Source organism: Streptomyces luteolifulvus, assembly GCF_008806595.1.
GTDB lineage: Bacteria > Actinomycetota > Actinomycetes > Streptomycetales > Streptomycetaceae > Streptomyces > Streptomyces luteolifulvus.
In genome coordinates this window covers 1-114,277 of sequence record NZ_VZRB01000006.1, presented here as the reverse complement: position 1 = coordinate 114,277, position 114,277 = coordinate 1, and the positions used below count along the sequence as shown (strand labels likewise).

Annotated in this window: 103 protein-coding genes, 2 tRNA genes, 4 pseudogenes and 1 riboswitch (1 of these 110 cut by a window edge); of the genes and pseudogenes, 63 read left to right on the top strand and 46 right to left on the bottom strand. The window is 70.6% G+C overall.

What is annotated here, in order from left to right:
- From F7R91_RS10995 to moeZ, 7 genes are all read left to right on the top strand, one after another.
- Positions 1-972: the 3' portion of an alpha/beta fold hydrolase gene (locus tag F7R91_RS10995; RefSeq protein ID WP_150947085.1), read on the top strand. Its footprint begins 60 nt before the window's first position; only the last 972 of its 1,032 coding nucleotides appear in the window; its start codon lies off the left edge, out of view; its stop codon occupies positions 970-972.
- An 8-nt stretch (positions 973-980) separates the two neighbouring features.
- Positions 981-2,750 (top strand): DUF3152 domain-containing protein, encoded by a 1,770-nt coding sequence (locus F7R91_RS10990; RefSeq protein ID WP_408056024.1) that lies wholly within the window; start codon positions 981-983, stop codon positions 2,748-2,750.
- Positions 2,751-2,951: 201 nt separating this feature from the next.
- A complete protein-coding gene (locus tag F7R91_RS10985) occupies positions 2,952-4,688 on the top strand; it encodes a DUF3492 domain-containing protein (protein ID WP_225320601.1) in 1,737 nt (578 codons plus the stop codon).
- Positions 4,685-5,779, top strand: a complete 1,095-nt coding sequence (locus F7R91_RS10980) for a hypothetical protein (RefSeq protein ID WP_331000545.1) — start codon at positions 4,685-4,687, stop codon at positions 5,777-5,779. The genes F7R91_RS10985 and F7R91_RS10980 overlap by 4 nt, the downstream gene beginning before the upstream one ends.
- A gap of 217 nt (positions 5,780-5,996) precedes the next feature.
- Complete coding sequence (locus F7R91_RS10975; RefSeq protein ID WP_150947078.1) at positions 5,997-6,956, top strand: NAD-dependent epimerase/dehydratase family protein; 960 nt, start codon at positions 5,997-5,999, stop codon at positions 6,954-6,956.
- On the top strand, positions 6,944-7,693 hold the full coding sequence (locus tag F7R91_RS10970; protein ID WP_150947076.1) for a spherulation-specific family 4 protein: 750 nt from the start codon (positions 6,944-6,946) through the stop codon (positions 7,691-7,693). Before F7R91_RS10975 ends, F7R91_RS10970 begins: the two co-directional genes overlap by 13 nt.
- A 63-nt stretch (positions 7,694-7,756) precedes the next feature.
- Complete coding sequence (gene moeZ, locus F7R91_RS10965; RefSeq protein ID WP_150947074.1) at positions 7,757-8,935, top strand: adenylyltransferase/sulfurtransferase MoeZ; 1,179 nt, start codon at positions 7,757-7,759, stop codon at positions 8,933-8,935.
- Positions 8,936-9,036: 101 nt separating this feature from the next.
- Here moeZ and F7R91_RS10960 read toward each other — a convergent pair whose 3' ends face one another.
- The 4 genes from F7R91_RS10960 to F7R91_RS10945 all read right to left on the bottom strand — a co-directional run bounded on the left by F7R91_RS10960 (position 9,037) and on the right by F7R91_RS10945 (position 16,695).
- The gene (locus F7R91_RS10960; RefSeq protein ID WP_150947071.1) at positions 9,037-10,209 is read right to left on the bottom strand and encodes a hypothetical protein; all 1,173 of its coding nucleotides are present in this window, start codon (positions 10,207-10,209) and stop codon (positions 9,037-9,039) included.
- Between the two features lie 364 nt (positions 10,210-10,573).
- Positions 10,574-12,124, bottom strand: coding sequence for an alpha/beta hydrolase (locus F7R91_RS10955; protein ID WP_150947069.1), 1,551 nt, complete (start codon positions 12,122-12,124; stop codon positions 10,574-10,576).
- Positions 12,125-12,272: 148 nt separating this feature from the next.
- Positions 12,273-13,817, bottom strand: a complete 1,545-nt coding sequence (locus F7R91_RS10950; RefSeq protein ID WP_150947067.1) for an alpha/beta hydrolase — start codon at positions 13,815-13,817, stop codon at positions 12,273-12,275.
- A 76-nt stretch (positions 13,818-13,893) separates the two neighbouring features.
- Positions 13,894-16,695 (bottom strand): lysylphosphatidylglycerol synthase transmembrane domain-containing protein, encoded by a 2,802-nt coding sequence (locus F7R91_RS10945; protein ID WP_191971432.1) that lies wholly within the window; start codon positions 16,693-16,695, stop codon positions 13,894-13,896.
- Positions 16,696-16,880: 185 nt separating this feature from the next.
- On the opposite strand from F7R91_RS10945, the gene F7R91_RS10940 reads away from it, so the two are divergent.
- The 5 genes from F7R91_RS10940 to nudC all read left to right on the top strand — a co-directional run bounded on the left by F7R91_RS10940 (position 16,881) and on the right by nudC (position 27,012).
- Positions 16,881-17,267 (top strand): MGMT family protein, encoded by a 387-nt coding sequence (locus F7R91_RS10940; protein ID WP_150947063.1) that lies wholly within the window; start codon positions 16,881-16,883, stop codon positions 17,265-17,267.
- Positions 17,268-17,524: 257 nt separating this feature from the next.
- Positions 17,525-20,881, top strand: a complete 3,357-nt coding sequence (locus F7R91_RS10935) for an ATP-dependent helicase (RefSeq protein WP_150947061.1) — start codon at positions 17,525-17,527, stop codon at positions 20,879-20,881.
- A gap of 105 nt (positions 20,882-20,986) precedes the next feature.
- Complete coding sequence (locus F7R91_RS10930; RefSeq protein ID WP_150947059.1) at positions 20,987-24,499, top strand: ATP-dependent helicase; 3,513 nt, start codon at positions 20,987-20,989, stop codon at positions 24,497-24,499.
- A gap of 10 nt (positions 24,500-24,509) precedes the next feature.
- Positions 24,510-25,913, top strand: coding sequence for a dipeptidase (locus F7R91_RS10925; RefSeq protein WP_150947057.1), 1,404 nt, complete (start codon positions 24,510-24,512; stop codon positions 25,911-25,913).
- 154 nt (positions 25,914-26,067) lie between these two features.
- Entirely contained in the window at positions 26,068-27,012 is a 945-nt protein-coding gene (gene nudC / locus F7R91_RS10920; protein ID WP_150947055.1) for an NAD(+) diphosphatase, read from the top strand.
- Positions 27,013-27,218: 206 nt separating this feature from the next.
- On the opposite strand, the gene F7R91_RS10915 is transcribed toward nudC, so the two are convergent.
- The gene (locus F7R91_RS10915; RefSeq protein ID WP_150947053.1) at positions 27,219-27,461 is read right to left on the bottom strand and encodes a mycoredoxin; all 243 of its coding nucleotides are present in this window, start codon (positions 27,459-27,461) and stop codon (positions 27,219-27,221) included.
- Positions 27,462-27,664: 203 nt separating this feature from the next.
- Between F7R91_RS10915 and F7R91_RS10910 the strand changes: the two genes are divergently transcribed.
- From F7R91_RS10910 to F7R91_RS10890, 5 genes are all read left to right on the top strand, one after another.
- Positions 27,665-29,860, top strand: a complete 2,196-nt coding sequence (locus F7R91_RS10910) for an ATP-dependent DNA helicase UvrD2 (protein WP_150947051.1) — start codon at positions 27,665-27,667, stop codon at positions 29,858-29,860.
- A 165-nt stretch (positions 29,861-30,025) separates the two neighbouring features.
- Positions 30,026-30,346, top strand: a complete 321-nt coding sequence (locus F7R91_RS10905; RefSeq protein WP_150947049.1) for a hypothetical protein — start codon at positions 30,026-30,028, stop codon at positions 30,344-30,346.
- A gap of 175 nt (positions 30,347-30,521) precedes the next feature.
- Positions 30,522-30,890: a WhiB family transcriptional regulator gene (locus tag F7R91_RS10900; RefSeq protein ID WP_019072119.1), complete on the top strand. Its 369-nt coding sequence runs from the start codon at positions 30,522-30,524 to the stop codon at positions 30,888-30,890.
- Positions 30,887-31,207, top strand: coding sequence for a hypothetical protein (locus tag F7R91_RS10895; RefSeq protein ID WP_150947047.1), 321 nt, complete (start codon positions 30,887-30,889; stop codon positions 31,205-31,207). The genes F7R91_RS10900 and F7R91_RS10895 overlap by 4 nt, the downstream gene beginning before the upstream one ends.
- A gap of 133 nt (positions 31,208-31,340) precedes the next feature.
- Positions 31,341-31,547: a hypothetical protein gene (locus F7R91_RS10890; protein WP_150947045.1), complete on the top strand. Its 207-nt coding sequence runs from the start codon at positions 31,341-31,343 to the stop codon at positions 31,545-31,547.
- A 13-nt stretch (positions 31,548-31,560) separates the two neighbouring features.
- On the opposite strand, the gene F7R91_RS10885 is transcribed toward F7R91_RS10890, so the two are convergent.
- Together F7R91_RS10885 and F7R91_RS10880 are read right to left on the bottom strand one after the other, a co-directional pair.
- Complete coding sequence (locus tag F7R91_RS10885) at positions 31,561-32,928, bottom strand: ABC1 kinase family protein (protein WP_150947044.1); 1,368 nt, start codon at positions 32,926-32,928, stop codon at positions 31,561-31,563.
- Complete coding sequence (locus F7R91_RS10880) at positions 32,921-34,138, bottom strand: ThiF family adenylyltransferase (RefSeq protein WP_150947042.1); 1,218 nt, start codon at positions 34,136-34,138, stop codon at positions 32,921-32,923. Before F7R91_RS10880 ends, F7R91_RS10885 begins: the two co-directional genes overlap by 8 nt.
- 240 nt (positions 34,139-34,378) lie before the next feature.
- Between F7R91_RS10880 and F7R91_RS10875 the strand changes: the two genes are divergently transcribed.
- The 4 genes from F7R91_RS10875 (at position 34,379) to F7R91_RS10860 (ending at position 38,324) form a co-directional block, all read left to right on the top strand.
- Positions 34,379-34,975 carry a M48 metallopeptidase family protein gene (locus F7R91_RS10875; protein WP_150947040.1) on the top strand — a complete coding sequence of 199 codons (597 nt, stop codon included), beginning with the start codon at positions 34,379-34,381 and terminating at the stop codon, positions 34,973-34,975.
- 167 nt (positions 34,976-35,142) lie between these two features.
- Complete coding sequence (locus tag F7R91_RS10870) at positions 35,143-36,858, top strand: TerD family protein (protein ID WP_150947038.1); 1,716 nt, start codon at positions 35,143-35,145, stop codon at positions 36,856-36,858.
- 13 nt (positions 36,859-36,871) lie between these two features.
- The gene (locus F7R91_RS10865; protein WP_150947036.1) at positions 36,872-37,552 is read left to right on the top strand and encodes an AIM24 family protein; all 681 of its coding nucleotides are present in this window, start codon (positions 36,872-36,874) and stop codon (positions 37,550-37,552) included.
- 16 nt (positions 37,553-37,568) lie between these two features.
- Positions 37,569-38,324, top strand: coding sequence for an AIM24 family protein (locus tag F7R91_RS10860; RefSeq protein WP_150947034.1), 756 nt, complete (start codon positions 37,569-37,571; stop codon positions 38,322-38,324).
- Between the two features lie 88 nt (positions 38,325-38,412).
- On the opposite strand, the gene F7R91_RS10855 is transcribed toward F7R91_RS10860, so the two are convergent.
- Both F7R91_RS10855 and F7R91_RS10850 read right to left on the bottom strand, forming a co-directional pair.
- Entirely contained in the window at positions 38,413-38,940 is a 528-nt protein-coding gene (locus F7R91_RS10855) for an NUDIX hydrolase (protein WP_150947033.1), read from the bottom strand.
- Positions 38,937-40,400, bottom strand: coding sequence for a zinc-dependent metalloprotease (locus tag F7R91_RS10850; RefSeq protein WP_150947031.1), 1,464 nt, complete (start codon positions 40,398-40,400; stop codon positions 38,937-38,939). Before F7R91_RS10850 ends, F7R91_RS10855 begins: the two co-directional genes overlap by 4 nt.
- A 192-nt stretch (positions 40,401-40,592) precedes the next feature.
- On the opposite strand from F7R91_RS10850, the gene F7R91_RS10845 reads away from it, so the two are divergent.
- The 4 genes from F7R91_RS10845 (at position 40,593) to F7R91_RS10830 (ending at position 43,907) form a co-directional block, all read left to right on the top strand.
- Positions 40,593-41,705 (top strand): SDR family oxidoreductase, encoded by a 1,113-nt coding sequence (locus F7R91_RS10845; RefSeq protein ID WP_150947030.1) that lies wholly within the window; start codon positions 40,593-40,595, stop codon positions 41,703-41,705.
- Between the two features lie 277 nt (positions 41,706-41,982).
- The gene (locus F7R91_RS10840; protein WP_150947028.1) at positions 41,983-42,444 is read left to right on the top strand and encodes a molybdenum cofactor biosynthesis protein MoaE; all 462 of its coding nucleotides are present in this window, start codon (positions 41,983-41,985) and stop codon (positions 42,442-42,444) included.
- 152 nt (positions 42,445-42,596) lie between these two features.
- Positions 42,597-42,776: a hypothetical protein gene (locus tag F7R91_RS10835; protein WP_150947027.1), complete on the top strand. Its 180-nt coding sequence runs from the start codon at positions 42,597-42,599 to the stop codon at positions 42,774-42,776.
- Positions 42,777-42,812: 36 nt separating this feature from the next.
- Complete coding sequence (locus tag F7R91_RS10830) at positions 42,813-43,907, top strand: YlbL family protein (RefSeq protein WP_150947025.1); 1,095 nt, start codon at positions 42,813-42,815, stop codon at positions 43,905-43,907.
- A gap of 40 nt (positions 43,908-43,947) precedes the next feature.
- Here the strand turns inward: F7R91_RS10830 and F7R91_RS10825 are convergent, their stop codons facing one another.
- Positions 43,948-44,490 carry a PPA1309 family protein gene (locus F7R91_RS10825; protein ID WP_150947024.1) on the bottom strand — a complete coding sequence of 181 codons (543 nt, stop codon included), beginning with the start codon at positions 44,488-44,490 and terminating at the stop codon, positions 43,948-43,950.
- A 162-nt stretch (positions 44,491-44,652) separates the two neighbouring features.
- Between F7R91_RS10825 and F7R91_RS10820 the strand changes: the two genes are divergently transcribed.
- The 4 genes from F7R91_RS10820 (at position 44,653) to F7R91_RS10805 (ending at position 49,968) form a co-directional block, all read left to right on the top strand.
- Positions 44,653-47,580 carry a UPF0182 family membrane protein gene (locus F7R91_RS10820; protein ID WP_225320611.1) on the top strand — a complete coding sequence of 976 codons (2,928 nt, stop codon included), beginning with the start codon at positions 44,653-44,655 and terminating at the stop codon, positions 47,578-47,580.
- Positions 47,581-47,634: 54 nt separating this feature from the next.
- Positions 47,635-47,708, top strand: a tRNA-Met gene (locus tag F7R91_RS10815).
- A gap of 204 nt (positions 47,709-47,912) precedes the next feature.
- Complete coding sequence (locus F7R91_RS10810; protein ID WP_150947020.1) at positions 47,913-49,790, top strand: tetratricopeptide repeat protein; 1,878 nt, start codon at positions 47,913-47,915, stop codon at positions 49,788-49,790.
- Between the two features lie 104 nt (positions 49,791-49,894).
- Positions 49,895-49,968 (top strand) — tRNA-Met (locus F7R91_RS10805).
- Between the two features lie 167 nt (positions 49,969-50,135).
- On the opposite strand, the gene F7R91_RS10800 is transcribed toward F7R91_RS10805, so the two are convergent.
- The 3 genes from F7R91_RS10800 to hisN form a co-directional block, all read right to left on the bottom strand.
- Entirely contained in the window at positions 50,136-50,552 is a 417-nt protein-coding gene (locus F7R91_RS10800) for a Fur family transcriptional regulator (protein ID WP_150947018.1), read from the bottom strand.
- Between the two features lie 151 nt (positions 50,553-50,703).
- Entirely contained in the window at positions 50,704-51,096 is a 393-nt protein-coding gene (locus F7R91_RS10795) for a CBS domain-containing protein (protein WP_150947016.1), read from the bottom strand.
- A 147-nt stretch (positions 51,097-51,243) separates the two neighbouring features.
- On the bottom strand, positions 51,244-52,044 hold the full coding sequence (gene hisN / locus F7R91_RS10790) for a histidinol-phosphatase (RefSeq protein ID WP_150947013.1): 801 nt from the start codon (positions 52,042-52,044) through the stop codon (positions 51,244-51,246).
- A 164-nt stretch (positions 52,045-52,208) separates the two neighbouring features.
- On the opposite strand from hisN, the gene F7R91_RS10785 reads away from it, so the two are divergent.
- Positions 52,209-52,826 carry a TetR/AcrR family transcriptional regulator gene (locus F7R91_RS10785; protein ID WP_150947011.1) on the top strand — a complete coding sequence of 206 codons (618 nt, stop codon included), beginning with the start codon at positions 52,209-52,211 and terminating at the stop codon, positions 52,824-52,826.
- A gap of 68 nt (positions 52,827-52,894) precedes the next feature.
- Here F7R91_RS10785 and F7R91_RS10780 read toward each other — a convergent pair whose 3' ends face one another.
- From F7R91_RS10780 to F7R91_RS10765, 4 genes are all read right to left on the bottom strand, one after another.
- The gene (locus F7R91_RS10780; RefSeq protein WP_150947009.1) at positions 52,895-53,218 is read right to left on the bottom strand and encodes a DMT family transporter; all 324 of its coding nucleotides are present in this window, start codon (positions 53,216-53,218) and stop codon (positions 52,895-52,897) included.
- A gap of 120 nt (positions 53,219-53,338) precedes the next feature.
- Entirely contained in the window at positions 53,339-54,349 is a 1,011-nt protein-coding gene (gene rsgA / locus F7R91_RS10775; protein WP_150947006.1) for a ribosome small subunit-dependent GTPase A, read from the bottom strand.
- A 10-nt stretch (positions 54,350-54,359) separates the two neighbouring features.
- Positions 54,360-55,676: a 3-phosphoshikimate 1-carboxyvinyltransferase gene (aroA, locus tag F7R91_RS10770; protein ID WP_150947004.1), complete on the bottom strand. Its 1,317-nt coding sequence runs from the start codon at positions 55,674-55,676 to the stop codon at positions 54,360-54,362.
- A gap of 112 nt (positions 55,677-55,788) precedes the next feature.
- Positions 55,789-56,511, bottom strand: a complete 723-nt coding sequence (locus F7R91_RS10765) for a M50 family metallopeptidase (protein ID WP_150947002.1) — start codon at positions 56,509-56,511, stop codon at positions 55,789-55,791.
- Positions 56,512-56,561: 50 nt separating this feature from the next.
- On the opposite strand from F7R91_RS10765, the gene F7R91_RS10760 reads away from it, so the two are divergent.
- The 10 genes from F7R91_RS10760 to F7R91_RS10715 all read left to right on the top strand — a co-directional run bounded on the left by F7R91_RS10760 (position 56,562) and on the right by F7R91_RS10715 (position 66,629).
- A complete protein-coding gene (locus tag F7R91_RS10760) occupies positions 56,562-57,377 on the top strand; it encodes an SOS response-associated peptidase (protein ID WP_150947000.1) in 816 nt (271 codons plus the stop codon).
- 1 nt (position 57,378) lies between these two features.
- On the top strand, positions 57,379-58,017 hold the full coding sequence (locus F7R91_RS10755; RefSeq protein WP_191971431.1) for an alpha/beta hydrolase family protein: 639 nt from the start codon (positions 57,379-57,381) through the stop codon (positions 58,015-58,017).
- 256 nt (positions 58,018-58,273) lie between these two features.
- On the top strand, positions 58,274-58,966 hold the full coding sequence (sigR, locus tag F7R91_RS10750) for an RNA polymerase sigma factor SigR (RefSeq protein WP_191971430.1): 693 nt from the start codon (positions 58,274-58,276) through the stop codon (positions 58,964-58,966).
- The gene (gene rsrA, locus F7R91_RS10745; protein WP_150946996.1) at positions 58,963-59,265 is read left to right on the top strand and encodes a mycothiol system anti-sigma-R factor; all 303 of its coding nucleotides are present in this window, start codon (positions 58,963-58,965) and stop codon (positions 59,263-59,265) included. The genes sigR and rsrA overlap by 4 nt, the downstream gene beginning before the upstream one ends.
- Before the next feature lie 109 nt (positions 59,266-59,374).
- Positions 59,375-60,724, top strand: a complete 1,350-nt coding sequence (locus tag F7R91_RS10740; protein ID WP_150946994.1) for an HD-GYP domain-containing protein — start codon at positions 59,375-59,377, stop codon at positions 60,722-60,724.
- Positions 60,721-62,004: an HD-GYP domain-containing protein gene (locus F7R91_RS10735; protein WP_150946992.1), complete on the top strand. Its 1,284-nt coding sequence runs from the start codon at positions 60,721-60,723 to the stop codon at positions 62,002-62,004. Before F7R91_RS10740 ends, F7R91_RS10735 begins: the two co-directional genes overlap by 4 nt.
- Before the next feature lie 104 nt (positions 62,005-62,108).
- Positions 62,109-63,089, top strand: a complete 981-nt coding sequence (locus F7R91_RS10730) for a tetratricopeptide repeat protein (protein ID WP_150946990.1) — start codon at positions 62,109-62,111, stop codon at positions 63,087-63,089.
- 136 nt (positions 63,090-63,225) lie between these two features.
- Positions 63,226-63,876, top strand: a complete 651-nt coding sequence (gene def / locus F7R91_RS10725) for a peptide deformylase (RefSeq protein WP_150946987.1) — start codon at positions 63,226-63,228, stop codon at positions 63,874-63,876.
- A 282-nt stretch (positions 63,877-64,158) separates the two neighbouring features.
- Positions 64,159-65,244 (top strand): epi-isozizaene synthase, encoded by a 1,086-nt coding sequence (gene cyc1 / locus F7R91_RS10720; protein ID WP_150946985.1) that lies wholly within the window; start codon positions 64,159-64,161, stop codon positions 65,242-65,244.
- Entirely contained in the window at positions 65,241-66,629 is a 1,389-nt protein-coding gene (locus F7R91_RS10715) for a bifunctional albaflavenone monooxygenase/terpene synthase (protein WP_150946983.1), read from the top strand. Before cyc1 ends, F7R91_RS10715 begins: the two co-directional genes overlap by 4 nt.
- Before the next feature lie 4 nt (positions 66,630-66,633).
- Here the strand turns inward: F7R91_RS10715 and F7R91_RS10710 are convergent, their stop codons facing one another.
- Positions 66,634-67,611, bottom strand: a complete 978-nt coding sequence (locus tag F7R91_RS10710; protein WP_150946981.1) for a GlxA family transcriptional regulator — start codon at positions 67,609-67,611, stop codon at positions 66,634-66,636.
- A 93-nt stretch (positions 67,612-67,704) separates the two neighbouring features.
- On the opposite strand from F7R91_RS10710, the gene F7R91_RS10705 reads away from it, so the two are divergent.
- On the top strand, positions 67,705-67,917 hold the full coding sequence (locus tag F7R91_RS10705) for a hypothetical protein (protein WP_150946979.1): 213 nt from the start codon (positions 67,705-67,707) through the stop codon (positions 67,915-67,917).
- Here F7R91_RS10705 and F7R91_RS10700 read toward each other — a convergent pair.
- The 6 genes from F7R91_RS10700 to F7R91_RS10675 all read right to left on the bottom strand — a co-directional run bounded on the left by F7R91_RS10700 (position 67,884) and on the right by F7R91_RS10675 (position 75,419).
- Positions 67,884-68,375 (bottom strand): hypothetical protein, encoded by a 492-nt coding sequence (locus tag F7R91_RS10700; protein ID WP_150946977.1) that lies wholly within the window; start codon positions 68,373-68,375, stop codon positions 67,884-67,886. The two genes, F7R91_RS10705 and F7R91_RS10700, sit on opposite strands and share 34 nt — an antisense overlap.
- A gap of 76 nt (positions 68,376-68,451) precedes the next feature.
- Complete coding sequence (locus F7R91_RS10695) at positions 68,452-69,462, bottom strand: ribonucleotide-diphosphate reductase subunit beta (protein ID WP_150946976.1); 1,011 nt, start codon at positions 69,460-69,462, stop codon at positions 68,452-68,454.
- The gene (locus F7R91_RS10690; protein WP_150946974.1) at positions 69,462-71,822 is read right to left on the bottom strand and encodes a ribonucleoside-diphosphate reductase subunit alpha; all 2,361 of its coding nucleotides are present in this window, start codon (positions 71,820-71,822) and stop codon (positions 69,462-69,464) included. Before F7R91_RS10690 ends, F7R91_RS10695 begins: the two co-directional genes overlap by 1 nt.
- Before the next feature lie 124 nt (positions 71,823-71,946).
- Positions 71,947-72,075: riboswitch (cobalamin riboswitch) on the bottom strand.
- An 84-nt stretch (positions 72,076-72,159) separates the two neighbouring features.
- Complete coding sequence (locus F7R91_RS10685) at positions 72,160-72,369, bottom strand: YbdD/YjiX family protein (RefSeq protein ID WP_150947490.1); 210 nt, start codon at positions 72,367-72,369, stop codon at positions 72,160-72,162.
- Positions 72,332-74,479, bottom strand: a complete 2,148-nt coding sequence (locus tag F7R91_RS10680) for a carbon starvation CstA family protein (protein WP_150946973.1) — start codon at positions 74,477-74,479, stop codon at positions 72,332-72,334. The genes F7R91_RS10685 and F7R91_RS10680 overlap by 38 nt, the downstream gene beginning before the upstream one ends.
- Positions 74,480-74,654: 175 nt before the next feature.
- A complete protein-coding gene (locus tag F7R91_RS10675) occupies positions 74,655-75,419 on the bottom strand; it encodes a GntR family transcriptional regulator (RefSeq protein WP_150946971.1) in 765 nt (254 codons plus the stop codon).
- A gap of 405 nt (positions 75,420-75,824) precedes the next feature.
- Between F7R91_RS10675 and F7R91_RS10670 the strand changes: the two genes are divergently transcribed.
- From F7R91_RS10670 to F7R91_RS10655, 4 genes are all read left to right on the top strand, one after another.
- A complete protein-coding gene (locus tag F7R91_RS10670; protein ID WP_150946969.1) occupies positions 75,825-77,111 on the top strand; it encodes an extracellular solute-binding protein in 1,287 nt (428 codons plus the stop codon).
- A gap of 72 nt (positions 77,112-77,183) precedes the next feature.
- Entirely contained in the window at positions 77,184-78,170 is a 987-nt protein-coding gene (locus tag F7R91_RS10665) for a carbohydrate ABC transporter permease (protein ID WP_150946967.1), read from the top strand.
- A complete protein-coding gene (locus tag F7R91_RS10660; protein WP_150946965.1) occupies positions 78,167-79,009 on the top strand; it encodes a carbohydrate ABC transporter permease in 843 nt (280 codons plus the stop codon). Before F7R91_RS10665 ends, F7R91_RS10660 begins: the two co-directional genes overlap by 4 nt.
- Before the next feature lie 9 nt (positions 79,010-79,018).
- Entirely contained in the window at positions 79,019-80,503 is a 1,485-nt protein-coding gene (locus F7R91_RS10655) for a glycoside hydrolase family 3 protein (protein ID WP_150946963.1), read from the top strand.
- Positions 80,504-80,589: 86 nt separating this feature from the next.
- Here the strand turns inward: F7R91_RS10655 and nagB are convergent, their stop codons facing one another.
- The gene (gene nagB / locus F7R91_RS10650; protein ID WP_150946961.1) at positions 80,590-81,375 is read right to left on the bottom strand and encodes a glucosamine-6-phosphate deaminase; all 786 of its coding nucleotides are present in this window, start codon (positions 81,373-81,375) and stop codon (positions 80,590-80,592) included.
- A gap of 186 nt (positions 81,376-81,561) precedes the next feature.
- Here nagB and F7R91_RS10645 point away from each other — a divergent pair, with 186 nt between their 5' ends.
- Positions 81,562-82,641 carry an SIS domain-containing protein gene (locus F7R91_RS10645; RefSeq protein ID WP_150946959.1) on the top strand — a complete coding sequence of 360 codons (1,080 nt, stop codon included), beginning with the start codon at positions 81,562-81,564 and terminating at the stop codon, positions 82,639-82,641.
- Positions 82,642-83,044: 403 nt separating this feature from the next.
- A complete protein-coding gene (locus tag F7R91_RS10640; protein ID WP_191971429.1) occupies positions 83,045-84,520 on the top strand; it encodes a PAS domain-containing sensor histidine kinase in 1,476 nt (491 codons plus the stop codon).
- Positions 84,521-84,707: 187 nt separating this feature from the next.
- Here F7R91_RS10640 and F7R91_RS10635 read toward each other — a convergent pair whose 3' ends face one another.
- Complete coding sequence (locus F7R91_RS10635; RefSeq protein ID WP_003992873.1) at positions 84,708-84,965, bottom strand: WhiB family transcriptional regulator; 258 nt, start codon at positions 84,963-84,965, stop codon at positions 84,708-84,710.
- Between the two features lie 317 nt (positions 84,966-85,282).
- Entirely contained in the window at positions 85,283-86,251 is a 969-nt protein-coding gene (locus F7R91_RS10630; RefSeq protein WP_150946957.1) for a diacylglycerol/lipid kinase family protein, read from the bottom strand.
- Between the two features lie 116 nt (positions 86,252-86,367).
- On the opposite strand from F7R91_RS10630, the gene F7R91_RS10625 reads away from it, so the two are divergent.
- Positions 86,368-86,832 carry a hypothetical protein gene (locus tag F7R91_RS10625; protein ID WP_150946955.1) on the top strand — a complete coding sequence of 155 codons (465 nt, stop codon included), beginning with the start codon at positions 86,368-86,370 and terminating at the stop codon, positions 86,830-86,832.
- Positions 86,833-86,856: 24 nt separating this feature from the next.
- On the opposite strand, the gene F7R91_RS10620 is transcribed toward F7R91_RS10625, so the two are convergent.
- The 3 genes from F7R91_RS10620 to F7R91_RS10610 form a co-directional block, all read right to left on the bottom strand.
- A complete protein-coding gene (locus F7R91_RS10620) occupies positions 86,857-87,999 on the bottom strand; it encodes an RNA polymerase sigma factor SigF (RefSeq protein WP_150946953.1) in 1,143 nt (380 codons plus the stop codon).
- Positions 87,996-88,409 (bottom strand): ATP-binding protein, encoded by a 414-nt coding sequence (locus tag F7R91_RS10615; protein ID WP_150946951.1) that lies wholly within the window; start codon positions 88,407-88,409, stop codon positions 87,996-87,998. Before F7R91_RS10615 ends, F7R91_RS10620 begins: the two co-directional genes overlap by 4 nt.
- Before the next feature lie 269 nt (positions 88,410-88,678).
- Complete coding sequence (locus F7R91_RS10610) at positions 88,679-88,939, bottom strand: UBP-type zinc finger domain-containing protein (RefSeq protein ID WP_150946949.1); 261 nt, start codon at positions 88,937-88,939, stop codon at positions 88,679-88,681.
- A 62-nt stretch (positions 88,940-89,001) separates the two neighbouring features.
- Here F7R91_RS10610 and F7R91_RS10605 point away from each other — a divergent pair, with 62 nt between their 5' ends.
- Entirely contained in the window at positions 89,002-90,597 is a 1,596-nt protein-coding gene (locus F7R91_RS10605) for a Na+/H+ antiporter (RefSeq protein ID WP_150946946.1), read from the top strand.
- A 72-nt stretch (positions 90,598-90,669) separates the two neighbouring features.
- Here F7R91_RS10605 and F7R91_RS10600 read toward each other — a convergent pair whose 3' ends face one another.
- A complete protein-coding gene (locus F7R91_RS10600; RefSeq protein ID WP_150946944.1) occupies positions 90,670-91,569 on the bottom strand; it encodes a 1-aminocyclopropane-1-carboxylate deaminase/D-cysteine desulfhydrase in 900 nt (299 codons plus the stop codon).
- 10 nt (positions 91,570-91,579) lie between these two features.
- Positions 91,580-92,206 (bottom strand): peptidoglycan recognition protein family protein, encoded by a 627-nt coding sequence (locus tag F7R91_RS10595; RefSeq protein WP_150946942.1) that lies wholly within the window; start codon positions 92,204-92,206, stop codon positions 91,580-91,582.
- A 239-nt stretch (positions 92,207-92,445) separates the two neighbouring features.
- Between F7R91_RS10595 and F7R91_RS10590 the strand changes: the two genes are divergently transcribed.
- From F7R91_RS10590 to F7R91_RS10580, 3 genes and pseudogenes are all read left to right on the top strand, one after another.
- Positions 92,446-93,852 (top strand): family 2B encapsulin nanocompartment shell protein, encoded by a 1,407-nt coding sequence (locus F7R91_RS10590; protein WP_150946940.1) that lies wholly within the window; start codon positions 92,446-92,448, stop codon positions 93,850-93,852.
- A 112-nt stretch (positions 93,853-93,964) separates the two neighbouring features.
- Positions 93,965-95,047, top strand: a pseudogene (locus F7R91_RS10585) (family 2 encapsulin nanocompartment cargo protein polyprenyl transferase); the annotation flags it as partial.
- Between the two features lie 198 nt (positions 95,048-95,245).
- A complete protein-coding gene (locus F7R91_RS10580) occupies positions 95,246-95,866 on the top strand; it encodes a GNAT family N-acetyltransferase (RefSeq protein ID WP_150946938.1) in 621 nt (206 codons plus the stop codon).
- Here the strand turns inward: F7R91_RS10580 and F7R91_RS10575 are convergent.
- On the bottom strand, positions 95,863-96,453 hold the full coding sequence (locus F7R91_RS10575; protein WP_150946936.1) for a TetR/AcrR family transcriptional regulator: 591 nt from the start codon (positions 96,451-96,453) through the stop codon (positions 95,863-95,865). The genes F7R91_RS10580 and F7R91_RS10575 overlap by 4 nt on opposite strands.
- Positions 96,454-96,570: 117 nt before the next feature.
- Here F7R91_RS10575 and F7R91_RS10570 point away from each other — a divergent pair, with 117 nt between their 5' ends.
- From F7R91_RS10570 to F7R91_RS10545, 5 genes are all read left to right on the top strand, one after another.
- Positions 96,571-97,155: a dihydrofolate reductase family protein gene (locus tag F7R91_RS10570; protein ID WP_150946934.1), complete on the top strand. Its 585-nt coding sequence runs from the start codon at positions 96,571-96,573 to the stop codon at positions 97,153-97,155.
- Positions 97,156-97,463: 308 nt separating this feature from the next.
- A complete protein-coding gene (locus F7R91_RS10560; RefSeq protein ID WP_150946930.1) occupies positions 97,464-97,877 on the top strand; it encodes a YciI family protein in 414 nt (137 codons plus the stop codon).
- Between the two features lie 7 nt (positions 97,878-97,884).
- On the top strand, positions 97,885-99,114 hold the full coding sequence (locus F7R91_RS10555) for an RNA polymerase sigma factor (protein WP_150946928.1): 1,230 nt from the start codon (positions 97,885-97,887) through the stop codon (positions 99,112-99,114).
- A gap of 10 nt (positions 99,115-99,124) precedes the next feature.
- The gene (locus F7R91_RS10550) at positions 99,125-99,457 is read left to right on the top strand and encodes a DUF952 domain-containing protein (protein WP_150946926.1); all 333 of its coding nucleotides are present in this window, start codon (positions 99,125-99,127) and stop codon (positions 99,455-99,457) included.
- Entirely contained in the window at positions 99,454-99,708 is a 255-nt protein-coding gene (locus F7R91_RS10545; RefSeq protein ID WP_225320599.1) for a hypothetical protein, read from the top strand. Before F7R91_RS10550 ends, F7R91_RS10545 begins: the two co-directional genes overlap by 4 nt.
- Positions 99,709-99,774: 66 nt before the next feature.
- Here F7R91_RS10545 and F7R91_RS10540 read toward each other — a convergent pair whose 3' ends face one another.
- The 4 genes from F7R91_RS10540 to F7R91_RS10525 form a co-directional block, all read right to left on the bottom strand.
- The gene (locus F7R91_RS10540; protein ID WP_150946924.1) at positions 99,775-100,515 is read right to left on the bottom strand and encodes a VOC family protein; all 741 of its coding nucleotides are present in this window, start codon (positions 100,513-100,515) and stop codon (positions 99,775-99,777) included.
- Between the two features lie 42 nt (positions 100,516-100,557).
- Positions 100,558-100,974 (bottom strand): VOC family protein, encoded by a 417-nt coding sequence (locus F7R91_RS10535; RefSeq protein ID WP_150946922.1) that lies wholly within the window; start codon positions 100,972-100,974, stop codon positions 100,558-100,560.
- Positions 100,975-100,983: 9 nt separating this feature from the next.
- Positions 100,984-101,475 (bottom strand): helix-turn-helix transcriptional regulator, encoded by a 492-nt coding sequence (locus F7R91_RS10530; protein WP_150947484.1) that lies wholly within the window; start codon positions 101,473-101,475, stop codon positions 100,984-100,986.
- Positions 101,476-101,760: 285 nt separating this feature from the next.
- Positions 101,761-102,174 (bottom strand): MerR family transcriptional regulator, encoded by a 414-nt coding sequence (locus tag F7R91_RS10525; RefSeq protein WP_150946920.1) that lies wholly within the window; start codon positions 102,172-102,174, stop codon positions 101,761-101,763.
- A 432-nt stretch (positions 102,175-102,606) separates the two neighbouring features.
- On the opposite strand from F7R91_RS10525, the gene F7R91_RS10520 reads away from it, so the two are divergent.
- A complete protein-coding gene (locus tag F7R91_RS10520) occupies positions 102,607-104,097 on the top strand; it encodes a SulP family inorganic anion transporter (protein WP_150946919.1) in 1,491 nt (496 codons plus the stop codon).
- A gap of 53 nt (positions 104,098-104,150) precedes the next feature.
- Here the strand turns inward: F7R91_RS10520 and F7R91_RS10515 are convergent.
- From F7R91_RS10515 to F7R91_RS10495, 5 genes and pseudogenes are all read right to left on the bottom strand, one after another.
- Positions 104,151-104,640, bottom strand: a pseudogene (locus tag F7R91_RS10515) (NUDIX domain-containing protein).
- A gap of 160 nt (positions 104,641-104,800) precedes the next feature.
- Positions 104,801-105,157 (bottom strand): ASCH domain-containing protein, encoded by a 357-nt coding sequence (locus F7R91_RS10510; RefSeq protein ID WP_150946917.1) that lies wholly within the window; start codon positions 105,155-105,157, stop codon positions 104,801-104,803.
- Positions 105,154-106,269 (bottom strand): hypothetical protein, encoded by a 1,116-nt coding sequence (locus F7R91_RS10505; protein WP_150946915.1) that lies wholly within the window; start codon positions 106,267-106,269, stop codon positions 105,154-105,156. The genes F7R91_RS10510 and F7R91_RS10505 overlap by 4 nt, the downstream gene beginning before the upstream one ends.
- Before the next feature lie 27 nt (positions 106,270-106,296).
- Entirely contained in the window at positions 106,297-106,773 is a 477-nt protein-coding gene (locus F7R91_RS10500) for a hypothetical protein (protein WP_150946914.1), read from the bottom strand.
- A complete protein-coding gene (locus tag F7R91_RS10495; protein ID WP_225320598.1) occupies positions 106,767-107,081 on the bottom strand; it encodes an ATP-binding protein in 315 nt (104 codons plus the stop codon). The genes F7R91_RS10500 and F7R91_RS10495 overlap by 7 nt, the downstream gene beginning before the upstream one ends.
- 250 nt (positions 107,082-107,331) lie before the next feature.
- Here F7R91_RS10495 and F7R91_RS10490 point away from each other — a divergent pair, with 250 nt between their 5' ends.
- Both F7R91_RS10490 and F7R91_RS10485 read left to right on the top strand, forming a co-directional pair.
- Entirely contained in the window at positions 107,332-108,657 is a 1,326-nt protein-coding gene (locus F7R91_RS10490) for an XRE family transcriptional regulator (protein WP_150946912.1), read from the top strand.
- Positions 108,654-109,472: a class I SAM-dependent methyltransferase gene (locus tag F7R91_RS10485; protein ID WP_150946910.1), complete on the top strand. Its 819-nt coding sequence runs from the start codon at positions 108,654-108,656 to the stop codon at positions 109,470-109,472. The genes F7R91_RS10490 and F7R91_RS10485 overlap by 4 nt, the downstream gene beginning before the upstream one ends.
- Positions 109,473-109,501: 29 nt before the next feature.
- On the opposite strand, the gene F7R91_RS10480 is transcribed toward F7R91_RS10485, so the two are convergent.
- Complete coding sequence (locus tag F7R91_RS10480; RefSeq protein WP_150946908.1) at positions 109,502-110,308, bottom strand: IS5 family transposase; 807 nt, start codon at positions 110,306-110,308, stop codon at positions 109,502-109,504.
- 217 nt (positions 110,309-110,525) lie between these two features.
- On the opposite strand from F7R91_RS10480, the pseudogene F7R91_RS10475 reads away from it, so the two are divergent.
- Positions 110,526-111,655, top strand: a pseudogene (locus F7R91_RS10475) (tyrosine-type recombinase/integrase).
- A gap of 7 nt (positions 111,656-111,662) precedes the next feature.
- Here the strand turns inward: F7R91_RS10475 and sodN are convergent.
- On the bottom strand, positions 111,663-112,058 hold the full coding sequence (gene sodN / locus F7R91_RS10470; protein WP_020136639.1) for a superoxide dismutase, Ni: 396 nt from the start codon (positions 112,056-112,058) through the stop codon (positions 111,663-111,665).
- Between the two features lie 145 nt (positions 112,059-112,203).
- Between sodN and sodX the strand changes: the two genes are divergently transcribed.
- Positions 112,204-112,638 (top strand): nickel-type superoxide dismutase maturation protease, encoded by a 435-nt coding sequence (gene sodX, locus F7R91_RS10465; RefSeq protein ID WP_150947482.1) that lies wholly within the window; start codon positions 112,204-112,206, stop codon positions 112,636-112,638.
- Here the strand turns inward: sodX and F7R91_RS10460 are convergent.
- Positions 112,542-113,171, bottom strand: coding sequence for a CGNR zinc finger domain-containing protein (locus F7R91_RS10460; RefSeq protein WP_150946906.1), 630 nt, complete (start codon positions 113,169-113,171; stop codon positions 112,542-112,544). The genes sodX and F7R91_RS10460 overlap by 97 nt on opposite strands.
- A gap of 100 nt (positions 113,172-113,271) precedes the next feature.
- Between F7R91_RS10460 and F7R91_RS10455 the strand changes: the two genes are divergently transcribed.
- Positions 113,272-114,054, top strand: coding sequence for a class I SAM-dependent methyltransferase (locus F7R91_RS10455; protein WP_150946904.1), 783 nt, complete (start codon positions 113,272-113,274; stop codon positions 114,052-114,054).
- 102 nt (positions 114,055-114,156) lie between these two features.
- On the opposite strand, the pseudogene F7R91_RS10450 reads toward F7R91_RS10455, so the two are convergent.
- Positions 114,157-114,277 (bottom strand): annotated as a pseudogene (locus F7R91_RS10450) (ectoine/hydroxyectoine ABC transporter ATP-binding protein EhuA); the annotation flags it as partial.

The window sequence follows — 114,277 nt, the reverse complement described above, 5'->3', positions numbered from 1 at the left end:
GTCAGGGTCGGGGAGGGAGAGCGGCTCAGGTCGGTCGGGCTGCCGGGGGTCACCCTGTCCGTACGGTCGAGACCGCCGGCGCGCGAGGGGCTCCCTCCGGCGCTGTACGTCCACGGCCTCGGAGGTTCCTCCCAGAACTGGTCGGCGCTTATGGAGCAGCTCGAGGACGTCGTCGACGGCGAGGCCGTCGACCTGCCCGGCTTCGGCGACTCCCCGCCGCCGGACGACAGCGACTACTCCGTCACGGGGCACGCGCGCGCGGTCATCCGGTTTCTCGACGCGTCCGGGCGCGGGCCTGTGCATCTCCTCGGGAACTCGCTCGGCGGTGCGGTCACCACGCGCGTGGCCGCGGTGCGGCCCGACCTCGTCCGTACGCTCACCCTCGTCTCGCCCGCGCTGCCGGAGGTGCGGGTCCAGCGCACCGCCGTGCCGACGGCGCTGCTCGCGGTGCCGGGCGTGGCCGAGCTCTTCACCCGGTTCACCAAGGAGTGGAGTGCGGAGCAGCGGGTCCGCGGGGTCATGGCCCTTTGCTACGGCGATCCCGGCCGGGTGACCCCGGACGGGTTCCGTTACGCCGTGCAGGAGATGGAACGGCGGCTGCAGCTGCCGTACTTCTGGGACGCGATGACACGCTCCGCGCGCGGGCTCGTCAACGCGTACACGCTGGGCGGGCAGCACGCGCTGTGGCGCCAGGCCGAGCGGGTCCTCGCCCCGACGCTCCTCGTCTACGGGGGCCGGGACCAGCTCGTCGGCTTCCGTATGGCCCAGAAGGCGGCCCGCTCCTTTCGCGACTCCCGCCTGCTCACCCTGCCGGACGCGGGACATGTGGCGATGATGGAGTATCCGGAGACGGTGGCCGGTGCGTTCCGCGAACTCCTTGCGGACACGGGTGAGTTGGCTGAGGATGGTGCTGCGGGCGAGAGTGCCGGGAATGCGGTCGGCTCGCGCACTGCCGAGAGTGCGGGGAGCTGAGGGCCGAAGTGGGACGCCACAGCCGCCGCGGGTCCGCCCGGCCCGCCGCCGAGGGTGACACCGCGGACGCTGCCGCGAGGGCAGCACGGAGCTCCGCGGGTTCTCGAGCCCGGCAGAACGCGCAGGGGACGTCGCCGTACCCGGGCAGCACACCGCCGCACGGCATGCCCGGGTTCCAGGAGGGCGCGCCTGCGCACGGGGCGCAAGGGTTCCAGGAGGGCGCGCCTGCGCACGGGGCGCAAGGGTTCCAGGAGGGCGCGCCTGCGCACGGGGCGCGAGGGTTCCAGGAGGGCGCGCCTGCGCACGGGGCGCGAGGGTTCCAGGAGGGCGCGCCTGCGCATGGGGTACCGGGGTTCCCGGAGGGCGCGCCTGCGCATGGGATGCCGAGGTTCCCGGAGGGCACGCCCGCTCGCGGCTTTCCGCGGTTGCCGGACGGTACGCCTGCGCATCGTTCTCCGCGGATGCCGGAAGAGGGCACGCCTGGACGCGGCTTTCCGCGGACGCCGGAAGAGGGCACGCCTGCGCGCGGTTTTCCGCGGCTTCCGAACGACGGTACGCCCGCCCGCGGCATCCCCCGGCTTCCGGACGGCAGCCCTGCTCATGGCGCCCCGCGGCTTCCCGACGCCACCCCCTCCCATGGTTTCCCCAGGGTGCGTGGGGGTCACCCCGAGCAGCGTGAACACGGTGGCGGCTGGGGGGAGTTGGGTGGACACGCCGCGGACGGGTATGCCGGGCGGACCGAGGCTCCTCGCCGGCCGCAGCGGTCGGCGCCGGCTGGGCCGCACCACGCCCACGTCAACGCCTTCGACGAGGACGTCGACGTCTTCGCACCCCGTACGCCCGTCCCCGCGGCCGACGGCCCCGTCGACCCGTACGCCTCCGTCACCGACTGGGACGCCCTTCCCGAGCCCGGGGCCCGGCCCACCGAGGGCGACGCCTCGCCGCAGGGCGAGCCCGCTGGGTCGCAGGGCTCCAAGGGGCGGACGTTCACCGGGATCGCGGCGGCCGCCGTCACCACCGTGCTGGCCGTCGTCGTGGCCGGCCAGGTCGCGGGCGGGCACGACGACACCGCCGCACCGTCGCAGTCCGCGAGCGACCAGGCCAGGGACGCCCGGGACCCGGCCTCGCGCGGGGACGGGCGGCCGACGCCCTCCGGTGCTCCCGGCCCGGCTCTTCTGACGTACGACCAGAAGATGGGCAAGGCGTACGCGCTCAGCCCCGCGCTCCAGGGTTCCGGCAGGTTCGACGCGGTTCCCGGCATCGACAAGGCGCCGGGCACGGGGCAGAAGTACACGTACCGCGTGGACGTGGAAGAGGGGCTCGGCCTGGACGGCGAACTCTTCGCGCAGGCCGTGCAGGAGACGCTCAACGACGACCGGAGCTGGGCCCACAACGGCGCCCGCACCTTCGAGCGCATCCACTCCGGCAAGCCCGACTTCGTGATCACGCTCGCCAGCCCCGGCACGACCGCCACTTGGTGCGCCAAGTCCGGCCTCGACACCACCGAGGACAACGTCTCCTGCGACTCGGCCAGCACCGAGCGCGTGATGATCAACGCCTATCGATGGGCGCAGGGCTCCACGACGTACGGCGATCGGATACACGCCTACCGGCAGATGCTGATCAACCACGAGGTCGGCCACCGGCTCGGCTACAGCCATGTCACCTGTGACAAGGACGGCGAGTCGGCCCCGGTCATGCAGCAGCAGACCAAGTTCCTGGACCACGACGGAATCCACTGCAGGGCCAACCCCTGGCCGTATCCCGGCAGCAGCTGACACCCCCGTGACGTTGCGTATGCAACTCATCTCTTAGCGCGACGAAACGCGGTAGTCACGGGAAAGTTACGACCGTTCACCCCTTTTGGTGGCGTGATGGACAACCGTCCGTCGCGCCACCGACCTGTCCGCATACCTTCGTCCCGCTGCGAGCCGCCGGGTCAACGGCGGCTCCTCATACGGGAGATCGGGGGTGCGTTCGTGCGCATCGGACTGCTTACGGAGGGTGGCTATCCGTATGTGAGCGGTGAGGCGAGGCTCTGGTGCGACCGGCTCGTACGCGGGCTCGGGCAGCACGAGTTCGACATCTACGCGCTCAGCCGAAGCGAGCGCCAGGAGGACGAGGGCTGGGTCCCGCTGCCACCACAGGTCCGCAGGGTGCGCACCGCACCGCTGTGGACGGCCGAGGACGACGGCGGCGGGCGCGGGCGTGCCGCGCGCCGCCGGTTCGCGGAGTGCTACGGGGAACTGGCGGCCGTGCTGTGCACGGCGGGCCCGTACGGTGGCTCCGGCCCGCCCCTGGAACTGTGGGCCGGGACGGCGGATCCGCTCGCCACCGAGGCGGACCGTTTCCGCAGTGCGCTGTACGGCCTGGCCGAACTGGCCCGGGACGAGGGCGGGCTGGTGGGAGCGCTGCGCTCGGAAGCCGCCGTGAACGCCCTGGAACGCGCCTGTCGTGCGCCCGGCACTCTCCGTGCGGCGCGCGAGGCCCGCGTACCCCAACTGCTCGCCGTGGCCGCCCACCTGGAGCGCGCCCTGCGCCCCCTCTCGCTCGACTGGTACGGGGACGACGGCCTCGGCTCGGTCGACCTGTGCCACGCGGCGTCCGGCGGCCCGGCCGCGCTGACCGGGCTGCTCGCGCACCACTTCTTGGGCGTGCCCCTGCTGGTGACCGAGTACGGCGTTCAGCTGCGGACGCACTACCTGGCCGCCGCGGAGTCCTCGCCCGCGGTACGGGCGCTCCTCGCCGCCTTCCACGGCAGGCTCGCGACCGAGATCTACGACCGGGCCGCGCTCATCACCCCCGGCAACGCCCACGCCCGCCGGTGGCAGGAACGGTGCGGCGCCGACCGCGCGAAGCTGCGCACCGTCTACCCGGGCATGGACGCCTCCCACTTCACGGAGGTGGGCGAATCGCCCAGGTCCGCGGACCCCGACACGCTGGTCTGGGTCGGCCGGGTCGAACCGGCGAAGGACCTGGTGTCGCTGCTGCACGCCTTCGCGGATGTGCGCAAGGAAGAGCCGAAGACGCGCCTGCGGATCGTCGGCGCCCCCGCGGGCCCCGAGGGCACGGCCTACCTCGGGCACTGCAAGGCGCTGGCGGCGCAGCTCTTCCCCGACGAGGCCGATGGCCTCCACGAAGTCGGCGACAACCCCGTCTCCTTCATGGAGATCGGCGGCCCGGAGGTCCCGACCCTCGCCGACGCCTACGCCACGGGGGCCGTGACCGTGCTGTCCAGCGTCGTCGAGGGCTTCCCGATCAGCCTGGTCGAGGCCATGTTCTGTGGTCGCGGCACGGTGTCCACGGACGTCGGTGCGGTCGTCGAGGTCATCGGCGGCACGGGGCTCGTCGTGCCCCCGCGCAACCCCCGGGCGCTCGCCGAGGCGTGTCTGGCACTGCTGCGCGACCCGGAGCGCCGCGAACGCCTGGGCGCCGCCGCACGCGCCCGCGCGCTCGAACTCTTCGCCGTCGAGCAGAACACCGCGGCATTTCACGGCATTTACCTGGAGATCGTCTCCCACAGTCCGGTCCGTCGAGTCGTCCTCGACGCCACCGGAGAACCGCTTCCCTTCGCCGCCCCCGCAGAGGCTCATGTACCCGGCCGCTGGACCGAACCGGCCGCACGTGCCGTGACCGGCGGCATCCCCGGCTGGGCGACGGCGGAGCCACCGTTCCGGACCGCGGACCCGGTCCCCGCTGCGGAGGGGGCACGATGAGCGGCCTGGCGGACCCCGTGAAGGTCCTGATGCACCGTCACCGCGAGCTCTGCGAACGGGCCGTGGACCCCTTGGAGATCGCGGCCGGGCTGGAGGCCCACGGCGTCACCGACCGGACCGCGGCACGCTTCCGCCACCGGGACGTCTTCTCCCTGGCCGAGGAGATGTACGCCCGCGTCCCCCGCGACGCCGAGACGCCCGCCGGCACCGCCGCCCCCGCGCCCGTCCGGGCACGCGCCGACTGGGCCCTCCTCGCCCTGCTGCCCGGCGCACTGTGCACCGCGGCCGTGGCCGGCCTGCACCTCACCCACGGCCAACAGCGCCCGATCGCAGCCGCAGTGGGCGCTCTGGCGGTGGCCCTCGGCCTGCGCGCCGCCCTCGCCCGCGGCCCGCTCGGCCTCAAGGACCACATCCGGTCCGGTTCCCGCGCGACCGGCTTGTGGACCTGCTGGCTCGCCGCCTACGCACTCCTCGGCGACGGCCTCCTGCGGGCCGCCCTCGCCGGAGGCCCCGACAGGCTGCCCACGGGTGCCTCCGACGGCCCGTGGCCGCTCGCCGCCGCCCCCGTCCTCGCCCTCACGCTCTCGTGCGCCCCCGCCGCCTGGTGCGCGCACCTCTTCGCCGGACGCGCCCGCCGCAAACTGACGGCCAGCCGAAGCCTGGAGGACTTCACCGCCTCCGCCACACCCCTCCTCCTGGGCACGTTCGCCCTGTACCTGTGTTCCCTCACGGCCTTGTCGGCCCTGTGCGGCACGGTCCTGGACGAGCCCGCCGGCCATGCCCAGGCCATCGCCCTCGGTGCCCTCCTCTTCCTCGCCCGCCTCCTCACTCTCCACGGCTTCACCCGCGCGCCCGCCCTCGTCCTCGCCGCGACGGCCACGGCCCAGGCGACCGCCCTGGCCACCGTCTTCGCCGCCCGCCTGCCCGGATGGGACCTCCTGATCACCCCCGTAAAGACGGTGGTCGGCATGGGGGGCCCGGCCGGCGTCCCCACGGCCACCTGCGGAGCGGCGGCCCTGGTCCTCCTCGTCCACGCGACGCGCAGGCTGACCAGAGCGTCGGCGCACACACCGACGGACCAGCCGTGGTGACGCGGCAGGAACCCCCGTGACGCCCCGGCCGTCCGCGGCGCACCCCCCACCCGCCGCAGCGACACGCGCGCCCGCGCTCAGGGCGCCCGGCGGACAGCGGCCGCAACCGGCCGCAGGCGCCCGGCCGAACCGCCGGAGGCAACCACACCAACCCCGCTGAAGGAGAACGCCAGATGATCACCTCCCGACCCGAAGCCTCGGCCCCGGGAGCCGCCCGATGAGAGTCCTGCTGATCGGAGCCAACGGCTACCTCGGCCGCTTCGTCGCCGAACGCCTGCTCGCCGACCCGGCCGTCCAGCTCACCGCCCTCGGCCGCGGCGACGACGCCGACGTCCGCTTCGACCTTGCGTCCGGCAGCCCCGGCGCCCTCACCCGCTTCCTCGACGCCGTCCACCCCGGTGTCGTCATCAACTGCGCGGGCGCCACCCGCGGCGGCGCCCGCGAACTCACCCGCCACAACACCGTCGCCGTCGCCACCGTCTGCGAGGCGCTGCGCCGCAGCGGTTGCGGCGCCCGCCTGGTGCAGATCGGCTGCGGCGCCGAGTACGGCCCGAGCCAGCCCGGTTCCTCCACGGCCGAGGACGCCGTGCCCCGCCCCGGCGGCCCGTACGGTGTCAGCAAGCTCGCCGCCACCGAACTCGTCCTGGGCTCCGGCCTGGACGCCGTCGTCCTGCGCGTCTTCTCACCGGCGGGCCCCGGCACCCCCGCCGGATCCCCCCTCGGCCGGCTCGCCGAGGCCATGCGCCGCGCCATGCAGTCGGGCGACGGCGAACTCAAGCTCGGCGGCCTCGGCGCCCAGCGCGACTTCATCGACGTACGCGATGTCGCCCGCGCCGTCCACGCCGCCTCGCTCTCCGCCGCGCAGGGCGTCATCAACATCGGCTCGGGCCGCGCCGTCCGCCTGCGCGACGCCGCCGCCGTCCTCGCTCGGGTGGCCGGATACGCCGGCGCCCTCCATGAACTCGACGGACCTCCCGGCTCCCTCAGGGCGGCCATCGGACACCCGCGCACCGACTCCGACCACGCGACCCCGGTCGCGTACCCGTACCCGGACGGCTGCGGCAGCTGGCAGCAGGCCGATGTGCGCACCGCCCGCGACCGGCTCGGCTGGCGGCCCCGGATCAATCTCGAAGAGTCCCTCGGCGACATCTGGATGGAGGCGGCATGCCGCATCTGACCAGCACCACGGCGGGAGCCGCGAGCACCGACGTCCGCACCGGCCTGGGCATCCCCGGCTTGGCGCACCCCCTGCTCGCGCCCAGCGAGTGGGGTGCGCTCGCCCGCCCCGGCACACCCCTGCACTGGGTCGTCCTGAACGTGGCGGGCGGCCCGGGCGTCCGACCCGATCCGCACTGCCTGGAGGCAGCCGGCCGGCTGCGCAACGCGGGCGTCCGCGTCCTCGGCCATCTCGACACCGCGCACGGCGCCCGCGCCTTCGGCGAGATGATCTCCGACGCGCACCGCTATCTCGACTGGTACCAGGTCGACGGCTTCCTTCTGGACCGCTGTCCGACGGGCCCTGCCGCGCTCCCCGAGGTCCGCCGCACGGTCACCACGCTCCGGGCGATCCGTGACGATCCCCACATCGTCCTCGGCCACGGCACTCATCCCCACCCCGGCTACGCCGAGACCGCCGACCAGCTGGTCACCTTCGCCGGCCCGTGGAGCGAGTACCGCTGGTCCCAGGTGGCGGAGTGGACCGCCGACCACCCGCCCGAACTTTTCTGCCACTTGGTCCACGGCGTCCCCCGCGGCCATCTCGAGGAGGCGCTGCGTATCGCCCGCTGGCAGGGCGCCTCGACGATCTGGTTCACCGACCGGAGGGATCGCGGAGGCCGGGTCGACCCCTGGGAGGCCATGCCCGGCTACTGGGACGAAATCGTCTCGCGGGTCGGAACAGGTGTCTCGGAATGAAGAAGGCCGTGGCAGTGTTACGAGGAGAACAACCGTAGTGATCGACCGACCAACGGAGTCCCCGTGTCGCTGCCACCCCTGGTCGAGCCCGCTTCCGAGCTCACCGTAGACGAGGTTCGCAGGTACTCCCGCCACCTGATCATCCCCGACGTCGGGATGGACGGGCAGAAGCGGCTGAAGAACGCCAAGGTGCTCTGTGTGGGCGCCGGCGGCCTGGGCTCGCCGGCACTGATGTACCTGGCCGCGGCGGGCGTGGGCACGCTCGGCATCGTGGAGTTCGACGAGGTCGACGAGTCGAACCTGCAGCGCCAGATCATCCACAGCCAGGCCGACATCGGCCGCTCCAAGGCCGCGTCCGCGCGCGATTCCGTCCTGGGCATCAACCCGTACGTGAACGTCGTCCTTCACGAGGAGCGGCTCGAGGCCGACAACGTGATGGACATCTTCAGCCAGTACGACCTGATCGTCGACGGCACGGACAACTTCGCGACCCGTTACCTGGTCAACGACGCCTGCGTCCTGCTGAACAAGCCGTACGTATGGGGTTCGATCTACCGCTTCGACGGCCAGGCCTCCGTCTTCTGGTCCGAGCACGGCCCCTGCTACCGCTGCCTCTACCCGGAGCCCCCGCCGCCGGGCATGGTTCCCTCCTGCGCCGAGGGCGGCGTCCTGGGTGTGCTCTGCGCGTCCATCGGCTCCATCCAGGTCACCGAGGCGATCAAGGTGCTCACCGGCACCGGGGAGCCGCTGGTCGGCCGCCTGATGATCTACGACGCCCTGGAGATGCAGTACCGCCAGGTCAAGGTCCGCAAGGACCCGAACTGCGCGGTCTGCGGCGAGAACCCGACCGTCACCGAGCTCATCGACTACGAGGCCTTCTGTGGCGTCGTGTCCGAGGAGGCCCAGGAGGCGGCCGCCGGCGCGACCATCACTCCCAAGCAGCTCAAGGAGTGGATCGACGACGGCGAGAACATCGACATCATCGACGTCCGCGAGATCAACGAGTACGAGATCGTCTCCATCCCGGGCGCCCGGCTGATCCCGAAGAACGAGTTCCTCATGGGCGCCGCCCTGGAGGCCCTTCCGCAGGACAAGAAGATCGTCCTGCACTGCAAGACGGGTGTCCGCAGTGCGGAAGTCCTCGCCGTGCTGAAGTCCGCGGGCTTCGCGGACGCCGTGCACGTCGGCGGCGGCGTGATCGGCTGGGTCAACCAGATCGAACCGCACAAGCCGGTCTACTAAGACAGCAGCCCCGCTGACCAGCGGGCCAGAAGAAGCCCACGGCTCTGACCAGTTCAGATGCCGTGGGCTTCTGTCGTTGTGAGTGGGCTTCTGGCGGAGTCCTATGAACTGGATCTGCGACCACTGGCCGCCGCAGCGGCTCCCGGATCAGCGCTCGGGTCCTGAGAAACGAGTCCCGCCACGCGATCGTCGACGAATCGTGTAACCGCCTGCTGTCCAGCGCCAAAGATGACCGCCCACACAAGGAGTTTGGGAAAATCAACGGGCGATTTGATATTGGGCACCAGGTCGCTGGACAGGAAAAGAATGCCAACGAACGCAAATATCGGCCCCAGGAGCAGCTTGAGGAACATTTGATAGAGGGGTAGCGAATACGGATTCCAGGTCCCCTGTACGCGAGCAAGTGAAGGCACTGATGTAACGAATGCTCCAATGGTGCCGAATAGGGCGACGCCGATCGTTACCTGTATCTCCGACGGAGGGCCATCGTGCGGCCACAGGTCAACCACACCCATGGCAATCGGAATCATCGTCAGAACCAGGAACACAAAGGCCGTGATGCAGAGCCGAATGATTCGATTACGGAACGAGCGACTCTGGGCGTAGCGCTCATCCGACGCGTCTTGGACGACCCGCGAAAGATTAGAAACCGGTATGGCGAACGATTCGCCCTCTCTCGGATGTGATATGGAATTCGCGGCACTCCCATTAGGTGTATGTGTGCTCTCGTTGCACGGAGCCTTGGGCGCATTCGCGCCTTCAGTGAGTCGAGCCTTGCGTGCATTCGCACCCTCGGTGCGGCCGGCCTTCTCGATTCCTTCGAGTTCGGCCTTGACGGCAATAACGGCCGAATCCTTGTCCAGTAGCAGTACAGAGGCCTTCTCCACGAGACAGCGAGCTCGTACCAGCGATTGACCGTTACTCTCCAGCCGAGCAACCAACGCTTCGGCCTCATGGAGGCTCAACCAGGCAAAATCGCTCATGCTGCCGTACCACCACTGCCGAAAATTCGCTACCAAGTTGCGAGTTTTGGCCTGCTTGTCGGCCGCGCCTTCGGCCCGCATGAGAAGTTCGTTGATGGTCTCTCGTGCCGGATCTTGGGCTCCGTCAGGCAATGCGGCATTAAGGTCGGCGCGTATCCGACTCACCCGGTTCCAAACCAGTTTTTGCCATTCCGTCTTGCTCTTGAAGAGCGACTCGACGCTGCGCAGGTATTCGTCATCCCCCGACTCGCGCGCTACACCATGGGGCCTGTCGATTGCTTGACTCGTCATGGCCGCCTCATCCCTTGCGCGGATGTACCTGCGGGATTGGGTGCGTTTTCCCCTGGCGCCCCGGCGTGAGCCTTTATTCGGTCGCGGCTGCCCTGCGGCGCTCCATATATCATGGTAGCCACTTCGGCAACTCACGCAACTTGGAGTTCACCCAAGTGGAGTGTGTCGAGTCCGCCAGTCAAGCTATGGTTCCTCTGATTCAGCGAGTTACACGAGGGCGGCGGATCGGCTTTGGACGGGAGCGGCTTTGGCGCGAGTGATCATGGCCTCGTAAGCTTCCGGTCGGGCGAGCGGGATGCACGCGCTGAGGCACTTCTATGCGTCCGTTCTGCTGGACGACGGTGCGCGAAGCCCCCGCCCGTCGTCATGAGCAGATCTTGCCGTCCTTCGGCACCGTGCCGTTCAGCAGATACGCGTCCACGGTGGAGTCGACGCAGTCACTCCCGCTGCCGTACGCACCATGGCCCTCGCCCTTCCAGGTGAGCACCACACCGACGCCCTTGCCCAGCTCGTCGGCCATTCTCCGCGCACCCTCGTAGGGCGTGGCAGGGTCGCCCGTGTTGCCGACCACCAGGACCGGTGCCGCGCCCGGCGCACTCACCGCCGGAGTGTCGTGCTGCCCGGCCACCGGCCAGTCGTGGCACCAGCCGGCCGTGTCCCAGCCGAGGAAGGCCCCGAACACCGGTGAGATCCTGTCGAATTCGGGCAGCCGCTTCTTCGTTTCGGCGAGGGTCGGCCGCTGGCTGTCGTCCAGGCACGATATGACCCGTTGCGAGTGGGTGGTCGTGCCGTAGTGCCCCGACGCGTCCCGCTCGTTGTAGCCGTCGGCGAGCGCCAGCAGTTCGGAGCCGTCGCCGTCCTCCGCCGAGGCCAGTGCGCTGGTCAGGGTGGGCCAGCTGGCCTTGCTGTACAGCGGGAGGACGATACCGGTGACCGCGAGCGTCTGGGTCAGCCTCCGCCCCGACGACGTGGGCAGCGGGTCGGCGTCGATCCGCTTCAGCAGGTCCGCGATCTTCCGCGTGCCCTGTTCGGGGTCCTGTCCGGTGGACTTCAGGTAGTCGTTCAGCGCGCGCTGGAAGCCTCTGGCCTGGTTCTCGGCATGGCCCACGGTGTCGGCGCCGGGGTCGACGACCGCGTCGAGGATCAGCCGTCCCACTCTCTTCGGGAACAGGTGGGCGTACACGCCGCCGAGTTCGGTGCCGTAGGAGATGCCGAAGTAGTGCATCTTGGTGTCGCCGAGAACCTGGCGCATCAGGTCCATGTCGCGGGCGGTGTCGGTGGTGGAGACGTGGGCCAGCAGCTTGCCCGCGTCCTTCTCGCAGCCCTTGCCGAAGTCGGTGGCGTCCTCGAAGTAGGCCTGCTCCTCCGCCGGGGTGTCCGGTGTGGCGTCCACCGATTCGGCGGCCTGGATCTCCTTGTCACCGCGGCAGCGCACGCCCTCGCTGGCCGCGACCCCCCGCGGATCCCAGCTCACCAGGTCGTACCGCTCGCGCAGCAGGGAGACGGTGGGGGCGTACGACGGCATGAAGTCCACGCCCGAGCCGCCCGGCCCGCCGAAGTTGAACAGCAGCGAGCCGATGCGCTTGTCGCCCCGGGCCTTGGCGCGGATCATCGCGAGGCCGATCGTCTCGCCGTCAGGCTTCGACCAGTCCAGCGGCACCTTGAGCGTCGCGCACTGCCAGTCGCTGCCCGGTGCGGGGGAGTCCGCGGTGGCCTTGCAGCGTCCCCAGTCGAGCTTCTGCGAAGTCAGCGAGGAGGGGAGCGGCGCCGCCGCCCCGGACGTGCCGGCCGACGGACTGCTTCTGCTCGTCTCGTCGCCGTTCTTGCCGTCGTCTCCGGACGAGCCGCCGCTGCAGCCCCCCACCAGCAGAGCGGCGGCGGCCGCCAGAGCCGTCCACCTTGCGATTCGCGTCATTCCATTCCCCCTCGCAGGCCGTCCGCTTCGTGCCGCGGATGGCTGTCAGGCCATAGTAGGCGGATCACCCGAACCCTGCCGAAGCCTGTGGATAACGCTCTGACCAGCTCCTTTCCCGGGGTTCCGGTGCAGCGGCGGGAGCTCGGGCTCAGGAGCAGACGGTCCGGGCGGGCGGCACCTTCCCGTCCAGCAGGTAGCCGTTCACCGCGTCCTGCACGCACCGGTTTCCGCTGTCGTACGCCCCGTGCCCCTGCCCGCGGTACGTCAGCTCGACGCCGACACCCTCGCCCAGCGCGTCCACCATCTTCCGCGTACCCTCGTACGGCGTGGCCGGATCGCCCGTGTTCCCCACGACGAGGATCGGTGCGGACCCGGGCGCGCTCACGTCGGGATGGTCGCCGGCGCCCGGCACGGCCCAGTCGGTGCAGCTGACCATGCCCCAGGCCAGGAAGTCGCCGAACACGGGGGAGGCGGCCCGGAACTCGGGCAGCTTCCGCTCCACGTAGCCGACGGTGTACCGCGGCTTGTCGTCGGCGCAGTTGATGGCGATGTTGGCGGGGACGAGGTTGCTGTACTCCCCGTTCTCGTTGCGCCCGTTCATCGCGTCGGACAGCGCCATCAGGACCCTGCCGTCACCGTTGTACGCCTGCTCCAGGCCCTCGGTGAGGTAGGGCCAGAAGTCCTTGGAGTACAGCGCCTGGGCGATGCCGTTGGTCGCGGCGGTCTGGGTCAGCTGCCGGGGGAAGATTCCGGGGATCGGCTTGCGGTCGAGGTCCCTCAGCAGTGTGGCGATGCGGTCCTTGACGTCCTGGGCGGTGTCGCCGACCGGGCAGTCCTCGACCTGCGAGGTGCAGTCCGCGGCGAAGTTGTCGAGTGCGCGCTGGAAGCCCCTGGCCTGGCCGAGCGAGCCCTGTTCGGGGTTCTGCGTGGGGTCGACGACCGCGTCGAAGACGGCACGGCCCACGTTCTTCGGGAACAGATGGGCGTAGACACCGCCGAGTTCGGTGCCGTAGGAGATGCCGAAGTAGTGGAGCTTGGCGTCGCCGAGGACCTGGCGCATGAGGTCCATGTCGCGGGCCGCGTCCGTGGTGCGCACATGCGGCAGCACCTTCTCGGAGTTCTTCTCGCAGGCCCCGTTGAACTCCTTTGTGCTGTCCAGGTACTCGGTGCGTTCGGTGGCGTCGTCGGGCGTGGCGTCCTGCTGGAAGCGGATGTCGAGCTGCTGGTCGTCCTCGCACTCCACCGGGGCGCTGCGGCCGACGCCGCGTGGGTCGAAGCTCACCAGGTCGTAGCGGGTGCGCAGTCTCGCGTAGTCCGCACCGAAGGCGGGCAGCGTGGTGACGCCCGAACCGCCGGGGCCGCCGAAGTTGAAGATGAGCGAGCCGATGCGCTCGCCCGCGGGGCCGCTCGTCCCCGCCCGGATCAGGGCGAGGCCGATGGTGTCACCCTTGGGCTCGTCCCAGTCCAGAGGCGCCTTCATGGTGGCGCACTGCCACGGGTCGCCGTCCGGCAGGGGCGACGGCGGGTTGCCGCCGCCCTCGGCCGCTGACGGGGCCGGGCAGTCCTTCCAGCTGAGCTTCTGGGCCGTCAGATCCTCGTCCTCGGAGTCGTCGCCGCAACCCGTCAGCACGCAGGCCAGCAGGAGAGCGGTCGCGGTCAGGGCGGCGGCGCGCAGCCGGGGAGGGTTCGGCATGAACCCATCCTGCGGTCGCGCGCGCGGGGCCGCGCGGGGCGCGAGCCGTACGAGGTACGCCGCCGACGGCGTCGTACTACAGCGCGCCCTTGCGTGTCAGATGGTTGAACGCGAGCCAGCCCGGCAGCACCGGCAGCCACAGCGTCAGCAGCCGGAACAGCAGCACAGCCGGGGCGGCGACCTCCTTGGGGAGGCCGACGGCGATCAGACCGACGGTCAGGGTCGCCTCCACCGCGCCCACGCCGCCCGGGGTCGGGGCCGCCGATCCGAGCGCGTTGCCGGCGAGGAAGACGACCGCGACGCTGGCGATGCTGATGGAGGTCGTTTCGTCGCCGAAGGCCCGGATCGAGGCGTCCAGGCACATGACGAAGCAGGCGGTCAGCAGCAGCATGCCGCCGATCCCGGTCACCAGCTTCTGCGGCCGCTGGAGCACGTCGAGCATGCGCGGTACGACGCCCGCGAACAGCGACCTCACGCGCGTGACCACGAACTTGCGCAGGAACGGCACCGAGGTCACCACGAGGACGAACACCGCCACCGTGAGCAGACCGGCGATGACCGTGCGGGAGGGCGACAGCGACGGTGTCTTCTCGGTCCCGGTCAGATAGCCGAAGGACAGCAGCATCAGGATGTGGCAGCCGAGACCGAACAGCTGCGAGGCGCCGACGCTCGCCACAGCGAGCCCGGGGCGCACGCCGGAGCGCTGGAGGAAGCGCGTGTTGAGGGCGACACCGCCCACCGCGGCCGGGGCGACGATCTTCACGAAGGACCCGGCGACCTGTGCCGCCACCGTCCGCAGGAACGGCACCCGCTCCGGCACGAACCCCAGCAGGGCCATGGCCGCGGCGAGGTAGCTGAGCGCCGAGAACAGCCCGGCCGCGAGCACCCAGCCCCATTCGGCGTTGGCCACGAGCGGCCCGAACTCGATGTGGGTGAGCTGCGTCAGCAGGAAGTAGGCACCGATGGCGCCGGCGATGAAACTGATCAGCGTGCGCGGCCGCACCCGCTCCAGGCGGGCCGGCTCGACCGGCGCCTGGGGCCTGATCAGCAGCACCTGGTGGCGGATCTGGGTGAGCAGATCGTCCTCGCGGGCATCCTCCACGGCCTCGTCGATGGCCCGCTTCTCGGCCCGCTGCTCCGCCCGTACGGCCTTCTTGTCGGGCTTTTCCAGAACGACGGGTCCGGCGCTGTCCTCGCCCGCCTCCAGACGGGCCTGCTTGGCCTGCCGGGACGCCTCCAGCACCGCCTCGCGCTCGCGCTGGGCCCGCTCCCGGGCCAGTTTCCGCAGCGTCGCGCGCGTGGAGCGGCTGAGCGCGATGGGCTGCAGCATCGGCAGACAGTCGGCCACCGTGTCCGGGCCCATGACGCTCACGGCCGAGGCCACCGCCCGCTCGGCGCCCACGCGCAGGCCCAGGGTCGTCAGCAGCTGGGAGACGTCCATGCGCAACAGCAGGTCACCGGCCGCGATCTCGCCGATCCGCAGGTCCGTGAGGATCACCTTGCCGGAACGATCCACCAGGATCGCGTCCCCCACCAGCCGGCGGTGCGCGATGCGACGTGAGTGCAGCGCTCGTACCTGGTGCCACGTGTCGCGCAGCAGGTCGTCGGTGATCTCCTCGTCGGGCAGCGAGTCGAGGGTGTGCCCGCCGGTGTGCTCGTAGACGAGCATGACCGCGTCGGGGCCCAGTTCGGACGTCGCGATCAGCTTGGGGGCGTTGGCGCCGGCCGCGATGGCCGCGTATGCGAGCAGGGCTTCCTGTTCCAGGGCCTGGCGCAGCGACTGCAGGCTGCTGCGGGTCGCGAAGCCGCGCAGGGTCAGATTGCGCCACGCGCGGTAGAAGAAGCCCTGTGCCTGCTGTTCCCGGTCGACCACCGTCACATCCAGCGGCGGCCCGTCCTCCAGGGTGACGAAGTAGCGGCGGCCGCGGTCGCCGGTCTCCGACGTGTCCGACATCTCCTCCCGGGCCGTGCTGACCGGACGGAAGCCGACCGTCCGCAGACCCGCCATGAGGGTCCTTCCGGTGGGGCGGACGTTGGGGGAGCCGACCGCGTACAGCGTGCCGTAGGCCACGGTCCACCCGATGAGCACCGTCAGGATGATCGAGAACGGGGTCGTGTAGCCGGTCACGAGCATCGAGAACGCGTCGAGGAGCAGCACCATCCACAGCACCGCGCGCCAGCGCGGCCGACGCGACATGCCGACGGCCGTCATATAGGCGATGACCGGGGCCAGATAGCCGTGCACGGGATCGGTGAGGGCGTGGACGTCGCCGGGCGAGGGCTGGGTGAGCGCCTCCTGGATCGAGTCCGGGGCGGCCTTGGCGACCCACAGGTCGGTGGCGAGCGTCACTCCGTGCGCGAGGACCGCCGCGAGCACGCCGTCGGCGATGCGCAGTCCGTCCCGCTTGATCAGCCGCTCGATCGCGAAGGCGACCGGGACCAGGAGGATCGCGATGCTGGAGGCCAGACCGGCGATCTTGATGAGCAGGTCGGGTGCCTGCCCGGTGCCCTTGTTGATGTCCTGTTCGAGGCCGGAGGTGGTGCCGTGTGCGAACGCGGCGATCGCGAGCAGCACGGCGACCGCCAGCACACCGATCAGGAGCCGCATCAGGTCGGACGGGCGGTGCACGCGCGCGGGGAGCAGGGGTTCGTCGCCCTCGACCTCGTCGCTCGGCGCCTCGTCCATGTCGGCCGGGCGAGGCTGAGCCCCGGCATCGGCCGCGCCGGGCCGAGACGCGTCGGGCTCGCCCGCGCGGCGCCTGCCCTTGTCGCCCTGGACCGCGCCGGAGCGCGTCTCGCCGGTGTCGGCGGCGTCCGGGCGCGACGAAGCCTCAGAGGTGCTCTCTGCGCCCTCGGGCTGCACACCCTGCTGCTTCATCGTCTCTTCTTGATCTCGTATCACCGGTCACCGCCCGCACGATGGTGGCATGCCCCACCGACACAAGGGGGCATCAGGGTGCAGACGCGGGGCGCACAGTCTGCCCGAAGCGCCGCCCCGGGGCGAGGGATACGCACAGTGGCGGGCACATCACATTGTCGGTGGGGTGGGGCAGGATGGGGCGGATGAGCGAGGAGAGCCTTCCGGAGGACACCCCTCCCCAGTACGAGGATGCCCTGCCCGAGTACGCCGAGCAGGTCCTCGAGGTCGCCGAACTGATTCCGCCGGGGCGCGTCATGACGTACGGCGACGTCGCCGAGTGGCTGGCGGAGGGCGGCCCGCGCCAGGTCGGCCGGGTGATGGCCCTCTACGGCGGAGCCGTGCCGTGGTGGCGGGTCGTCCGAGCGGACGGCGTGCTGCTCCCGGGCCATGAACTCGGGGCGCTCGCCCACTACCGCGCGGAGGGCACGCCTCTGAGGGAGGCGAGCAGGGCCGCCGAGGGTCACCTGCCGCGTCTCGACATGAGGCGCGCCCGGTGGGACGGCGGCCAACGCGCGGAGGGTCACACCTGACAGCTTCCGCCATCGGACGGGTCCGGGGGGACCCTGTGGCCCGTACGAGGGAATGGGGGCACGACCGCGGCATGCCGTACGTTCGTGGGGCGAGGGACGCAAGTGGCTCGAGTGCCGGGAGGGAAGAATCGGAAGCCCTGCTTCCGCCTCGCCCGTCGGCGTAGCGTCGGCTGCACGTGTCCCCCTCACCCCGCGATCACCGCCCGGCACGCAGGGCGGTACGCCCAACAGCACAAGCACCAGGACCGGCGAACCACGTGAGCTCCTCTTCCTCCACCAGGCGTCTGTCGCACCTCCAGGTGCGACAGGGGAACCGTGGCGCCTACCGACTGGTGCGTACCCCACCGGCCCTCGTGGATCCCCCTCGTCTGGACGCCGCACAGCGCTCCGTGGTTGTCCACGACACCGGCCCAATCCTCGTCCTCGCAGGTCCGGGCACCGGAAAGACCACCACACTCGTGGAGTCCGTGGCGGCGCGAATCGCCCGCGGCGGGGACCCCGCGCGGATCCTGGTGCTGACGTTCAGCCGCAAGGCGGCCGTCGAACTGCGGGACCGGATGGCGCTGCGCATCGGGGCGGCCCGCGCGCCCCAGGCGACCACGTTCCACTCGTTCTGCTACGCCCTGGTCCGCGCCCACCAGGACAGCGACCTGTTCGTGGAGCCGCTGCGGCTGCTGTCCGGCCCCGAACAGGACGTCACCGTCCGCGAGCTGCTGGCGGGCCAGCCCGACCTGGAGCGGCTAGGTCTCGCCCATGTGCGCTGGCCGGACGAACTGCGCGCCTGCCTGACCACCCGCGGCTTTGCCGACGAGGTCCGCGCGGTCCTCGCCCGCAGCCGCGAACTGGGTCTCGGCCCCGGCGCCCTGGACGCGTTCGCCCGCCGCATCGGCCGCCCCGACTGGCGCGCCGCGGCCGCCTTCCTCGCCGAGTACCTCGACGTGCTCGACCTGCAGGGCGTGCTCGACTACGCCGAACTCGTCCACCGCGCGGTCCTCCTCGCCCACCGGCCGGAGGTCGCCCGGCACCTCGCCCTGCAGTACGACGCCGTCTACGTCGACGAGTACCAGGACACCGACCCGGCACAGGTACGGCTGCTGCACGCCCTCGCCGGCGGCGGCCGCACCCTCGTCGCCTTCGGAGACCCGGACCAGTCGATCTACGCGTTCCGGGGCGCCGACGTGAACGGCATCCTGGACTTCCCGCACGCCTTCCCGCGCGCGGACGGCCACCCGGCGCCCGTCGAGGTCCTGCGGACGTCCCGGCGGTCCGGGGCCGCACTGCTGACCGCCACCCGGCTGCTGACCCGGCGCATGCCGCTGACCCGGCTTCCCGCCGACAGGGTGCGCGCCCACCGGGAACTCACGCCGGTCCGGGACGGCGGCCGCGTCGAGGTCTACACGTACCCGACACCCGGCACCGAGCTGGACAACATCGCCGACATCCTGCGCCGGGCGCACCTGGAGGACGGCATCCCCTGGCGCGAGATGGCCGTGCTGGTGCGCGCCGGATCCCGCACCATCCCGACGGTCCGCCGCGCCCTCACCGCGGCCGGGGTCCCGCTGGACATCGACGGTGACGACCTGGCCCTGCGCCACGAGCCGGCGGTGACACCCCTACTGACGGCGCTGCGCGCGGTGGCCACCGCGGAGGCGGCGGGGCGCCCCGAGAGGCCCGACGACGAAGGCCCGCACACCGAGGAACAGGCGGGGGCCGCCTCCGACGAGCCGGCGTCGGACACCGCATGGCTCGACACGGAAACCGCCCTGACCCTGCTCGCCTCCCCGCTCGCGGGCATGGACGCCGCCGACATGCGCCGCCTCGGCCGTGCGCTGCGTGACGAGGAGCGGGCCGCGGGCAACCCGCTGCCGCCGCCCTCCGACGAACTGCTCGCGCGGGCGCTGGCCGAGCCTGAGCGCCTGGTCACACACGACCCCACGTACGCGCGTGGCGCCCAGCGTCTCGGCGCGCTGCTCAGAAAGGCCCGCGAGCGCCTGGCGGGCGGCGGCACCGCCGAGGAGGCGCTCTGGGACCTGTGGGAGGGCACGCCGTGGCCCGCCCGCCTGGAGCGGTCCGCCCGGCGCGGCGGCGCGGCCGGACGCAACGCCCACCGGGACCTGGACGCCGTGTGCGCGCTGTTCGCGACCGCGGCCCGCGCGGAGGAACGCACCGGCGGCCGCGGCGCCCTGAACTTCCTGGAGGAGATCGACGCCGAGGACATCGCCGCCGACACCCTCACACGGCGCGCGGTACGCCCCGACGCCGTCCGCCTGATGACCGCGCATCGCTCCAAGGGACTGGAATGGCGTCTGGTCGTCGTCGCGGGCGTCCAGGAGGGCCTGTGGCCGGACATGCGGCGCCGCGGCTCGCTCCTGGAGGCCGACCGCATCGGCCGCGACGGACTCGCCGCGCCGCTCACCCCGGGCGCGCTCCTCGCCGAGGAGCGCCGGCTGTTCTACGTGGCCGCCACACGCGCGCGTGAACGCCTCGTCGTCACCGCGGTCAAGGCGCCCGCGGACGACGGCGACCAGCCCTCCCGCTTCCTGGCCGAACTCGGTGTCGAGCCCCGGGACGTCACGGGCCGCCCGCGCCGCCCGCTGTCCGTCGCGGCGCTCGTCGCCGAGCTGCGGGCCACGACGGTCGACCCGCGCGTGTCCGGCACTCTCAGGGAGGCAGCCGCCCGCCGACTGGCCCGGCTCGCCGCACTCGCCGACGAGGACGGCCGCCCGCTCGTCCCGTCCGCCCACCCCTACCGCTGGTGGGGCATGTTCGAGCCGACCGAGAGCAAGGTGCCGCTGCGCAACCGCGACCAGCCCGTGGTGCTGTCCGGCAGTGCACTCGACCAGCTCGCCAACACCTGCACCCTCCGGTGGTTCCTGGGCCGCGAGGTCAAGGCCGACGCACCCGCGACGGCCGCTCAGGGCTTCGGGAACGTCGTGCACGTACTCGCCGACGAGGTCGCCTCCGGACACACCCCGGCCGACCTCGCCGTCCTCATGGAGCGCTTGGACTCCGTGTGGAACGCGCTTGCCTTCGACGCGCCGTGGAAGTCGGCGCAGGAGAAGGAGAACGCGCGCGTGGCGCTCGAACGGTTCCTGAAGTGGCATGTGATGGACCGCACCGGGCGCACGCCGGTGGCCAGCGAGCACGACTTCGACGTCACCCTCGAAGCGGGCGACTACGAGGTGCGCATCCGCGGCCAGATGGACCGCGTCGAGGCCGACGGGGAGGGCCGCGCCTACGTCGTCGACTTCAAGACCGGCAAACAGGCGCCCAGCGCCGCAGAGGTGGAGCACCACCCACAGCTCGCCGTCTACCAGCTCGCCGTGCGCGAGGGCGCCGTCGACGAGGCCTTCGACGGCGTCCGCCCCGAACCGGGCGGCGCCGAACTCGTGCAGCTGCGCCAGGGAGCGGCGAAGAGGGACGGCGGCGACACGCTGCCCAAGGTGCAGGCCCAGGAGCCCCTGGAAGGCGAGTGGGTCGGCGATCTGCTGGCCACGGCCGCGGGCAAGGTCCTCGACGAGCGGTTCACCCCGAGCGCCGGCCAGCACTGCACCCACTGCGCGTTCCGGGCCTCGTGCAGCGCGCGGCCCGAGGGGCGCCACGTCGTGGAGTGAGACCACCGGTGTGACGGGTCGCACCACCTGTGCTGACCTGCGCTTCTTCACACCCTGAGATCGATCGGGCATCCACTGTCAGTGGCCGCCGCTAGCCTCTGCGACATGGCCGCCCGTATCACTGATCCCGATCAGCTCAAGGAGCTCCTCGGCATCCCGTTCACCCCGGAGCAGACGGCCTGCATCACCGCGCCGCCCGCCCCGCAGGTGATCGTGGCCGGAGCCGGCTCGGGCAAGACGACGGTGATGGCGGCACGCGTGGTCTGGCTGGTCGGCACCGGTCGGGTCGCCCCCGAGCAGGTGCTCGGCCTCACCTTCACCAACAAGGCCGCCGGCGAGCTCGCCGAGCGCGTCCGCAAGGCGCTGATCAAGGCGGGCGTCACCGATCCCGACGTCATCGACCCGGACGACCCTCCGGGCGAGCCGGTGATCTCCACGTACCACGCGTTCGCGGGCCGCCTCCTGACCGACCACGGCCTGCGTATCGGGCTGGAGCCGACGGCCCGGCTGCTCGCCGACGCAACCCGCTACCAGCTCGCCGCACGCGTGCTGCGCGAGGCGCCCGGCCCGTATCCGTCCCTGACCCGCTCCTTCGCCGACTTGGTCAGCGACCTCCTCGCCCTCGACGCCGAACTCGCCGAACACCTCGTACCGCCCGAGGATCTGCGCGCCTGGGACGCCGGCCTGCTGCGCGACCTGGACGGCACCAGACTCACCAACGCGGATCTGCGCAAGGTTCCCGAGACGGCCGCGGCGCGCCGTGAACTCGCCGACCTCGTCACCCGCTACAGGGCCGCCAAGCGCGAGCGCGATCTGCTCGACTTCGGTGACCAGATCGCCTTCTCGGCACAGCTCGCGGCGATTTCCGACGTCGGCCGCATCCTGCGCGACGAGTTCCGGGTGGTGCTGCTCGACGAGTACCAGGACACGTCGGTGGCCCAGCGCATCCTGCTGGCGGGTTTGTTCGGCGGCGGCACGGGCCACCCCGTGACCGCGGTCGGCGACCCCTGCCAGGCGATCTACGGCTGGCGCGGCGCCTCCGTCGCCAACCTGGACGACTTCCCCGAGCACTTCGCCCACGGCGACGGCCGGCCCGCCACCCGCCAGGCGCTCAGCGAGAACCGCCGCAGCGGCGGCCGCCTGCTCGACCTGGCCAACGGCCTGGCCGAGCCGCTGCGCGCCCTGCACGCGGGCGTGGAGGCACTCCGCCCCGCCCCCGGCGCCGAACGCGACGGCACGGTGCGCTGCGCCCTGCTGCCCACGCACGCCGAGGAGATCGACTGGATCGCCGACTCCATCGCCCACCTCGTGAACACCGGCAAGGCGCCCGGCGAGATCGCCGTCCTGTGCCGTACGGCGACCGACTTCGCGGAGATCCAGGGCGCGCTCGTCGCACGGGACGTCCCCGTCGAGGTCGTAGGCCTGTCCGGACTGCTGCACCTGCCGGAGGTGGCCGACCTCGTCGCCGTCTGCGAGGTCCTCCAGGACCCGGGCGCCAACGCCTCCCTGGTCCGTCTGCTGACCGGCCCCCGCTGGCGCATCGGCCCGCGCGACCTCGCCCTGCTGGGGCGCCGCGCCCGGCTTCTCGTGTCCCACGCGCGCGTGGGCGCCGCCGAAGACCCGGACCGCAGGCTCGCCGAGGCCGTCGAGGGGGTCGACCCGTCCGAGGTGATCTCGCTGGCCGACGCCCTCGACACCTTCCTGGAGACACCGCTCGACGGCGAAGAAGGCGACGACGGGCTGCCCTTCTCGCCGGACGCGCGCGTACGGTTCGCCCGCCTGGCCGCCGAACTGCGCGACCTGCGCCGCTCGCTCGCCGACCCGCTGATGGACGTCCTGCACCGCGTCCTGGCCGTCACCGGCCTGGAAGTGGAGTTGTCCGCGTCCCCGCACGCCCTGGCGGCCCGGCGCCGCGAGACCCTGTCGAACTTCCTGGACATCGCGGCGGCGTTCGCCGCGGGCGACGGCGAGGCGACCCTGCTGGCCTTCCTCGGCTTCCTGCGCACCGCCGCCCAGTACGAGAAGGGCCTCGACAACGCCCTCCCCGGTGGCGAGAACACCGTGAAGGTGCTCACCGCGCACAAGTCCAAGGGCCTGGAGTGGGACGTCGTGGCCGTCCCCGGCCTGGTCACGGGCACGTTCCCGAGCACCCAGGGGCGCGAGAAGTGGACCTTCCAGGGCAAGGTGCTGCCGCACGAGCTGCGTGGCGACGCCGACACGCTGCCCGACGTGGCGTCCTGGGACGCACGCGGTCTGAAGGCCTTCCACCAGGCGATGAAGGAGCACCAGCACACCGAGGAGCTCCGCCTCGGCTACGTCACCTTCACCCGCCCCCGTTCCCTGCTCCTCGGTTCGGGCCACTGGTGGGGCCCCACCCAGAAGAAGCCCCGTGGACCGTCCGACTTCCTTCAGACCCTCCACGACCACTGCGTGGCCGGCCACGGCGAGATCGAGGTCTGGGCCGACGTGCCTGCCGAGGACGAGCAGAACCCTGCCCTGCACCGGGAGACCGCCGACCAGGTGTGGCCCCTGCCGCTGGACGACGCGGCCCTGGCCCGCCGGCGGGCCGCCGCCGAGACCGTCCTCGCCCACCTGGAGAACCTCGCCTCCCACACCGACGGCCACCCCGCGGCCGCTCACGACCCGGACACATACGACGACCCTGACTGGCCCCCGCCACCGGAGGACGACGAGGCGCCCTACGACGACGACCTCTACGACGAAGCCCTTCACAGCGAGGCGGATGCCTTCGCGGAGGACGCCCCCGCAGACCCCGTAGCCCCCGCGGACCCCGCCGACTGGGACACCTGGACCACCGATCGCCCCACTCGCTCCGTCCGCCCCATCCGCCCCACGGTCCTGCACCAGGCGTCACATCCGGAGTCCCTCACCCCGGAGGAGGCCCGCACCATCGCTTCCTGGGACCGCGACCTCGACGCCCTCACCGGCGAGCTTCTGCGCGCGCGGCAGAGCGTCACGGACGTACCTCTGCCGGCGACGCTGACCGCGTCCCAGCTGCTCCGCCTGGCCGCCGACCCGGACGCCTTCGCGCAGGAGCTGGCCCGCCCCATGCCCCGTCCGCCGCAGCCCGCCGCGCGCCGCGGCACCCGCTTCCACGCCTGGGTCGAGGCCCGCTTCGAAGAGCTGACCCTGCCCATGCTGGAGCCGGAGGAACTGCCCGGCAGCGAGGCCGAGATCGCCGACGAACGCGATCTGGAAGCCCTCAAGGACGCCTTCGAGCGCACTGAGTACGCCCACCGCACGCCGTACCGCGTCGAGACCCCCTTCCAGCTCGACATCGCAGGCCGCGTCGTACGGGGCCGTATCGACGCCGTGTACAGAGAAGGTGACGGCGACGGAGCGACGTACGAGATCGTCGACTGGAAGACCGGCCGCACCGGCACCGCCGACCCGCTCCAGCTCGCCCTGTACCGGCTCGCCTGGGCCGAGCAGCAGGGCGTCCCCCTGGACTCGGTCACGGCCGCGTTCGTGTACGTGCGCGGCGGCGAGGTCGTCCGGCCCCGGAATCTGCCCGACCGGGCCGCGCTGGAACGACTGCTGCTGGAGGAGCCGTCGTGTGACGAACCGCCCAATCAGGATGTCGGTGCGGGCCGATAGGCTCGTGACCATGAGCCGGACCCCGGACAGCGCCGTCCGTACGTACATCGAGCAGCACCGCGTTGCTTTCCTCGGCGACCTCGCCGACTGGCTGCGCATCCCGTCCGTGTCGGCCCAGCCCGACCACGCGCACGATGTACGCCGCAGCGCCGACTGGCTCGCCACCCGGCTCAAGGAGACCGGCTTCCCCACGGCCGAGGTCTGGCAGACCGCGGGCGCGCCCGCGGTCTTCGCCGAGTGGCCCTCCGAGGAGCCCGGCGCACCCACCGTCCTTGTCTACGGCCATCACGACGTGCAGCCCGCGGCCCGCGAGGACGGCTGGGACAGCGACCCCTTCGAGCCGGTCGTCCGCGACAACCGCCTCTACGCGCGCGGGGCGGCCGACGACAAGGGGCAGGTGTTCTTCCACACCCTCGGCGTCCGCGCCCATCTCGCCGCCACCGGCCGCACCACTCCGGCCGTGAACCTCAAGCTGCTGATCGAGGGCGAGGAGGAGTCCGGCTCCCCGCACTTCCGGGCGATCGTCGAGGAGCACGCCGCCCGGCTCGCCGCCGACGCCGTGATCGTCTCCGACACCGGCATGTGGTCGGAGGACACCCCCACCGTGTGCACCGGTATGCGCGGCCTCGCCGAATGCGAGATCCGGCTGCACGGCCCGGACCAGGACATCCACTCCGGCTCCTTCGGCGGCGCCGTACCCAATCCGGCCACGGCCGCCGCCCGCCTCGTCGCCGCCCTGCACGACGAACACGCGCGCGTGGCGGTCCCCGGCTTCTACGACGGCGTCGTCGAGCTCACCGACCGCGAACGGGAACTCTTCGCGGAGCTGCCCTTCGACGAGCAGCGATGGCTGCGCACGGCCAAGTCGTACGCCGCCCTCGGGGAGGCGGGACACACCACCCTGGAGCGCATCTGGGCGCGACCGACCGCCGAGGTCAACGGCATCGGCGGCGGCTACCAGGGCCCCGGCAGCAAGACGATCATCCCGTCCTCCGCCATGGTGAAGCTCTCCTTCCGGCTCGTCGCCGGCCAGGACCCCGACCACATCGAACAGGCCGTCCGTGCCTGGGCCGCGGACCAGGTGCCCGCCGGAATCCGGCACGAGATCACATTCGCCCCGGCCACGCGCCCGTGCCTGACGCCACTGGACCACCCGGCCCTGCAGTCCGTCGTCCGCTCCATGGGGCGCGCCTTCGGGAAACCCGTCCGCTTCACACGCGAGGGCGGCTCTGGACCCGCGGCGGACCTCCAGGAGGTCCTCGGCGCACCCGTGCTCTTCCTGGGCATCTCCGTCCCCTCCGACGGCTGGCACGCGCCGAACGAGAAGGTCGAGCTCGAACTGCTCCTCAAGGGAGTCGAGACCACCGCCTACCTCTGGGGCGACCTTGCGGAGAACTGGCGCCATGCGCCCTGAGCCTCCCGTACCCTCCGGACCGGCATCGCGCGCGGGGCACACTGGGGAGGGCCGTCCCGCACCGGAGCCCACCGGACCTCGACCCCTCCTTCCGTACGTCCTGCTGAACCGCCGCCCGAAAACAACCGTTCCACCGGGGGAGTTGGAAGCACCCGTGACCACCTGGACCGACCACACCGCCGACCGGCCCATCTCGCTCACCGCACCGAGCGGCATCGACAGGGCCGCCCACCACCGGCTCGACGAGGCCTGGCTCGCGGCGGCATGGAGCCACCCCACCACCCGCTGCTTCGTGGTATCCGGCGGCCAGGTCCTCATCGACGAGACGCCCGACGGGCGCACCGAACTGGTCATGACGCCCTCCTTCGAAGCTCCCCTCACCGAGGCGCACCGCTACTTCCTCGGCACCGACGGAGACGGCGTCAGCTACTTCGCCCTCCAGAAGGACGCGCTGCCCGGCCGCATCGACCAGTCCGCGCGCCCCGCGGGCCTGCGCGAGGCCGGCCTGCTGCTGTCACCGCGCGACGCGGGCCTGATGGTGCACGCGGTGGGTCTGGAGAACTGGCAGCGCACGCACCGCTTCTGCTCCCGCTGCGGCGAGCGCACGGTCATCGCGGCGGCCGGCCACATCCGCCGCTGCCCCGTCTGTGGCGCCGAGCACTACCCGCGCACCGACCCCGCCGTGATCATGGCCGTCACCGACGAGGACGACCGCATCCTCCTCGGCCGCCAGGTGCACTGGCCCGAAGGCCGTTTCTCGACCCTCGCCGGTTTCGTCGAGCCCGGCGAGTCCATCGAGCAGTCCGTGCGCCGTGAGGTCTTCGAGGAGGCCGGCATCACCGTCGGGCGGGTCGAGTACATCGCCAGCCAGCCCTGGCCCTTCCCGTCCAGCCTCATGCTGGGCTTCGTGGCCCGCGCCACCTCGACCGACATCGACGTCGACGGCGACGAGATCCACGAGGCCCGCTGGTTCTCCCGCGACGAACTGAGCGCCGCCTTCGAGTCCGGCGAGGTCCTGCCGCCGTACGGCATCTCGATCGCGGCCCGTCTGATCGAGCTCTGGTACGACAGACCGCTGCCGACGCGCAGCGTCGTGTGACGCATCACGCACCGCGCCGCGCACCGCACCGCACCGCGCCGCGCACCGCACCGCACCGCACCGCGCACCGCACCGCGCCGCGCACCGCACCGCGCCGCGCACCGCACCACGCACCGTGCCGCACACCGATCCGCGCAGGAAGCCTGTAGACGAATGGCGGCCCCCGGGACATCCCAGGGACCGCCTTTTCACGCGCCGTGCAGCGCTTACACGCCGATCTTCTGCTTGACCTGAGCCAGCGAAGGGTTCGTCAGCGTCGAACCGTCCGCGAACAGCACGGTCGGCACCGTCTGGTTTCCGCCATTCGCCTTTTCCACGAAGGCCGCGGAATCCGGGTCCTGCTCGATGTTGATCTCGTTGTACGCGATGCCCTCACGGTCCAGCTGGCTCTTCAGCCGAGTGCAGTAGCCGCACCACGTGGTGCTGTACATCGTCACAGTGCCCGGCATGTCTATCGCGCTCCTTCGGCGGCTCGGGGGATGGCGGTTGCAGTGGGGGAACGTACTTGAAAGGTCCAGCATTCCCTTGAGCGGCGCCTCGCACGACGTGACGCCTGCCGCATCAGTGTGACGCCTGCCGTATTAGTACGACTGCGGGGCCCGCCTGTGGACAACCGGCTCACCCGTCTCCGCCGACCTGGCAGCATGGCCGTGTGACAGCAGCAACGCACTCCACGCTCTTCCCGCAGGTCCCGGACTCGGCCGACGCGGTGCTCGAAGGGCTCGATCCCGAGCAGCGCGAGGTGGCCACCGCCCTGCGCGGTCCGGTGTGCGTACTGGCGGGCGCCGGTACCGGCAAGACCCGGGCGATCACCCACCGCATCGCCTACGGAGTGCGGGCCGGTGTCCTGCAGCCCTCCAGCGTGCTGGCCGTCACCTTCACCAACCGCGCCGCGGGGGAGATGCGGGGCAGACTGCGTCAGCTCGGCGCCGCCGGCGTCCAGGCCCGCACCTTCCACTCGGCCGCTCTGCGCCAGCTCCAGTACTTCTGGCCGAAAGCGATCGGCGGCTCGATGCCGCGCCTTGTCGATCGCAAGATCCAGCTCGTCGCGGACGCGGCCGCCGCCTGCCGTATCCGCCTCGACCGGGGCGAGCTGCGGGACGTCACCGGTGAGATCGAATGGTCCAAGGTCACCCAGACCGTCCCCGCCGACTACCCGCTCGCGGCCGTCAAGGCCGGCCGTGAGGCTCCCCGCGACCCGGCCGAGATCTCCCAGCTCTACTCCGCCTACGAGGACATCAAGCGCGACCGAGCCGTCATCGACTTCGAGGACGTTCTGCTGCTGACGGTGGCCGTCCTCCAGGACCGGCACGACGTCGCCGAACAGGTCCGCTCCCAGTACCAGCACTTCGTGGTCGACGAGTACCAGGACGTCAGCCCCCTCCAGCAGCGCCTGCTGGAACTGTGGCTCGGTGAGCGGGACAACCTGTGCGTGGTCGGCGACGCCAGCCAGACCATCTACTCGTTCACAGGAGCAACTCCCGACCATCTGCTCGACTTCCGTATCCGCCATCCCGGTGCCACCGTGGTCAAGCTGGTCCGCGACTACCGCTCCACGCCCCAGGTCGTCCACCTAGCCAACGGCCTGCTCGCACAGGCCCGGGGCCGCGCCGCCGACCACCGCCTGGAGCTGGTCTCCCAGCGCGCCGCCGGCCCCGAGCCCGTCCACACCGAGTACACCGACGAACCCGCCGAGGCCGAGGGCGCCGCCCAGCGGATCCGCGAGCTCGTCGACTCCGGCGTCCCGGCGAGCGAGATCGCCGTGCTGTTCCGTACGAACGCGCAGTCCGAGACCTATGAGCAGGCCCTCGCCGACGCCGGAGTGCCCTATCAGCTGCGTGGCGCCGAGCGGTTCTTCGACCGTCCCGAGGTGCGCAAGGCGGGCATCGCGCTGCGCGGGGCGGCCCGGTTCGGCGGCAACGACTCCCTGCTCGACGACGCCGTCGACCTGCCCTCCCAGGTGCGCGCCGTGCTGTCGGGCGAGGGCTGGACCACAGCGCCCCCGGCCGGTTCCGGTGCCGTCAGAGAGCGCTGGGAGTCACTGGCCGCCCTGGTGAACCTCGCGCAGGACTTCGCCGCCGCCAGACCCGGCGCCACCCTCGCCGACCTCGTCGCGGAACTCGACGAACGGGCGAACGCCCAGCACGCCCCGACCGTCCAGGGAGTCACCCTCGCCTCCCTGCACTCGGCCAAGGGCCTGGAGTGGGACGCCGTCTTCCTGGTCGGTGTCGCCGAGGGCATGATGCCGATCACCTATGCAAAGACCGACGAGCAGATCGAGGAGGAGCGTCGCCTCCTGTATGTCGGGGTGACCCGTGCCCGAGAGCGGCTCCATGTCTCCTGGGCCCTGTCGCGTGCGCCCGGCGGGCGTCCGAGCCGCCGCCCCAGCCGCTTCCTCGACGGGCTGCGCCCCGGTTCGGCCGCCGCGGCCGGCCGCGGCGCGGCGGGCGGTGGCGGAGGCGTCGAGCGCGGCTTCGCCGGCAGACCGGATGCCATCCCGCGCCGGACCCAGCGCACGCCGGCCCGCTGCCGGGTGTGCGGACGCACGCTCACCGACGCCGGCGACATGAAGCTGATGCGCTGCGAGGACTGCCCCTCCGACATGGACGAGGGCCTGTACGAGCGGCTGCGCGAGTGGCGCGCGCTCCAGGCGCGGCGCAGCGGACAGCCCGCCTTCTGCGTCTTCACCGACAAGACGCTGATGGCGATCGCCGAGGCGGCCCCCGACGACGAGGGGGAGTTGGCGCGCATCCCCGGGGTCGGCGTGCGCAAGCTCAACCGCTACGGTGCCGATGTCCTGACGATCTGCGCCGGTCGGGAGCTTGTGGAAGAGGAAGGCGGGGAATGACGCGAACTCGTCGAAAAAATAGTTTGCGCATGCCCCAGCAATCCCCATAGGTTCTTAGCCACGGGACAGGGGGCCTTCTCGGAGGCCCTGATTCCGTGTTGTACTTGCATATCCGTCGGACTGACTCACCCCAGTCCCCCGAGACGCCGAGAGGAGGCGATTGAAGTGATCAGCATCAGCAGCAGCTCCATCAGCACCGTCAAAATGACCGATCGCTCGGTCGTCTCCACGTGCATGCTCGGCGTTTCCAACCTGGGCACCGGTCTGTCCGGCATCCGTGCCGTGCGTCCGGCGTCCTCCGTGTCTCTCGCGGGTCTTCCCGTCCGTGTGCGCAATGAGCGACCGACCAAGGCACTGGAAGCAGTAGTGGCACGGGCGCATGCCTATGCCTTTACGGCAGCTGGTGCCGGAGACCGGAAGCAGACGAAGCAGCACCACCTGATGTGGGCCTTCCGTGGGCCAGAACCCTGGAGTGATCCAGCCTGATCGCCGATCAGGCCGGCGCCTTCAGGGCCGCGGAACCCCATCCGGGATCCGCGGCCCTTCTGTTTTCCCCGAACGGGGACGACGGAGCGAAGGCGCCTCGGGACAAGAAAAGAACCCGGTACCAGCCGACACCCGGCCCAACAGGGCCGGAACGACCAGACGAGGAAGACGAACCGTGCAACTCGAAGCGCACGCCCCGTCCGTACCGCCTTCCGAAACGATCCCCCCGCCCGGCCTCACGGAGGACTCCACCTTGACCCCGCTCACCGCGCTCACCGCGCTCGACGACGCCATCGAGAACCTCGGCGTACCCGTCCCCTGCCGCTCCTACGACCCGGAGGTCTTCTTCGCCGAGTCGCCGGCCGATGTCGAGTACGCCAAGTCCCTCTGCCGCACCTGCCCGCTGATCGAGGCCTGCCTCGCCGGCGCCAAGGAGCGGCGTGAGCCCTGGGGCGTCTGGGGTGGAGAGCTGTTCGTCCAGGGTGTCGTCGTCGCCCGGAAGCGGCCGCGTGGCCGCCCGCGCAAGAACCCGGTCACGGCATGAACACCGCAGGAACGATCGACAGCCCCCTCACGCACGACCCCAAGAAGGCCCCGATGAAGCCGTCCACCCAGGAGCCCGTGGGCTCCGCACTCGAAGACGTCACCACCAGCGGCGCGATCGACTCGCGTCAGAACAGGACCCGAGAGATGCAACTCATCCCAGAAGCCCTGGCTCGTGCGCATATGCACGACCGACTGCGCGAGGCCGAGCAGGAACGCCGGGCCGCGCGCCTGGTGACCGCCCGCCGGATGCAGCGCCGGGCGGAGCGCGCCTCGCTGCGTGCCCGCCGCGCGCTCGCCCTGGCGGTCATGCAGTAACCGACCACACCACAACCGGTGCCTCCTGACCAGGGAGGATGAAGGTCTCCCCGTGGGGGCCGGTCCGTTCTCACGGACCGGCCCCCACGGTGCGTTCCGCCCGCCGGTCCGGTCCCCGGCGTATCGTCACAGGGTGACGAGTTCCGCAGGCAGTGACAACGACGGCTCCGCGGCGCGGCCGCAGACCCTCGTGTGCTCCCGCTGCGGCACCGTGGCCGAGGGCCCGCAGCCCATCTGGTCCTTCTCCGTCGAGAACGGCGTCCGTCACTACCTCTGCGACACCTGCTCCCGGGAGAACCTCAGGGCGATCGAGGGGCGGCTGGACTCTGCCTGGTGGTAGAGCGGCGGTCGGCTCAGGCCTGCGCGGCCGACTCCTCCGCCTCTTCCTCTTCCAGGACGAACCCCGGCAGCCACGCCTCCAGTTCCTCACGCAGCCGCACCGTCGAACCCAGCTGGCACAGGACGCCGATTGTGCTCAATGTCACTCTGTGTATGAGGAGGTAGGCCGGCGGCAGATTGAGCTGCCTGCCCAGCTGGTGCGCGGGGGAGCGGGGGTCGGCGATACGGGCCGCCTGGCTGCGCATCCAGCCGCGGGTGAAGGTGAAGGCGTCGGCCTGGGCCGGTTCGATGATCGGCAGCAGGTAGTCGAGGACGGCGTCGGGGTCCAGTGCGATGGATTCCTTGACGAAGCCCTCCGTGCAGAGGAGTTCGTAGACGGCCTCCGCCTCGCCGTCGAGGGTCATGCGCAGGGATGTGCCGATGGGGGTGGGCAGGCCGCCCGTGAGCCGGTCGACCGTGCCGAAGTCCAGGACTCCCAGGCGCCAGTCGCCCTCGCCGTCCGGGCCGCCGGGCAGGAGACGGAAGTTGCCGGGGTGCGGATCGGCGTGCAGCAGTCCGGTGCGGGCCGGGCCGGAGAACAGGAACCGGGCCAGGAGCTGGCCGGCGCGGTCGCGCTGCTCCTGTGTGCCGTCGGTGATCACCTCGGCGAGCGGTGTCCCGTCGATCCACTCCGTGACCAGGATCTGGTCGCACTGGTGGACCACCTGGGGGACGACGACGTCCGGGTCGCCCGCGAACTCCTCGGCGTGGGCGCGTTGGGCCTGTGCCTCCAGGCCGTAGTCCAGCTCCTCCGAGACCCGGTCGCGCAGCTCCGCGATGAGCGGCTTGATGTCCATGCCCGGAATCAGGGGTCCCAACAGGCGGGCGAAACGGCTCAATTGGTTCAGATCGGATAGCAGGGCCTCGCCGGCTCCCGGGTACTGCACCTTGACCGCCACCTCGCGGCCGTCGTGCCACACCCCTCGGTGCACCTGTCCGATCGACGCGGCCGCCGACGGCTTGTCCTCGAACTCCAGGAACAGCTCCTGCCAGTCCTCGCCGAGCCGCTCCTGCAGCACCGTGTGCACCGTGCGCGTCGGCATCGGAGGCGCCGCCTCCTGAAGCTTGGTCAGCGCCGCCCGGTAGGGGCCGGCGACCTCCTCGGGAAGCGCGGACTCGAAGACGGACAGGGCCTGGCCGAACTTCATCGCGCCGCCCTTGAGTTCGCCGAGCACCTTGAACAGCTGCTCCGCAGTGCGCTGTTGCAGCTCGCGGCCGACGATCTCCGCGGACTCGCCCACGATTCTCTTGCCGAGGCCCCAGGTGGCCCGCCCGGCGAATCCGAGCGGGAGCGCGGCGAGCTTGGCGGTCCGGGTGACCGCCTTCCGGGGAAGATCAGACATGCGCCCTCCAAGTCCCAGCCAACCGTGCCGCGTCTGTACCAGGACGTAACATCGTCGACGGCCGTTGTACCGCCATTGTCTCGTGCGACGCCGCGTCCTCGGCGGAGTGTTCCCTGTTACCTTTCTCCGCTGCTCCACATGCGCACGAGGAGTGTGCCCGGACCGGCCTTGCACGCCAGTGGAGAGACGGCAGGGAGACCTCCCAGCGCACGCCGGCACCCGAGGGCCCCCGGCCGTCCAGGAAGGCGAGCGCGTGGGCCGCCGCGAGTCCCGCGACCGCGGTGGCCAACGCCAGGTCGCAGGGCGGCCCCGTCTGCCGTGCCTTGCCGGAGCGCCACTGCGTGACCAGCCGGGGCCAGACGGGATCACGGTCGGTGCGGTCCTCGTGCAGACAGCCCGCGCACCCCGTCTCACCCGGCAGGACGAGCGGCCCCACGACACCGGTCGCCTCCACGACACCGGCGTACAGATGGGGAGTGCCGGAGGCGACGAGGGCGTCCGCGGCGGACGGGGCGGGCGCGTGCACGGCGACGTCGTCCCGCGGGGCGAGGATCACGAGGGACAGGCCCGGGTCGTCGGTCCCGGCCGGTGCCCGGGAGCCGCGGCGTGGCGGACGGTCCGGTGCCGCCCGGCGCACGGCTCGCCGGGCGGCCTCGTCCCGGCGGTCGCCGACCGACTCGGCGGGCAGGCCGCCCGGAGCGACGTCCCAGGGCTCGACCCGGCCGCAGTCGCGCACGTCGACCTCGCCCACCCCCGCGCCCGACAGCAGTGAGGCCAGTACCGCGCCCACCCGTCCGGCGCCTCTCACCTGTACGCGCAGTGACCGGCGGGCGGCCAGGAGTCCCAGCGCCTCTCCCGGTTCGGACGTGGTCAGGGACAGCGAGGCCAGATCGGGGCGCAGCCGGTCGAGCAGTTCCGGCTTCGCGCGCAGGGCGTCGGCCGCCGGTCCGCCGCCCCGCGCGTCGTCGAGGAGCCCGGCGCGCGCCAGCCGCTCGACGAGCCCGTCGACCTGGCCGTCGGGCAGATCCATCCGCCTGCCCTCCTCCCGCAGGAGCTCCGGCCCGCGAGTGCCGTTGAGCAGGTCGAGGAAACTGCCGGTCGCGGTGTCCATCGGACCGAGCGTCATCGCGTGCGCCGGGGTCATCCCGAACTGCACCGTGTTGAGATCGCGCCAGCCGCGCCTGAGCGCGGGCTTCACCATCGGAACCATCGCTTGCATGACAGGCCCCCGTAGCCCTCGTAGAACATCCCCGTCTGCCGGTGGAGCGTCGCTCGGAATCGGTCGCAGCTCCGCCGGCCACAGCCAGCATGCCCGCATGCGTCACCGGGCGGCGAAAGTTGTCCACAAAGGGCAAGGATTCGTCGTACGAATCAGACGCCTGACGGGGGATCGGAACCGAACCGTCCCGGAGTCGGGACTTCCCCCGTGTGCAGCGGGTAACGTCGGGGCGTGCCCGCCGACCCACTGCAAAGCGCCGGAACACCGCAGCGCCGCACGACGAGCCAGCCGCCGAGAGGCTCGGGGGCGAGCGCGATCGAGGTACGCAGGAGCGCCCGTCGACGACGGACGGTCTCCGCGTACCGCGAGGGCGATCGCACCATCGTGCTCATCCCTGCCCGGATGTCCGAGGCCGAGGAACAGCGCTGGGTGAGCGTCATGCTCGACAAACTGGCCGCCCAGGAGAGCAAGCGGGTCCTCGGGGACGCGGAGCTGGAGCAGCGCGCCGAGCGTCTTTCGGCGCAGTTCTTCGACGGCCGGGCCCGTCCCGCGTCGGTCCGCTGGGTCACCAACCAGAACACGCGCTGGGGTTCGTGCACACCCTCCGAGGGCAGCATCCGCCTCTCGCACCGGCTGCAGGGCATGCCCGAGTACGTCGTCGACTACGTTCTCCTCCACGAACTCGCACATCTGCTCGTGCCCGGACACGGGCCCCGTTTCTGGCGGCTCCTGGAGGCCTACCCGCGGACCGAGCGGGCCCGCGGCTACCTCGAGGGCGTGGTCGCCGCCGACCGGCTGCCCCATCTGCCGGGCACCGGGGGCGAGTAAGCCCATACCGAGCGAGAACGCCGGGCGGCACACCCGGGCGGCAGCCCCCGGGGCATGGGATTGTGTACCGGCTCTGTACCGACATCCTCCGGCATGCTCCGGTGTCCGAAATTGACGTTAGCCTGGCGCGACGCACTCACATTCGGGATGGGGGACGGTCGTTACGCATGGCCAGGGAATTCCAACGCGGCCACAAGGCCAGGATCAGTGACCTCACCACGGGTACGGATCTGTACGTAGGCGTGCAGATCAGCGGCCCGGGGCTGAACTTCGACATCAGCTGCTTCGGCCTCGACGCCGACGAACGGCTTTCGGACGACCGGTACTTCGTCTTCTTCAACCAGCCGAAGTCTCCCGAGGAGTCCATCCAGCTCCTGGGCGCCCAGTCCGGTGACACGGAGTCCTTCCGGGTCACGCTCGACCGGGTTCCGCCGCAGATCCAGAAGCTGTCGTTCACGGCGACCATCGACGGCGCCGGGCAGATGTCGCAGATCGCCCCCGGATACGTCCGGATCGTCGCCGGCGGCGAGGAAGTGGCCCGCTACTCCTTCAACGGTTCGGAGTTCTCCACCGAGCGGGCGGTGATGCTGGGCGACTTCTACCTGAAGGACGTATGGCGGTTCGCCGCGGTCGGTCAGGGCTTCGACGGCGGCCTCGACGCGCTGCTCAAGAACTTCGGCGGCGAGGTCCTCGAGGAGGAGGCGCCCGCCCCGCAGCAGCAGGCCCAGAGCGGCGCCGCTCCCGGCTTCGCCCCGCCCGCCCAGGCCTCCGCGCCGCCCGCGTTCGGCGCTCCGGCCGCGGCGCCTGCTCCGGCCGCCCCCGCGCCCGCTCCGGCCCCCGCGCCGCAGCCCGCACCGCAGGGCTTCGCGCCCCCTCCGGGAGCCACTCCGCCCCCGGCCCCGGCGCCCGCCGCACCCCCCGTGCACTCCGCACCCACCATCGTCGCGCCCATGACACCGCCCGGCGGTGCCCCGGTGCCGCCTCCGGCCCCGGCGCCCGCGCCGTTCGGACAGCCGGGCCAGCAGCCCGCGTACGGCCAGACGCCCCCGCCGCCGCCCGGCTACGCCCAGCCCCAGGCCCCGCAGGCCCCGGCGCCGCCCCCCGGTTACGGGCAGCCGACCCCGCCCCCGGGATACGGCCAGCAGCCCCCGTTCGGGCAGGTCCCCGGACAGCAGGCGCCGTACGGAGCGCCGCAGGGCATGCCCCAGGGCGCGCCGCAGGGCGCCGGTGTGGCGGCCGCGCTGCAGCAGTTCAAGGAGACGCCGACCGGGCAGCGCTGGACGCAGCAGAACAAGAAGATGGTCCGCGTCGACCTCGGCATCGGCGGCCAGCCCGTGCTCGCCCGCCAGGGCAGCATGGTCCTCTACCAGGGCAAGGTCGACTTCAGTTACAAGGGCGCCGGGTTCGCCGGCCGGATCGTGGGCAACGCGACCGGTCAGGAGATGCAGCTGATGCGCTGTACCGGCCAGGGACAGGTGTTCCTCGCCGAGAACTCCACGATGCTGCACCCCATCGAACTCCAGGGCGACGGCATCTGTGTCTCCGCGGAGAACGTCCTCGCCTTCGACGAGAGCCTCCAGTACGAGGTCCGCCGTATCGAGGGGCACGGTATTCCCGGCGGCGCGCTGTTCACGATGCAGTTCCAGGGCACCGGCACGATCGTCGTGAAGACGCACGGCGTGCCCGTGGTGCTGCCGGTCACGCCCACGACGTTCGCCGACTGCAATGCCGTGATCGCCTGGTCGTCCGCCTCCCAGGTGGTCGTCTCCAGCCAGGTGCGCATGCGCCGCAACGCGTACGCCGGCGACACCGGGGAGAGCGTCAACCTCCAGTTCCGCGGCGCGCCCGGCAACTTCATCGTCGTCCAGCCGTACGAGATCTGAGGGAGAGCCCGTCATGAACCAGCCGCTCGCGGGCTACGCCCCCGCACCGGTCACCGCCCGCATGGAGAACCACGGCAACCACATGCTGAAGGTCGCCCTGCAGACCGGAAGCGACCTCCTCGCGCGCGTGGGGTCGATGGTCGCCTACGAAGGCTTCATCCAGTACGAGCCCAACCCGCCGGCCGTGCGCCAGATCGCCCGCGACTGGATGACCGGCGAGGGCGCGCCGCTGATGAAGTGCTCCGGGGACGGCCTGCTCTACCTCGCCGACTACGGCGCCAATGTCGTCGTGATCAACCTCAACGGCGACGGGATCTCCGTCAACGCCACCAACCTGCTCGCCTTCGACGCGCATCTGACCTGGGGTGTCGAGCGCGTGAAGGGGCTCGCGAAGTTCGCCGGACAGGGGCTGTGGAACACCAAGATCTCCGGGCAGGGCTGGGTCGCGCTGACCTCCCGGGGCAAGCCGATCGTCGTGGACTGCGGCGGCGGCGAGAACGAGACGTACGTCGACCCGGACGCGCTCGTCGCCTGGTCCCCGAACCTCAAGGTGAAGGGCAAGCGCAGCTTCAAGGCGCAGTCACTGATCGGCCGGGGCAGCGGCGAGGCGTACCAGATGGCCTTCTCCGGCCAGGGCATCGTCGTCGTCCAGCCCAGCGAGGACAGCACCGACCGTCTCCGGCTCCGGGGCTGAGGGGGATCACCACACCATGCAGAGCCCGCTTTTCGCCTACAACGACCAGCAGACCCAGGAACGCTGGAGTCTGCAGAACAAGCAGATGCTGCGCGTCGTCCTGGAGGGCCACGACGACATCCTCGCCCGCAAGGGCACCATGGTCGCCTATCAGGGCCTCGTCGAGTTCGACGCCGAGCACCAGAGCGGCCAGCAAAGTCGCGCGCGTGCTCACACCGGTGAGGGCCTCGACCTGATGCGCTGCCACGGGCAGGGCACGGTCTACCTGGCCAACCTCGCCCAGCACATCCACCTGATGGACGTGGACCAGGACGGACTGACCGTCGACAGCAGCTATGTGCTGGCGATGGACTCCTCCCTGCACCACGAGGTCATCGCCGTCGACAGCCAGTACGGCATCTCCGGCTCCGGGAAGTACCAGCTCAACATCACCGGACGCGGCCGGGTCGCCCTCATGACCTCGGGCGCACCGCTGATGATGCAGGTGACGCCGGACAAGTACGTCAACTGCGATGCCGACGCGATCGTCGCCTGGTCGACCGGGCTGCGTGTGCAGATGCAGGCCCAGACGCACTCCTCCGGGGTGTGGCGCCGGCGTGGCAGCACCGGTGAGGGCTGGGAGCTCAGCTTCATGGGCAGCGGTTACGCGCTCGTCCAGCCCAGCGAGCTGCTGCCGCCGCAGAACGCCGTGATCGGGCAGGGCGTCGCCGCCCAGTTCGGCATGGGCCAGCAGGGCGCCCGCGGCCAGAACCAGGGCAACGTCTGGAGCTGACCGTCCAGAATGCAGACGTAAGGGGCGACCACCTGGGCGGTCGCCCCTTACCCATGTCTCAGGCACCCATGTCTCAGGCACCCACGTCTCACACCGCCGACCTCGCGCGCGTCGCCTCCAGCAGTCGTACGACCGACTCGTCCGCCACGTCCGCCACCTCGTCGTACGGGAACCAGCGCACGTCGAGTGACTCGTCGCTGACCGCGTGGGCCGCGTCCGGCGGTGCCAGGACCGCGTACTGGACGTCGAAGTGCCAGTGGCACGGCGGCGGGATCGGATGCAGGTCGAGGCGCACCGGGCCGCCCGGCAGCAGCGTCAGCCCGGTGATTCCGGACTCCTCCGTGGCCTCGCGCAGCGCCGCCGCCTCCAGGGAGGCGTCTCCCGGTTCGCAGTGGCCCCCCATCTGAAGCCACATCCTCAGCTTCCGGTGCAGGGTCAGCAGCACGCGGCCGCGCACGGGATCGATCACCAGGGCGCTCGCCGTGAGGTGGCCGTCCGCGCAGGCCTTCCACATGCCGTCCGGGTGCCCGGCCAGATGGTCCAGGTAGGCCTGGCGCAGCTCTGCCTGGTCCTCGTAGCCCTTTAGTACGAGGACCGCGTCGTCGTACAGGTTCACTCGGCGTCGTCGCCCTTGGGGGCGTCCTTGGAGCCGTCGTCCTTCTTTCTGAGGTCGGGCTTGTCCGCCTTTCTGAGGTCGGGCTTGTCGGCCGCCTCGCCGAGCATCTTGTCCAGCTCGGAGAAGTCCAGCTGCTCCCGGTGCACGAAACCGTCCGGGTCGTCCAGGTCGGAGGCCGTCGGCAGCATGTCCGGGTGGGCCCACAGACCGTCGCGGCCGTCGACACCGCGCGCGTCCGTCAGCGACGCCCACAGACGGGAGGCGTCACGCAGGCGGCGCGGGCGCAGCTCCAGGCCGATCAGCGTGGCGAACGTCTGCTCCGCGGGACCGCCCGAGGCGCGGCGGCGGCGCAGGGTCTCGCGCAGCGCGTCGGCGGACGACAGGCGCGGCTTCGCGGCCGCGTGGACCACCGCGTCCACCCAGCCCTCGACCAGCGCCAGAGCCGTCTCCAGACGGGCCAGGGCGGCCTTCTGCTCGGGCGTGTCCTCCGGCTGGAACATGCCCTGCTGGAGGGCGTCCTGAAGCTGCTCCGGGTTCTGCGGGTCGAACTGGCCGACCACGTCCTCCAGCTTGGCCGTGTCGACCTTGATCCCGCGCGCGTACCCGTCGACTGCGCCGAACAGGTGGGAACGCAGCCACGGCACATGGGCGAACAGGCGCTGGTGGGCGGCCTCACGGAGGGCCAGATACAGCCGCACCTCGTCCTTCGGCACGCCGAGGTCCTTGCCGAACGTCTCGATGTTCACCGGTAGCAGCGCGGCCTTGCCGGCCGGGCCGAGCGGCAGGCCGATGTCGGTGGAGCCGACGACCTCGCCCGCGAGCACGCCGACGGCCTGCCCGATCTGGGTGCCGAACATGGCGCCGCCCATCGAGCGCATCATGCCGATCAGCGGGCCGGCCATGGCCTGCATCTCCTCCGGCAGGACGTCACCCATGGCGGTGCCGACCCGCTCGGCCACCGGGTCGACGAGCTCCTTCCAGGCCGGCAGGGTCGCCTCGACCCACTCCGCCCTGCTCCACGCCACCGCGGTCCCCGCACCGGACGGCAGGGACGTCACATCGTCCAGCCACAGGTCGGCCAGGCGGACGGCCTCCTCTACGGCGGAGCGCTCGGCCGGGCCGACGCTCGCGTCCTTCGTGCCGTCCGCAGTGCCCTGTGAGACGGTCTGGCGGGCGATCTGCTTGGCCATGTCCCAGTTCACCGGACCGCCCTCGTACGAGAGCATCTGGCCCAGCTGCTGGAAGGCGGCGCCCAGGTCGGTGGGGTTCAGCGAACCGAACATGGCAGCGAGCGGATTGTCGGCGCCGGGGCCTCCGAAGCCCCCTGCGCCGGGCAGTCCGAATCCGAACGGGTTGGCCGGGTCCTGACCACCACCGCTCTCCTGGTCCTTCTTCTTGCCCTCGTCGCCGTCGTCCGGCTCCTCCGGCGGAAGGCCGAATCCGAATGGGGTGTTACTCACGGGAATCCTCGGCTGGTAAGGCCGCCGGTTCTTTCCGACGGCGCGACTGCCCGACAACACCACCCAGGGTAGACACCACAGGCCGTTCGGGCCTCGGTGCTTCGCCGACTCTCGGCCTGCGGCAGGATGGATGCCACCTGGTACGTACGCGTCACTCGCGCCCGTATTGATGACAACCGCTGGAGACACCCGGTGAGTTCCCCAGATCCGCAGGTTCGCGCAGCGCGAAACCAGTCAACCAGTCCCGCCACGCGCGGGCCCGTCGTAGCGGTCACCGGCGCCGCGTCCGGCGTGGGCGCGCTGCTCACCGAGCGGCTCGCCGCCTCGGAGGAGATCAAGCAGGTCATCGCCATCGACGAGCGGCGCGGTGACTGTGCGGCGGCACAGTGGCACATCCTCGATGTGCGGGACCCCGCGATCGCCGAGAAGCTGCGCGGTGCCGACGTGGTCGTGCACCTGGCGCTCGATCTGTATCTGGAGACCGACGCGGCCGCCCGAACGGCGTACAACGTCCGGGGGACGCAGACCGTGCTGACCGCCGCGGCGGCGGCCGGGGTGCACCGGGTGGTGCTGTGCACGTCCTCGATGGTCTACGGGGCGCTGCCGGACAACGAACTGCCGCTGTCGGAGGACGCCGAGCTCAGGGCCACGGCGGAGGCCACCGGGGTCGGCGACCTGCTGGAGATCGAGCGGCTCGCGCGCCGGGCCCCGCGGGCGCATCCGGGACTCAATGTCACCGTCGTGCGCCCGGCGGTGCTGGTCGGCGGCACCGACACCGCGCTGACCAGGTACTTCGAGTCGCCCCGGCTGCTCGTCGTCGCCGGTTCGCGGCCCGCCTGGCAGTTCTGCCATGTCGAGGACCTGTGCAGTGCGCTGGAGTTCGCCGTCCTGGAGAAGGTCGACGGGGAACTCGCCGTCGGATGCGAGGGGTGGCTCGAACAGGAGGAGGTCGAGGAGCTCAGCGGGATCCGGCGGATGGAGCTGCCGTCGGCCGTCGCCCTGGGCGCGGCGGCCCGGCTGCACCGGATCGGTCTCACTCCCTCCCCGGCCGGCGACCTGGCGTACACGATGTATCCCTGGGTGGTGAGCGGGAGCCGGCTCCACGACGCGGGGTGGCGGCCGCAGTGGACCAACGAGGAAGTGCTCGCGGAGCTGCTGGAGGAGGTCTCCGGGCGGCACACCGTGGCCGGCCGGCGGCTCGGCCGCAAGGACGCGACCGCGGCGGGGGCCGCGGGGGCGACGGTCGCGCTGCTGGGCGCGGCGGCGGTCGTGCGGCGGGCGCGGAAGGCGCGGCGGCGGATCTGAGGCGGCGCGTCTCGGGAGGGCCTTTCGGAGGAGGGGCGCCCGCCGCTGGTGCGGGGGTGGGCCGCCCCCTCGCCGTTGCGGCGGGGGATTTCGCCCCCGCCGCCCCGGCCCTCCCTGTCCCTGTAGGCGGTGCCCCCAGACCCCCGCTTCGGCCTCCGGCCTCGTCCTCGAACGCCGGACGGGCTGTGTGCCCTGGAGGACGCTCCAACACTCCACGCGCGCGTGGAGGGCGAAAGGCCCGTTCCGAGTCGTCGGCGGAGTGCGGCAGGATGGAGGCATGGCACGCACCAACGACCACCCCGGCGAGCAGGTCGGGCAGGACCCGATCAGGCTCATCGCCCTCCGCGAGACCGCACTCTCCCTGGACGAGGTCTTCCGGGCCGTCGGGGACGACGCCGCCGGTGGGACCGCTCTCTTCGTCGGCACCGTGCGCAACCACGACGGCGGGGCCGACGTCGACGAGCTCGGCTATTCCTGCCACCCCAGCGCCGAGACCGAGATGCGGCGGATCGCCGAGAAGGTGGTCGCCGAGTATCCGGTGCGGGCGCTGGCCGCGGTGCACCGGATCGGTGACCTCAAGGTGGGGGATCTCGCCGTGGTCGTCGCCGTGTCGTGCCCGCATCGCGGGGAGGCCTTCGAGGCCTGCCGGAAGCTGATCGACGACCTCAAGCACGAGGTACCCATCTGGAAGCACCAGAGGTTCTCCGACGGCACCGAGGAGTGGGTCGGCGCCTGCTGATCCGTTCCCGGGCACCGCCGGCCGATCCGCCCCCGCCACCGGCCCGGCCTTCCGGTTGCGTAACCACCCCCCTGCCGTGAGCGTTGTCGGTGCAGATGGTTAATCTGCTGATCAGTCAGTTGCGGTCGCTCATGTGGGGTCGGGAGGTCGGTATGGCGGCGCTCGCCTGGTTGCTGATTCCGCTTGTGGCTGCGATCGGCGCCGGTCTGTGGGGAAGTTGGGCCAACCGCACCCGCAGGGCACGGAACGACGGGCCCGAGCTCGACGGATACGCGCGCTTTCGCGCCGCCATGGAGAAGCCGCACTCCCGGCACATGACGGAGCAGCCCTGACGGTGCGCTGACAGGGCCGTCCCGTACTGTCGTGGCATGCCACGCCGCACCGCGACGATGCTCGCCTCCACCCTGATGCTGATCGCGCTCCTGTGCGCGGGAGTCCTCATCCCCGTGCCGTACTCGGAGCTGTCGCCGGGGCCGACGGTGAACACGCTCGGCGATCACGACGGCGAGCCGGTGCTGCAGATCTCCGGGCGCAAGACCTACCCGGCCAGTGGCCACCTCAACATGACCACGGTCCGGGTCACCAGCGCCGACTACCGGATGAACATCGTCGAGGCGGTCTACGGATGGCTTGCGCACGACAACAAGGTCGTGCCGCACGACACGCTGTACCCCGACGGCAAGACGGAGGAGGAGTCCACCCAGGAGAACGCCGAGGAGTTCAGCCAGTCCCAGGAGACGGCCAAGGTCGCCGCCCTGAAGGCGCTGGACATCCCCGTGCGGTCCTGGGTGATCGTCTCGACGGTCGTCAAGGGGTCCCCGGCCGAGGGCAGGCTGCACGCCGGTGACGTGGTCAAGGCCGTGGACGGTACGGCGGTGAAGGAGCCGGCCGACGTCGCCGAGCTGGTGACCAAGCACAAGCCCGGCCAGGACGTCGTCTTCACGGTCGTGCCCGCCAAGGAGCAGGCCGCCGCCGAGAAGGAGAACAGGACGGCGACGAAGACCGAGGACATCACGATCACGACCGCCCGGTCCGACGACAGCCTCGAGAAGCGCGCCATCGTCGGGATCTCCGCCGGGACCGACCACACGTTCCCGTTCAGCATCGACATCAAGCTCGCCGACGTCGGCGGACCGAGCGCCGGGCTGATGTTCGCACTCGGCATCTACGACAAACTCACACCCGGCAGCCTGACGGGCGGGAAGTTCGTGGCCGGCACCGGCACGATCGACGACGACGGCAAGGTCGGCCCGATCGGCGGCATCCAGATGAAGACGGTCGGCGCGCGCGACAAGGGCGCCCGGTACTTCCTGACGCCCGCCGACAACTGCTCGTCCGCGGCCAAGGACACCCCCGCGGGGCTCACCCTCGTCAAGGTGAACACCATCGACGACGCGCTCGGCGCCCTCAGGGACATCCGCAGCGGCAAGACCGCCGACCTGCCGACGTGCACGGTGAGGTAGCCCGGCGGGCTGCCCGGGGCCGTTCCTCGGGCTCGGGGGGCTACTCCTCGAACGTCGCCGCCAGCGCCTCCGCGAGGCCCGGGACCAGGTCGCCCCCGGTGAGGACCTCCGTCGGGGAGTCCTTCTCGCGCAGCCGCAAGGCCGAGTCGCGGGAGCCGTCACGCAGTACCGCGACGGTCATCCGGACCTCCTGGCGGTCCGGGTGCCGGGCCACCCACTGGGCGAGCCTCTTCTCGTCCAGCCCCTCGGGGACGGAGGTCTCGGCGGAGGGCGGCAGCATCAGGCGCTCCACCGTGAGCGCGCAGCCGGCCACCGCGTCGGGCCAGGCGATCGTGCCGAGGAACTCGTCCAGCGCCTTGCCGGCCGGGATCTCGTCCTGCTCGATCGGGGTGAGACCGGAGGTCTTCGGCTCTTCGTCCAGGCCCAGCTGGGCCGCGAGCGCGGGTTCCTGGGCGCGCAGCCGTGCGGTGTCTACGAGGGCGAAGAGGCGGGCGGGCTGGTCCCAGCCGAGGCCGGAGGCGTACTCGTCGATCTCGAGCACGGCCCGGGTGAGCGGGCTCGCCGCCATGGGAGTGTTGGACATGGTCACAATCCTGCCTCGTTCCTGACCGGAATCGGGAACCGAGTAAAGCGTGAGTAAGTTGCATAGGTGTGGGCCTACGATCACGAGGCCCCCGGACGGCCCGAGCGATGAGGGTCTGACGGATCGACAGCGAACTTCGAGGTGCACACCTTGGCTTTCCAGATGCCGGACCGCGGCGGAGGCCCGACGGGGCCGCGGATGAGAGTGGGCCGCCCGTCCCGGCGCGTGCGGACCCTGCTCATGACACTGGGCGTCCTGGCCGTTCTCGGCATGGCGTTCACCATGTTCGCGGGCTTCTGGACGGACTGGCTCTGGTACCGGTCGGTGCACTACTCGTCCGTCTTCACGACCACGCTGTGGACCAAGATCGGGCTGTTCTTCGTCTTCGGCCTGCTGATGGCCCTCGCGGTCGGCTTCAACATCTGGCTGGCGCACCGCATGCGGCCGCCGCTGAGCGCCATGTCGATGGAGCAGCAGAGCCTCGACCGTTACCGGATGGGCATCGCGCCGTACAAGACGTGGCTGCTGCTCGGGATCACCTCCCTGGTCGGCCTGATCGCGGGTGCCTCGGCGTCGAGCCAGTGGCGCACCTGGCTGATGTGGGTCAACGGCGTGCCCTTCCACCAGAAGGACCCGCAGTTCCACCTCGACGTCTCCTTCTACGCCTTCGACCTGCCCTGGTACCGCTTCCTGCTCGGCTTCGGCTTCGCCGCCGCGATCCTGTCCCTGATCGCCGCCGCGCTCACGCACTACCTCTACGGCGGGCTGCGCATCACCAGCCCGGGCGCGCGCGCCACGGCCGCGGCCACCGGGCACCTGTCGGTGCTGCTGGGTGTCTTCGTGACACTGAAGGCGATCGCGTACTGGCTCGACCGGTACGGCCTCGCGGTCAAGTCCAGCGACTTCAAGGCGACCGACAACTGGACCGGCCTCAGGTACGTCGACGCCAACGCCTATCTGCCGGCCAAGACGATCCTGTTCTGCATCGCCGTCATCTGCGCCCTGCTGTTCTTCGCCACTCTGTGGCGGCGCACCTGGCAGCTGCCGGTGATCGGCTTCGGCCTCATGGTGCTCTCGGCGATCCTGATCGGCGGCCTGTACCCGGCCATCGTCCAGAAGTTCCAGGTCCAGCCGAACGAGCAGGCCAAGGAAGCGCCGTACGTCGAGAAGAACCTCAGGGCGACGCGTGAGGCGTACGGCATCCAGGGTGCCAAGGTCACCGATTACTCGGGCAAGAGCAACACCCAGGACAAGACCAAGCTGCGCGACGACGTCGCCTCCACGGCGAGCATCCGGATCATGGACCCGAACATCGTCTCGCCGACCTTCCAGCAGCTCCAGCAGATGCGGAAGTACTACGCGTTCCCGAACAATCTGGACGTCGACCGTTACAACAAGAACGGTCAGGACCAGGACACAGTCATCGGTCTGCGCGAGCTGAACCTCCTCGGCGTCGACAAGCAGAACTGGATCAACAGCCACTTCCGCTACACCCACGGCTACGGCGTGGTCGCCGGCAAGGGCACCACGGCCGATGCCGAGGGCCGTCCGGTCTTCACCGAGTCCGACCTGCCGTCCAAGGGCGACCTCGGGGCGTACCAGCAGCGGATCTACTACGGCGAGAAGACCGACACGTACTCGATCGTCGGCGGTCCCCAGAAGGAGATCGACTACTCCGACGACAGCGGCGAGAAGACGACCAGCTACGAGGGCAAGAGCGGGGTCAACCTCGCCAACCCGATCAACCGGGCCGCGTACGCGGTGGCGTTCAGCGAGCCGCAGATCCTCTACTCCGGGGCGATCGGCAAGGGGTCACGGATCCTGTACAACCGCACCCCGAAGGAGCGTGTCGAGGCCGTCGCGCCGTGGCTGACCATCGACGGCGACGCCTACCCGGCGGTCGTGGGCAACAAGATCCAGTGGATCGTCGACGCGTACACGACGACGAACGGATACCCGTACGCCTCCCGTACGACCCTCGGCTCCACGACGGCCGACTCGCTGACGGCGACCAACGACTCGCGCGCGGTGGTGGCCCAGCAGAACCAGGTCAACTACATCCGCAACTCGGTCAAGGCGACCGTCGACGCGTACACCGGCGAGGTCAAGCTCTACCAGTGGGACACCGCGGACCCGGTCCTGAAGACCTGGATGAAGGCGTTCCCGGGCACGGTGGAGCCCAAGTCCGACATCTCGGCCTCGCTGATGGCCCATCTCCGGTACCCGCAGGACCTGTTCAAGGTCCAGCGCGAGCTGCTCACCCGCTACCACGTGAAGGACGCCACGACGTTCCTCAGCGGCAGCGAGGTGTGGCAGGTGCCGGACGACCCGACCAACAAGTCGGGCAACGCGGTGCCGCCGTACTACCTGAGCATGAAGATGCCCGACCAGGCGGCGCAGGCGTTCTCGCTGACGACGACCTTCACGCCCAACGGCCGTGACAACCTGAGCGCGTTCATGTCGGTGGACGCCGAGGCGGGCACGCCCGACTACGGCACGATCAGAATCCTGAAACTGCCGACCAGCACGACCGTCGACGGACCCAAACAGGTCCAGAGCCAGTTCAACTCCGAGCAGGACATCGCCGAGTCCATCCGGCTGCTGAGAGGCGGCGACTCGGAGGTCGAGTACGGCAACCTGCTGACGGTGCCGCTCGACGGAGGACTGCTCTACGTGGAGCCGGTCTACGTACGCGGTGGCGGACTCAAGTACCCGCTGCTCCGGAAGGTGTTGGTGACCTACGGAGGTGCCACCGCGTTCGAGGACACCCTCGACCAGGCCCTCAACAAGGTCTTCGGGGCGACCGGTCCGACCACCCAGCCACCCCCGGACGAGGGCACCACGAACCCGCCGCCGACATCGAGCAACCCCACGGTCCAGGAAGCGCTGAACGACGCCCAGAAGGCCTTCGACGCCGGCCAGGAGGCCCTGAAGAAGGGCGACTGGCAGGCTTACGGACAGGCACAGAAGGACCTCGAAGAGGCCCTGCAGCGGGCCGAGGATGCGCAGTCCAAGGCCGACAGGACCGGCGGCGGTGACAAGAACAGCGGTACCGGCGGCCCGAGTCCGAGCAGCAGCCCCGGCGGCTGAGCGATAACTGATCAACTGCCCGTCCCGCGCCGTGATACGGTTGCCGCACAACGGCGCGGGGTGGAGCAGCTCGGTAGCTCGCTGGGCTCATAACCCAGAGGTCGCAGGTTCAAATCCTGTCCCCGCTACTGAATGCGAAGGCCCGGATCCTCCAGGATCCGGGCCTTCGTGGTGTGCGAACGGATGTGCCGGGGTGTGGGACCGCCGCGCCGCTGTGGGGAGTTGGGGGAACTGTGTTTGACTTGTCTCTCTGTGGGCATGTCGACAAAACGCTGAAGTGACCTCACTGGCTGCGGTATACCAGGTGTACCCAGGTTGCAGGTGGTGCGACGATGGACGTTATGGGGGACAAGGCAACTCTGTTCGAGACAGGGCGATTTGTGCAGCCTTCCGAACCGGGCGATGCCGGGGAGGTGGCCGATGCTGCTCGGATGACCGCTGAGCAGGCCGCGGAGGAGGCCGCCGAAGAGGTGCGGCAGCGGCTTGCCGCCGAGGCCGGCGACATCGAGGCGATGAGCGTCCTCGGGGCCCTGCTGCTGCGCCGCGGCGATCTCGACGGAGCCGAGCCCCATCTGCGTGCCGCCACCGCGACGGGGGACCGTGCCGCCGCCAACAACCTGGGAGTACTGCTTCATCAGCGGGGATACGCGGAGGAGGCCGCCGGGTGGTGGCGCATCGCCGCCGTCGCCGGATCGGCGGCGGCCGCGCACGCCCTCGGCCGTCATCACCGTGAGCGCGGTGACGAGCCGGCCGCGGAGTACTGGCTGCGGCAGTCCGCCGAGCAGGGGCATGTGCTGGGCGCGTACGCGCTCGCCGATCTCCAAGAGCACCGGGGCGACTCCGGGGCCGAGCGGTGGATGCGGGCCGCGGCCGAGCGGGGGCACCGGGAGGCCGCGTACCGGCTGGCGCGCGCCCTGGACCGGCAGGCCGCGCAGGAGGAGAGCCGCGAGGCCGGCGGCGAGCGCGGCGACGGCCGCGGTGGCGACGGCGCGGACACGTCCCTCGCGGACGAGGCCGAGCAGTGGCACCGGCAGGCCGCCGCGCGTGGACACCGGCGGGCCGCGCTGCATCTCGGGGCGATCCTGGAGAAGCGCGGTGAGCTCAAGGAGGCCGGGCGCTGGTATCTGACGTCCGCCAAGGACGGCGAGGCCCGGGCCGCGTGCGCGCTCGGCTTCCTGCTGCGCGACGCGGGTGACACGGAGAGCGCCGCCGTGTGGTGGCTGCGTGCCGCCCAGGACGGCGACGGCAACGCGGCCAACGCGCTGGGCGCGCTGCACGCCGAGCGGGGTGAGCCGCAGACGGCGGAGCGGTGGTACCGGGCGGCGATGGACGCCGGGGACGTCAACGGTGCGTACAACCTCGGGCTGCTCTGCGCCGAGCAGGGGCGCACGGCCCAGGCCGAGCAGTGGTACCGGCGTGCTGCGTACGCCGGCCACCGGGAGGCGGCGAACGCGCTGGCGATCCTGCTGCTCCGGGGCGGGGACACGACCGGCGCCGAACCGTGGTTCTCCAAGGCCGCGGAGGCCGGAAGCGTGGACGCCGCGTTCAACCTGGGCATCCTGCACGCAGGCCGGGGCGAGGAGCCGGCCGCGCTGCGGTGGTACGAGCGGGCCGCGGCCGCCGGACACACGGAGGCGGCGCTCCAGGTCGGCATCGCCCGGCTGCGGGACGGCGACGAGCCGGAGGCCGAGCGGCATCTGCGGTGCGCGGCGGGCGGGGGAAGCCCCGAGGCCGCGTACCGGCTGGCCACCGTACTGGACGCACGGCGCCCGCCGGCGCCCGCGCACGAGCTCGGGGAGTCCGTGCACGAGAAGTCCGAGTGCGAGGAGTGGTACGAGCGCGCGGCTTCCCAGGGGCACCGGCGCGCGCAGGTGCGGGTCGGCATGCTGGCCGCCGCCCGGGGCGATGTCGTCGAGGCGGCCCGGTGGTACCGGGAGGCGGCCGAGGCCGGTTCGCGCAACGGGGCGTTCAATCTGGGGCTCCTGCTGGCCCGGGAGGGCAGTGAGCCGGAGGCCGCTGTGTGGTGGACGCGGGCGGCGGACGCCGGTCACGGACGGGCGGCGCTGCGGCTCGCCCTCGTCTACGCGCGTCGGGGGGAGCTGGCGGAGGGGCAGTCCTGGGCGGACCGGGCGGTGACCCTCGGGCCGGCGGAGGTGTCGGAGCGTGCGGCCCGGCTGCGGGATGCGCTGCGGCAGGAACTGTCGGCGTGACCGGAACCGTGTGCTGCCCGCGGCTGCCGTGACCGGATGCCTGACCTGCGCCATTAAGTGATTTGCTTCTGTCCGCGTCCTTGACGTAACGTTGCATTCACCGACGCGGGGTGGAGCAGCTCGGTAGCTCGCTGGGCTCATAACCCAGAGGTCGCAGGTTCAAATCCTGTCCCCGCTACTGAAGGCCGAGGGCCGGAATCCGAAAGGGTTCCGGTCCTTGGTCCGTTTGGCGTCAGGTCCGTTTGGCGTCAGTGCGTTTCGGGGTCGACGTGTTTTGGGCCGGCGAGGACAGAACAAAGCCCCCCGGCACCGCAGACGGGCGCCGGGGGGCATCGGAAGCAGCTGCTACGCGGCCGCGCAGTTCGGGCACACGCCCCGGTACGTCACCTCGACGTCCGAGACCATGAAGCCGAAGCGCTCCGACTCGGGGAGGTCGGCCAGCGGGTTGCCGTCCGGATGGACGTCACGGATCGCGCCGCACCGGGCGCAGACCAGGTGGTGGTGCGGCCGGTGGGCGTTCGGGTCGTACCGCTTGGCGCGCTTGTCGGTGGCGACTTCCAGGACCTCGCCGAGGGAGACCAGCTCGCCGAGTGTGTTGTAGACGGTCGCCCGGGAGATCTCGGGCAGCTTGGCGACAGCCCTCGCGTGAACCTCGTCGGCCGTCAGATGGACGTGTTCGCCGTCGAGGACTTCGGCCACAACACGCCGCTGCGCGGTCATCCGCCAACCGCGGCCGCGCAGCCGTTCCAACAGGTCACTCATACTGGAAAGTCTAACAGAAGGGGACCAGTTCCCGAATGGGTGTGACTTTGGATTCACCCCTTACTTGGACAAAGTCCAATGTGGCGGAAGTGGTGGGTGGGCCGGGTCCCACCGCCGCCGCGAGGGGGCCGGCCCGCCCCGTGCACTCGGGTCAGGCGGGCACCTGCTGTCGTACCGGCGCCCAGCAGCGGATGATGTCGCGGACCGAGACGATGCCCACGGGCTCCTCACGGTCGAGGACGATGAGGTGGCGGAAGCCGCCGTGGGCCATGGCCCGGGCCGCCTCTTCCAGGGTCCAGCCGGGGGCGGCGAACACGACGTCGTTGGTGGTGTGGTCCTGGGTGCGCTCCGTGTCCGGGTTCTGTCCCAGGCCCACGGAGTTGAGGATGTCACGTTCGGTGAGGATGCCGATGCCGCCGGCGTCCGGGTCGAGAACCAGGGCTGCGCCGACTCGGCGGGCGGCCATCAGTGCTGCGGCCTGGCGGAGGGTGTGGGCGGGGCCGATGGTGAGGACCACCGTGCTCATGGCGTCGCGGACGAGCATGGGATGGAGCCACCTCCTAGGGAATCCACTTTGTTCACGGATTCACAAATTCACAAGTGGGGGGACTCTCAGAGTCTCAGGTAAAGCTCGGGTCAACAAGAGGGCGTGTGCGGCTGGTTGGCGGCGCGTACGCTCACCTGGTGCTGCTCACCAGCGCTCGTTGAGATACCCCAGGAACTCGTCGTGGAGCGGGCCGTTGGAGGCCGCCGCGTTGCCGCTGTGCGGGCCGGGGCGGCCGTCGAGGCCGGTGAAGGTGCCGCCGGCCTCCGTCACGATGATCGCGTTGGCCGCCATGTCCCACAGGGAGAGCTCCGGCTCGGCGCAGATGTCGACCGAGCCCTCGGCGACCATCATGTAGGGCCAGAAGTCGCCGTACGCGCGCGTGCGCCAGACCGCGCGGGTCAGGTCCAGGAAGCCGCCCAGCCGGCCCTGGTCCTCCCAGCCGGTGAGCGAGGAGTACGCGAAGGAGGCGTCGGACAGCTTGGAGACGCGGGAGACGCGCAGCCGGCTCGCCGAGGACAGGCTGCGGCCACTGAAGGCGCCGTGGCCCTTCGCGGCCCACCAGCGGCGGCCGAGTGCGGGCGCGGAGACGACGCCGACGACGGGCTGGAAGCCGCCCTCCCCGGCCTCCATGAGCGAGATGAGGGTGGCCCACACGGGGACGCCGCGCACGTAGTTCTTCGTGCCGTCGATGGGGTCGACGACCCAGCGGCGGGGGCCGGTGCCCTCGATGCCGTACTCCTCGCCGAGGATCGCGTCGCGCGGGCGGGCGCGCTGGAGCTGGCCGCGGATCAGTTCTTCCGCCGACCTGTCGGCCTCGCTCACCGGGGTCATGTCCGGCTTCGTCTCCACCTTGAGGTCGAGGGCCTTGAAGCGGTCCATGGTCGCCGCGTCGGCGGCGTCCGCGAGGACGTGGGCGAGACGGAGGTCGTCGAGGTAGTCGGCCATGTGGTGAACGGTATCTTCCGAGGTCGGTGCAGGGCCATACGGGGCTGGTTGCGGGGCGGGCGGCCGGTGGTGTGCCCCGGGCGCCCCCGAGTGCCTTCGCGAACCCTTGACAGTGCCCTCGTGCGCGTCAAATCTGGGCGCAGAGCCGCTCGCCCAGGGAGGCGATGATGCCTGCAGCGCGGGAAACCCTGCTGGACGCCGCTTTCGCGGCCCTGGCGCGCCGGCCGTGGTCGGCCGTGCGGATGGTGGATGTGGCCGCGGCGGCCGGAGTGTCCCGGCAGACGCTGTACAACGAGTTCGGCAGCAAGGAGGGCCTCGCGCGGGCGCTCGTCCGGCGGGAGGCCGACGGCTATTTAGCGGGGGTGGACCGCGCTCTCGCCCAGCCGCTCGACGGCCGTGACCGGCTGGCCGCGGTCGCCGAGTGGACCGTGTCGCTGTCCCGTGAGAACGCGCTCGTACGGGCCATGCTCACGGGCTGCTGGAGCGAGCGGCTGCCCTCGCCGACCTTGAAGGCGGTGCCGTCCTCCTCGGCCGTACCGGCGCAGCGCCGCGCCGACGGGCCGCTGCCGTCGCCCGGCGACTTCGTGGTGCTGGTCCGGGACCGCGCGGTCGCCGCCCTGTCCCTTCCCGGCGCCGCCAAGCAGGAGAGCGCCGAACTGTCCCGCTCCTGCGAACTCGTCTTCCGGCTCGCCCTGTCCTGTGTGGCGGCCCCGCCTGGCGAGGGGGGTGTGGCGGAGCTGGTACGGATGGCGGTGCATCGTCAAGCAACGCCGGAACGCTGAGCCGATCAACCCCCGGACGCTGAGCCGGTCAGCGCCCGAGTCGTGAGGTCCGGCGCGCCAAGCGCGCCTCAGTGGGCCGAGCCCGACAGCTGGAGGCCGATCACGCCCGCGATCACCAGGGTGATCGAGACGATCTTCAGGGTCGACACCAGGTCGCCGAGGAAGACCATGCCGTAGATCGCGGTGCCCGCCGCGCCGATGCCGGTCCACACCGCGTAGGCGGGGCCCACGTCGAGCTTCTTGAGGGAGAGGGTCAGGAGGCCGAAGCTGCCGAGGGCGAAGATGCAGAAGGCGACGGTGGGCCAGAAGCGGGAGAAGCCGTGCGAGAGCTTCAGGCAGACGGCGAAGCCTGTTTCGAGCAACCCGGCCACGATGACCAGCAGCCACGCCATGTGCTGTCCTCCAGTGTCTCCACGCTGTGTGACCGCTTCGTCAGGGTTCGCTCAGGCTTGGATCCGGCTCGGTGCGATTATGCCCTTACCGGCCACTCAGGGGGACAAACAACGCAGAGGTCAGTCGCCTTCCCGGCGTTCCCTCGTGGCCAGGAGGCGGCGCAGGGAGTAAAGACGTGCCGGGTCGGCATGGCCGTCGGCCACCCACTCGTCGAGCGCGCAGTCCGGCTCGTCGTGACTGCATGCGCGCGGACAGCCCTCGGTTCCCCGCTCCAGGTCGGGGAAGGCGTGGATCACGCGGGACGGGTCGATGTGGGCGAGACCGAAGGAGCGGACGCCCGGGGTGTCCACGACCCAGCCGGCTTCCCCGGTCAGCGGCAGGGCCAGCGCCGAGGTCGTGGTGTGGCGGCCGCGGCCGGTCACCGCGTTCACGTGGCCGGTCAGCCGGCGGCGGTCCTCCGGGACCAGGGCGTTGACCAGGGTCGTCTTGCCGACCCCCGAGTGCCCGACGAACGCCGTGACCTTGCCGTCGAGTTGTTCGCGCACCCGGTCCGCCGCACCGCCGTTTTCCAGTTCCTCCCGGCTGGTGACGACATAGGGGATGTCCAGGTCGCCGTACAGCTCCAGCAGCTTGTCCGGCGGGGCCAGGTCCGACTTGGTCAGGACCAGGAGGGGGTCCAGGCCGCCGTCGTACGCCGCCACCAGGCAGCGGTCGATGAGGCGGGGGCGGGGCTCGGGGTCGGCCAGGGCCGTGACGATCGCCAGCTGGTCGGCGTTGGCGACCACCACCCGCTCGTACGGGTCGTCGTCGTCCGCCGTGCGCCGCAGTACGGACCTGCGCTGCTCGATGCGGACGATCCGCGCGAGGGTGTCCTTCTTGCCGGACAGGTCGCCCACGAGGGCCACCCGGTCGCCGACCACCGCCGCCTTGCGGCCCAGCTCCCGGGCCTTCATCGCCACCACGATCCGGTCCTCGACCAGACAGGTCAGCCGGCCCCGGTCGACGGTGAGGACCATGCCCTCGGCCGCGTCCTCGTGCTTGGGGCGGATGTGCGTACGGGGCCGGTTGCCCTTGCGGTTGGGGCGGGAACGGATGTCGTCCTCGTCGGTGTGCTTGCCGTAGCGGCGCATGGATGAGTCCCTACGCCCCGAGCATCCCGGTCCACAGGTCGGGGAAGTCCGGGAGTGTCTTCGCCGTCGTCGCCACGTTCTCGATCTGCACGCCCTCCACCGCGAGGCCGATGATCGCGCCGGCGGTGGCCATGCGGTGGTCCTCGTAGGTGTGGAAGATCCCGCCGTGCAGTCGGCGCGGGCGGATGTGGAGGCCGTCGGAGGTCTCGGTCACGTCGCCGCCGAGCTCGTTGATCTCCTTGGTGAGCGCGGCCAGCCGGTCCGTCTCGTGCAGCCGCAGATGCGCCACGCCCCGGAGGGTGGACGGGGAGTCCGCGAGGGCCGCGACCGCCGCGATGCCGGGGGTCAGCTCGCCGACCTCACCCAGGTCCACGTCGATGCCGTGGATCGCACCCGAACCGGTGAACACCAGGCCGTACTCGGTGAGTTCACACCTGCCGCCCATTTCGGTGAAGATCTCGCGCAGCCGGTCACCCGGCTGGGTCGTGCGCGCGGGCCAGTCCGGGATGACGATCTTGCCGCCGGTCACCAGGGCCGCCGCCAGGAACGGCTGGGCGTTGGACAGGTCCGGCTCGACCGTCAGGTCGCGGCCGAGCAGGGCGCCGGGCGTGACCCGCCAGACGTTGGGCTCGCCGCCGGACTCCGGGGTGTCCACCTGGGCGCCGACCGCGCGCAGCATGTCCACCGTCATGCGGATGTGCGGCATGGAGGGCAGGGAGGAGCCGGTGTGACGGACCTCCACACCCTGGTTGAAACGCGGGCCGGACAGCAGCAGGGCGGACACGAACTGCGACGAGGACGACGCGTCGATCTCCACCGGGCCGCCCTCCAGGGCACCGCCGCCGTGGACCGTCAGCGGCAGCGCGCCACGCCCGTCGTCGTCGATACGGGCGCCGAGAACGCGCAGGGCGTCGATCACACCGTTGAGGGGGCGCTCGTACGATCTCGGGTCGCCGTCGAAGCGGACGGGGCCGTCGGCCAGCGCGGCGACCGGCGGCAGGAAGCGCATCACCGTGCCGGCGTTGCCGACGTCGACCGTGGCGGGGCCGCGCAGCCCCGAGGGGATGACCCGCCAGGCCTCGCCGGAGCCGTCCGGGCCGACGCCTTCCTCGATGCCGACGCCCAACGTCCGCAGGGCTCCCGCCATCAGCAGGGTGTCGCGCGAGCGCAGCGGGCGGCGCAGCCAGCCGGGCTCGGAGGCGAGGGCGGCGAGCACGAGGGCACGGTTGGTGACCGACTTGGACCCCGGCACGTGGACCGTCGCATCGACGGCTCCGCTCGCGCAGGGGGCGGGCCAGAGGGCGGTGTGGGCGTCGTTCGGGGCCATGCGCCCACTGTATAAGGACGCACCGGTCCGGGTGCGGCGCCGTTATGGCTGGTCGGGCCCGCACGGTGGAGCCGCACAGATGCACGGCCCCGCGCCCCTCACAGGGGCGCGTTCACCCCTCCAGCAGCCAGCGGCCGCCGCCTATCAGCGAACACAGCGACACCGCGTGGAACAGGAACAGCCACAGGCCCGCCGGGACGTGGGTGAGGCGCGACAGCTGGTCGGCGTCCGAGTCGCCCGCGCCGCCGCGGGCGCGTTTGGCCTGGAGTTCGAAGGCCGGGCGGACGCCGCCGAGCAGCAGGAACCACACCACCGCATACGCGAACGCCGCCTGCACCTGCGGGCCGGCCAGCCAGGACACCAGGACGAAGGTGCCGCCGGTGAGGATCACGGTCACCGCTCCGTACGCGTTGCGGATCATCACCAGCATCGCCATCAGCAGGGCCGTGGCCAGCCACAGCAGCGCGGTGATGTGCCCGGCGGCGAGCAGCGCGGCGCCCCCGAGGCCGAGCAGCGGGGGAGCGGTGTAGCCGGAGGCCGCGGTGAGGATCATGCCCAGGCCGTACGGCTTGCCGCGGCTGACGGTCAGGCCGCTGGTGTCGGAGTGCAGCCGTATGCCGGTGAGCTGCCGGCCGGTCAGCAGCGCGATCAGGCCGTGGCCGCCCTCGTGGGCGATGGTGATGGCGTTGCGCGAGAGGCGCCACACGTTGTGCGGGACGACCAGGACGAGCGCGGCGACCAGGGTCCCGATCACCACCCACAGGTCGGGGTCGGGCTGACTGCCGAAGATCTCGTCCCAGAGGGCGGCGAGCGAGTCGGATGCGGTGGTGTGCATGTTCGGCGGTGGCTCCCTCACGTCGCGTGGAATCTGGCAGTGTGGCACGTATGTGCGGACGGTATGCGGCCAGTCGTGGGCCTGAGGATCTCGCAGGAATCTTTGAGATCGAGAAGTGGGACCCCGAGGAGACCCTTGAGCCGGACTACAACGTGGCTCCGACCAAGGAGGTCTACGCCGTCCTGGACCGTCCTGTGAAGGACGCGGAGGATCGGCGGCCGGTTCGCCAGCTGCGCGCGCTGAAGTGGGGACTCGTCCCGTCCTGGTCGAAGACCCCCGAGGGCGGGGCCCGGATGATCAACGCGCGCGCGGAGACCGTCCACGAGAAGCCGTCGTACCGCCGTGCCTTCTCCGCACGCCGCTGCATCATCCCCGCCGACGGCTACTACGAGTGGGTCACCGGCAAGGACGAAAGGGACCTGGAGGTGGAGGGCAGGAGGAAGCGGCCGCGCAAGCAGCCCTACTTCGTGCTCCCCGCCGACGGGTCGGTCTTCGCGATGGCCGGGCTGTACGAGTTCTGGCGGGACCGGACCCTGCCCGACGACCATCCGCAGGCCTGGTGGGTGACGTGCTCCGTCATCACCACGGAGGCCGAGCGGACCCCGCTGGCGGTGGCACCGGCCGAGGGTCCGCACGCGCTGTCCGACATCCACCCGCGGATGCCGCTGATGCTGACCCGGGACCGCTGGGACACCTGGCTGGACCCCGCGCGCACGGACGTCGACGAGCTGAAGTCGCTGCTGGAGCCGCCGCCCGCGGGACTGATGCGGGCCTATCCGGTGACGACCGCGGTGAGCAATGTGCGCAACAACGGACCGGAGCTGCTGAAGGAGCTGGAGGGGCCCGAAGAGGGCACACTTTTCTGATGTGACGACCCAGACCATCGAGACCGTCGAGACGGACGCGGGTACCGCCCGGATCACCTGGCACAAGGCCACCGAGCCTCGCCTGCTGCTGGCCGTCGGCCATGGCGCGGGCGGCGGCATCGGGACACGCGACCTCAGGGCCCTGGCGGCCGGGCTGCCCGCACACGGTGTGACCGTCGCGCTCGTCGAGCAGCCTTGGCGGGTGGCCGGGAAGAAGCTGGCGCCCGCGCCGAGGACGCTGGACGTGGGCTGGCGGGGCCTGTGGCCGGCGCTGGCCGGGCCCGGACTGCCCGTGATCGCGGGCGGACGGAGCGCGGGGGCCCGCGTGGCCTGCCGTACGGCCGTGGAGCTGGGTGCACACGCCGTCCTCGCCCTCAGCTTCCCGCTGCACCCGCCGGGCAAGCCCGAGAAGTCCCGCGCGGTGGAACTGCTCGGCGCCGGGGTGCCCACACTGGTCGTCCAGGGAGGCAACGACCCGTTCGGCAAGCCCGCGGAGTTCCCCGAGGGGCCGTACGAACTGATCGAGGTGCCGTACGGCGATCACGGCTTCGTCGTGCCGAAGCGGGCGGAGATCACACAGGACCAGGCAGTGGCGCTCATCACCGACGGGGTCGTGAAGTGGACCGGGTCACTCGGGTAAAGCTTCGGGAATGATGCGCGCGGGCCCACTGTTGAGCGGACAGAAGTGCTGAACCACCAGCGCCGACGTCGCAGGAGAGGAAGTCCGCCGCATGGGTTCGACCGTATGCCCGACCCGCAGCAGCCGCACTGACCTGGACTGGACGGTGCTGCACGCGGCCAAGACCGCCTCTATTCGGGCGGCGGGCGGACCGGATCGTCGTCTATCCTCCGATTCTGGTGGGATCGGTTTCGGTCCTGCCCAGGAGCTTGAGGAGGTGGGTCCGGTCACCGGTACCGACGCAGGGACCGATCACGGCCAGGCGGAGCAGCCCGAGGGCCAGGGCACGAGTGCCGCGACGGCGGAGACCACCGCCGAGCGCAGCGCGCGCTTCGAGCGGGACGCGCTCGAATTCCTCGACCAGATGTACTCGGCGGCCCTGCGCATGACGCGCAACCCGGCCGACGCCGAGGACCTGGTGCAGGAGACGTACGCCAAGGCGTACGCGTCCTTCCACCAGTTCCGCGAGGGCACCAACCTCAAGGCGTGGCTGTACCGGATCCTCACCAACACCTTCATCAACTCGTACCGCAAGAAGCAGCGCGAGCCCCAGCGCAGCGCCGCCGAGGAGATCGAGGACTGGCAGCTCGCCCGCGCCGAGTCGCACATGTCGACGGGTCTGCGCTCCGCCGAGTCGCAGGCGCTCGACCACCTGCCGGACTCGGACGTGAAGGCAGCGCTGCAGGCGATCCCCGAGGAGTTCCGCATTGCCGTCTATCTCGCGGATGTCGAGGGCTTTGCGTACAAGGAGATCGCGGACATCATGGGGACACCCATCGGTACGGTGATGTCCCGGCTGCACCGGGGCCGCCGTCAACTGCGCGGCATGCTCGAGGACTACGCCCGTGAGCGCGGGCTGGTCCCGGCCGGCGCCGGAGAGTCGAACGAAGCGAAAGGCTCAGGCTCATGAGCTGCGGAGAGCCGCACGAGACCGATTGCAGCGAGATCCTGGATCATCTCTACGAGTTCCTCGACCATGAGATGCCTGACACCGACTGCACCAAGTTCGAGCACCACTTCGAGGAGTGCTCGCCCTGTCTGGAGAAGTACGGCCTGGAGCAGGCCGTGAAGAAGCTCGTCAAGCGGTGCTGCGGACAGGACGACGTGCCGACCGACCTGCGCGCCAAGGTGATGGGCCGGATCGACCTGATCCGCTCCGGGCAGGCGGTGCCCGAGCACGATGTGACCGCGACTCCGCAGGAGTCCTGACCACCGCAGTCACTCGAACGTGCTAATCCGCGGGTGATGGCCCCGCGGGTTTCCCTCCGGCCGCCCTAGTCTCCGAACCCTGGACTGCCATGTCCGGGGAGGGGGCGCGATGGAGACGGTTCCGGCACGGGCACGTGCCTACGTGGCGTGTGTCGTCGTCGCCGCGCTGATCTGTCTGTCACCGCTGCCCGGCGCTCGTACGCCCTGGTGGGCGGTTCTCCTGCTCGCCCTTCTCTACGGCTGCTGCGAGCAGGTCGCCGCCCGATGGAGGTTTGCCGGAACCTTTTACCCCGTCCTGCTCGCCGGGGCCTTTCTGCTGCCCCCGTCGGCCGCCGCGCTGGTGCCGTTGCCGGGGGCGCTGCTCTCTCCCGTGGACCAGCGGCCCAAGGGGCTCAGACGGATCTGGCGGGCCGCCCAACTCGTCGTCTGCGTAGGGGTGGCGGCGCGGGTCCACTGGGCGTTCGGCGGGCGGGACGCGGTCGTGGCGTCCGACTTCCCGTACGCCCTCGTCCCGGCCGGGGCGGCCGTGCTGGCGTTCTGTCTGGTGCTGTCCGCCCTGGACGGGGGGATTCTGGCGCTCGCCGAGCGGGTGCCGGTGCACCGGGCCTGGCGCGGGCTGTTCCTGCGGTCGCCCGCTCCGGTCGCCGTGCACGGGCTGGCCGGGCTGATGATGGCCGTGCTGTGGAACAGTCCCTACGGGCCGTTCGCCGCGCTGCTCGTGCTGCTTCCGATGTGTGTGTCGTGGTGGGCGTTCGCCCAGTACCACCGCGAACGCGCGGCCCATCGGGCCACGATCCGGGCGCTGGTGCAGGCCGTCGACATCAAGGACGGCTACACACGCGGACACAGCGAGCGGGTCGGGCAGGCGTCCATGATGATCGCGCGTGAGCTCGGGATGGACGACGAGCGCGTCGAAGTCCTGCGGTTCGCAGGGATCCTGCACGACGTGGGCAAGCTGGGTGTTCCCACGCGACTGCTCAGGAAGGACGGACCGCTCACGCCCGAGGAACGGCGCGTGATCGAGCTCCATCCCGAGTACGGGCACGAGATGGTGCGGGGGATCTCCTTTCTCGGGGAGGCACGGGCGGCGGTTCTGCATCACCACGAGCGGCTGGACGGAAGCGGGTACCCCTACGGGCTGACGGGGAGTCAGATTCCGGAGTCGGCGCGGGTGGTGGCGGTCGCCGACGCGTTCGACGCGATGACCTCCACGCGGTCCTACCGTCGGGCCCGGCCGGTTGCCGCCGCGCTGGAGGAGCTGGAGCGGTGCGCGGGTGCGCAGTTCGATCCGCGGATGGTCGCGGCGCTCAGGCGGGCGCTCGGGCGGTGCGTGTGGCATCCGGCGGTCACCGCGGACGAGGCCCGGTCGCCTCGTGTCTTACCACCCGGCCGCGAAGGCCCACCCGTCTCCGCTCGGCCGGAAGGGCACCCCGACAGCGTCGGCCGGAGTGCCCCATGAGATCGACGCGGCACCCTGTCCTCCTCGGCCTCATCCACGCCTGCGCCGGACTTCTCGCCGCCGTCTCCCTCCTCCACACCCTCTGGACCGGCCTCCACGAACGCCCCCTCGCGCTCGCCTTCGGCCTGCTCATCACCGTCGGTGAGCTCACCCTCCCGCCCTCTCGGCTTCGCTCCAACGGGGGGACACCCATGCATGGCACCCAGGTCAGGGAGGCCGCGCCGCTCGGGGCCGCCGGGGCGCTGGCGTACGCGCTGCTGGGCGAGGACGCGGGGCAGCCGACCCATCACGGCGCCCTTCAGGCCGTCGCCGTCGTGCTGGCCGCCTCCCTCCTCGGCAGCGTGCCGCACACCGCGCGCGGGCAGGGGCAGGCGCTCGACCATCTCGCCCGGCGTGTGCTGACGGTCGGGTTCGCTGCCGTGTGCTTCCAGCCGCTGTACGGCCAGGGCGTGTTCGGAACCTGGGGCGGGACCGCATACGCCCTGGTGCTGCTCGCGCTGCTGTCCCTGACCGCGCTGTGCGACGCCCTGCTCGCCGCCGCCCTGGCGCACTCCCGCACCGGCTGGCCCTTCGGCCCGCTGCTGCGCGACGAACTGCGGGCGCTGCTCGGGATCGGGTCCGCGGTCATCGCGACGGGGGCCGTGATGGCGCTCGCCGTCGCCGTGGCCGGGCTGTGGGCCCTGCCCGTGTTCTCGCTGCCCCTGCTGCTCACCCAGCTGTCCTTCCGGCGGTACGCGGCCGTACGGACCACATACCGGCAGACCATCGCCTCCCTCGCCCGGGCCACCGAGGTCGCCGGGTACACCCCGGCCGGGCACGCCCGTCGGGTGGCCGCCCTCAGCCAGGCCGTCGGGCGGGAGCTGGGGCTGTCCGGGCCCGAGCTGACCGTGCTGGAGTACGCGGCCCTGATGCATGACATCGGGCAGCTCAGCCTGGTCGATCCGGTACCCGCGGGGGCCACCGCCGGCCTGCCCGTCGCCGAACAGCGGCGGATCGCGCTGCTCGGCGGGGCCGTCGTACGCCAGACCGGCGTCGACACGGCGGTGGCGGTGGTCGTGGAGCGCCAGGCCGACCCCTGCAGGGAGCAGCCGGTCGCCGCACGGATCGTACGGGCCGTGAACGCGTACGAGGAGAAGGCCCGGGACGCCGGGCCCGGCGGGGCCCTCAAGGCGCTGGAGGAACTGCGCCTCGCGACCGCCGGGGAGTATGCGCCCGAAGTGGTGGAGGCGCTGGCGAGGGTCCTCTCACGGGACTGTCTGACCCTGCCTGCCACTGGGTAACCCATGGGTAATGAGCGCCCTTCCAGCCGTACGTGGTTGGATGCGAATGAGAGGGTGTCCGGGGGCACAGCCAGCCCACTCCACGGAACTGGCAGGCGGGAATCGTGAGGATCTTCGGCAAGGGACGGCACCGGCCCTCCGCCTCCTGGCGGCAGGCCACGGACCGCGCGTTCACGCTGATCGGCGACGGCCGTTACGAGGACGCGGGGGCGCTGCTGACGCGAGCCGCCGATCTGGAGCCCTGGCTGTCCGAGTCCTGGTTCAACCTCGCCCTCCTCCACAAGTTCCGGCACGACTGGGAGCAGGCCCGGGCGGCCGGACTGCGTGCCGTCGCCCTGCTCGACCGGGAGACCGGGGCACCCGATTGGTGGAACGTCGGCATCGCCGCCACCGCGCTCCAGGACTGGCCGCTGGCCCGGCGGGCCTGGCAGGCCTACGGGCTGCGGGTGCCCGGGGGCGCGACGGCCTCCGGCGAACCGGCGGGCATGGACCTCGGGAGTGCCGCCGTACGGCTGTCGCCGGAGGGCGAGGCCGAGGTGGTCTGGGGGCGGCGGCTGGATCCCGCGCGGATAGAGGTGCTGTCCATTCCGCTGCCGTCCTCCGGACGGCGCTGGGGCGAGGTCGTGCTGCACGACGGGGTGCCCCATGGGGAGCGGAGCACGGCCGCGGGGCACTCCTACCCGGTGTTCGACGAGATCGAGCTGTGGGCGCCCTCGCCCGTCCCCACCTGGGTGGTCCTCCTGGAGGCGGCCACCGAGGACGACCGGGACGCGCTGGAGCAGCTGGCCGCGGACGCGGGGTTCGCGGCGGAGGACTGGTCGTCCTCGGTGCGGTTGCTGTGCCGTACGTGCTCCGAGTCGCGGATGCCGTCCGACGAGGGGGACGGGGAGCATCTCGATCCGCACGATCACAGTGAGCCGGGCCACCCCGGGCCGCTGGGGCACCGGACGGACGGGCAGTTGTGGGTGCCTGAGCGGGAGTGCGGGGTGGCAGCGCCGGCTTCGCTGGTCAGGGGGTTGCTGGACGGGTGGGTTGCGGACAGCCCGGATTCTCGGGACTGGCGGGATCTGGAGGAAGTCTGCTAGCTCGGCGCCGTCGTGGCTGGTCGCGCCCACGTGGCGGAGCTGCACACCGACACTGCCGCGCGCCCCTGATGGGGCGCTCCCCGTACCCTGTATCAGCATCACACCCCCGTTTTTCCGAGGAAGGCATACGTCGGTCATGGCGCAGCAGGACACCGATCAGCAGCACGCGGGCGTGCTCCCCGTGGACGACGAGGGCTTCGTCATCGACACCGAGGAGACGGAGGAGCGCGAGAACGCCTGGCGTGAGCGGGGCACCTCGCGGCCGATCACGGTCGTCGGGAACCCGGTGCTGCACAAGGAGTGCAAGGACGTCACCGAGTTCGGCGAGGAGCTTCAGCAGCTGGTCGCGGACATGTTCGCCTCGCAGCGCGCCGCCGAGGGCGTGGGCCTTGCCGCCAACCAGATCGGCGTGGACCTGAAGGTCTTCGTCTACGACTGCGGCGACGACGAGGGCGTCCGGCACGTCGGTGTCGTCTGCAACCCCAAGCTCGTCGACCTGCCCGCCGACAAGCGCCGGCTCGACGACAGCAACGAGGGCTGCCTGTCGGTGCCCACCGCGTACGCGCCGCTCGCCCGCCCGGACTACGCCGAGGTGACCGGGCAGGACGAGAAGGGCAACCCGATCAAGGTGCGCGGCACCGGATACTTTGCCCGGTGTTTGCAGCACGAGACCGACCACCTCTACGGGTACCTCTACATCGACCGGCTCTCCAAGCGTGAACGCAAGGACGCGCTGCGGCAGATGGCCGAGAACGAGCCCCGCTACCCCGTGGTCGCGAACGACTGACGCCCCACGACTCCCGTACGCACGGCGCCTGTTCAGGATTCCCTTCCCGCACAGGCGCCGTTCGTCTGTCTGTCGCACTCCCGATCGTCCTGTACTCCTCCAGTGATCCATAACCCGGCACAGAGGGGGAGATTCTACGCGCTGAGGGGTGGTGAACGAAGCAAATCCATTCCCAGAACGGTCAGTTGTGGTGCTGAATGGGCAGTGCGGGGATACGCAACGGCGCACGCCCCGCACAGAGGGAGGGGCGTGCGCGACTGGCGGCTGAGAGGGGTTTTGTTCGTGCATGCTTTCCCATACAGCACCACATCGACACTGACGGCGATCGCCATCCCACCCTCGCTCTCTCTTCCGGTGATCGAAGCAGCGTTTCCCAGGCAACTCCACTCGTATTGGCCCAGGCTCCAGGAGAAGACACGCACCTGGCTGCTGGAAAAACGGCTCATGCCTGCGGACAAGGTGGAGGAATATGCCGACGGCCTGTGCTACACCGACCTCATGGCGGGGTACTACATCGGTGCCCCGGACGACGTCCTGCAGGCGATAGCCGACTACAGCGCGTGGTTCTTCGTCTGGGACGACCGGCACGACCGCGACATCGTCCACGGCCGGGCGGGCGCCTGGCGGCAGCTCAGGTTCCGTTTGCACGCCGCCCTGGACTCACCCCTGACCCATCTGCACCACGAGGACCCACTGGTCGCAGGGCTGGCGGACAGTGTGGCGCGGCTGTACTCGTTCCTGTCCGACGGGTGGAACGCGCGGTTCGCCCGGCACTTCCACGCGGTGATCGAGGCGTACGACCGGGAATTCCGCAACCGCACCGTCGGACGGGTTCCCACGGTCGAGGAGTATCTCGCCCTGCGCCGCCTCACCTTCGCGCACTGGATCTGGACCGATCTGCTGGAGCCGAGCGCCGGATGTGAACTGCCGGACCAGGTGCGCAAACACCCGGCATTTCGGCGGGCGGCGCTGCTGAGCCAGGAATTCGCCGCCTGGTACAACGACCTCTGTTCACTCCCCAAGGAAATAGCGGGGGACGAGGTCCACAATCTCGGGCTCAGTCTCATCAAACACGAGGGGCTGACGCTGGAGGAAGCGGTGGGGGAAATTCGGCGACGCGTCCAGGAATGCATCCTGCAATTCCTGCTGGCCGAACGGGACGCCTTGCGTTTCGCCGACCGCATCGCCGACGGCACCGTGCGGGGAAAGGACCTGAGTGTCGCCGTACGGGCCTGTCTGGGAAATATGCGGAACTGGTTCAGTTCCGTCTACTGGTTCCACCACGAGTCCGGCCGGTACATGGTCGACTGCTGGGACGACCGGTCCACGCCCCCGTACGTCAACAACGAAGCGGCAGGTGAGAAATGACCGTCGAGTCTGTGAAGCGCGCAGCACATACAGCCCCCGAAGTCCGCGGAGCGACGGAGCTTCGTGAGCCGCCCCTCGCCGGCGGGGGTGTCCCGGCCCTCGGCCACGGCTGGCAACTGGCCCGCGACCCGCTGGCGTTCATGTCCCGGCTGCGCGACCACGGCGAGGTCGTACGGCTGAAGCTCGGCCCGAAGACGGTGTACGCCGTCACCACGCCGGCCCTCACCGGAGCCCTCGCGCTGAGCCCCGACTACCTCATCGCCGGGCCGCTGTGGGAGTCGCTGGAAGGCCTGCTCGGAAGGGAAGGCGTCGCCACCGCCAACGGCCCGCTGCACCGGCGCCAGCGGCGCACCATCCAGCCCGCCTTCCGGCTGGACGCGATCCCCGGGTACGGGCCGATCATGGAGGAGGAGGCGCATGCGCTGACCGAGCGCTGGAAGCCGGGCGAGACGATCGACTGCACCTCCGAGGCCTTCCGGGTCGCCGTGCGGGTGGCCGCGCGCTGTCTGCTGCGCGGCGAGTACATGGACGAGCGGGCCGAGCGGCTGTGCGCCGCGCTCGCCACCGTCTTCCGCGGTATGTACCAACGGATGGTGGTCCCGCTCGGACCCCTGTACCGGCTGCCTCTCCCGGCCAACCGCAAATTCAACCGGGCGCTGGCCGATTTGCATCTCGTGGTCGACGAGATCGTCGCCGAGCGCCGGGCATCCCGTCAAAGGCCGGACGATTTGCTGACGGCATTGCTGGAGGCGAAGGACGACAATGGCGACCCGATCGGGGAACAGGAGATCCATGATCAGGTGGTCGCGATACTCACCCCCGGCAGCGAAACCATCGCGTCCACGATCATGACGCTGCTTCAGGTGCTCGCCGACCATCCGGAACACGCGGACAGGGTGTGCGCGGAGGTTGAATCCGTGACCGGCGGCCGGCCGGTGGCATTCGAGGACGTCCGCAAGCTCGGCCACACCAACAATGTCGTCGTCGAGTCCATGCGGTTGCGGCCCGCCGTATGGATTTTGACGCGCCGGGCGGTGACCGAAACGGAACTCGGCGGGTATCGTATTCCGGCCGGTGCCGACCTCGTGTACAGCCCGTACGCGATCCAGCGCGACCCGCGTTCGTATGCCCGCAACCAGGAGTTCGACCCGGACCGGTGGCTTCCGGAGCGGGTGCAGGAAGTGCCGAAATACGCCATGCGGCCGTTCAGCGTGGGCAACCGCAAGTGTCCGAGCGACCACTTCTCGATGGCCATGCTGACCCTGATCACGGCGGCGCTGGCGGCGGCGTTCCGCTTCGATCAGGTGGCCGGTTCGAACGACTCCACCCGTGTGGGCATCACCCTGCGCCCGCACCGGCTGTTGCTCAGGGCGACGCCGAGATGACCGGTCAGGCGGCGTCCTCTGCGGCCTCCGGGCCCCGGAACGTGCGCCGGTATGCGTTGGGGGTGGTGCCCAGCGCCCGTACGAACTGATGGCGCAGCGCGGCCGCGGTGCCGAACCCCGTTCGGCCCGCGATCGCGTCCATCGTCTCGTCCGTCGCCTCCAGCAACCGCTGTGCCAGCAGCACCCGTTGGCGCAGGATCCAGCGGTACGGAGTGGTCCCCGTCTCCTGCTGGAAGCGGCGGGCGAAGGTGCGCGGGGACATCAGGGCGCGGTCGGCGAGCTGCTCGACGGTGACGTCCTCGTCGAGGTGGCGCTCCATCCACGCCAGCACCTCGCCGACCGTGTCGCACGGCGACTTGGGCAGCGGCCGCTCGATGTACTGGGCCTGCCCGCCGTCCCGGTGCGGCGGTACGACCATCCGCCGGGCGATCTTGTTGGCGACCTCGGGCCCCTGCTCCTTGCGCACGATGTGCAGACAGGCGTCGATGCCGGCGGCGGTGCCGGCGGAGGTGATCACCGGGTCCTCGTCGACGTACAGCACGTCCGGCTCGATGATCGCCCGTGGATTGCGCACGGCGAGCTCGTCGGCCTGGCGCCAGTGCACACTGCACCGCCGCCCGTCGAGCAGCCCGGCCTCGCCCAGCACGAAGACGCCCGAGCAGACGCTGAGTACCCGGGCACCGCGCTCCACGGCCCGCACCAGGGCGTCCAGCAGCTCGGGCGGATAGCTGCGCGTGACGTAGTCGCTTCCGGCCGGTACGGCGATCAGATCGGCCTCCTCCAGCCGGTCGAGGCCGTAGGCCGTGGTGACGGTGAGTCCGCCGACGTGGGTGCTCAGGTTCGGGCCCTCCGCCGAGACGACGGCGAAGTCGTACACCGGCAGGCCCTCGTCGCTGCGGTCGATGCCGAAGACCTCGCAGACGACGCCCAGTTCGAAGGGGTGCACGCCGTCGAGCAGGACGGCGACTACGTTTTTCAGCATGGTGCCAGTGTGCCACCAATGTGGCAGTAAATCGAGGGTGTGCGGCAGTCCTGCCACTGTTGGTAAGGAGTATTCGGCGCGACAGTGGTGTACATGAATACGACGCAGCTGGAAGCACTCATCGGAACACTGACCGTTCTCGCGATCCTGGCGCTCCTGGTCGCCCCCACGGTGATCGGCATCGTGCACGACCGGCGCATCGACCGTCAGCTCAAGGAGGCGGAGCACCCGCGGCAGGACACCGTCCGCCCCGCGCGGCCCCGCTCCCGCAGCTACGTCACCGCCACGGTGACCCACCACTCCTGAAGGCCCTCGCACGCGACCCGGCCGGGGTCGGCGGCACACAGCGGGCGCGACGCGGAAAGCCGTGCCGTCCCGGCCGCCACCGCCTTGAAGGCGGCGGAGGCATCGCCCGGCCGAAGGACGATGCCGCTGTTGGTGGCCTCCAGGGCACTGCCGGTGACGGCGACGGGCGTCCAGGGACGGGCCGGGGTGCCGTCAAGGCTCACCCGGACCACGTCCCCGGTCGCCAGGCAGATCCTGCGGCCGGAGTCGGCGGCCGTGAACGTCGACCGAACCGTACAGCCCTTCGCGGATGTCGCGGACGTCGCGGGGGACGGCGACACGGTGCCGCCGCCGCCCGCGCCGCCGCTCTGAGCGCCGCAGCCGGCGAGCAGAAGCGTCACCGCGGCGAGGGCGGCGATCCGGTGCACCTGGTGGCTCCGGTGGATCCGGTGGCTCCGGTGGTGGCTTGTTCGGCACATGGGGTGGCCTCCTCGCCCCTTGGACGTGCCGTCCGGGCGTCCGGATCCACCCCTTGCGCCGTTGTGGAACCGGTCTCTAGAACTCGTCGTCGAAGGAGACCGAGCCCTCCACCGCGACCTGGTACGCCGAAGGGCGGCGCTCGAAGAAGTTCGTCAGTTCCTGGACGCCCTGGAGCTCCATGAAGGAGAACGGGTTCTCGGAGCCGTACACGGGCGCGAAGCCGAGGCGGGTCAGCCGCTGGTCGGCCACGCACTCCAGGTACTGACGCATCGACTCGGTGTTCATGCCCGGCAGACCGTCACCGCACAGATCGCGCGCGAACTGCAGCTCGGCCTCGACGGCCCCCCGCAGCATGTCGGCGACCTGCTGCTGCATCCGGTCGTCGAAGAGCTCGGGCTCCTCCTTGCGGACGGTGTCGACCACCTCGAAGGCGAAGCTCATGTGCATCGTCTCGTCGCGGAACACCCAGTTGGTGCCGGTGGCGAGACCGTGCAGCAGACCGCGGCTGCGGAACCAGTAGACGTACGCGAAGGCACCGTAGAAGAACAGGCCCTCGATGCACGCGGCGAAGCAGATCAGATTGAGCAGGAAGCGGCGGCGGTCGGCCTGCGACTCCAGACGGTCCAGCTTCTCGACCGAGTCCATCCACGTGAAGCAGAACTCCGCCTTCTCGCGGATGGACCGGATGTTCTCCACGGCGGCGAAGGCGGCCGCCCGGTCCTCCGGGTCGGGGAGGTAGGTGTCCAGCAGGGTCAGATAGAACTGGACGTGGACGGCTTCCTCGAAGAGCTGGCGCGACAGATACAGGCGCGCCTCCGGGGAGTTGATGTGCTTGTACAGCGTCAGCACGAGGTTGTTCGCCACGATCGAGTCGCCCGTCGCGAAGAACGCGACCAGCCGGCCGATCAGGTGCTGCTCCGCGGGACTGAGCTTCGCGAGGTCGGCGACGTCGGAGTGGAGGTCGACCTCCTCCACGGTCCAAGTGTTCTTGATGGCGTCCCGGTAGCGCTCGTAGAAGTCCGGGTAGCGCATGGGGCGCAGAGTCAGCTCGAAGCCGGGGTCGAGAAGATTCTGGTTGCTGGGCATTACTGGCAGGCCTCGCAGGACTCGGGGTTCTCAAGGGAGCAGGCGACCGCCTCGGGGTCCGGGGTGGCCTGCACGGGGACAGTGGCCTGGGCGGCCCGGGCGATGCGCGTCGCCGGGCGCGAGCGCAGGTAGTACGTCGTCTTCAGGCCCTGTTTCCAGGCGTACGCGTACATCGAGGAGAGCTTGCCGATGGTCGGCGTCTCCATGAACAGGTTCAGGGACTGGGACTGGTCCAGGAACGGCGTGCGGGCCGCCGCCATGTCGATCAGACCGCGCTGCGGGATCTCCCACGCCGTGCGGTACAGGGCGCGGACGTCGGCCGGGATCCACCCGAAGTCCTGCACCGAACCGTTCGAGTCGCGCAGCGCCTCACGGGTGCGGGCGTCCCAGACGCCCAGCTCCTTGAGGTCCTTCACCAGATACGAGTTGACCTGGAGGAACTCGCCGGACAGCGTCTCGCGCTTGAAGAGGTTCGAGACCTGCGGCTCGATGCACTCGTACACGCCCGCGATCGACGCGATGGTGGCGGTCGGCGCGATGGCGAGGAGGAGGGAGTTGCGCATGCCGACGGAGGCGATGCGCTCGCGCAGGGCCGCCCACCGCTCCGGCCAGGCGAGCTCCACGCCGAAGTGGTCGGGGTGCAGCACACCCCGGGCCGTACGGGTCTTCTCCCATGCCGGCAGCGGGCCGTTGCGCTCGGCGAGGTCCGCGGACGCCTCGTACGCGGTGAGCATGATCCGCTCGGCGATCCGGGTGGCGAGCGCCTGCGCCTTTGGCGAGTCGAAGGGCAGGCGCAGCTTGAAGAAGACGTCCTGCAGCCCCATCGCACCGAGGCCGACGGGACGCCACCGGGCGTTGGAGCGGCCCGCCTGCTCGGTCGGGTAGAAGTTGATGTCGACGACGCGGTCGAGGAAGGTGACGGCGGTGCGGACGGTGGCGTCCAGCCGCTCCCAGTCGATGTCGCCGACGGCCGGGTCGACGAACGCGCCGAGGTTCACCGACCCCAGGTTGCAGACCGCCGTCTCCCCGTCGTCCGTGACCTCCAGAATCTCCGTGCAGAGGTTGGAGGAGTGGACCACATGGCCCGGCTCGGCGGTCTGGTTGGCGGTGCGGTTGGCCGCGTCCTTGAAGGTCATCCAGCCGTTGCCGGTCTGCGCGAGGGTGCGCATCATCCGGCCGTAGAGGTCACGGGCCGGGATGGTCCTGCGCGCGAGCCCCGCGGCCTCGGCCCTGCGGTACGCGGCGTCGAACTCCTCGCCCCACAGGTCGACCAGCTCGGGCACGTCCGCGGGCGAGAACAGCGACCACAGCGCGTCGGCGTTCACCCGGCGCATGAACTCGTCCGGGATCCAGTGCGCGAGGTTCAGGTTGTGCGTACGGCGGGCGTCCTCGCCCGTGTTGTCGCGCAGCTCCAGGAACTCCTCGATGTCGGAGTGCCAGGTCTCCAGGTAGACCGCGGCCGCGCCCTTGCGCCGGCCGCCCTGGTTCACGGCGGCGACCGAGGCGTCCAGGGTCTTCAGGAACGGGACGATGCCGTTGGAGTGCCCGTTCGTGCCGCGGATCAGCGAACCGCGGCACCGGATCCGGGAGTACGACAGCCCGATGCCGCCCGCGTGCTTCGAGAGACGGGCGACCTGGTGGTAGCGGTCGTAGAGGGAGTCCAGCTCGTCCAGCGGGGAGTCGAGGAGGTAGCAGGACGACATCTGGGGGTGCCGGGTGCCGGAGTTGAAGAGCGTGGGGGAGGAGGGCAGGTAGTCGAGACGGCTCATGAGCCCGTAGAGCGCCGCGACCTCCTCCAGCGACCTCACCGTGTCGTCCTCGGCCAGACCGCAGGCCACCCGCAGCATGAAGTGCTGGGGCGTCTCGATCACCTGACGGGTGAACGGGTGCCGGAGCAGATAGCGGCTGTGCAGGGTGCGCAGGCCGAAGTAGCCGAAGCGGTCGTCGGCCGAGGCGTCGACGAGCGCGTCGAGGCGGCGCGCGTGCAGCCGCACGAACGCGGCGGTGCGGTCGGCGATGAGCCCCTCGCGGTGCCCGACCGCGACGGACTGGGTGAACATCGTCACGCCCTGCGAGGCGGCCTCGGCCGCGATGCTGATCGTCAGCAGCCGGGCGGCCAGCCGGGAGTACGCCGGGTCCTCCGAGATGAGACCGGCCGCCGCCTCGGTGGCCAGCTCCCGCAGCTCCGCCTCGTCGGCCCGCGCGGACCGGCCGCGCAGCGCGGCGGCGGCCACCCGGCCGGGGTCGGCGTCGGGGAGGTCGGCGGTCAGCTCGGTCAGGGTCCGCAGCAGCGCGGTCCCGGGACCGTCGTCGGCCACGCTGCTGGCTGCTGAAGCCGGATCGGCTGGCGCGATGGTCACGTGGGGCTCTCCCTCGCTCGGCACGGGGCCTTGCGGAGCGCAGGGGGCAGCTCACGAGCGCACACGGCGTCGCGTCCACCGGCCCATTCCGCGAGGCCCGGACGTCATGGCACACCGGCCGGACGGCCGGGGCGCACTGTCGGCAGGTCCTCGGACTGAGCCTCGAACGCGGTGATACGCGTAGGAGTACACCGTTGCGGGACAGTTCCGGATTCGCACCGGATTCCCCTGCGGCGACAGCGAGGATGAGCATACATCTTGTGCCGGGTTGAGGTGACAACCCCAGATGTTGTGTCGGGGTGGCTTCGTAGCGTCAACTCGGTCTTACGGCTCGTTCTCAGCAGCAGCGGAACCCCTGCCGGGGGTCGGCCTCCTGACGCTGTGTCCGCATCCGCTCGAAGGCACGGCGGGTCGGCACCGGTGCCCCGGGACGGATCGCGCGCAGATGCGCGACATAACGGTCGTACGCCGACTCGTCCGTCAGCTCCCGCAGATACCAGCGCACGCCCCTAAGCGTCCGAACGACCCGGTGAAGCGCCGATCGCAGCACGCGCCTCCTCCTTCTCCTGCTGTGTCGGGAACAGCCCGGCCGGGGCCACGATCCTCGACTCGACGTACGGCGATTCGCTCAGGCTGGACAGCGCCGGGCGGCGGATGTGCCGGACGCACACGCGCAGCGCGTCCGCGATCACCACCACGATCAGCACGGGCAGGAGCGCGGTGAGGATGCCGTCCACCGTGGAGTTGGTGACCACGGTGTGCATGTCGTCCATGTTCTTGGCCGGCGGCAGGACCTTTCCGGCGTCGATGGCGTCCTGGAACACGGACCGCTGCTTGAAGAAGCCGACCCGGGGATCGCTGGAGAACACCTTCTGCCAGCTCGCCGTGAGGGTCACCGTCGCGTCCCAGGCGAGCGGAATCCCCGTGATCCAGGCCCACTTGAGGCGCCCCGACTTCACGAGCAGGGTCGTGCAGACGGCCAGGGCGACCGCCGCGAGCAGCTGGTTGGAGATGCCGAAGACCGGGAAGAGCTGGTTGATTCCGCCGAGGGGCTCATGGACGCCCACCCACAGGAAGTAGCCCCACAGTCCGCACACGATCGCGCTGGTGACGACGAGTCCCGGCTTCCAGCTGACGTTCCTGAAGGGCCGGAAGACGTTGCCCAGCAGGTCCTGGAGCATGAACCGGCCCACGCGGGTGCCGGCGTCCAGCGCGGTCAGGATGAACAACGCCTCGAACATGATCGCGAAGTGGTACCAGAACGCCCTGAGGCCCCCGCCGGTGACCTGGGAGAAGATCTCCGAGACACCCACGGCGAGTGTGGGCGCACCGCCGGTGCGGGACAGCAGGCTCGACTCCTCGACGTTCTTCGCGGCCTGGGCCAGATCGCCGGGGGAGATCTGGTAGCCCCAGCCGGTCACCACCTGCGAGGCGTTCTCCACCGTCGTGCCGATCACCCCGGACGGCGCGTTCATCGCGAAGTACAGGCCCGGGTCGACGATGCTCGCCGCGACCAGCGCCATGACCGCGACCGAGGACTCCATCAGCATGGAGCCGTAGCCGATCATCCGGACCTGCGTCTCCTTCTGGATCATCTTCGGCGTCGTGCCCGACGAGATGAGCGAGTGGAAGCCGGACAGGGCGCCGCAGGCGATGGTGATGAAGACGAACGGGAAGAGGGAGCCCGCGAAGACCGGTCCGTCGCCGCGCGAGGCGAAGTCGGTGACCGCGTCCATCCGCAGCGTCGGCAGCACGATCACCACACCGAGCGCGAGCAGGAGGATCGTGCCGATCTTCATGAAGGTGGAGAGGTAGTCGCGGGGTGCGAGCAGCATCCACACTGGCAGGATCGAGGCGACGAAGCCGTACGCCACCAGCCAGACGACCAGGGTGGAGGGCGCGAGCGTGAAGGTGCCGGCCCACGACGACTCGGCGACCCAGCGGCCCGCGACCAGCGCGAGCAGCAGCAGCGCCACGCCCAGCAGCGAGACCTCGGTGACCCGGCCCGGCCGCAGGACCCGTAAGTAGAAGCCCATCAGCAGGGCGATCGGGATGGTCATCGCGATGGAGAAGGTGCCCCATGGGGAGGCGGCCAGCGCGTTGACGACCACCAGGGCCAGCACTCCGAGCAGGATGATCATGATGGCGAAGGCGGCGATCAGCGCGGCCGCACCGCCGAACGGGCCGATCTCCTCGCGGGCCATCTGGCCAAGAGACCTGCCGTTCCGCCGCGTCGAGAAGAACAGCACCACCATGTCCTGGACCGCGCCCGCGAAGACGACGCCCGCGATGATCCAGACCGTGCCGGGCAGATAGCCCATCTGCGCGGCCAGCACGGGGCCGACCAGCGGTCCGGCGCCCGCTATCGCCGCGAAGTGGTGGCCGAGCAGCACCCGGCGGTCGGTGGGATGGAAGTCGATGCCGTTGTTGAGGCGTTCGGCGGGGGTGGCCCGGGTGTGGTCGACCTTGAGGACCTTGTACGCGATGAACTTCGCGTAGAAGCGATAGGCGATCGCGTACGAGCCGAGGGCGGCCGCGACCATCCAGGCGGCCGAGACGTCCTCGCCCCGGGAGAGCGCGAGCACGGACCAGCCCGCCGCGCCGACGAGCGCGACGAGGGTCCAGATGACGATGGATCGGACGTTCGCGGTACGCACCGGGTGGTCCTCCCGTCCATGCGGCGACGGGGGGAACGTAGAACAAGAGCGGGAGTTGCGCTACACCGCGTGCGGTAGCCGGAGCTACTCCGCAGGCCGCTTCAGCCTCGCCACGCTGCATTGTCCCCGGGGGATGACCCCCGGACCCCCAGCCGGCCTCACGGTCGGTGCGGCTCTACTCCGCAGGCCGCTTCAGTCTCGCCACGAACTTGTAGCGGTCCCCGCGGTAGACCGATCGCACCCACTCCACCGGCTTGCCGTCCCTGTCCAGGGAGTGGCGGGACAGCATCAGCATCGGCAGGCCCACGTCGGTGCCGAGCAGGCCGGCCTCGCGCGGGGTGGCCAGCGAGGTCTCGATGGTCTCCTCGGCCTCGGCGAGATGGACGTCGTACACCTCGGCCAGCGCCGTGTACAGGGACGTGTACTTGACCAGGGACCGGCGCAGGGCGGGGAATCGCTTCGCCGACAGATGTGTCGTCTCGATGGCCATCGGCTCGCCGTTGGCCATGCGCAGCCGCTCGATGCGCAGCACCCGGCCGCCGGCCGTGATGTCGAGCAGTTCGGCGAGCCGGTCGTCGGCGGTGATGTAGCCGATGTCCAGGAGCTGCGAGGTGGGTTCGAGGCCCTGCGCGCGCATGTCCTCGGTGTACGAGGTGAGTTGGAGCGCCTGCGACACCTTCGGTTTGGCGACGAAGGTGCCCTTGCCCTGGATGCGCTCCAGGCGGCCTTCGACGACCAGTTCCTGGAGGGCCTGGCGCACGGTGGTGCGCGACGTGTCGAACTCCGCCGCCAGCGTGCGCTCGGGCGGGACCGGCGTTCCGGGCGCCTGGGTCTCCGTCATGTCGAGCAGGTGCTTCTTCAGGCGGTAGTACTTGGGCACGCGGGCGGTACGGACGCTGGTCCCGTTCTCGTTCTCCGCACTGCTGACCTCGGTGCTCATGCTCCGCCTTCCCGGCTCCGTATGCCATCACGACCGACATCCCTCGGTCACGGCTCACATCGTGGCACGGCTGGGGCGAAGACGTTCTCCGCGCGCTCCGTGATCCCCTCTGTATACCGTCGGCATCTCTGTTGGTCTAGTCCACCGCGCAAGTGGTCTACCTCAAGTCTGCCGTGCCGGAGCGCTGTTTTCGACAGGTTCTTACTTAAAGGTTCCTGCATATGTAGGTCGCATAACGGCTGGTCGGGGCCGTTCGAGCACCCTTGACACACCCTTTGGTCTGGGCCAAGCTCCCCTCACTGGTCTACACCATTGGTCCAGGCCCGGCCCCATGGGCGGTACGTGCGCAGACGCCAATACCGCGAGAGGCAGGGGGGTTTGTGGTGCATCCCTGAGGAGGGTGGCGTGAAGCGCAAGCTGGCAGCCGCGATCGGTATCGCGGGCATCATGGTCTCCATCGCGGCGTGCGGGAGCGACGACGGCAACGAGGGTTCGGGCGACACGGGCGCGGACGCCAAGGAACTGACCGTCTGGCTCACCGTCGACGCCCAGAACAACTGGCCCGAGCTGGTCAAGGCCGCCGACGCCGCGGTGCAGAAGAAGCACCCCGGCATCAAGATCAACCACGAGTACTACGGCTGGCCGGACAAGAACACCAAGCTCGACGCGGTCCTCGCCACCGACAAGGCCCCCGACGTGGTCGAGATGGGCAACACCGAGATGCTCGCCTACATGGTCAACGGCGCCTTCGCCCCCGTCGACCCGGCGAAGTTCGACAACTCCTCCGCCTGGCTGGACGGTCTGAAGGCCTCGGTCACCTACCAGGGCAAGACCTACGGCGTGCCGTACTACGCCGGCGGCCGCGTCGGCAACTGGCGCAAGAACCTCTTCGCCTCGGCGGGAGTGAAGTCCGCCCCGAAGACGTACGAGGAGCTGACCGCCGCCCTGGACAAGGTCCAGAAGAAGGAGGGCGACAAGTTCAGCGCCTGGTACCAGCCCACCCGTGACTGGTACGCGGCCATGTCCTTCGTCTACGACGCCGGCGGCTCCATCGCCACGGAGGAGGGCGGCCAGTGGAAGGCCGGCCTCTCCTCGCCGGAGTCCGTGAAGGGCCTCACCGCCTTCAAGAACGTCGTCGACACGTATATGCACGGCGACAAGACCAAGGACGAGTCCGACCGCTACATCGTCTACGGCCAGGGCAAGTCCGGCATGATCTTCGGCGCCGCGTGGGAGGGCGCGACGGCGGCCGACCCGAAGAACGACAAGACCGGCAAGCTCAGGGACAACCTCGAGAACTTCGTGATGCCCGGCCCCTCCGGCAAGAACCTCCCCGTCTTCCTGGGCGGTTCCGACCTCGCCGTCCCGGTGAAGTCCGACGCGCAGGCCGTCGCCGCCGAGTGGATCAACGCGTTCGCCGGCTCCTCCGGCCAGAAGGGCCTGATCGGCAAGGGCAACCTGCCCAACAACAAGACCGACCTGGCTCCCCTGAAGAACGACCCCGCGACGGCGGTCCCGGCCACCGCGGCCGAGTCCAGCTGGTTCGTCCCGATGGCCCCCGGCTGGGGCAAGGTCGAGAAGGCCCAGATCCTGCAGACCATGCTCCAGGACATCGGCACCGGCAAGAAGTCGGTCGAGGCCGCCGCCAAGGCCGCGGACGCCGCGATCGACGAGGTCATCAACGCCAAGTGACCGACGGCGGGGCTTCGCCACGGCGGAGCCCCGCCGTCCCGTACGACCAGAGGGACCGCTGAGGAGCGCGCGATGACTGCCGCAGACACGACCACCCCCGCCAAGGTGCCGCCGCCCCGGCCGGCACCGCCCCCGTCCCTACCACGGCGGCCGGGCGTCAAGCGGACCTCGGGCGGCGCCGCCACCCCTTGGCTGCTGCTCGCCCCCTGCCTGCTCATCCTGGCGCTCGTCCTCGGCTATCCGCTGGTCCGTCTGGTCACCCTCTCCTTCCAGAAGTACGGGCAGCCGCAGCTGTGGGGCTTCCAGCCCGCCGAGTCGGTCGGGTTCGGCAACTTCACCAAGGTGCTGGGCGACGGCGAGTTCTGGGCGGTGGTCCTGCGGACGATCGTCTTCGCCGCCGGCTGCGTGATCTTCACGATGGTCGCCGGCATGCTGATCGCGCTGCTGCTGCAGCGGGTCTCCGGCTGGGTGAAGACCCTCGTCAACATCGCGCTGGTGGCCAGCTGGGGCATGCCCATCATCGTCGCCACCACGGTCTTCAAGTGGCTGTTCGACGCCGACTACGGCATCCTCAACGCGCTGCTCAGCAAACTGCCCGGGGTGGAGATGATCGGCCACAACTGGTTCGCCAGCGGGCCGCAGGGGCTGGCCGTGATCATGCTGCTGGTGGTGTGGGGGGCCGTGCCCTTTGTGGTGATCACCCTCAGCGCCGGCCTCACCCAGGTCCCCGCTGAACTGGAGGAGGCGGCCCGGCTGGACGGCGCGGGCGCCTGGGGCGTCTTCCGCTATGTCACCCTCCCCATCCTCAAGCCGGTCATCGTGATGCTCACGACGCTGTCGGTCATCTGGGACATGGGCGTCTTCCCGCAGGTCTTCGTGATGCGCAACGGACACCCGGAGGCCGAGTTCCAGCTGCTGACCACGTACTCGTACGACCGTGCCTTCGTCGTCAACGACTACGCCCAGGGCTCGGCGATCGCCCTGCTCACCGTGGTGCTGCTGCTCGGGGTGGTCGCCGTCTACATGCGCCAGATGCTGAAGATCGGAGAGGTCGAATGAGTGCCCTCGCTCCCGAGGCCCGCCGGAGGTCGAGGCTCGGCTGGAACCTCCTCGGACTCCTCGTCTTCCTGACCGCGGGCTTCCCCGTCTACTGGATGCTCAACACGGCCCTCAAGCCGGCCAAGGACGCCATCGACCCGGACCCGAGCCTGCTGCCGACCGGTATCACGCTCGACAACTTCAGCCGGGCGCTGGACATCGCCGACTTCTGGGGACCGGTCGCGCGCAGCCTGGTCGTGTCGCTGTCCGTCGTGGCGATCGGCGTCGTCGTCGGCATGCTGGCCGCGCTCGCCATCTCCCGCTTCGCCTTCCGCGGCCGCAAGATCGTGATCGTGGGCATCCTGGCGGTCCAGATGGTCCCGCTGGTCGCCATGATCATCCCGGTGTTTCTGCTGCTGAACGACCTGAAGCAGTACGACAGGCTCACCGGCCTGATCATCACGTACCTCACCTTCATCCTCCCCTTCACGGTGTGGACGCTGCGCGGCTTCATCGTCAACATCCCGAAGGAGCTGGAGGAGGCGGCGATGGTCGACGGCTGCTCCCGCACCTCCGCCTTCCTCCGCGTCGTCTTCCCGCTCCTCGCCCCCGGCATGGTCGCCACCTCCGTCTACGGTTTCATCCAGGCCTGGAACGAGTACCTGTACGCCCTCATGCTGCTCAGCCAGAAACACCAGACCGCGACCGTGTGGCTCGGCAACTTCACCACCAAGCACGGCACCGAGTACGCCCCGATGATGGCCGGTTCCACGATGATGGCCGTGCCGATCGTCGTCCTGTTCCTCCTCGTCCAGCGCAAGATGGCCGCGGGCCTGACCGCGGGCGCAGTGAAGGGATAGCGCCACCCGATGACGACATTCGCCCGCGGTACCGACACCCTGACGCGCGACGCGCTGACCGTCCTCCAGCCCGGATTCACCGGGACCGCCGCCCCCGACTGGCTGCTGCGCCGGCTCGGCGAAGGCCTCGCCTCCGTCGGCCTGTTCGGCCGCAACATCGCCTCGCCCGGGCAACTGGCCGCCCTGACCGCCCAGTTGCGCGCCGAACGCGACGACGTGCTCGTCGCGATCGACGAGGAGGGCGGTGACGTCACCCGTCTCGAGGTGCGGACCGGATCCTCCTTCCCCGGCAACCACGCCCTCGGCGCGGTGGACGACACCGAGCTCACCATGCAGGTCGCCGCCGAACTCGGCCGGCGCCTGGCCGCCTGCGGGGTGAACCTCAACTGGGCCCCCTCGGCGGACGTGAATTCCAACCCGGCCAACCCGGTCATCGGCGTCCGCTCGTTCGGCGCCGACACCGCGCTGGCCGCCCGGCACACGGCCGCCTATGTCACCGGCCTCCAGTCCGCCGGAGTCGCCGCCTGCACCAAGCACTTCCCGGGCCACGGCGACACGGCGGTCGACTCCCACCATGCGCTGCCGCGCCTCGACGTGGGACCGGAGGTGCTGGCGGAACGCGAACTGACGCCGTTCCGCGCGGCGATCGCCGCCGGCACCCGTGCGGTGATGAGCGCCCACATCCTGGTCCCGGCGCTGGACCCGGAGCACCCGGCCACGCTGTCCCACCGCATCGTCACCGAACTGCTGCGCGGTGAACTCGGCTACGACGGCCTGATCGTCACCGACGGCATCGAGATGCAGGCCGTCGCCGCCACCTACGGCATCGAACGCGGCAGCGTCCTCGCGGTCGCGGCCGGTGCCGACGCGATCTGCGTGGGCGGCGGCCTGTGCGACGACGAGACGGTACGGCGCCTGCGCGACGCCCTCGTCTCGGCGGTGCGCTCCGGCGAACTGCCCGAGGAACGCCTCGCGGACGCGGCGCACCGCGTAAGGGAGCTGGCGCGGTGGACCGCGTCGGCGGGCCGGCCCGGTGAGGTCGCCGCCGACGACGAGGTCGGCCTGCGCGCGGCCCGGCGCGCCCTTCGGATCACCGGCGCGGAAACCTTCACCCCGCTCACCGAAGCGCCCTATGTCGCCGCGCTCACTCCGGTCGCGAACTTCGCGGTCGGCGCGGAGACGCCCTGGGGCGTGGCAGCGGAGCTCACCCGTGTGCTCCCCGGCACGGAAACGGGCAGCTTCGCGGGCGAGGGCGCGGGCCCGCTGGCCCTCGCCGCGGCGGGCGCCCGCCGTATCGTCGCCGTCGTCCGCGACGAACACCGCCACCCCTGGATGACGACGGCCCTCGACACCCTGCTGTCCGCCCGCCCCGACACGATCGTCGTCGAAATGGGCGTCCCCCAGGCCACCCCCCGAGGCACCCTGCACATCGCCACCCACGGCGCGGCCCGGGTCTGCGGCCGGGCGGCGGTGGAGGTCATCGCGGGGGTGTAGGGGACGCCCACCCGGCGCAGACCAAGGTGCCGGTCACCCCGCACTCCGTTGAGGTGGCCGGCACCTTCAGCTGTCGCCCGGGGGCGCTAAATCCCCTGCCACTCCGGCTTGTTCGCGTACGTGTGGCGGAAGTAGTCCGCAAGCTTGAGCTTGGATGCGGCCGGCTCGTCGATCACCACCGTGGCGTGCGGGTGGAGCTGGAGCGCCGAGGCCGGGCAGATCGCGGCGACCGGGCCCTCGACGGTCGCCGCGACCGCGTCCGCCTTGCCCTCGCCCGTGGCGAGGAGCACCAGGTGCCGCGCCTCCAGGATCGTCCCGATGCCCTGCGTGATGACATGGTGCGGTACCTGCGCGATGTCGCCGTCGAAGAAGCGCGCGTTGTCGATCCGGGTCTGCTCGGTCAGCGTCTTGATCCGGGTCCGCGAGGCCAGCGAGGAGCACGGCTCGTTGAAGCCGATGTGCCCGTCCGTCCCGATGCCGAGCAGCTGAAGGTCCACCCCGCCGGCCCCGGCCAGCGCCGAGTCGTACGCCTCGCACGCCCCCTGCACGTCCCCGGCCGCGCCGTCGGGCCCCATGAACGCGTCCATTCCGATCCCGAGCGGCTCCAGCACCTCGCGCCGCAGCACCGAGCGGTACGACTCCGGGTGCTCGGCGGGCAGCCCCACATATTCGTCGAGCTGGGCTATCCGGGCCCGCGAGGTGTCCACGGCACCGGACTTCACCTTCGCCGCCAGCGCCTCGTAGATGGGCAGCGGAGTGGAGCCGGTGGCCACGCCGAGCAGGGCGTCGGGCTTGCGCCGCAGGAGCTGTGCCATGGCCTCGGCGATGAGCTCGCCGCCCGACCGGGCGTCCGGAACGATGACAACTTCCACGCTGGGCCTGCCGATCTGAAGAGCGGTCCGAATGCGACTGTGTGGTTTAGACCAATCTAACAGAGTCGGGCTGACCGGCCCAGGTGCTCGCGACCCCGCACGCGGAGTTCACCGCGGGGGAGTGGAATGGGCGGTCGTACAGACGTCAGGGTGCGAGAAGAGAACGACCCAGCCGGAAGGACCCCCATGAGTCAGAACACCGCCACGACTCCCGACCCCCGGCGCGGCCTCCCCGGCCGGATCATGGCCCGTGAGATGGCCGAGCAGCCCGCCGTGCTGCGGCGGATCCTGGACGAGGGCGCCCCGGCCATCCGGCAGGTGGCCGGGGAGATCGCCGCCCGCGGACCCCGGTTCGTCCTGCTCACCGCCCGCGGCACCTCCGACAACGCCGCCCTCTACGCCAAGTACCTCCTCGAAATCCGCCTCGGCCTGCCCTGCGGTCTGACCTCGATGTCGACCACCACGGCGTACGGCGCCCGCCCCGACCTCACCGACGTCCTGGTCGTCACCGTCAGCCAGTCCGGCGGCTCCCCGGATCTGGTGGCCTCCACCCGGGCCGCCCGCGAGGCCGGCGCGATCACCCTCGCCGTGACCAACAACCCCGGCTCACCGCTGGCCGGCGTGTCCGAGTACCACATCGACGTCATGGCCGGACCGGAGAAGGCACTCCCCGCGACCAAGACGTACACGGCCTCCCTCCTCGCCCTCTACCTCTTCGTCGAGGGACTGCATGGCGGCGACGGAGCGGTGGCGAAAGTACTCCCGGACCTCGCCGAGCGGCTGCTCGCCCGGCAGGACGAGGTCCGCGCTCTCGCCTCCCGCTACCGCTTCGCCGAACGCATGGTCATCACCTCCCGCGGCTATGGCTACCCGACGGCCAAGGAGGCCGCCCTCAAGCTGATGGAGACCAGCTACATCCCCGCGCTCGCCTACTCCGGCGCCGACCTCCTGCACGGCCCGCTCGCCATGGTCGACAACGTCTCCCCGGTCATCGCGGTCGTCACCGACGGGAAGGGCGGCGAGGCGCTCCAGCCGGTACTCGACCGGCTCCGCGGCAGGGGCGCCGACCTGGTCGTCATCGGTCCCCGCGGTCAGGTCGAGCAGGCCTCGGCGGGCTTCGTCCTGCCCACCGAGGACGTGGCCGAGGAGATCCAGCCCGTCCTGGAGATCATCCCGCTGCAGCTTCTGGCCCACGAGGTCACGATCGCCCGCGGACAGGACCCGGACGCACCCCGCGCACTGGCGAAGATCACGGAAACGCGCTGAGCCCGGACGAAAAGAGACGCGTGTGGAAAATGCCATGACCATCTATGCCCCGCACATGAACCCACAAGGGTTAGGCTGCGGGGTGGGCGCCAAGGCGTCCGACCAACCGCGGAGATGACAACAACAAACAGCCTCTCACGCATGGACACATAAACTGGTCTAGTCCAGAATGCGAGGGAGAACACGCGGACTTCCGTCTTCCCCGCACAGGAAGGCGGACCGAGGAACCGGAGCTCTCTGCCCTGACTGCCCCGGCTCCTCGACCTTCGGCCTACCGGGACCGCACACCCCGCGGCCGATATTGCTCCGGGCTGCGGTGCCGGGAGGGTTGAGGGTCCCTCCCAGGCGCCGCGGCCCGCGGGTGTTTTAGGGGCCGGACAAACCCCCAGGTACGCTCGCACACGTGCCCTCCATGAACGAACTCGTACGCCAGCACACCGACCTCGAGGACTCCGACCTCGAGTGGCTCCACCTGCTGGTCTCGGAGTGGCAGCTGCTCTCCGACCTCTCCTTCGCCGACCTCGTCCTGTGGGTCCCCACCCGCGACGGCACCCGCTACGTCTCCGTCGCCCAGATGCGGCCCAACACCGGCCCCACCTCGTACCAGGACGACATGGTCGGCCACCTCGTCCCGCGCGGCCGCCGGCCCCTGCTGGACGCCGCGCTGGACGAGGGCCGGATCGTGCGCGAGGGCGACCCCGAGTGGCGCGAGGAGGTCCCGGTCCGGGTCGAGTCCATTCCCGTACGGCGGGACGGGCGCGTCCTCGGTGTCATCGCGCGCAACACCAATCTCCTCACCGTGCGCACCCCGAGCCGCCTCGAACTGACGTATCTGCAAAGCGCCTCCGACCTCGCGCAGATGATCGCGGCCGGCTCGTTCCCGTTCCCGAACCAGCAGGTCGACATGGACGCCTCGCCCCGCGTGGGCGACGGCCTGATCCGGCTGGACGCCGACGGCATCGTCCAGTACGCCTCCCCGAACGCCCTGTCCGCGTACCACCGCCTGGGCCTGGCCTCCGACCTCGTCGGCCACCACCTGGGCATGACCACCGCGGAACTCGCGCCGACGCGCGGGCCGGTGGACGAGGCGCTGGCCAAGGTCGCCAGCGGCTGGGCGCCGCGCGAGTTCGAGATCGAGGCGCATGACGGGGTGATCCAGTTCCGGGCGATCCCCCTCAAGCCGAAGGGCACCCGTATCGGTTCGCTGGTCCTGCTCCGGGATGTCACCGAACTGCGGCGCCGCGAGCGCGAGTTGATCACCAAGGACGCCACCATCCGGGAGATCCACCACCGGGTGAAGAACAACCTCCAGACGGTGGCCGCCCTGCTGCGGCTTCAGGCGCGGCGCATCGAGTCGGACCGCGGCCGCGAGGCCCTCGAAGAGGCGGTACGGCGGGTCGGGTCGATCGCCATCGTGCACGAGACGCTCTCCCAGAACCTGGACGAGCGCGTGGAGTTCGACGAGATCGCCGACCGCGTCCTCGCGATGGTCGCCGAGATCTCGCCGGGCAAGGTGACCGGTCGGCGCAGCGGCCGCTTCGGCATTCTGGACGCCGAGGTCGCCACCCCGCTGTCGATGGTCCTGACCGAGATCCTCCAGAACGCCCTGGAGCACGGCTTCCGCGAGGGCGACACCGGCACGGTCGAGGTCTCGGCCGTCCGCGGCGGCACCAGCAAGGAGGCCCGTCTGCTGGTCACCGTCCAGGACGACGGCGTCGGGCTGCCCGAGGGCTTCGACCCGCACACCGCGGGCAACCTCGGCCTGCAGATCGTACGGACCCTGGTGGAGGGCGAGTTGGGCGGTGTGTTCGACATGGTCCCGGCGCCGGAGCGGGGGACGCAGGTGATCCTGGACATCCCGGTGCGGGCGCACAAATAGTCCCGTCCGCACCATCGTCCGCACACTCCCGTATGCACACAGCAAAGAGCCCCGGATCACCAGGTGATCCGGGGCTCATCGCTCGTTGCTTAGCGCATCGGGGTACTGCGCGCTGCGGCTCGGGGGCGGGAGATGCGTACTCGCTGTACGCGCCGCCAAGCTCAGGCTGTTGTGCGGGGCGGGAGTGTCAGGCGGAGGCCTGACGGGCCCGGTTGCGAGCGGCGCGGCGCTTCATGGCGCGGCGCTCGTCCTCGCTGAGACCACCCCAGACGCCGGAGTCCTGGCCGGACTCGAGCGCCCACTGCAGGCACTGCTCGATAACCGGGCAGCGACGGCAGACGGCCTTGGCTTCCTCGATCTGCAGCAGCGCAGGACCGGTGTTGCCGATGGGGAAGAAGAGCTCGGGGTCTTCCTCGCGGCAAACGGCGTTGTGACGCCAGTCCATGGCTGCTACCTCTCCTTGATTACGTGCATATTGCTTGTGAATGTGAACGCTTTCACGAATCCCTCAACGAGTGAAGGGCCGACTACCAGGTTCACTGGCGTGGTCCTGTGATGTGAAGAGGGGTTCTGGCGATCCGTGGAGGCCGGTGTTGCGGGCCGTCCCGATCGCCACGTAGAGACTCGCAAACCTCAGCGGCGGATACAACCCCTTCCGGAAAGTTTTTTTTGATTCCTCGGTGTCGACTAGGTCACAGCCGTACTTCCATGGGGTGGATCCTGGCCTAAACGTTCGAGTGAAAGGACTTTGGCCCCTTCTGCTCACACAATCACACGCAGTGCACGGCGTACGCCTGTGAACGTCACGCTCGTACGCAGCCCGAGGTGGTCGCCGTCCATCTGGAGGGGCAGCGGCACCTTCGAATGCAAGGTGAACTGGTCAAGGTCGTGCAACGAAAATGCATGCTTGCCATGAGGGCCGCGCTCGGGGGACGAAGTGAGCAACTGGGTGCCATACCGGGCAACCGCGGCGGTGGACAGCCGGCTGAGGCCGAGTACGTCGAGCCCCTTATCGAACGAGGCCTTAGGTGACGTGTACATCGGGCGATTGCCGAGATACGTCCAGGGCGAGGTGTTCGAGACTATGGCCACCACCAGATCGGTGACCGGATCCTCACCGGGCCGCTCTATGGAGACCGTGCCGTGCCGGCGGTTCGACTCCGCGAGGAACTGACGGACGACCTGGCGTACGTACAGGGCGTGCGTCGACTTCTTGCCCCGCTCGCGCTGCTGCTCGACCCGGCCGACCACGCCCCCGTCGAAGCCGAGGCCCGCGGTGAAGGTGAACCAGCGGGACGGGACGGCCTCGTCCTCGGTGCCGGGCGTGCCCGCGGCCAGCCCGAGGCCGATCGTGCGCTCACGGCCCTCGCGCAGCGCGTCCAGCAGCGCGCCGGTCGCCTCCACGGCGTCGTTCGGCAGGCCGAGGGCGCGGGCGAAGACATTGGTGGAGCCGCCGGGGACCACCGCCAGACCGGGCAGGCGCTCGGGTTCGGGGCCGGAGTGCAGCAGGCCGTTGACGACCTCGTTGACGGTGCCGTCGCCGCCGAGCGCCACCACCAGGTCGACATTGCCGCTCTCCGCCGCCTGCCGCCCCAGGTCGCGTGCGTGGCCGCGGTACTCGGTGGTGACCGCCTCGAGCTTCGTCTCGCTCGCCAGCGCGTGGATCAGAACGTCACGCGTACGTGCGCTTGTGGTGGTTGCTGCCGGGTTGACCACGAGAAGTGCACGCATGGATTGCAGGGTACCTACTCGGTGGTACCGATCCCAGGCCGAGGTAGGGATCACGTAAGAGATCGGTGCGTGAACCTCACCACGGGCGCGTGCCCCGCGAAGGCTACCCTTCAGGGGTGACGTCTCAGCAGAACCCCGCTCCGGAAGCCGCCGAAGCCGCCCAGCAGGCGGAGGGCCGCCCTGCCCGGCTGACCGCCGCGGCGGCGCTGGCCGCGCTGGAGGGGCTGGCGCTTCTCGCCGGGGGTGCCTGGATGCTCGTGGAGGGCGTGAGCGGCGCCCCGGACGACCGGCGGTCCGCCGTCACCGGCGGCATCACGCTGATCGTCCTCGCGCTGCTGCCGCTGCTCGCCGCGCGCGGGCTGCTCGGCCGGCGCAGCTGGAGCCGCGGGCCGGCCGTCGTCACACAGATCATGGCGTTGCCGGTGGCGTACAGCCTGCTCCAGGCGGACAGCCTGGCGATCCCGGCGGGGATCGCGCTCGCGGCCGTCGCGGTCACCACGCTGGTCCTGCTGATCAACCCGGCGACGACCCAGGCCCTCGGCATCAAGGGTCCGGGCCGTACACAGGACGGGAAGCAATAGCCGTACCGGACAGGCTCCGGCGTCCTACTCTTCCACCAGCAGTTTCTCGCGCAACTGTGCCAGTGTCCTGGCCAGCAGCCGGGACACGTGCATCTGTGAGATCCCGACCTCCTGGGCGATCTGCGACTGGGTCATGTTGCCGAAGAAGCGCAGCAGCAGAATCCGCTTCTCGCGCGGCGGGAGATCTTCGAGCAGCGGCTTGAGGGACTCGCGGTACTCGACGCCCTCCAGCGCCTCGTCCTCGGCGCCCAGGGTGTCCGCGACCGCCGGGGACTCGTCGTCGGTGTCGGGGACGTCCAGGGACAGCGTGGAGTACGCGTTGGCCGACTCCAGGCCCTCCAGGACCTCCTCCTCCGAGATGGCCAGCTTCTCGGCCAGCTCGTGGACGGTGGGGGAGCGGCCGTGCTGCTGCGAGAGCTCGGCCGTCGCCGTGGTGAGCGCGAGGCGCAGCTCCTGAAGCCGGCGGGGGACGCGCACGGCCCAGCCCTTGTCTCGGAAGTGCCGCTTGATCTCACCGACGACCGTCGGGGTCGCGTAGGTCGAGAACTCGACGCCGCGGTCCGGGTCGAAGCGGTCGACCGACTTGATCAGGCCGATGGTGGCGACCTGGGTGAGGTCGTCCAGCGGCTCACCGCGGTTGCGGAAGCGGCGCGCGAGGTGCTCCACGAGCGGCAGATGCATACGGACCAGCTGGTTGCGCAGCTCCGCGTACTCGGCGCTGCCTTCCTTCAGCGTGCGCAGCTCGACGAACAGGACGCGCGCCCCGCTGCGGTCCTGGGGGTCGTGCGGCGTCGCCGGCCCACGCTGCGCACCCGTCGCCTCGTCCTCGGAGTGTCGCTCGTGCTCGCTCATCGTCCCGCCCGTTGCCCTTCCCCGAGCCCTCGCCTCCGCTCGGATTGGGGTGCCCCCGATCCGCCCGTCCAGAGGCGCGCTCTGCACGGCACCTTCCCGATCACGCTGCCCGTCGTCCAGGAAGCCGGCCGCCGCAGTGTCGCCGGCGTCGTCCTCCGGGTGCGGCCGGGCCTGCTCGGGGATGCCGTCGATGCCGTCGATGCCGTCGACGGCGTCCGCCTTGCGTCGGGCAACGTCCGAGGGGTCCCTGCCCTCGGGCGGCAGTTCCCGTGTGCCGCGCTCTTCGTCCCGCACCGGCCCGTCCCCGTTCCTCACGCCGGCCCGGGTCCCGCGCCGCGCTGTTTGTAGAGGCTGATCGAAACGGTTTTGTCCTCGTCCACGGCGGAGGAGACCTTGCCCGCGAGAGCGGACAGGACGGTCCAGGCGAAGGTGTCCCGCGCGGGGGCGTGACCGTCCGTGGTCGGGGCCGAGACGGTGACCTCGAGCGAGTCGTCGACGAGCCGGAAGACACAACTGAGCACCGAGCCGGACACGGCCTGCTGCAGCAGGATCGCGCAGGCCTCGTCGACCGCGATGCGAAGGTCCTCGATCTCGTCGAGGGTGAAGTCCAAACGGGCTGCGAGGCCGGCCGTGGCCGTCCGCAGCACCGACAGGTAGGCACCCGCAGCCGGCAGCCGGACTTCCACGAAGTCCTGGGTCGCGGGCTCGCCTGCGATCTGGGACACCCTCACCTCCAAGGTGGTACAAGCTCTTCAGGGCCGAGGGTCGCCCCCCGGGGTAACGCGACAGGTGGTTCCTCGGTGACGCTATCGCGCTCTCGACTTTCCTGTCCCGGGACCCCGACCCCCTGCTGTCACTCATAGTAAACCTATGAATACGCTCCGTGGCTAGAGGGTCTGCGGGCCCAATTGGGAAGAGCGCGCGCCGGGTTGACGTACCCAGACGTCAGACGGTCGAACCGTACAAAATCCGAGTCATCCCCGGTCCTCCAGAGTCACACAAGTACGTGGTCCACAAAGCACCAGCGCCAGTTCTCGCCGGGTTCGAACGTCCTCATCACGGGATGGCCGGAGTCCTTGTAGTGCTCGGTCGCGTGCCGCCCCGGCGAGGAGTCGCAGCAGCCGACGTGACCGCAGGTGAGGCACAGCCGAAGCTGTACCGGGTGCGTGCCGCCCCGCAGACACTCCGGGCAGGTCTCGCTCAGCGGCCCGGGTTCCGGATGCGGCAGCGCGTCGGCGTGCGTGCACTGTTTCATGATTGCCAGATTACGACGGGCGTGCGGACGGCCGCGCGGAAAAACGAGGGCGGGCGAGGACGATGGACGTGATGCCACTGCTGTTGCTGGTGGCGGGCAGCGCCGCGGTCGCCGCGGCGGCCCGGCGGACACCGGTGCCGGCGCCGCTGCTGCTGGTCGCGGCCGGGCTGGCGGTCTCGTACGTCCCCGGGGTCCCCGAATACACCCTCGACCCCGACATCGTCCTTCCCCTCGTCCTGCCCCCGCTCCTGTACACCTCGGCCACCGACAGCTCCTACCTCGACCTGCGCGCGCAGCTGAGGCCCGTGGCGCTGCTGTCGGTGGGGTACGTGCTCTTCGCGGCCTTCGTCGTCGGCTGGGCCGTCTACCAGATCGTCCCGGGGCTGCCGCTGACCGCGGCGCTGGTGCTGGGTGCGGTGGTGGCGCCGCCGGACGCCGTCGCGGCCACCGCGGTGGCGCGGCGGGTCGGGCTGCCGTCCCGCGTCACCACGATCCTGCAGGGCGAGTCCCTGGTGAACGACGCCACCGCGATCACCGCCTACCGGGTGGCACTCGCCGCCGCGGTGGGCGAGGGCGCCACCTGGGCGGGCGGGATCGGCGAGTTCCTGCTCGCGGCCGTCGGCGGCATCGGCTTCGGGCTGGTGCTGATGGTGCCGATCCACTGGCTGCGCACGCACCTCAAGGAGGCGCTGCTGCAGAACACGCTCTCCCTGCTGATCCCGTTCGTGGCGTACGCGGCCGCCGAGCAGGTGCACGCCTCCGGGGTGCTGGCGGTCGTCGTCGTGGCGCTCTATCTGGGACACCGCGCGTGGGAGGTCGATTTCGCGACCCGGCTCCAGGAGGAGGCCGTGTGGCGGATGGTCGCGTTCGTCCTGGAGTCGGCGGTGTTCGCCCTGATCGGACTGCAGCTGCCCGTGGTCCTCAAGGGCCTCGGGGAGTACGAGGGGCTCCTCGCCGCCTGGTACGCGCTCGCCCTCTTCCTGGTCGTCGTCGCGTCGCGGTTCGTGTGGGTCTACCCGGCGACCTTCCTGCCACGGATCCTGTCCCGCCGGATCCGGGAACGCGAGCAGGACCCCACCTGGAAGGGGCCGTTCATCATCGCCTGGGCCGGCATGAGGGGCGTGGTCTCGCTGGCCATCGCCTTCTCCATCCCGCTCACGGTGCACGGCGGCGAGCCGTTCCCCGAACGCAACCTCATCCTCTTCCTCACGTTCACCACCGTGATCGGGACGCTCGTCGTGCAGGGCGTGACGCTGCCCCCGCTGATCCGTTTCCTGAGGCTGCCCGGCCGCGATCCGCAGGCCGAGACGCTCGCCGAGGCGAACGCCCAGGCGCAGGCCTCCCGGGCCGCCGAGCGGCGGCTGGACGAACTCCTCGCAGACGAGCGCAACGCGCTGCCGCCGCCCCTTGCCGACCGTCTGCGTGCGGTCCTGGAGCGCCGCCGCAACGCCGTCTGGGAGCGCCTCGGCCAGGTCAACCCCGTCACCGGCGAAACCGTGGACGACACCTACCGCCGGCTGTCCCGGGAGATGATCGGCGCCGAGCGCCGGGTGTTCGTGAAGCTGCGCGACGGCCGTTACATCGACGACGAGATGCTGCGGACGCTGCTGCGCAGGCTGGATCTGGAGGAGGCGGCGGCGTACCGGGAGGCGGCGTAGCGGGGCTCGTCCGGAGGGCCTTCGCAGGCGCGGATTCGGGGGCGTGCATCCGGGGCAGGGATTCGGGGGCGTTCACGGGAAGGGGCGGCCGGTGACGACGGCCGCCAGCGCGGTTGCGCGCGGGAAGGAGCCCTCTTCCGCCAGGGCGACGAGTGCGGACAGCAGTTTGGCGACATAGAGACGTTCGACCGGCAGGCCGTGGCGGTCCTCGAAGTCCGCGGCGAAGGCCTCCAGCTCGGGTGTGGTGCGCGCGTAGCCGCCGCAGTGGAAGCGGTCGTCGAGTCTCCAGGAGCCGCGGCGGCGGCCGAACGCCTCGTCCTGCAGGGCCTCTATGGCCGCGGTCAGGAAGCCGCCCTTGACGACGGGTATGCCGAGGGCCCGCTGGCCGGGGGCCAGCCCGGCGGCCAGTCCCGCGAGTGTGCCGCCGGTGCCGCAGGCGACCGCGACGACATCGGCCCGGCCCCGCAGCTCCTCGCCGAGCAGCTGACAGCCGTGCACGGCCGGCGCGTTGCTGCCGCCCTCCGGGACCACGTGGGCGTCCTCGGCGCCCGCCGCGCGCAGCATCGCCGCGAGGGTCTCCGGCTCGAATTTCCGGCGGTACGTCGATCTGTCGACGAAGTGCAGTCGCATACCGTCGGCCGCACAGCGCGCCAGGGACGGGTTGAGCGGAAGGCCGGCGAGTTCCTGGCCGCGGACCACCCCGACGGTGGGCAGGCCCAGGAGACGGCCGGCCGCGGCGGTGGCGCGCAGATGGTTGGAGTACGCGCCGCCGAACGTGACGATCGGGCGGCCCGCCGCGGCGACGAGGTTCGGTGCGAGCTTGCGCCACTTGTTCCCGATCAGCTCCGGATGGATGAGATCGTCGCGTTTGAGGAGCAGGCGGACGCCGTGACGGGTGAACCGGGGGTCCCGCACTTCCTGCACGGGCGAGGGAAGGCGGGGGCGCAGAAGAGCGAGGTCGGGGCCGGTCACGGCACCATTGTCACCCGGAGCCCAGGGGGAGGGCGGGGCCGGCGGTCTGCTGCAGGCGGTCCCGGATCCGCTCCCGCAGCCACGCCATCGTGAACCCGCGCGGATCGATCTTCCCGGGCTGCCACTCCAGGTGGCCGATCACCGACCGCTCCGTCCAGCCGTGCTGCCGGCAGACCGCGGCGGCGGCCCTCTCGATCGCCGCCAGCTGGCGCTGCGGCCAGGGGTCCTCGCCGTCGCCGAGGTTCTCGCACTCGAAGCCGTAGAAGTGCCGGTTGCCGTCGGTGTTCGCCTCGTTGTCGGGCGGCAGCGCCCGCTCCGCGATCACCGCCCGCAGCACATCGTCGTCGCCGAGACCCGCGTGGTTGGCCCGCCCGTAGCCGACGAGATGGACGGTGCCGTTCTTGGTGACGACGCCATGGCACAGCGGACCCGGCAGATCCGGGCGGCCGACCCGGCACAGCTCGACGGTCCGCTCGGCGCCCTGGGTCACCGTGTGATGGATCATCACGCCGTGCATGGGGCCCCACGGGCCCACGTGATTGCGGTTGTGGTGCTCCCAGTCACCGACCTCGGCGACGGTGGCGCCCTCCGCTCTGAGCACGGCCAGGAATCTGCCCGCGGACATCGGTGAGGCCACGGCCGCCTCCTTCGGGTCCCGTGTGCCGGCGCGGTGCACTCCAGCCTCGTCACCGCTGCCCGTACCGATGCTTGTACCGAAACCGGGCGGTCACGGAAAGACCCCTCGTGCCCAGCCGGCAATGATCCATTCCCGCTCTTTCGTGTAATGGCATCTGCACACAGCGTGATGGAAGGCTTGTCCGTGCAGATCGATGCCCCGCGCACACCGGTGCCGGGGCATGACCGGGAGGGCGATTCATGTCGGTAGGCGAAGAGGCCCGCACCGAGCAGGACAGGCCGCAGCAGAGCCTTGGTACGGCGGCCGCGCGGAACCTGGCCACCACCACCAAGTCCGCACCCCAGATGCAGGAGATCAGCTCCCGCTGGCTGCTGCGCACGCTGCCCTGGGTGAACGTGCAGGGCGGCACGTACCGGGTGAACCGGCGACTGGCCTACGCCGTCGGCGACGGCCGGGTGACGTTCGTGAAGACCGGCGACCGTGTCGAGGTCATCCCCGCCGAACTGGGCGAACTGCCCGCACTGCGGTCGTACGACGACGAGGACGTGCTCGCCGAGCTCGCCGCGCAGTGCCGGCGCAGGGACTTCGCCCCCGGGAACGTGATCGCCTCGTTCGGCAGCCGGGCGGACGAGGTGTTCCTGCTGGCACACGGCAGGGTGGAGAAGATCGGCACCGGCCCCTACGGCGGCGACGCGGTCCTCGGAGTCCTCGCCGACGGCGCGTACTTCGGCGACCAGGCCCTGCTGGACCCCGACGCCGTCTGGGAGTACACCGCCCGGGCGGTCACGCCCTGCACGCTGCTGGTCCTGCCCCGCCAGGAGGTCGAGCGCCTCGCGCAGCGCGCCGACTCCCTGCGCGAACATCTCCAGCGGATGTGCTCGGTCCCCGAGCAGCGCACCAACAGATTCGGCGAGAAGGAGATCGACCTCGCGGCCGGCCACACCGGCGAGCCGGACCTCCCGCACACCTTCGTCGACTACGAGGCCAGTCCGCGCGAGTACGAACTGAGCGTCGCGCAGACCGTGCTGCGCATCCACTCGCGCGTGGCCGACCTCTACAACCAGCCGATGAACCAGACGGAGCAGCAACTCCGGCTGACCGTGGAGGCGTTGAAGGAGCGCCAGGAACACGAACTGGTCAACAACCCCGATTTCGGCCTGCTGAACAACTGCGACTACGACCAGCGGCTGCAGCCGCACGACGGCGTCCCCGGCCCCGACGACCTGGACGAACTGATCAGCAGGCGGCGCGGCACCAAGCTGCTGCTCGCCCACCCGCGCGCGATCTCCGCGATCGGCCGTGAACTCAACAAACGCGGGCTCGTCCCCGAGACCATCGAGGTGTCCGGTAACCGCATCCCCACCTGGCGCGGCGTACCGATCTACCCGTGCAACAAGATCCCGGTCACCGAGGCCCGTACGACCTCGATCATCGCGATGCGCACCGGCGAGGAGGAACAGGGCGTCATCGGCCTGCACCAGGCAGGCATCCCGGACGAGATCGAGCCGGGCCTGTCCGTGCGCTTCATGGGCATCAACGAACAGGCGATCATCGAGTACCTGGTGACGGCCTACTACTCGGCCGCGGTCCTCGTGCCGGACGCGCTCGGTGTCCTGGAGAACGTCGAGATCGGCCGCTGGCGATGACCTGTTTGCATCCACCCGTCGTGTTCCCGCCCTTCGGGAGGGGTAGACACCGGTGGTACGCGACTGCCCGCAGCGGAAGCGCCACCGTCCGCGGACCCTCCGAGGGGAACCCATGGCCGAGTTCATGACGCAGACGCAGCGGCGCCCCTTGACCGCGAGTCCGCTGGAAGGGCACGAGGCCACGGCGATCCTGGAGAGCACCCGGACGTCCGTCGACCCCGGGCTGCGCGCCGCCGTCGAGTCGCTGCCCGGCGCCCTGCGCGGTGTCGCGCGCTACCCCTTCGGCTGGGAGCACGCGGACGGCAGCCCGGCGGCGGGCAACGCGGGCAAGGCGATCCGTCCCGCCCTCGTCCTCACCGCGGCCGCGGTCCTTGGCGGACCGGCGGCGCGGACGGCGGCCGTGCGGGCGGCCGTGGCGGTGGAGCTGGTCCACAACTTCACGCTGCTGCACGACGACGTGATGGACCGGGACACCACCCGCCGCCACCGGCCCACCGTGTGGACCGTGTTCGGCGACGCCGACGCGATCCTCGCCGGGGACGCCCTCCAGGCGCTCGCCCTCGCCCTGCTGGCCGAGGACCCCCACCCGGCGTCCTCGGCGGCCGGCGCCCGGCTCGCGATCTGCGTCATGGAACTGTGCGCGGGCCGGCGCACGGACACCGCCATGGAGCGGCGCGCCCCCGGCGAGGTCACCCTCGACGAGGTGCTCGCCATGGCCGAGGCCAGGACGGGCGCGCTGCTCGGGTGCGCCTGCGCCCTGGGCGCGCTGTACGCGGGCGCGGCCGAGGAGGACGTCGAGGCCATGGACGCGTTCGGCCGTCAGGCCGGGCTCGCCTTCCAGCTCATCGACGACGTGATCGGCATATGGGGCGACCCGGTCCGCACCGGCACGCCGGCCGGCGCGGATCTCGCCGCCCGCAAGAAGTCGCTGCCCGTGGTGGCCGCGCTCGCCTCCGGCACCCCGGCGGCCGCCGAACTGGCCGAGCTGTACGAAGTGCCCTGCCGGGAAGGAGACACCGAGGGCGTCGCACGGACGGTCCTGGCCGTCGAGCGGGCGGGCGGCCGCGACTGGGCGCAGATCCAGGCGGCCGACCGGATGGCCCGCGCGATGCAGGAACTGGCCCGCGCGGTACCCGACCCGGAGTCGGCGGGGGGTCTGCTGGCACTGGCGGAATGCGTGACACGGCGCAGCAGTTGTGACGAGGCGGCTGATGGCAGCCTCCCCCGAACCCCGGAGCCCACGGGAGCGTGCGGACCTGACCCCGCACGCACCACCGATGGCTCCGGCGGCGGGTCCCGCACATCCCCACGGTGTGCGGGGCCCGTTCTTCCGAACTCACCGGCTAGGGTCAACCTCCGTACGATCAGGGACGGTTGAGCGAAAGGGTGGGAGATGGGCGTGTCGATCCGTACGGCGGGCGAAGGGGACCGGGAGCTGGTCGTCCGGCTGCTGGACCAGGCCTTCCAGGACGATCCGGTCAGCCGGTGGGTCTTCCCCGGCGAGGAGTACCGCCGTTCCACGCACCACAAGCTGATGGCCGCGTTCACGGAGATCGTGCTCGCGGAGGGCCGTATCGACGTCATAGAGGACGGCACGGCATGTGCGCTGTGGCTGTCCCTGCCCGCGGCGGACGGCGGCGACGAGCACGCCGACGACGAGCACGCCGACGACGACGGACCGGCCCAGGTGCGCGCGGCCGTCGACCCGGACAACGACCGTATCGAGCTGATCGGCCGGCTGACCGCCGGAATCCATCCGTCGGACCGCGCCCACGCCTACCTGTGGATGATCGGCGTGGCGCCGGGGCGCCAGGGCGAAGGCCTCGGCACCGCCCTCATCGAGTCCGCCCTCGACCGCTGCGACCGCGACGGCCTGCCCGCTTATCTGGAGGCGAGCAACGCCCGCAGCCGCATGCTGTACGAGCGCCTCGGCTTCGCCCTGACGGACCGCCCCCTGGACCTCCCGGACGGCCCCCGGATGTGGCCGATGTGGCGGGAGCCGCAGGCCCGTTAGGCCTCCGGCACCACGGTCGCCACGATCCGTTCCACCAGCCCGTCCGGGACACTCACGCCGGGCAGTACGCCGTCCAGGACGCCCGGCAGCGTCAGGTGCTCCAGGATCAGCCCGAGCATCGCGAGATAGAGCACGGCGACGGTCTCGTCGCCGCCGGGCAGCCCGGCGTCCCGGTGGAACTCCATGCCGTACTCCAGGTCCGCGCGCACCGACTTGGTGTAGGAGGCGCGGAGTTCGGGGCGGCGGGTGGCCTCCAGGCGCATCTCCAGGAGGGCCAGATAGCCGGTGCGGTCGCGGGTCGCGCGCGCCATGAGGTCGTGCATGAGGGCCGTCACCAGTGTGCGGTCCCGCGGCCCGGTCAGCAGCGCGCTCAGCACCTCGGGGTCGGGCGCGAGTCGCAGGTGCAGCCGCGCGTCGATCTGGCGCAGCAGATCGTCGCGCCCGGTGAAGTAGTTCGAGGCGGTGCCCGTCGGCACCCCGGCCTCGGTGTCCACCGCGCGGAACGTCAGCCCGCGCGCTCCTTCCCGCGCGAGGACCTCGACGCCGGCGTCCACGAGGGCGGCCCGGCGCTCCGGGTTGCTGGCCATCCGGAATCCCTTCTCCCACTTGATTCCGTTCCCGGAAACCTTGTTATTCCCTTGCAACCACTACAGATGAAGCACTATGAATGAAGTGGTTGAGACAGCCTACGGAAAGAGACCAGCTTGCGAAAGCTCACGTACTACATCGCCTGCTCGCTCGACGGGTTCATCGGGGACCCGGGCGGCGACGCGTCGTCGATGTACTCCTTCGTCGACGGGGAGTTTCTCGAATACCTCAGGACGGAGTACCCGGAAACCCTGCCGACCCACGGCCGCCGGGCCCTCGGCATCGACCACCTGGAGAACAGGAGGTTCGACACGATCATCCAGGGCCGGGCCAGCTACGAGCTCGCGCTCAAGGAGGGCATCACCAGCCCGTACGCCCATCTGCGCGAGTACGTCGCCTCGCGCACCCTGGGCGAGTCGCCCGACCCGCACGTCGAGATCGTCGCCGATGACCTGGTCGGCAAGGTGCGCGAACTGAAGGCGGAGGAAGGAGAGTTCGGTATCTACCTGTGCGGCGGCTCGCGCCTCGCGGGCGAACTGCTCGACGAGATCGACGAACTCGTCATCAAGACTTACCCGATCGTGCTGGGCACGGGCATGCCGATGTTCGGCTCCGGGTTCGCGGTGACCCGGTTCGGGCTCGACGGGGTGCGCACCTTCAACAACGGCGTCATCGTGCGCACGTACGGCAGGAAGCGCTGAGGGCCGGTCGGTCCTACCCTGAAGGCATGGACCGCGAAGGACATGTCTGTCCCGCCTGCGGGCAGCCCGTCGATACCGTCGTCCGGCGTCACAAGACGCTGGGCGCCTGGGTTCCGTTGTGGGTGGCCGGCCCGTGCCGCAACCCCAAGTGCGACGCATATGTCCATGAGGGCGCGGAGTCCGGCGAGGAGCCCGGAAAGTCCACCGTGGAAAATTCCTGAACCCGTGTCGAGATTCCCGGAGCGGCTCCGACGTCCCCTGTGAGAGCTGCCCAACCGCGGGCGGCCGGACACCGAAGGAGCGGACTCATGAAGTATCTGGTCATGGTGCAGGGCACACAGGCGGACTACGAGGGCATGCGCGGCAACGCGTCCGAGCACGCTCCGGCCTGGACCGAGCACGAGCTGCAGGCCATGTACGCCTACATGGGCGCGATCAACAACGACCTGGCGGAGACCGGCGAGATGATCGACGGGCAGGGGCTGGCCGAGCCCGCGCAGACCCGCCACGTGAGGCTGGGCGACGACGGCAAGGCGGTGATCACCGACGGTCCGTACAGCGAGACCAAGGAGCTGCTGGCCGGTTACTGGGTCCTGGAGTGCGAGAGCCTGGAACGGGTCACCGAGATCGCCGAGCGCGTCGCCCGCTGCCCCGGCCCGGAGGGGCTCGTCAACTACCCGGTGGTGATCCGGCCGATCATGGACGGCGCCGGAGACATCTGAGCGACGCATGAGCCACGGCCCGGCCGACATCGAGGACCTGCTGCGCCGGCACGCGCCGCAGGTCCTCGGCGCGCTGGTCAGACGGTACGGGCACTTCGACGCCGCCGAGGACGCCGTACAGGAGGCGCTGCTCGCGGCGGCCGGGCAGTGGCCCGCGGCCGGGGTGCCGGACAACCCGCGCGGGTGGCTCATCAAGGTCGCCTCGCGGCGGCTGACGGACGCCCTGCGCGCGGAGGAGGCGCGACGGGCCCGGGAGGAGAGGGCCGTGGCACTCACCCCGCGTGACGCCTTCACAGCCCCGCCGCCGGGAGCCGGGCGGGCTCCCCGCGAGGACGACACCCTCTCGCTGCTCTTCCTGTGCTGTCACCCGGATCTCACCCCGCCCGCGCAGATCGCGCTCACGCTGCGTGCGGTCGGCGGTCTGACGACGGCGGAGATCGCCCGTGCGTACCTGGTCCCCGAGGCGACGATGGCGCAGCGCATCAGCCGGGCCAAGCAGAAGGTGCGGGGCGTGCGCTTCGGGCGGCCGGACAACTGGGAGGAGCGCCTGCCCGCGGTCCTCCAGATCCTCTATCTGATCTTCAACGAGGGCTACACGGCGACCTCGGGCCCGAGCCTTCAGCGCCGTGATCTCGCGGGCGAGGCGATCCGGCTCGCCCGTACGGTCCACCGGCTGCTGCCCGACGACGGCGAGGTGGCCGGACTGCTGGCCCTGATGCTGCTCACCGATGCCCGCCGCGACGCGCGCACGGGTCCGCACGGCGAACTGGTCCCGCTCGACGAACAGGACCGCGAGCGCTGGGACAAGGCGGCGATCGAGGAGGGCGTCGCACTGGTCACCCGGGCGCTCGCCAGGGGCGCCGCGGGCCCGTACCAGATCCGCGCGGCCATCGCGGCCGTGCACGACGAGGCCCCGTCCACGGAGGCGACCGACTGGCAGGAGATCCTCGGCCTGTACGACGTGCTGGTGCGTCTCGTCCCCGGCCCCGTGGAACGCCTGGGCCGCGCGGTCGCCGTCGCCATGGTCCACGGCCCGCGCGCCGGCCTCGCCGAAGTGGCGGAACTGGAGGACGAGCTGAGCACCGGGCACCGTCTGGACGCGGTCCGTGCCCATCTGCTGGAGCGGGCCGGCGCGTACGACGAGGCCCGCGCCGCCTACGAGTCCGCGGCCGGAAAGACCCTCAGCCTGCCGGAGCAGCGCTATTTGCAGGCGCGGGCGGCCCGGCTGAGGCCGTAGCGTGCCGTCCATGCCCGAACACACGTACATCCTCCACCTCACCGAACGTTCCCTGTGGGAAGCGGCCCGCGCCCGGGGCACGTACGAGATGTCGACCCGCGGCCGCACCCTCCGGGAGGAGGGCTTCATCCACTGCTCGACCCGCGACCAGCTCCCGCCCGTGGCCGCCTTCCTGTACGGCTCCTACGACGGCCCCGACGAGCTGGTGGTCCTGGTCGTGGACCCCGCGCGGCTCGGCGTTCCGCTGAAGTACGAGGCACCCGAACCGGGCGGTGAGGAGTTCCCGCATGTGTACGGGCCCATTCCGGTGGGCGCGGTGGTGGACGTGGAGGACTGGGGGTGACTCAGGCGGGGGGAGCGCGCCGCCGCCGGGTGTGGCGGTGGGCCGTGCTGGTGTGGGCCGTGACCGTGGCAGCGGGCGGTGGGCTCACGCTGTGGCTTCAGGACTCGAGGGAACCGCGCTACGGCTGGGAGGGCGCGCAGCCGACCGTGACGCCCCCGCTCCCGGAGGACTGGCGCTCCCAGTGCCCGACCCCGAGCCCCACCTCGCAGGACGGCGCTGGCCAGTACCTCTGCTGGGTCAGGACCGGCTAGGTGTATTGATCACGAGCGTTGTCAGCGGCTGCCGGGCCCGCTCGACGGGCGGACGACGGGAAGGTGTCAGACAGGCCCGGGCAGCGCGCCCGTCTCCGGGTCGCGTGCCGTCAGGCAGTACGTGCCGTCCGCCGGGTCGCGCATCACCGTCCAGTGGCGGCCGCGGGCGACGAGCCGGGCACCGAGACGCTCGTGCTCGGCGCGGGTCGCCTCGATGTCCGTGCAGGCCAGGTCCAGGTGGGCGGAGGCGGGCCGTTCCTCGCCGAGGCGCTGGAGGAGGACACGGATCGGGAGTCCCGGCGGCGGCTTGACCACGTGGAACTCCGGGAGCGAGCCCGCCCGCGACTCCCAGCCGGCCAGCAGGCCGCTCCAGAAGGCGACTTCGGTGTCGTAGGCGGACGGCGGAACGTCCAGGCAGACCTGGTCGAGCCGGGCGCCGCGGACGACGGGTGGCCTCGCGGACTCCGCGTGCCAGGGCACGGCACAGAACAACTGCCCGGCGGGCGAGCGCAGTACGGCCCACCCGTCGTGCTCGGCGACGGCAGACGCCCCGAGTCGCAGCGCCGACTTCATGAACGCCGGTACGTCGTCGACGCAGAAGTCGAGATGCGCCCCGCCCTCGCCCTCGTCGACGCCCCGGACCTTCACGCAGGCGTCGGACCCGTCCGGGACGAGGGTCGAGAACTCGCCGTTCTCACCCCGGGGTGCGGACAGCCGGGTGTCCGTGACGGCCGTCCAGAACTCCCGGGCCGGGGCGAGGCGGTCTGCGGGCCGGTCGACGAAGGCGTACGTCCAGCGGATGGTCATGGGGTGATCGTAGGCGGGGGAGATGCGCAGTCCTCGCGGATTTCAGTCGCCGGCCCGCTCCATGAACCGCAGCATGTTCCCCGCCGGATCCCGGAACGCGCAGTCGCGCACCCCGTACGGCTGGTCCATCGGCTCCTGGAGCACATCGGCGCCGGACTGTTCGACCCGCTCGAAGAGGGCGTCGCAGTCGGCGGTCGTGAAGATGACCCCGCGCAGCACACCCTTGGCCAGCAGGCGGGCCATCGCCTCCCGGTCGGCGGGCGAGAAGTCCGGGTTCGCCCCCGGCGGCTCCAGCACGATCTCCACGTCCGGCTGCAGCGGCGACCCGACGGTCACCCACCGCATCCCCTCGAATCCGACGTCGTTGCGCACCTCCAGCCCCAGGACGTCCCGGTAGAAGGCGATCGCCTTGTCATGGTCGTCGACGGCGATGAAGCATTGCTTGAGTTTCACGTCCATGACGGCAGGCTAGGGCCTGTCCGCGGGATCAGGCCGCAGGGAAGCAGCGGTATCCGATCGGTGCAGGTGAGCGGGGCCTGGTGCGTCCGGCTGCACGGCGGAGGAGAGCGGCGCCCGCTTCGGGCGGGTGAACGTGCGGGCCACGCATGCCGGGATCGGGGCGCTCGGCTCGTGGGAGCGCGCGCGGTAGGCGCTCGGGGTTTCGCCGACCAGTTCGGTGAAGCGGGAGCTGAAGGAGCCGAGGGAGGTACAGCCGACCGCCATGCAGACCTCCGTGACGGTCAGGTCCCCGCGCCGCAGGAGGGTCTTGGCGCGCTCGATGCGGCGCGTCATCAGATAGCTGTACGGGGTCTCGCCGAACGCGCTGCGGAAGCTGCGCTGGAAGTGTCCCGGCGACATCAGCGCGGTCCGGGCGAGGTCGGACATGTCGAGGGGCTCGGCGTACTCCCGGTCCATACGGTCGCGCGCCCGCCGCAGCCGGACCAGATCCTCCGTGGTCACCACCACGTCAGCATCGCACGAAGGGGCCCGGCCGAGACAGCGGCCGGGCCCCTTCGGGCTGCCCGTTGACCTGCGATGGTGCACCGATCGCGGGTCGTCGGAGGCTGACGGGTCGTCAGGCCTTCTTGGTCTCCTAGTAATGGGCCGGGTCGGTGACCTGCAGCGATGGTTGCTGCAGGCCGCTGACCCGGCCTTTTCTCGATGGCTCGTGATGGGGTGCGACGGTCTTGATCGGGTGTCTTGCGGACTGTGTGCGGACTGCGGCTGATCCCTGGGGAGCCGTCGTCAGGCTCGGGCGGCGGGCGCGTTCCGTTCCAGGCGGGCGCGCAGGGTGCCTTCGAAGTCCTCGGCTCGGGAGAGCTGGACACGGAGCTTCTCGACCTGCTCGGCGGCTTCCTGCTGGTAGGTGCGGACGCGTTCCAGGAGGGCCTCGCGCTCGTTGGCACCGAGAGTGGCGTCAGCGTCGAGGCGATCAGTGGCGTCGAGCAGGTCGCGCATCTGGTCCAGGGTGAAGCCGAGCGGCTTCATGCGGCGGATGACCATGAGGCGGGCGACGTCGTTCTCGGTGTAGAGGCGGAAGCCGCCCCGAGAGCGGGCGGAGGGGACGACGAGGCCGGTCTCCTCGTAGTGGCGGATGGTGCGCAGGGACAGTTCGGTCCGTGCGGCGACCTCGCCGATCTGCATGTGCTTGCCGTCCACGCCCGTGATCCTCTGGCCCTTCTCCTTCGTCAGCGGCCTCGGCCCAGGTGGGCGCCGCCGATCTCTACTCTAACGTTAGGGTAGAGTTGCTGGTGGTGGGGGCGGCGTTTCGCTGCCTCGCTGTTGCCGTGTCGGGGCCGATGGTGCCCCCGGCGAAGATCCGATTCTTGCAGGAGAGAAGCGTGCGCGAGCCCATGACGCCCGGCGCCGCCGCCTGCCCGCCGTGACGCTTCGCCCCCGGACGTGAGCCTGGCCGCGCTGACGGTCATTCCCAGCCGCGTCTTCCTTCAACTTCCGGCTCCGCATCGCGCGGCGCCGCCCGCGGGGTGCCGGCCCGGCCCCTCCGCGTCCTCCCGCCCGCCCCGGCCTGCCGAACGGGGGTGTGCCCGAGCACGACAGGTTCCGTCTCCCTTGTCTTCCGTTGCCACTGCTGTGTCCCCGGCCGCGCGCCTGCGTGGCCTGAAGCCCGACTGGATCTCCGACCCGAAGGTCTGGCGCACCGAGGTCCTGGCCGGCCTGGTCGTCGCCCTCGCGCTGATCCCCGAGGCCATCTCGTTCTCGATCATCGCGGGTGTGGACCCGGCGATCGGTCTGTTCGCTTCCTTCACCATGGCCGTCGTCATCTCGGTCGTCGGCGGCCGACGGGCGATGATCTCCGCCGCGACCGGCGCCATCGCCCTCGTGATCGCCCCGCTGAACCGTGAGCACGGTCTCGGCTACCTCGTGGCTGCGGTCATCCTCGCGGGCGTCTTCCAAGTCATCCTCGGCGCGCTCGGGGTGGCGAAACTGATGCGGTTCATCCCGCGTTCGGTGATGGTCGGCTTCGTCAACGCGCTCGCCATCCTGATCTTCATGGCCCAGGTCCCGGAGATGCGGAACGTCCCGTGGGCCGTCTACCCGCTGATCGTCGGCGGTCTGGCGCTCATGGTGTTCTTCCCGAGGATCACCACCGTGATCCCAGCGCCGCTGGTCTCCATCGTCATCCTCACCGTGATCACCGTCGGCGCGGCCATCGCCGTGCCGACTGTGGGCGACAAGGGCGAACTGCCGACCTCCCTGCCCGTGCCTGGCCTGCCGGACGTTCCGTTCACGCTGGACACGCTGACGACGATCGCCCCGTACGCGTTCGCCATGGCGCTGGTCGGCCTGATGGAGTCGCTGATGACGGCCAAGCTGGTCGACGACATCACCGACACCCACTCCAACAAGACCCGCGAGTCCATCGGTCAGGGCATCGCCAACATCGTCACCGGCTTCTTCGGCGGCATGGGCGGCTGTGCCATGATCGGCCAGACGATGATCAACGTGAAGGTTTCCGGCGCCCGCACCCGCGTCTCGACCTTCCTTGCCGGGGCGTTCCTGATGGTGCTGTGCATCCTCTTCGGCTCGGTTGTTTCCGACATCCCTATGGCGGCCCTGGTCGCCGTCATGATCATGGTGTCGTTCGCGACCTTCGACTGGCACTCCATCGCCCCGAAGACCCTCCGGCGGATGCCCGCCGGCGAGATCACCGTCATGGTGATCACCGTCGCCTGTGTGGTCGCCACCCACAACCTCGCCATCGGCGTGGTCGTCGGCTCCCTCACCGCCATGGTCATCTTCGCCAAGCGTGTCGCCCACCTCGCCGAGGTCACCGCAGTGGTCGATCCCGACGGCAAGACGGTGGTCTACCGGGTCACCGGCGAGCTGTTCTTCGCCTCGTCCAACGACCTGGTGGGCCAGTTCGACTACGCCGCCGACCCTGGCAAGGTGATCATCGACCTGAGCTCGGCGCACATCTGGGACGCCTCCTCCGTCGCCGCCCTCGACGCGATCGAGACCAAGTACGCCCAGCGCGGCAAGACCGTCGAGATCACCGGCCTCAACACCCCGAGCGCTCACCTGCACGGCAAGCTCAGCGGCGAACTCGCAGCCGGTCACTGACCGGCCCCGCGACCCACTCAACAGGACCCCGGCCCACCCACCGGTGTCCTCCGCTATTCAAGATCAACTGCGTCAGTCACGGCTCCATCGATCCTGGGGTTGTACTTCCAGCCGTCCAGCGACACCTGGAGCCCGCTGCTTAGGTAGCGGTGGAGGGCACTGGCGGTGGTCTCCACGAATTCCTCGGGGATGGCGTCTGCGTCGACCCAGCGGACCTGGGAGTGCTTGCGCGGTTCGCGGTTCTCGGGCTCGCCATCCCACTCGTGCGTGACGAAGACGACCGTGAGGAAGCCGTTGGGAGCTTCGACGCCCCAGGCGCCGTGGATGATGTGGGCGACCTTGAGGGACTCGGGCTTCACCGTGAGCCCCGTCTCCTCGTGGAGCTCGCGGACCGCGGTTTCGGTGATGGGCTCGCCGGGTTCGCTCTTGCCGACGGGGAGGTCCCACATGCCCTGGGCAAACTTGGCGTTCTGGCTGCGCTGGAGGAGGACGACGGCTGGTCGCCACGTCCTGGACGATGACGGCGGCGACCAGGAGGGTCATGGATTCGAGGGCGGGCGGGAGGGCTTTGAGCTGGGCGTCGGGCTGCGGCTGAGCCACGGTTACGTCCTTTCGTCGGCCGCCTTGGACAGATGGGGCCAGTGCTTCGTGAGCACAACGGGCCACGGCCCCCAGGCCCCCCTGCCCTCAAGCTCAGGTCGCATCATGCAGCAGCGCGTTGGATCTCGATGGCGAGGGCGCCGAGGGCTTCCTTCTCTGGCGGGTAGATGGTGCGGATGTTGGCGATCTGTTGTTCGCGGGTGGCGGTCGGGTTGACGTTGGCCGGTCCCTCGCCGTCGAGCAGTGCCTCGAAGTCGGGGTACTCGGTGACCCGCTTGACCTCGACCTCACAGGTCTCGTCGGTGCCCTTGATGCGGAAGCGAATGACGTCGCCGGCAGAGAGGTCGGCGAGGTGCGGGTATTTGACCCGCACCTCGATGGTCTTGGTGCCCGCGGCGACGAGGTCGAAGTACTGGCGGTAGAGGTTGAGCTCGCGGACGCGGGCGGTGGTGTCGGTCATGGGGCGGGAACGCTCCTGGTGGCTGGTTCGGACATCATCCGGCCGATCTCGGTGGCCGAGTACGAGCGGAAGAAATGGCGGGGGTCGGACAGCAAGGTATCTGCCATGGCCAGCAGTTGCTCGGCGTACTCCGTGATGGTGCCGGGCCACTGACGGGCATCGAGCATCCAGTTGGCTGCGCCTTCGGGCAAGGGCACACGGCCTTCGCGGATCAGCGACTTGGACAGCTTGGCGCCGGTGTCGGTGACGACCTGCGGGCAGAACAGTCGGGCGGGGAGCTGGGCGAGGGTGAGACCGACGGCCTGGAGGGCCTCGTCGACCAGGTGGGAGCCGAAGACCCAGTCGCCGCCCTTGACCATGACGTGCAGGGTGCCGTGTGGGTTGGACAGGAAGAGTTCCTTGACCGCGTTGCGGTACAGGGTGGCCAGGTCGAGGTAGGAGCCTGCGGTTGGGGTGATGGTCGCCTGGTAGGGGCCGTGGTGGAGGCAGACGGCAGCCACTTCCGCGATCTCGCGGTCGGTGAGGTGGACTCGGGTGCGTTCGGCGTGTTTCTCGGCCCAGCCGCAGTCGGGGTGCGGGCAGGGGACGCGCAGGTGTGGTGTGCCGGTGGAGGGGGCGAGCCACCAGCGAGCGGCGTCGAGGCGGGGCAGGAGGCGGAGCCATGTGCGGCGGAAGTGCTCGCTGGCCTGCTGCTGGCTGTAGGTCTCGATCCGGTGAGGGATGCCCAGGCATCGAGAGAGCGCGGTGAACAGGGGTTGGTAGAGGGCGTTGACGAGGTCGGTCAGGGTCCCGTGGCCGAGGGCCTGTGCGTAGGCGCGTTGGTATCGGTGACCGCTGACCAGGTCGGTGGTCAGTTCGTAGGGGGCGTTGTCGAGAGCGCTGAACAGGACCTCGGTGGGGATGCCGAAGCGGTCGCGCAGGCGGGCGGCCATGGCGAAGGCCAGGGACTGTACGAGGGAGGTGCCGATGTGCGGGGCGCCGTTGATCTGGGTGCCGACGACGAGCACGATCCGCTCGGGTGGGGTGGCCAGGATGCGTGGGGTCAGGACGTCCTCGGCGTGGTGGAGGGCGTTGGCCAGGACGGTGTTCGGTGAGACGGGATGGGTCGTCACGGGATGCCCCCTGGGGTGGGTTGGGGTTCATTCGGTTCGGGTGTGGCCGAAAAGGAGGCGCTGGCGGAGCGTGGCGCGGTCCAGGTAGGTGTCGATTTGTGCTGGTGTGGCGCTGCGGGAGAGCGGGTCGAGGCCCAGGACGAGGGCCACCGGGGCTCCTTGGCCGAGTAGCAGGGTCCAGGGGCGGCCTGCGGGGATGCGTTTGCGGTAGGGGGTGCCGTCGAAGCGCAGGGCTGCGTCGGTCGGGGTGATCAGATGTAGGCGTGGCCCGATGTCCGGCGGAGGCGTGGTGGCGGGGCCGAGGTGCAGAGCTTCAGTGATCGCGCGCATGCGCTGCTCGATGAGCGTCGGCGTCTCGTAGAGGCTGCGGGGCGGTTGGGGCACCAGAAGGAGGCAGCACAGAGTGGCGCCGGTCGGAGTGGTGTCCAACCACGTGGTGGTGGCCAGGGAGGCGATCAGGCCGGCGGAAGGCGTGAAGGACTCGGTGCGGGCAGGCGTCAGCATGTGGGCACCGCGCTGTGATGGAAGGCGGCCCAGACGCACTTGCCGGGGCCCTGGCGTTTCTCCACGCCCCAGTGGTCGGCGACGGCAGAGACCAGCAGGAGGCCGCGGCCGTTGTCGGTCGTGCTCCTTGGCTCCTGCTTGGTGGGTGTGCCGTTGCCGCCGTCGTGCACCTCGATGCGCAGCACGGTGGCATGCAGTTCGACGCGTACGAGGACCTGACCGCACGCAGGCGCTCCGTGCAGGACGGCGTTGGTGGCCAGTTCGGAGGTGCACAGGCGGATGTCGTCGAGGCGTTCAGTCCGGCCCATTGGGTAAAGGTCTCGGCGACGAAGGAGCGGGCAGCGCCCGGAGTGGTCCGGCGCCGGTCGAAGAGCATCGTTTCGTGCTCGACGGCGCCGTCGAGGGCTTGGTCCGGTGCGAGAGTGTCCGGCTCGTCGGGCAGTCTGCTGGGCATGGCCAACAGCCAACCGCCGTCGCTCGTTTGGGTCGGGAGCCATCGTGGGGGCCATGCGGGGGGCCACTATGGGGGCCAGAGTTCGCATGCTCCTGGGAGATGGGATGGGCGACACGGGGATCGGCGCGTTGCTCATCCGGCTGCGCACTGGGCGTGGTTGGACCCAGCAGCGGGTGGCCGACGAATACAACGCCCTGGAGGGGCGGGCCGCCAAGACCGGTAAGGAGATTGGGCGTTACGAGCGCGAGGCGCGCATCCCGGTTCCGTACACCCGCAGGTACCTGGCGCAGGTGTTCGGCGTCGACATCGGAGTGCTCGACCGTGCTGTGGCGGTCAGCAAGGGCCGTCAGGGTGGAGACAAGGCTGCGGAGACCGTTCCGGCGCGGCCTGTGGTGCCTTCGCGATCAGGTGTTATGTCGGCGGCGGACGCGGTGATGTCGGCGGACTTCGCCCGGTTCATCGCGCAGCGCAACGCAGATGAGTTCGTCGTCGAGCAGTTGGAGGCCGATGTTGCTCGGCTCGCTCGCGCCTACGTCAGCCATCCGCTGATGGAGCTGTACATCGAGATCAAGCGGCTGCGGGACGGGGCGTTCGAGTTGCTGCGCGGGCGCCAGCATCCCCGGCAGACTGCTGACCTGTACCTCGCGGCCTCACGGTTGTGTGGGCTGTCCGCGCACGTCTGCTTGGACCTGGGCGACTACGACTCCGCTGCCACCCACGCCCGTACCGCTCGGGCGTGTGCGGAGGCGGTCGGGCACGAGGGGATGCTGGCCTGGGTGCGGGCCGTGGAATCCCTGATCGCCTACTGGACCGGGCGGTACGAGCAGGCAGCGCGGCTGGCGCGGGCCGGCCGCCACCACCGGGCTCCCGGCAGCATCGGAGCCCGGCTGGCGAGCCTGGAGGCGCGTGCGCTGGCCATAGCCGGAGACCGGGTGGGCGCGGTGGCCGCCCTTGCGGATGCCGAGCGCTCCCGCGAGGCGATGTCCGGCCACGACGAGGTGCCGGGCATCTTCGCCTTCCCGGTTGCCAAACAGTTCGCGTACGCCGGTACGAGCCACTTGGCCGTGGGTGGGAGGGAGCACGTCCAGCAGGCCATCGTTAGCGCGGACAGTGCGATCCGGCTATACCGCAGTGCCGAGGTCGACGACCAGTCGGTCGGTGACCTGTTCGCCGCCCACGTCGATCTTGCCCGCGGTCACCTGCTTCTGGGCGACCTGGATGGCACCGAGGCGATGCTTGGATTCGTCCTGGAATCCCCGCCGGAGCGCATGTCGGCCAGCATCGTGCGCCGGCTCACTGCCCTGGGCCGGGAGCTGGGAGAGCCGCAGTACGGTGGAGCGGCGCAGGCCGCACACCTACGCGAACGACTCCAGCACACGGCCGTCCTCGCGGCCTCACCCGCCGCCCACCCACCGGAGTTGCCGACGTGACCGAACTGTCCGCCGCACACGACGCCGCCGTCACCGACCGGAGCCGCCTCGCCGGGAGCGCCTACAACAGTGACCGGGATCTGGCCGCCCGCCAGTCGCTCTACCAGTGGCAGATGCCCCGTTTCGACTTGCCCGGCATCGTCGCCGAGCAGCTGAGCGGCGTACGAGGGCGCGTGGTCGATGTCGGCTGCGGCAACGGCAAGTTCATCCAGCGGCTCCGCAACGACCGGACCGACCTGGCCCTGCTCGGCCTGGACATCGCCCCCGGCATCCTCGCCGGCGTGCCCGGGCCCGTCGCTGTGGCGGATGCCACCCGCCTGCCGTTGGCCACGGCGAGCGTCGACGCCGCCCTGGCGCTGCACATGCTCTACCACGTCCCCGACATCCCCCAGGCGGTCAGAGAGCTGTCCCGCGTCCTCGCCCGTGACGGGCTGGTGATCGCCTCCACCAACAGCGACCAGGACAAGGCCGAACTCGACGACCTGTGGCAGCGGGCCGCGGGCGACGTCCTCGGCACCGGACGCGGCCCGGCCCGTATCTCGCTCAGCGCCCGCTTCTCTTTGGAGAAGGCCCCGGCCTTCCTGTTGGAGGAGTTCGGCCGGGTGGAGACGATCGAACTGCCCGGCACCATCACGGTCCACGATCCCGAGCCGGTCATCGCCCACATGGCCTCTTACCGGGCATGGGCGGACCAGCACGACGTGCCCTTCGAGGCCACGATCGAGCGGGCCCGCGCGATCCTCGTCGATCACATCGCCCGGCATGGGGCCTTCGAGGTCACGTGCCTGGGCGGCATTCTCGTCTGCCGTCGCTGAGAGGACGTTCCGGTTGAAGACGGGATAGTTCATGGGTTGTGCCAAGTTATGGGTGTTTCGCCGGTTGCTCGCTTCGCGAGGTTGGAGATCATCGCGAGGCGGATCATGCTCTCGGAGTGGGCGGGTTTGGTCTCGTAGTCCCGGGCGAGGCGGCGGTGCATCATGATCCAACCGAAACTTCGCTCCACTACCCACCTTCGCGGAATCACAGAAAACCCTTTGACCTGGGCGTTCCTGGGGACGACGTCGACATCGATACCGAGGGGGGCGCCGTGCTCGATGGCCTGGGTCTTGTAGCCGGTGTCGACCCATGCCTTGGTGATCGTGGGGTGGTCGGCGGCGATCTGCGTGAGGAGCTGTTTGCCGGCCTCGTTGTCGGAGACGCTGGCTGCGGTCACGATGACCAGCAGTAACAGGCCGAGGGTGTCGACGACGATGCTGCCTTTGCGGCCCACGATCTTCTTGCCGGCGTCGGTGCCCTGGGTGTCGGTGGGGACGCTGGTGGCGGTCTTGACGCTCTGTGCGTCGAGGACACAGGCGGTGGGTTCGGCGGTGCGTCCTGCCTGCATGGTGCCGTCGGCGGTCCAGGCGCTGAAGTAGCTGAACACGGTGGTGTGCGGCGGGAAGTCGTGCGGCAGGTAGCGCCACGGGACTCCGGTCCGGTTGAGGAAGAGGATCGCGTTCATGACTTCTCGCAGGTCAGTGACCCTGCCGCCGAGGTTGAGCGAGGTCTTCTGCCGCTCGGCCCGCCAGGCCGTCAAGATCGGCTCGATCAACTCCCAGCGGGCGTCGGAGAGATCACTCAGGTACGGCTTGCGCTGCTGCGAAGTGGCCATGTGGATACTCATATACAAGGCGCTTAACCGGGCATATCGCTCGATCGAGCGAGGTAAAAGCAATATCCAGGGCTGTATTCGAACCGGACAGGAGCTATCGGCGCCAACCACAGCAAATCGCATGACCGCGTCCGTCTCTGCGGGTGCGACAAATTACCCGTTCTTCCTGAATGCCGCCAAGTTCATGAGACGCGAACTACCGCAAACAGCCGCATAGATGACAAGAACGTCCTCTCAGAAGCGCCCCAATGGCAAATGGCGGGCCCGCTACCGAGACCTCGACGGCAAGGAGCACGCTCGCCACTTCGACCGCAAGATCGACGCTCAGCGCTGGCTGGACGAGGTCACGGCCAGCATTGTGACCGGCCGATACGTCGACCCGCGCGCCGGACGGATCACCTTCGAGAAGTACGCGAAGAAGTGGGAGGAGTCGCTCATCGCCAGCGAGGCGGGCGAGCGCATCACCGACAACGCGCTCCGGCTCCACCTCGTCCCGGCGCTCGGCTCCCGTGCCATGGCGGCGATACGCCGCAACGACCTCCAGGTGCTCTTCAAGAGCCTGTCCGAGCTGCTCGGCCCCGGCAGCGTGCGCAACGTCTACGACGTCCTCGTACGCCTCATGACCGCAGCCGTCGAGGACAAGGTCATCGCGGCCAGTCCGTGCCGCCGGATCACACTTCCGCCGATGCCGGACGAGGAGGTCACCCCGCCCACGGTCGCCCAGGTCGAGGTCATGGCCCGAGTCATGCCGCCGTACATCCGTGCGGCGATTGTCACACTCGCCGGATCAGGCTTGCGAATAGGCGAGTTGCTCGGCCTCAAGGTGGCGGACGTCGACTTCAAGGCCGGCGCCATCCGCGTCGAGCGGCAGCGCCTCCAGTCCGGGAAGATCGGCCCACCGAAGACCACCAAGTCCCGGCGCACCGTCCCGGTCGGCGAGGTCGTCACGGACGCTCTCCTCACGCACCTCGCGACACGCCCCTCCAAGGAGTGGTTGTTCACGATGGAGGAGGGCGAACCTCTCAACTATCGCCGCTGGAAGACGGAGTGGAACTGCGCCCGCAGGACGCTTCAAGCAGCGCAGAACGAGGCAGCCGACCGCGAGGGCCGCAAGCCCGTCGAGCTGTTTACGCCTCCGCCCTCATCGCCGGCGGAGCGAGCGTCAAGCAGGTCCAGCTGGTCCTCGGTCACGCGTCCGCCGTCATCACGCTGCGGATCTACGCGCACCTCTGGCCGGGCGAAGAGGACCGCACCCGATCCGTCATGGACGCCGTTCTCGGCGGCCTGCGGACCGGGTGCGGACTCGGAGACACTGCAACCAAAGTAATCGCAGGTCAGAAGGCATAAATAAAGATCAAGCCTTCTTGGTCTCCCAGAAGATCTTGTCGATCTGGGCGATGTAGTCCAGCGCCTTCTGCCCCGTGGCCGGGTCGGTGGACGCCTTGGCGGCCGAGAGGGCCTTCAGGGTGTCGTTGACGAGCTGGTGAAGCTCCGGGTACTTCTCGAAGTGCGGGGGCTTGAAGTAGTCGCTCCAGAGCACCGAGACATGGTGCTTCGCGAGCTCGGCACGCTGCTCCTTGATAACGGTGGCACGCGCCTGGAAGTGCGGGTCGTCGTTGGCGGCCATCTTCTCCTGGACGGCCTTCACCGACTCCGCCTCGATGCGGGCCTGGGCCGGGTCGTACACACCGCAGGGCAGGTCGCAGTGTGCGCTGACCTTGACCTTGGGGGCAAACAGGCGGGAAAGCATGGAGCATTCCTTCCTCGTGATCGTCTTCTCAGGTGGGACATTACTCCCTGCGAGAGGCGTTTTCGCGAGTGCCCCCATGGGCTTAGGACAAAAGTCCGGGGTCAGACTGGGACTGGTGGAGGAACGGACAGGGGAGGTGCCGGGGATGCCGGAGCTGTCGCAGGAGACCGAGCGGGGGAGGGCGGTGCAGCCCTTCGGACGCTTCGAGGTGACCGGGCCGTCGATGGTGCCCACGCTGTACCACGGAGACTGGCTCCTGGTGCGGCAGGGGGGCCGGATCAGGCCCGGTGACATCGTCGTTCTGCGTCATCCCTTCCAGCAGGACCTGCTGATCGTCAAGCGTGCCGTGCAGCGGCGCGAGGGCGGCTGGTGGGTGCTCGCGGACAACCCGTTCGCCGGGAGCGACAGCAACGACTACGGCATCGTGCCCGACGAGCTGATGCTGGGCGCGGTCCGCTTCCGGTACCGGCCGCCGCAGCCGGATCAGCGCTCGCTGCTCGCGCTGGTCCGCTGGGCGCTCTCGGCCGTCAGGCCCGTCTTCTCGGACCGGTCGGCCTCCAGGCGCTTGCGGGCGCGGTAGGCGGCCACGTTCGCGCGGGTCGCGCAGCGGTCGGAGCAGTAGCGCCGGGAGCGGTTCGTCGAGGTGTCGAGGTAGGCGTTGCGGCACGGTGCGGCCTCGCACAGGCCGAGGCGGTCCACGCCGTACTCCGTGAGGTGGAACGCCAGGCCCATCGCCGCGATCGCCGCGTAGCCGGCGGTCGCGTTGGACGGGTGGTCGGCCAGGTGCATGTGCCACAGCGGGCGGCCGTCGTCGTCGCGGACGTCGTGCCCGGAGATCTGCGGGCTCACCGGGAACTCCAGCAGGAGGGAGTTCAGCAGGTCGACGGCCAGGGTCTCGTCGCCGATGTCCGCCGCCTCGAACACCGCGCGCAGCCGGGCGCGGACCGAACGGAACCGGGTCACGTCCGTGTCGGTGGCGCGGCGGGCCGCCGACCGGTTGCCGCCGAACAGGTCGCGAACGGCCTCGACCGAGGTCAGTGAGTCCTTGCCCCGGGCCGGGTCCTCGCTGTTGACGAGACGGACGGCGTAGTCCGAGTAATAGGCCAGTTCCACTTGTAGTCCTTACGGAGGCGTTCTATCGTCGCGATGCGGTCGGGGTAACAGCTGGTCGTGCTTCCAGGGTATTACGCGACCTGTGTAACGGAGGAGCCCGATGACGGACACGGACACGGATACGGACACCACGACGGCCGGTGCCGACTGGCACGCCTGGCAGCTGAGCTGGGACCGGCAGCAGGAGTGGTGCATGCCCGACCGCGAGGAACGCTTTCGGATCATGCTCGACATGGTCGAGGCCCTTGTCGGCCCCGCCCCGCGGGTGCTCGACCTCGCCTGCGGCAGGGGCACCATCACCGCCCGTCTGCTCGCGCGGCTCCCCGAGGCCACCAGCACCGGTGTCGACCTCGACCCGGCGCTCCTCGCCATCGCCGAGGGCACTTTCGCGGGCGACGACCGGGTCCGCCTCGTCACCGCCGACCTCAAGGACCCCGGATGGCGGGCGAGACTGTCGTACGACTTCTACGGCACCGTCCTGACCGCGACGGCCCTGCACTGGCTGCACAGCGAACCCCTCGCGGCCCTTTGCGGTCAGGTCGCGGAGCTGGTCCGCGACGGCGGTCTCTTCATGAATGCGGACCACATGATCGACGACACGACGCCCCGGATCAACGCGGCCGAACGGGCGCGGCGCCATACCCGCATGGATCAGGCCAGAGCGGACGGCGCCGTCGACTGGGCCGCATGGTGGCAGCTCGCCGCCCAGGACCCCGTCCTCGCCGGGCCGACCGCCCGTCGCTTCGAGATCTACGGCGAGCACGCCGACGGCGACATGCCGTCCGCCGCCTGGCACGCGCGCGTGCTGCGCGAGAAGGGCTTCGCCGAGGCGCGCCCGGTGTGGTGTTCCCCGTCGGACACGCTGATGCTGGCCCTCACGTAGCCGCGGGCGGACCATGCGCGAGGGGCGGTACGGGTTGTCCGTACCGCCCCTGGGCCGTGTGGGTGTGTGGGTGTGTGGGTGTGTGGGTGTGTGTGGGTGTGGTCAGAGGACCTTGGAGAGGAAGGAGCGGGTGCGTTCGTGCTGGGGGTTTCCCAGCACGTCGCGGGGGTGGCCGGACTCGACGACGACGCCGTCGTCCATGAAGACCAGGGAGTCGCCGACC

Coding starts and splice junctions, on each gene's coding strand:
- F7R91_RS10980 (WP_331000545.1), top strand. CDS start 4,685: ATGAGCGGCCTGGCGGACCCCGTGAAGGTCCTGATGCACCGTCACCGC.
- F7R91_RS10975 (WP_150947078.1), top strand. CDS start 5,997: ATGAGAGTCCTGCTGATCGGAGCCAACGGCTACCTCGGCCGCTTCGTC.
- F7R91_RS10970 (WP_150947076.1), top strand. CDS start 6,944: ATGCCGCATCTGACCAGCACCACGGCGGGAGCCGCGAGCACCGACGTC.
- F7R91_RS10960 (WP_150947071.1), bottom strand. CDS start 10,209: ATGACGAGTCAAGCAATCGACAGGCCCCATGGTGTAGCGCGCGAGTCG.
- F7R91_RS10955 (WP_150947069.1), bottom strand. CDS start 12,124: ATGACGCGAATCGCAAGGTGGACGGCTCTGGCGGCCGCCGCCGCTCTG.
- F7R91_RS10950 (WP_150947067.1), bottom strand. CDS start 13,817: ATGCCGAACCCTCCCCGGCTGCGCGCCGCCGCCCTGACCGCGACCGCT.
- F7R91_RS10945 (WP_191971432.1), bottom strand. CDS start 16,695: ATGAAGCAGCAGGGTGTGCAGCCCGAGGGCGCAGAGAGCACCTCTGAG.
- F7R91_RS10940 (WP_150947063.1), top strand. CDS start 16,881: ATGAGCGAGGAGAGCCTTCCGGAGGACACCCCTCCCCAGTACGAGGAT.
- F7R91_RS10930 (WP_150947059.1), top strand. CDS start 20,987: ATGGCCGCCCGTATCACTGATCCCGATCAGCTCAAGGAGCTCCTCGGC.
- F7R91_RS10925 (WP_150947057.1), top strand. CDS start 24,510: ATGAGCCGGACCCCGGACAGCGCCGTCCGTACGTACATCGAGCAGCAC.
- F7R91_RS10915 (WP_150947053.1), bottom strand. CDS start 27,461: ATGCCGGGCACTGTGACGATGTACAGCACCACGTGGTGCGGCTACTGC.
- F7R91_RS10895 (WP_150947047.1), top strand. CDS start 30,887: ATGAACACCGCAGGAACGATCGACAGCCCCCTCACGCACGACCCCAAG.
- F7R91_RS10885 (WP_150947044.1), bottom strand. CDS start 32,928: ATGTCTGATCTTCCCCGGAAGGCGGTCACCCGGACCGCCAAGCTCGCC.
- F7R91_RS10880 (WP_150947042.1), bottom strand. CDS start 34,138: ATGGTTCCGATGGTGAAGCCCGCGCTCAGGCGCGGCTGGCGCGATCTC.
- F7R91_RS10870 (WP_150947038.1), top strand. CDS start 35,143: ATGGCCAGGGAATTCCAACGCGGCCACAAGGCCAGGATCAGTGACCTC.
- F7R91_RS10865 (WP_150947036.1), top strand. CDS start 36,872: ATGAACCAGCCGCTCGCGGGCTACGCCCCCGCACCGGTCACCGCCCGC.
- F7R91_RS10860 (WP_150947034.1), top strand. CDS start 37,569: ATGCAGAGCCCGCTTTTCGCCTACAACGACCAGCAGACCCAGGAACGC.
- F7R91_RS10840 (WP_150947028.1), top strand. CDS start 41,983: ATGGCACGCACCAACGACCACCCCGGCGAGCAGGTCGGGCAGGACCCG.
- F7R91_RS10835 (WP_150947027.1), top strand. CDS start 42,597: ATGGCGGCGCTCGCCTGGTTGCTGATTCCGCTTGTGGCTGCGATCGGC.
- F7R91_RS10830 (WP_150947025.1), top strand. CDS start 42,813: ATGCCACGCCGCACCGCGACGATGCTCGCCTCCACCCTGATGCTGATC.
- F7R91_RS10825 (WP_150947024.1), bottom strand. CDS start 44,490: ATGTCCAACACTCCCATGGCGGCGAGCCCGCTCACCCGGGCCGTGCTC.
- F7R91_RS10820 (WP_225320611.1), top strand. CDS start 44,653: ATGCCGGACCGCGGCGGAGGCCCGACGGGGCCGCGGATGAGAGTGGGC.
- F7R91_RS10810 (WP_150947020.1), top strand. CDS start 47,913: ATGGACGTTATGGGGGACAAGGCAACTCTGTTCGAGACAGGGCGATTT.
- F7R91_RS10800 (WP_150947018.1), bottom strand. CDS start 50,552: ATGAGTGACCTGTTGGAACGGCTGCGCGGCCGCGGTTGGCGGATGACC.
- F7R91_RS10795 (WP_150947016.1), bottom strand. CDS start 51,096: ATGCTCGTCCGCGACGCCATGAGCACGGTGGTCCTCACCATCGGCCCC.
- hisN (WP_150947013.1), bottom strand. CDS start 52,044: ATGGCCGACTACCTCGACGACCTCCGTCTCGCCCACGTCCTCGCGGAC.
- F7R91_RS10785 (WP_150947011.1), top strand. CDS start 52,209: ATGATGCCTGCAGCGCGGGAAACCCTGCTGGACGCCGCTTTCGCGGCC.
- F7R91_RS10780 (WP_150947009.1), bottom strand. CDS start 53,218: ATGGCGTGGCTGCTGGTCATCGTGGCCGGGTTGCTCGAAACAGGCTTC.
- rsgA (WP_150947006.1), bottom strand. CDS start 54,349: ATGCGCCGCTACGGCAAGCACACCGACGAGGACGACATCCGTTCCCGC.
- aroA (WP_150947004.1), bottom strand. CDS start 55,676: ATGGCCCCGAACGACGCCCACACCGCCCTCTGGCCCGCCCCCTGCGCG.
- F7R91_RS10765 (WP_150947002.1), bottom strand. CDS start 56,511: ATGCACACCACCGCATCCGACTCGCTCGCCGCCCTCTGGGACGAGATC.
- F7R91_RS10760 (WP_150947000.1), top strand. CDS start 56,562: ATGTGCGGACGGTATGCGGCCAGTCGTGGGCCTGAGGATCTCGCAGGA.
- rsrA (WP_150946996.1), top strand. CDS start 58,963: ATGAGCTGCGGAGAGCCGCACGAGACCGATTGCAGCGAGATCCTGGAT.
- F7R91_RS10740 (WP_150946994.1), top strand. CDS start 59,375: ATGGAGACGGTTCCGGCACGGGCACGTGCCTACGTGGCGTGTGTCGTC.
- F7R91_RS10735 (WP_150946992.1), top strand. CDS start 60,721: ATGAGATCGACGCGGCACCCTGTCCTCCTCGGCCTCATCCACGCCTGC.
- def (WP_150946987.1), top strand. CDS start 63,226: ATGGCGCAGCAGGACACCGATCAGCAGCACGCGGGCGTGCTCCCCGTG.
- F7R91_RS10715 (WP_150946983.1), top strand. CDS start 65,241: ATGACCGTCGAGTCTGTGAAGCGCGCAGCACATACAGCCCCCGAAGTC.
- F7R91_RS10710 (WP_150946981.1), bottom strand. CDS start 67,611: ATGCTGAAAAACGTAGTCGCCGTCCTGCTCGACGGCGTGCACCCCTTC.
- F7R91_RS10705 (WP_150946979.1), top strand. CDS start 67,705: ATGAATACGACGCAGCTGGAAGCACTCATCGGAACACTGACCGTTCTC.
- F7R91_RS10700 (WP_150946977.1), bottom strand. CDS start 68,375: ATGTGCCGAACAAGCCACCACCGGAGCCACCGGATCCACCGGAGCCAC.
- F7R91_RS10695 (WP_150946976.1), bottom strand. CDS start 69,462: ATGCCCAGCAACCAGAATCTTCTCGACCCCGGCTTCGAGCTGACTCTG.
- F7R91_RS10675 (WP_150946971.1), bottom strand. CDS start 75,419: ATGAGCACCGAGGTCAGCAGTGCGGAGAACGAGAACGGGACCAGCGTC.
- F7R91_RS10665 (WP_150946967.1), top strand. CDS start 77,184: ATGACTGCCGCAGACACGACCACCCCCGCCAAGGTGCCGCCGCCCCGG.
- F7R91_RS10660 (WP_150946965.1), top strand. CDS start 78,167: ATGAGTGCCCTCGCTCCCGAGGCCCGCCGGAGGTCGAGGCTCGGCTGG.
- F7R91_RS10655 (WP_150946963.1), top strand. CDS start 79,019: ATGACGACATTCGCCCGCGGTACCGACACCCTGACGCGCGACGCGCTG.
- F7R91_RS10645 (WP_150946959.1), top strand. CDS start 81,562: ATGAGTCAGAACACCGCCACGACTCCCGACCCCCGGCGCGGCCTCCCC.
- F7R91_RS10635 (WP_003992873.1), bottom strand. CDS start 84,965: ATGGACTGGCGTCACAACGCCGTTTGCCGCGAGGAAGACCCCGAGCTC.
- F7R91_RS10630 (WP_150946957.1), bottom strand. CDS start 86,251: ATGCGTGCACTTCTCGTGGTCAACCCGGCAGCAACCACCACAAGCGCA.
- F7R91_RS10610 (WP_150946949.1), bottom strand. CDS start 88,939: ATGAAACAGTGCACGCACGCCGACGCGCTGCCGCATCCGGAACCCGGG.
- F7R91_RS10605 (WP_150946946.1), top strand. CDS start 89,002: ATGGACGTGATGCCACTGCTGTTGCTGGTGGCGGGCAGCGCCGCGGTC.
- F7R91_RS10590 (WP_150946940.1), top strand. CDS start 92,446: ATGTCGGTAGGCGAAGAGGCCCGCACCGAGCAGGACAGGCCGCAGCAG.
- F7R91_RS10580 (WP_150946938.1), top strand. CDS start 95,246: ATGGGCGTGTCGATCCGTACGGCGGGCGAAGGGGACCGGGAGCTGGTC.
- F7R91_RS10575 (WP_150946936.1), bottom strand. CDS start 96,453: ATGGCCAGCAACCCGGAGCGCCGGGCCGCCCTCGTGGACGCCGGCGTC.
- F7R91_RS10560 (WP_150946930.1), top strand. CDS start 97,464: ATGAAGTATCTGGTCATGGTGCAGGGCACACAGGCGGACTACGAGGGC.
- F7R91_RS10555 (WP_150946928.1), top strand. CDS start 97,885: ATGAGCCACGGCCCGGCCGACATCGAGGACCTGCTGCGCCGGCACGCG.
- F7R91_RS10550 (WP_150946926.1), top strand. CDS start 99,125: ATGCCCGAACACACGTACATCCTCCACCTCACCGAACGTTCCCTGTGG.
- F7R91_RS10540 (WP_150946924.1), bottom strand. CDS start 100,515: ATGACCATCCGCTGGACGTACGCCTTCGTCGACCGGCCCGCAGACCGC.
- F7R91_RS10535 (WP_150946922.1), bottom strand. CDS start 100,974: ATGGACGTGAAACTCAAGCAATGCTTCATCGCCGTCGACGACCATGAC.
- F7R91_RS10510 (WP_150946917.1), bottom strand. CDS start 105,157: ATGACCGACACCACCGCCCGCGTCCGCGAGCTCAACCTCTACCGCCAG.
- F7R91_RS10500 (WP_150946914.1), bottom strand. CDS start 106,773: ATGCTGACGCCTGCCCGCACCGAGTCCTTCACGCCTTCCGCCGGCCTG.
- F7R91_RS10495 (WP_225320598.1), bottom strand. CDS start 107,081: ATGGGCCGGACTGAACGCCTCGACGACATCCGCCTGTGCACCTCCGAA.
- F7R91_RS10490 (WP_150946912.1), top strand. CDS start 107,332: ATGGGCGACACGGGGATCGGCGCGTTGCTCATCCGGCTGCGCACTGGG.
- F7R91_RS10480 (WP_150946908.1), bottom strand. CDS start 110,308: ATGGCCACTTCGCAGCAGCGCAAGCCGTACCTGAGTGATCTCTCCGAC.
- sodN (WP_020136639.1), bottom strand. CDS start 112,058: ATGCTTTCCCGCCTGTTTGCCCCCAAGGTCAAGGTCAGCGCACACTGC.
- sodX (WP_150947482.1), top strand. CDS start 112,204: ATGCCGGAGCTGTCGCAGGAGACCGAGCGGGGGAGGGCGGTGCAGCCC.
- F7R91_RS10455 (WP_150946904.1), top strand. CDS start 113,272: ATGACGGACACGGACACGGATACGGACACCACGACGGCCGGTGCCGAC.